This window comes from Croceibacterium atlanticum (genome assembly GCF_001008165.2).
GTDB lineage: Bacteria > Pseudomonadota > Alphaproteobacteria > Sphingomonadales > Sphingomonadaceae > Croceibacterium_C > Croceibacterium_C atlanticum.
The window spans coordinates 222,864-338,206 of the sequence record NZ_CP011452.2 but is presented as its reverse complement, the minus strand read 5'-3'; the positions used below and the strand labels follow the sequence as shown (position 1 = coordinate 338,206).

The 115,343-nt window shown below is 60.5% G+C and carries 99 protein-coding genes, 1 tRNA gene and 3 pseudogenes (2 of these 103 cut by a window edge); 41 read left to right on the top strand and 62 right to left on the bottom strand.

Annotation, left to right across the window (positions count from 1 at the left end; translation table 11 throughout):
- Positions 1–783 carry the end of a TonB-dependent receptor gene (locus tag WYH_RS01660; protein ID WP_046902442.1) on the top strand. 1,347 nt of this gene lie to the left of the window's left edge, so 783 of the gene's 2,130 nt are visible here — the last part of the coding sequence; its start codon lies off the left edge, out of view; it ends in the stop codon at positions 781–783.
- 74 nt (positions 784–857) lie between these two features.
- Here WYH_RS01660 and WYH_RS01655 read toward each other — a convergent pair whose 3' ends face one another.
- Entirely contained in the window at positions 858–1,778 is a 921-nt protein-coding gene (locus WYH_RS01655; RefSeq protein ID WP_053833344.1) for a GDSL-type esterase/lipase family protein, read from the bottom strand.
- Between the two features lie 132 nt (positions 1,779–1,910).
- Between WYH_RS01655 and WYH_RS01650 the strand changes: the two genes are divergently transcribed.
- Both WYH_RS01650 and WYH_RS01645 read left to right on the top strand, forming a co-directional pair.
- The gene (locus WYH_RS01650) at positions 1,911–3,215 is read left to right on the top strand and encodes an SGNH/GDSL hydrolase family protein (RefSeq protein WP_082347745.1); all 1,305 of its coding nucleotides are present in this window, start codon (positions 1,911–1,913) and stop codon (positions 3,213–3,215) included.
- 39 nt (positions 3,216–3,254) lie between these two features.
- Positions 3,255–4,166, top strand: coding sequence for a dienelactone hydrolase family protein (locus WYH_RS01645; protein WP_235979726.1), 912 nt, complete (start codon positions 3,255–3,257; stop codon positions 4,164–4,166).
- Positions 4,167–4,211: 45 nt separating this feature from the next.
- Here WYH_RS01645 and WYH_RS01640 read toward each other — a convergent pair whose 3' ends face one another.
- The 3 genes from WYH_RS01640 to WYH_RS01630 are packed head-to-tail and all read right to left on the bottom strand — an operon-like array spanning position 4,212 to position 9,894.
- Complete coding sequence (locus tag WYH_RS01640) at positions 4,212–5,849, bottom strand: tannase/feruloyl esterase family alpha/beta hydrolase (protein WP_053833343.1); 1,638 nt, start codon at positions 5,847–5,849, stop codon at positions 4,212–4,214.
- 53 nt (positions 5,850–5,902) lie between these two features.
- Positions 5,903–7,660, bottom strand: coding sequence for a tannase/feruloyl esterase family alpha/beta hydrolase (locus WYH_RS01635; RefSeq protein WP_046902440.1), 1,758 nt, complete (start codon positions 7,658–7,660; stop codon positions 5,903–5,905).
- A gap of 2 nt (positions 7,661–7,662) precedes the next feature.
- Positions 7,663–9,894 (bottom strand): TonB-dependent receptor, encoded by a 2,232-nt coding sequence (locus WYH_RS01630; protein ID WP_046902439.1) that lies wholly within the window; start codon positions 9,892–9,894, stop codon positions 7,663–7,665.
- A gap of 286 nt (positions 9,895–10,180) precedes the next feature.
- On the opposite strand from WYH_RS01630, the gene WYH_RS01625 reads away from it, so the two are divergent.
- Positions 10,181–11,623, top strand: coding sequence for a FadR/GntR family transcriptional regulator (locus WYH_RS01625; RefSeq protein WP_046902438.1), 1,443 nt, complete (start codon positions 10,181–10,183; stop codon positions 11,621–11,623).
- Here the strand turns inward: WYH_RS01625 and WYH_RS01620 are convergent.
- Together WYH_RS01620 and WYH_RS01615 are read right to left on the bottom strand one after the other, a co-directional pair.
- Positions 11,620–12,129 (bottom strand): DUF3237 domain-containing protein, encoded by a 510-nt coding sequence (locus WYH_RS01620; RefSeq protein WP_082347741.1) that lies wholly within the window; start codon positions 12,127–12,129, stop codon positions 11,620–11,622. The genes WYH_RS01625 and WYH_RS01620 overlap by 4 nt on opposite strands.
- A gap of 127 nt (positions 12,130–12,256) precedes the next feature.
- A complete protein-coding gene (locus WYH_RS01615; protein WP_046902437.1) occupies positions 12,257–12,949 on the bottom strand; it encodes a flavin reductase family protein in 693 nt (230 codons plus the stop codon).
- Between the two features lie 55 nt (positions 12,950–13,004).
- Here WYH_RS01615 and WYH_RS01610 point away from each other — a divergent pair, with 55 nt between their 5' ends.
- Complete coding sequence (locus WYH_RS01610; protein ID WP_046902436.1) at positions 13,005–14,429, top strand: FadR/GntR family transcriptional regulator; 1,425 nt, start codon at positions 13,005–13,007, stop codon at positions 14,427–14,429.
- Here WYH_RS01610 and WYH_RS01605 read toward each other — a convergent pair.
- Positions 14,426–15,868: a spinster family MFS transporter gene (locus WYH_RS01605; RefSeq protein ID WP_046902435.1), complete on the bottom strand. Its 1,443-nt coding sequence runs from the start codon at positions 15,866–15,868 to the stop codon at positions 14,426–14,428. The two genes, WYH_RS01610 and WYH_RS01605, sit on opposite strands and share 4 nt — an antisense overlap.
- Before the next feature lie 54 nt (positions 15,869–15,922).
- A complete protein-coding gene (locus tag WYH_RS01600) occupies positions 15,923–17,017 on the bottom strand; it encodes an LLM class flavin-dependent oxidoreductase (RefSeq protein ID WP_169780676.1) in 1,095 nt (364 codons plus the stop codon).
- 189 nt (positions 17,018–17,206) lie between these two features.
- Between WYH_RS01600 and WYH_RS01590 the strand changes: the two genes are divergently transcribed.
- Positions 17,207–17,518 (top strand): YciI family protein, encoded by a 312-nt coding sequence (locus WYH_RS01590; RefSeq protein ID WP_156320038.1) that lies wholly within the window; start codon positions 17,207–17,209, stop codon positions 17,516–17,518.
- 44 nt (positions 17,519–17,562) lie between these two features.
- On the opposite strand, the gene WYH_RS01585 is transcribed toward WYH_RS01590, so the two are convergent.
- From WYH_RS01585 to WYH_RS01570, 4 genes are all read right to left on the bottom strand, one after another.
- Positions 17,563–18,372: a CmcJ/NvfI family oxidoreductase gene (locus WYH_RS01585; protein ID WP_046902433.1), complete on the bottom strand. Its 810-nt coding sequence runs from the start codon at positions 18,370–18,372 to the stop codon at positions 17,563–17,565.
- Positions 18,373–18,510: 138 nt separating this feature from the next.
- Positions 18,511–19,230, bottom strand: coding sequence for an alpha/beta hydrolase (locus tag WYH_RS01580; protein ID WP_053833339.1), 720 nt, complete (start codon positions 19,228–19,230; stop codon positions 18,511–18,513).
- 78 nt (positions 19,231–19,308) lie between these two features.
- Entirely contained in the window at positions 19,309–20,712 is a 1,404-nt protein-coding gene (locus WYH_RS01575) for an MFS transporter (RefSeq protein WP_169780673.1), read from the bottom strand.
- 37 nt (positions 20,713–20,749) lie between these two features.
- On the bottom strand, positions 20,750–21,622 hold the full coding sequence (locus WYH_RS01570) for a nuclear transport factor 2 family protein (RefSeq protein ID WP_053833338.1): 873 nt from the start codon (positions 21,620–21,622) through the stop codon (positions 20,750–20,752).
- Here WYH_RS01570 and WYH_RS16940 point away from each other — a divergent pair.
- Positions 21,621–21,875, top strand: a complete 255-nt coding sequence (locus WYH_RS16940; protein WP_053833337.1) for a hypothetical protein — start codon at positions 21,621–21,623, stop codon at positions 21,873–21,875. The two genes, WYH_RS01570 and WYH_RS16940, sit on opposite strands and share 2 nt — an antisense overlap.
- 8 nt (positions 21,876–21,883) lie before the next feature.
- Here WYH_RS16940 and WYH_RS01560 read toward each other — a convergent pair whose 3' ends face one another.
- Positions 21,884–24,889 carry a TonB-dependent receptor plug domain-containing protein gene (locus WYH_RS01560; protein ID WP_169780671.1) on the bottom strand — a complete coding sequence of 1,002 codons (3,006 nt, stop codon included), beginning with the start codon at positions 24,887–24,889 and terminating at the stop codon, positions 21,884–21,886.
- A gap of 332 nt (positions 24,890–25,221) precedes the next feature.
- Here WYH_RS01560 and WYH_RS01555 point away from each other — a divergent pair, with 332 nt between their 5' ends.
- Complete coding sequence (locus WYH_RS01555) at positions 25,222–26,115, top strand: TauD/TfdA dioxygenase family protein (RefSeq protein ID WP_053833336.1); 894 nt, start codon at positions 25,222–25,224, stop codon at positions 26,113–26,115.
- A gap of 19 nt (positions 26,116–26,134) precedes the next feature.
- Here WYH_RS01555 and WYH_RS01550 read toward each other — a convergent pair whose 3' ends face one another.
- Positions 26,135–27,010, bottom strand: coding sequence for a LysR family transcriptional regulator (locus WYH_RS01550; RefSeq protein WP_244877943.1), 876 nt, complete (start codon positions 27,008–27,010; stop codon positions 26,135–26,137).
- 143 nt (positions 27,011–27,153) lie between these two features.
- On the opposite strand from WYH_RS01550, the gene WYH_RS01545 reads away from it, so the two are divergent.
- The 5 genes from WYH_RS01545 to WYH_RS01530 all read left to right on the top strand — a co-directional run bounded on the left by WYH_RS01545 (position 27,154) and on the right by WYH_RS01530 (position 32,279).
- Complete coding sequence (locus WYH_RS01545; protein ID WP_046902429.1) at positions 27,154–29,643, top strand: TonB-dependent receptor; 2,490 nt, start codon at positions 27,154–27,156, stop codon at positions 29,641–29,643.
- A 48-nt stretch (positions 29,644–29,691) separates the two neighbouring features.
- Positions 29,692–30,807, top strand: coding sequence for an FAD-dependent oxidoreductase (locus WYH_RS01540; protein WP_046902428.1), 1,116 nt, complete (start codon positions 29,692–29,694; stop codon positions 30,805–30,807).
- 44 nt (positions 30,808–30,851) lie between these two features.
- Positions 30,852–31,754, top strand: a complete 903-nt coding sequence (locus tag WYH_RS01535) for a VOC family protein (RefSeq protein ID WP_046902427.1) — start codon at positions 30,852–30,854, stop codon at positions 31,752–31,754.
- Between the two features lie 3 nt (positions 31,755–31,757).
- On the top strand, positions 31,758–31,889 hold the full coding sequence (locus WYH_RS17250; RefSeq protein WP_268908471.1) for a hypothetical protein: 132 nt from the start codon (positions 31,758–31,760) through the stop codon (positions 31,887–31,889).
- Positions 31,890–31,952: 63 nt separating this feature from the next.
- Positions 31,953–32,279, top strand: a complete 327-nt coding sequence (locus WYH_RS01530; protein ID WP_046904697.1) for a hypothetical protein — start codon at positions 31,953–31,955, stop codon at positions 32,277–32,279.
- A gap of 102 nt (positions 32,280–32,381) precedes the next feature.
- Here WYH_RS01530 and WYH_RS01525 read toward each other — a convergent pair whose 3' ends face one another.
- Positions 32,382–33,965 carry a tannase/feruloyl esterase family alpha/beta hydrolase gene (locus WYH_RS01525; protein WP_046902426.1) on the bottom strand — a complete coding sequence of 528 codons (1,584 nt, stop codon included), beginning with the start codon at positions 33,963–33,965 and terminating at the stop codon, positions 32,382–32,384.
- 238 nt (positions 33,966–34,203) lie between these two features.
- Here WYH_RS01525 and WYH_RS01515 point away from each other — a divergent pair, with 238 nt between their 5' ends.
- Entirely contained in the window at positions 34,204–34,752 is a 549-nt protein-coding gene (locus WYH_RS01515) for a GNAT family N-acetyltransferase (RefSeq protein ID WP_046902424.1), read from the top strand.
- Between the two features lie 89 nt (positions 34,753–34,841).
- On the top strand, positions 34,842–35,270 hold the full coding sequence (locus tag WYH_RS01510; protein ID WP_046902423.1) for a PRC-barrel domain-containing protein: 429 nt from the start codon (positions 34,842–34,844) through the stop codon (positions 35,268–35,270).
- A 35-nt stretch (positions 35,271–35,305) separates the two neighbouring features.
- Here WYH_RS01510 and WYH_RS01505 read toward each other — a convergent pair.
- Both WYH_RS01505 and WYH_RS01495 read right to left on the bottom strand, forming a co-directional pair.
- Positions 35,306–36,669 (bottom strand): IS3 family transposase gene (locus tag WYH_RS01505; protein ID WP_156320037.1). Its coding sequence is split into 2 segments (ribosomal slippage): positions 35,306–36,321 and positions 36,321–36,669, totalling 1,365 coding nucleotides; the frame shifts between segments, so codons are not numbered across the junction.
- A 39-nt stretch (positions 36,670–36,708) separates the two neighbouring features.
- Positions 36,709–37,494, bottom strand: a complete 786-nt coding sequence (locus WYH_RS01495) for an efflux RND transporter periplasmic adaptor subunit (RefSeq protein ID WP_046902420.1) — start codon at positions 37,492–37,494, stop codon at positions 36,709–36,711.
- A gap of 537 nt (positions 37,495–38,031) precedes the next feature.
- Between WYH_RS01495 and WYH_RS01490 the strand changes: the two genes are divergently transcribed.
- Positions 38,032–38,108, top strand: a tRNA-Pro gene (locus tag WYH_RS01490).
- A gap of 101 nt (positions 38,109–38,209) precedes the next feature.
- Positions 38,210–38,917: pseudogene (locus tag WYH_RS17080) on the top strand (DDE-type integrase/transposase/recombinase); the annotation flags it as partial.
- A gap of 367 nt (positions 38,918–39,284) precedes the next feature.
- On the opposite strand, the gene WYH_RS01480 reads toward WYH_RS17080, so the two are convergent.
- The 5 genes from WYH_RS01480 to WYH_RS01460 all read right to left on the bottom strand — a co-directional run bounded on the left by WYH_RS01480 (position 39,285) and on the right by WYH_RS01460 (position 43,652).
- Positions 39,285–40,460: a TolB-like translocation protein gene (locus WYH_RS01480; RefSeq protein WP_046902419.1), complete on the bottom strand. Its 1,176-nt coding sequence runs from the start codon at positions 40,458–40,460 to the stop codon at positions 39,285–39,287.
- Positions 40,461–40,608: 148 nt separating this feature from the next.
- Positions 40,609–41,466 (bottom strand): glycosyltransferase family A protein, encoded by an 858-nt coding sequence (locus tag WYH_RS01475; RefSeq protein WP_169780669.1) that lies wholly within the window; start codon positions 41,464–41,466, stop codon positions 40,609–40,611.
- Positions 41,408–42,667, bottom strand: a complete 1,260-nt coding sequence (locus WYH_RS01470; RefSeq protein WP_169780667.1) for an O-antigen ligase family protein — start codon at positions 42,665–42,667, stop codon at positions 41,408–41,410. The genes WYH_RS01475 and WYH_RS01470 overlap by 59 nt, the downstream gene beginning before the upstream one ends.
- A 41-nt stretch (positions 42,668–42,708) precedes the next feature.
- Positions 42,709–43,191, bottom strand: coding sequence for a glycosyltransferase (locus WYH_RS01465; protein ID WP_046902416.1), 483 nt, complete (start codon positions 43,189–43,191; stop codon positions 42,709–42,711).
- On the bottom strand, positions 43,188–43,652 hold the full coding sequence (locus WYH_RS01460; RefSeq protein ID WP_046902415.1) for a glycosyltransferase family protein: 465 nt from the start codon (positions 43,650–43,652) through the stop codon (positions 43,188–43,190). The genes WYH_RS01465 and WYH_RS01460 overlap by 4 nt, the downstream gene beginning before the upstream one ends.
- 397 nt (positions 43,653–44,049) lie before the next feature.
- Between WYH_RS01460 and WYH_RS01455 the strand changes: the two genes are divergently transcribed.
- Together WYH_RS01455 and WYH_RS01450 are read left to right on the top strand one after the other, a co-directional pair.
- Entirely contained in the window at positions 44,050–45,414 is a 1,365-nt protein-coding gene (locus WYH_RS01455; RefSeq protein WP_046902414.1) for an oligosaccharide flippase family protein, read from the top strand.
- Positions 45,411–46,355: a sulfotransferase family protein gene (locus WYH_RS01450; protein WP_053833331.1), complete on the top strand. Its 945-nt coding sequence runs from the start codon at positions 45,411–45,413 to the stop codon at positions 46,353–46,355. The genes WYH_RS01455 and WYH_RS01450 overlap by 4 nt, the downstream gene beginning before the upstream one ends.
- Here the strand turns inward: WYH_RS01450 and WYH_RS01445 are convergent.
- The 9 genes and pseudogenes from WYH_RS01445 to WYH_RS01410 all read right to left on the bottom strand — a co-directional run bounded on the left by WYH_RS01445 (position 46,352) and on the right by WYH_RS01410 (position 59,384).
- A complete protein-coding gene (locus WYH_RS01445; protein WP_156320036.1) occupies positions 46,352–48,739 on the bottom strand; it encodes a hypothetical protein in 2,388 nt (795 codons plus the stop codon). The genes WYH_RS01450 and WYH_RS01445 overlap by 4 nt on opposite strands.
- A gap of 228 nt (positions 48,740–48,967) precedes the next feature.
- Entirely contained in the window at positions 48,968–50,149 is a 1,182-nt protein-coding gene (locus WYH_RS01440) for a hypothetical protein (RefSeq protein ID WP_156320035.1), read from the bottom strand.
- Positions 50,150–50,560: 411 nt separating this feature from the next.
- Positions 50,561–51,631, bottom strand: a pseudogene (locus WYH_RS01435) (IS3 family transposase).
- Between the two features lie 175 nt (positions 51,632–51,806).
- Entirely contained in the window at positions 51,807–52,472 is a 666-nt protein-coding gene (locus WYH_RS16385) for a class I SAM-dependent methyltransferase (RefSeq protein WP_082347724.1), read from the bottom strand.
- Positions 52,473–52,528: 56 nt separating this feature from the next.
- Positions 52,529–53,260: pseudogene (locus WYH_RS16380) on the bottom strand (IS3 family transposase); the annotation flags it as partial.
- 249 nt (positions 53,261–53,509) lie between these two features.
- Complete coding sequence (locus WYH_RS01425; protein ID WP_053833329.1) at positions 53,510–55,657, bottom strand: GumC family protein; 2,148 nt, start codon at positions 55,655–55,657, stop codon at positions 53,510–53,512.
- A gap of 75 nt (positions 55,658–55,732) precedes the next feature.
- The gene (locus WYH_RS01420; RefSeq protein ID WP_053833328.1) at positions 55,733–56,353 is read right to left on the bottom strand and encodes a polysaccharide biosynthesis/export family protein; all 621 of its coding nucleotides are present in this window, start codon (positions 56,351–56,353) and stop codon (positions 55,733–55,735) included.
- 150 nt (positions 56,354–56,503) lie between these two features.
- Positions 56,504–57,811: an O-antigen ligase family protein gene (locus WYH_RS01415; protein WP_169780665.1), complete on the bottom strand. Its 1,308-nt coding sequence runs from the start codon at positions 57,809–57,811 to the stop codon at positions 56,504–56,506.
- Between the two features lie 184 nt (positions 57,812–57,995).
- A complete protein-coding gene (locus WYH_RS01410) occupies positions 57,996–59,384 on the bottom strand; it encodes an exopolysaccharide biosynthesis polyprenyl glycosylphosphotransferase (RefSeq protein ID WP_046902407.1) in 1,389 nt (462 codons plus the stop codon).
- 630 nt (positions 59,385–60,014) lie between these two features.
- On the opposite strand from WYH_RS01410, the gene purF reads away from it, so the two are divergent.
- The 3 genes from purF (at position 60,015) to WYH_RS01395 (ending at position 62,664) form a co-directional block, all read left to right on the top strand.
- Entirely contained in the window at positions 60,015–61,493 is a 1,479-nt protein-coding gene (gene purF / locus WYH_RS01405; RefSeq protein WP_046902406.1) for an amidophosphoribosyltransferase, read from the top strand.
- A complete protein-coding gene (locus tag WYH_RS01400; protein WP_046902405.1) occupies positions 61,493–62,215 on the top strand; it encodes an SDR family NAD(P)-dependent oxidoreductase in 723 nt (240 codons plus the stop codon). The genes purF and WYH_RS01400 overlap by 1 nt, the downstream gene beginning before the upstream one ends.
- A gap of 104 nt (positions 62,216–62,319) precedes the next feature.
- Positions 62,320–62,664 carry a PilZ domain-containing protein gene (locus tag WYH_RS01395; protein WP_046902404.1) on the top strand — a complete coding sequence of 115 codons (345 nt, stop codon included), beginning with the start codon at positions 62,320–62,322 and terminating at the stop codon, positions 62,662–62,664.
- A gap of 4 nt (positions 62,665–62,668) precedes the next feature.
- On the opposite strand, the gene WYH_RS01390 is transcribed toward WYH_RS01395, so the two are convergent.
- The 5 genes from WYH_RS01390 to WYH_RS01370 all read right to left on the bottom strand — a co-directional run bounded on the left by WYH_RS01390 (position 62,669) and on the right by WYH_RS01370 (position 69,482).
- The gene (locus WYH_RS01390; protein ID WP_046902403.1) at positions 62,669–63,904 is read right to left on the bottom strand and encodes an SAM-dependent methyltransferase; all 1,236 of its coding nucleotides are present in this window, start codon (positions 63,902–63,904) and stop codon (positions 62,669–62,671) included.
- 40 nt (positions 63,905–63,944) lie between these two features.
- On the bottom strand, positions 63,945–65,327 hold the full coding sequence (locus WYH_RS01385) for a cryptochrome/photolyase family protein (protein ID WP_046902402.1): 1,383 nt from the start codon (positions 65,325–65,327) through the stop codon (positions 63,945–63,947).
- 2 nt (positions 65,328–65,329) lie between these two features.
- Positions 65,330–66,313 carry a metal-dependent hydrolase gene (locus WYH_RS01380; protein WP_046902401.1) on the bottom strand — a complete coding sequence of 328 codons (984 nt, stop codon included), beginning with the start codon at positions 66,311–66,313 and terminating at the stop codon, positions 65,330–65,332.
- A 191-nt stretch (positions 66,314–66,504) separates the two neighbouring features.
- Positions 66,505–67,551: a 2-oxoacid:ferredoxin oxidoreductase subunit beta gene (locus tag WYH_RS01375; protein WP_046902400.1), complete on the bottom strand. Its 1,047-nt coding sequence runs from the start codon at positions 67,549–67,551 to the stop codon at positions 66,505–66,507.
- On the bottom strand, positions 67,548–69,482 hold the full coding sequence (locus WYH_RS01370) for a 2-oxoacid:acceptor oxidoreductase subunit alpha (protein ID WP_046904695.1): 1,935 nt from the start codon (positions 69,480–69,482) through the stop codon (positions 67,548–67,550). Before WYH_RS01370 ends, WYH_RS01375 begins: the two co-directional genes overlap by 4 nt.
- A gap of 151 nt (positions 69,483–69,633) precedes the next feature.
- On the opposite strand from WYH_RS01370, the gene WYH_RS01365 reads away from it, so the two are divergent.
- Positions 69,634–70,116: an RNA pyrophosphohydrolase gene (locus WYH_RS01365; RefSeq protein ID WP_046902399.1), complete on the top strand. Its 483-nt coding sequence runs from the start codon at positions 69,634–69,636 to the stop codon at positions 70,114–70,116.
- A gap of 6 nt (positions 70,117–70,122) precedes the next feature.
- On the opposite strand, the gene WYH_RS01360 is transcribed toward WYH_RS01365, so the two are convergent.
- From WYH_RS01360 to WYH_RS01340, 5 genes are all read right to left on the bottom strand, one after another.
- Positions 70,123–70,626, bottom strand: a complete 504-nt coding sequence (locus WYH_RS01360; RefSeq protein ID WP_156320033.1) for a tetratricopeptide repeat protein — start codon at positions 70,624–70,626, stop codon at positions 70,123–70,125.
- Between the two features lie 62 nt (positions 70,627–70,688).
- Positions 70,689–71,867 carry an RsmB/NOP family class I SAM-dependent RNA methyltransferase gene (locus WYH_RS01355; protein WP_046902398.1) on the bottom strand — a complete coding sequence of 393 codons (1,179 nt, stop codon included), beginning with the start codon at positions 71,865–71,867 and terminating at the stop codon, positions 70,689–70,691.
- The gene (guaB, locus tag WYH_RS01350; RefSeq protein WP_046902397.1) at positions 71,864–73,315 is read right to left on the bottom strand and encodes an IMP dehydrogenase; all 1,452 of its coding nucleotides are present in this window, start codon (positions 73,313–73,315) and stop codon (positions 71,864–71,866) included. Before guaB ends, WYH_RS01355 begins: the two co-directional genes overlap by 4 nt.
- Positions 73,316–73,475: 160 nt before the next feature.
- A complete protein-coding gene (locus WYH_RS01345) occupies positions 73,476–74,372 on the bottom strand; it encodes a helix-turn-helix domain-containing protein (protein WP_053833326.1) in 897 nt (298 codons plus the stop codon).
- Positions 74,373–74,537: 165 nt separating this feature from the next.
- Entirely contained in the window at positions 74,538–75,296 is a 759-nt protein-coding gene (locus tag WYH_RS01340) for a 3-hydroxybutyrate dehydrogenase (RefSeq protein ID WP_046902396.1), read from the bottom strand.
- Positions 75,297–75,397: 101 nt separating this feature from the next.
- On the opposite strand from WYH_RS01340, the gene ypfJ reads away from it, so the two are divergent.
- Entirely contained in the window at positions 75,398–76,258 is an 861-nt protein-coding gene (gene ypfJ, locus WYH_RS01335) for a KPN_02809 family neutral zinc metallopeptidase (RefSeq protein WP_046904692.1), read from the top strand.
- Entirely contained in the window at positions 76,227–76,823 is a 597-nt protein-coding gene (locus WYH_RS01330) for a hypothetical protein (RefSeq protein WP_082347720.1), read from the top strand. The genes ypfJ and WYH_RS01330 overlap by 32 nt, the downstream gene beginning before the upstream one ends.
- 72 nt (positions 76,824–76,895) lie before the next feature.
- On the opposite strand, the gene WYH_RS01325 is transcribed toward WYH_RS01330, so the two are convergent.
- Together WYH_RS01325 and WYH_RS01320 are read right to left on the bottom strand one after the other, a co-directional pair.
- Positions 76,896–78,566 carry a M56 family metallopeptidase gene (locus WYH_RS01325; RefSeq protein ID WP_046902395.1) on the bottom strand — a complete coding sequence of 557 codons (1,671 nt, stop codon included), beginning with the start codon at positions 78,564–78,566 and terminating at the stop codon, positions 76,896–76,898.
- Positions 78,563–78,973 (bottom strand): BlaI/MecI/CopY family transcriptional regulator, encoded by a 411-nt coding sequence (locus tag WYH_RS01320; protein WP_046902394.1) that lies wholly within the window; start codon positions 78,971–78,973, stop codon positions 78,563–78,565. The genes WYH_RS01325 and WYH_RS01320 overlap by 4 nt, the downstream gene beginning before the upstream one ends.
- A gap of 110 nt (positions 78,974–79,083) precedes the next feature.
- Here WYH_RS01320 and WYH_RS01315 point away from each other — a divergent pair, with 110 nt between their 5' ends.
- A complete protein-coding gene (locus WYH_RS01315; protein ID WP_046902393.1) occupies positions 79,084–80,271 on the top strand; it encodes an alpha-hydroxy acid oxidase in 1,188 nt (395 codons plus the stop codon).
- Here the strand turns inward: WYH_RS01315 and WYH_RS01310 are convergent.
- Together WYH_RS01310 and WYH_RS01305 are read right to left on the bottom strand one after the other, a co-directional pair.
- Positions 80,228–80,548 carry a TehB-like domain-containing protein gene (locus WYH_RS01310; RefSeq protein WP_169780663.1) on the bottom strand — a complete coding sequence of 107 codons (321 nt, stop codon included), beginning with the start codon at positions 80,546–80,548 and terminating at the stop codon, positions 80,228–80,230. The two genes, WYH_RS01315 and WYH_RS01310, sit on opposite strands and share 44 nt — an antisense overlap.
- An 87-nt stretch (positions 80,549–80,635) precedes the next feature.
- On the bottom strand, positions 80,636–81,136 hold the full coding sequence (locus tag WYH_RS01305; RefSeq protein ID WP_046902392.1) for a group III truncated hemoglobin: 501 nt from the start codon (positions 81,134–81,136) through the stop codon (positions 80,636–80,638).
- Between the two features lie 78 nt (positions 81,137–81,214).
- On the opposite strand from WYH_RS01305, the gene WYH_RS01300 reads away from it, so the two are divergent.
- Both WYH_RS01300 and WYH_RS01295 read left to right on the top strand, forming a co-directional pair.
- Complete coding sequence (locus WYH_RS01300; RefSeq protein ID WP_046902391.1) at positions 81,215–81,658, top strand: RrF2 family transcriptional regulator; 444 nt, start codon at positions 81,215–81,217, stop codon at positions 81,656–81,658.
- A gap of 46 nt (positions 81,659–81,704) precedes the next feature.
- Positions 81,705–82,358, top strand: a complete 654-nt coding sequence (locus WYH_RS01295) for a peptidylprolyl isomerase (RefSeq protein WP_046902390.1) — start codon at positions 81,705–81,707, stop codon at positions 82,356–82,358.
- A 444-nt stretch (positions 82,359–82,802) separates the two neighbouring features.
- On the opposite strand, the gene sdhA is transcribed toward WYH_RS01295, so the two are convergent.
- The 3 genes from sdhA to sdhC are packed head-to-tail and all read right to left on the bottom strand — an operon-like array spanning position 82,803 to position 85,401.
- The gene (sdhA, locus tag WYH_RS01290) at positions 82,803–84,623 is read right to left on the bottom strand and encodes a succinate dehydrogenase flavoprotein subunit (RefSeq protein WP_046902389.1); all 1,821 of its coding nucleotides are present in this window, start codon (positions 84,621–84,623) and stop codon (positions 82,803–82,805) included.
- Entirely contained in the window at positions 84,623–85,009 is a 387-nt protein-coding gene (gene sdhD / locus WYH_RS01285) for a succinate dehydrogenase, hydrophobic membrane anchor protein (protein ID WP_046902388.1), read from the bottom strand. The genes sdhA and sdhD overlap by 1 nt, the downstream gene beginning before the upstream one ends.
- 11 nt (positions 85,010–85,020) lie before the next feature.
- Complete coding sequence (gene sdhC / locus WYH_RS01280; RefSeq protein WP_046902387.1) at positions 85,021–85,401, bottom strand: succinate dehydrogenase, cytochrome b556 subunit; 381 nt, start codon at positions 85,399–85,401, stop codon at positions 85,021–85,023.
- A 110-nt stretch (positions 85,402–85,511) separates the two neighbouring features.
- Between sdhC and WYH_RS01275 the strand changes: the two genes are divergently transcribed.
- From WYH_RS01275 to WYH_RS01260, 4 genes are read left to right on the top strand one after another with little or no spacing between them, the layout of a single operon-like run.
- Positions 85,512–86,222 (top strand): SDR family NAD(P)-dependent oxidoreductase, encoded by a 711-nt coding sequence (locus WYH_RS01275; protein ID WP_046902386.1) that lies wholly within the window; start codon positions 85,512–85,514, stop codon positions 86,220–86,222.
- Entirely contained in the window at positions 86,212–87,138 is a 927-nt protein-coding gene (bla, locus tag WYH_RS01270) for a subclass B3 metallo-beta-lactamase (RefSeq protein ID WP_046902385.1), read from the top strand. Before WYH_RS01275 ends, bla begins: the two co-directional genes overlap by 11 nt.
- Positions 87,135–88,040 (top strand): 50S ribosomal protein L11 methyltransferase, encoded by a 906-nt coding sequence (locus WYH_RS01265; protein WP_046902384.1) that lies wholly within the window; start codon positions 87,135–87,137, stop codon positions 88,038–88,040. Before bla ends, WYH_RS01265 begins: the two co-directional genes overlap by 4 nt.
- Positions 88,013–88,702, top strand: coding sequence for a DUF2459 domain-containing protein (locus WYH_RS01260; RefSeq protein WP_244877942.1), 690 nt, complete (start codon positions 88,013–88,015; stop codon positions 88,700–88,702). Before WYH_RS01265 ends, WYH_RS01260 begins: the two co-directional genes overlap by 28 nt.
- 35 nt (positions 88,703–88,737) lie before the next feature.
- On the opposite strand, the gene WYH_RS16935 is transcribed toward WYH_RS01260, so the two are convergent.
- The 5 genes from WYH_RS16935 to recN all read right to left on the bottom strand — a co-directional run bounded on the left by WYH_RS16935 (position 88,738) and on the right by recN (position 93,650).
- The gene (locus tag WYH_RS16935; protein WP_169780653.1) at positions 88,738–88,893 is read right to left on the bottom strand and encodes a glycine zipper domain-containing protein; all 156 of its coding nucleotides are present in this window, start codon (positions 88,891–88,893) and stop codon (positions 88,738–88,740) included.
- A gap of 4 nt (positions 88,894–88,897) precedes the next feature.
- Positions 88,898–91,081 carry an NAD-dependent DNA ligase LigA gene (gene ligA / locus WYH_RS01255; protein ID WP_046902383.1) on the bottom strand — a complete coding sequence of 728 codons (2,184 nt, stop codon included), beginning with the start codon at positions 91,079–91,081 and terminating at the stop codon, positions 88,898–88,900.
- Positions 91,082–91,090: 9 nt separating this feature from the next.
- Complete coding sequence (locus WYH_RS01250; RefSeq protein WP_235980253.1) at positions 91,091–91,387, bottom strand: putative quinol monooxygenase; 297 nt, start codon at positions 91,385–91,387, stop codon at positions 91,091–91,093.
- A gap of 92 nt (positions 91,388–91,479) precedes the next feature.
- The gene (locus WYH_RS01245; RefSeq protein ID WP_046902382.1) at positions 91,480–91,986 is read right to left on the bottom strand and encodes a hypothetical protein; all 507 of its coding nucleotides are present in this window, start codon (positions 91,984–91,986) and stop codon (positions 91,480–91,482) included.
- Positions 91,986–93,650, bottom strand: coding sequence for a DNA repair protein RecN (gene recN, locus WYH_RS01240; RefSeq protein WP_046902381.1), 1,665 nt, complete (start codon positions 93,648–93,650; stop codon positions 91,986–91,988). Before recN ends, WYH_RS01245 begins: the two co-directional genes overlap by 1 nt.
- Positions 93,651–93,877: 227 nt before the next feature.
- Here recN and WYH_RS16375 point away from each other — a divergent pair.
- Together WYH_RS16375 and WYH_RS01225 are read left to right on the top strand one after the other, a co-directional pair.
- Positions 93,878–94,650 (top strand): IS5 family transposase gene (locus WYH_RS16375; protein WP_244877932.1). Its coding sequence is split into 2 segments (ribosomal slippage): positions 93,878–94,196 and positions 94,196–94,650, totalling 774 coding nucleotides; the frame shifts between segments, so codons are not numbered across the junction.
- A 2-nt stretch (positions 94,651–94,652) separates the two neighbouring features.
- A complete protein-coding gene (locus tag WYH_RS01225) occupies positions 94,653–94,946 on the top strand; it encodes a PilZ domain-containing protein (RefSeq protein WP_046902378.1) in 294 nt (97 codons plus the stop codon).
- Positions 94,947–94,987: 41 nt separating this feature from the next.
- Here WYH_RS01225 and WYH_RS01220 read toward each other — a convergent pair whose 3' ends face one another.
- On the bottom strand, positions 94,988–95,791 hold the full coding sequence (locus WYH_RS01220) for an outer membrane protein assembly factor BamD (protein WP_046902377.1): 804 nt from the start codon (positions 95,789–95,791) through the stop codon (positions 94,988–94,990).
- Positions 95,792–95,873: 82 nt separating this feature from the next.
- Positions 95,874–96,782: a CmcJ/NvfI family oxidoreductase gene (locus tag WYH_RS01215; protein WP_046902376.1), complete on the bottom strand. Its 909-nt coding sequence runs from the start codon at positions 96,780–96,782 to the stop codon at positions 95,874–95,876.
- A 101-nt stretch (positions 96,783–96,883) separates the two neighbouring features.
- On the opposite strand from WYH_RS01215, the gene WYH_RS01210 reads away from it, so the two are divergent.
- The 5 genes from WYH_RS01210 to WYH_RS01195 all read left to right on the top strand — a co-directional run bounded on the left by WYH_RS01210 (position 96,884) and on the right by WYH_RS01195 (position 102,261).
- The gene (locus WYH_RS01210; protein WP_046902375.1) at positions 96,884–97,471 is read left to right on the top strand and encodes a TetR family transcriptional regulator; all 588 of its coding nucleotides are present in this window, start codon (positions 96,884–96,886) and stop codon (positions 97,469–97,471) included.
- A gap of 46 nt (positions 97,472–97,517) precedes the next feature.
- Positions 97,518–98,540 (top strand): methyltransferase, encoded by a 1,023-nt coding sequence (locus tag WYH_RS01205; protein WP_053833322.1) that lies wholly within the window; start codon positions 97,518–97,520, stop codon positions 98,538–98,540.
- An 86-nt stretch (positions 98,541–98,626) separates the two neighbouring features.
- Complete coding sequence (locus WYH_RS16370; RefSeq protein ID WP_082347716.1) at positions 98,627–98,800, top strand: Flp family type IVb pilin; 174 nt, start codon at positions 98,627–98,629, stop codon at positions 98,798–98,800.
- A 73-nt stretch (positions 98,801–98,873) separates the two neighbouring features.
- A complete protein-coding gene (locus WYH_RS01200; protein ID WP_046902374.1) occupies positions 98,874–101,081 on the top strand; it encodes a spermidine synthase in 2,208 nt (735 codons plus the stop codon).
- Positions 101,082–101,157: 76 nt separating this feature from the next.
- Entirely contained in the window at positions 101,158–102,261 is a 1,104-nt protein-coding gene (locus WYH_RS01195) for an acyltransferase family protein (protein WP_046902373.1), read from the top strand.
- Between the two features lie 97 nt (positions 102,262–102,358).
- Here WYH_RS01195 and lepA read toward each other — a convergent pair whose 3' ends face one another.
- The 3 genes from lepA to WYH_RS01180 form a co-directional block, all read right to left on the bottom strand.
- A complete protein-coding gene (gene lepA, locus WYH_RS01190) occupies positions 102,359–104,176 on the bottom strand; it encodes a translation elongation factor 4 (protein WP_046902372.1) in 1,818 nt (605 codons plus the stop codon).
- A 45-nt stretch (positions 104,177–104,221) separates the two neighbouring features.
- Positions 104,222–106,465: an EAL domain-containing protein gene (locus WYH_RS01185; protein WP_244877941.1), complete on the bottom strand. Its 2,244-nt coding sequence runs from the start codon at positions 106,463–106,465 to the stop codon at positions 104,222–104,224.
- Positions 106,466–106,549: 84 nt separating this feature from the next.
- Entirely contained in the window at positions 106,550–108,955 is a 2,406-nt protein-coding gene (locus WYH_RS01180; protein ID WP_342341745.1) for an EAL domain-containing protein, read from the bottom strand.
- Positions 108,956–109,363: 408 nt separating this feature from the next.
- On the opposite strand from WYH_RS01180, the gene WYH_RS01175 reads away from it, so the two are divergent.
- Positions 109,364–110,680: an FAD-dependent oxidoreductase gene (locus WYH_RS01175; RefSeq protein ID WP_046902370.1), complete on the top strand. Its 1,317-nt coding sequence runs from the start codon at positions 109,364–109,366 to the stop codon at positions 110,678–110,680.
- A gap of 40 nt (positions 110,681–110,720) precedes the next feature.
- On the opposite strand, the gene dnaN is transcribed toward WYH_RS01175, so the two are convergent.
- The 4 genes from dnaN to WYH_RS01155 form a co-directional block, all read right to left on the bottom strand.
- A complete protein-coding gene (dnaN, locus tag WYH_RS01170; protein WP_046902369.1) occupies positions 110,721–111,848 on the bottom strand; it encodes a DNA polymerase III subunit beta in 1,128 nt (375 codons plus the stop codon).
- Positions 111,849–112,017: 169 nt separating this feature from the next.
- Positions 112,018–112,770 (bottom strand): 3-oxoacyl-[acyl-carrier-protein] reductase, encoded by a 753-nt coding sequence (fabG, locus tag WYH_RS01165; RefSeq protein WP_046902368.1) that lies wholly within the window; start codon positions 112,768–112,770, stop codon positions 112,018–112,020.
- A gap of 2 nt (positions 112,771–112,772) precedes the next feature.
- Positions 112,773–113,708 (bottom strand): ACP S-malonyltransferase, encoded by a 936-nt coding sequence (gene fabD / locus WYH_RS01160; RefSeq protein ID WP_046902367.1) that lies wholly within the window; start codon positions 113,706–113,708, stop codon positions 112,773–112,775.
- A gap of 26 nt (positions 113,709–113,734) precedes the next feature.
- Positions 113,735–114,559, bottom strand: a complete 825-nt coding sequence (locus tag WYH_RS01155; RefSeq protein ID WP_046902366.1) for an LD-carboxypeptidase — start codon at positions 114,557–114,559, stop codon at positions 113,735–113,737.
- Between the two features lie 58 nt (positions 114,560–114,617).
- On the opposite strand from WYH_RS01155, the gene WYH_RS01150 reads away from it, so the two are divergent.
- Positions 114,618–115,343, top strand: partial view of a glutamate ligase domain-containing protein gene (locus WYH_RS01150; RefSeq protein WP_046902365.1) — the 5' portion only. It continues 693 nt past the right edge of the window; the window shows 726 of its 1,419 coding nt (coding positions 1–726); it begins with the start codon at positions 114,618–114,620; its stop codon lies beyond the right edge, outside the window.

Sequence of the window (115,343 nt, the reverse complement as noted above, 5' to 3'; positions counted from 1 at the left end):
GAGACATGGCGCCTCAACCTTTCCTATCTCCCCAGCGACGACCTGACGATGTTCATTTCGGCCGCGACAGGCTTTCGGCCGGGGATCGTGCAATCGCGTGTGCAGGTGGAATCGCTGGGGATCGCCGGGGTTCCGGCACAAGTGGCGCTGGATCCGGAATCCTCCACCAATTACGAGTTCGGTCTGAAATGGCGCAATCCCGACCGGTCATTGAATGTCGGGCTCAATCTCTATCACCTCCAGTACACCAACCTGCAAACCTCGGTGACGGGTGGTATCGACGGAGTGGACGGGTTCGCCAATTTCGGTGATGCCACCACGATGGGCATTGATCTGGAAGTCCGCTGGAACACACCGATCGAAGGCCTCAATCTCGGGTTTGTCGGCAATATCAACGACAGCGAATACGACACGGTCAACGAGGTCGTGGCCGATGCGCAGCCATTGCTCTATCCCGGTGCGCGCCTGCTCAACACATTGGCCAACAACTTTCGCCTGGATGCCAATTACAATTGGGAAATCGCCAGCGGTTTCGACGGCTTCAGCAATATTTCGCTGAGCCACAGCGGCGACCGGCTGCAGGCAAACGGGCTGGTCGCGGATCCCTACGATCTCATCAGCCTGACGCTCGGCGTTCGCCGGGGCCCCTGGGAACTGGCCCTGATCGGGAACAATCTCACGGACGAACGTGGCCCGACATTCCTGGGCACAACCGGCCCTCTGTCAGGATCCGGCCCGACGCCGCGGACCATCGGGCTCCGCCTGCGGATGAATTCCTACTGACAACCTCCCGGAACCGGCCCTGCCGGGTCCACCGGCCGCCCCGTGCAACGATTGCGCGGGGCGGCCACCCCGTTTCAGCGGGATGAAACCTTCAACGCATTGTCCAGTGCGGCCTTCGCCAGCGGCGCCATCACTGCATAGCCGGCCCGCGTGGGATGAACCCCGTCATTCGCCAGTTGCGGATCAAATGCGCCATCGGGCAGCGCCATGGGCGTGTAATAATCGACGAAGGGGACGCCATATTCCTCCGCCAGTTCCGCCAGCCGCGCATTCAGTTGCAGAACCACTGGCCGCACATTGAATTCCGGGCGAGGCAACAGGCGCGACATGGGCGGGATAGCCGCCAGAACCACCTCGATATCATTGGCCTGGGCCATATCGAGCATGGCGCGGATATTGCCGGCAAACTCATCTTCCGTGATCGGGCCGGTCGCCCCGCCAATATCATTGGTGCCTGCCATAATATGAACTGCCCTGGGCGCCAGGGCCACGACATCCTGCTGAAAACGCGCGACCATCTGGCTGCTGCTCTGCCCGCTAATCCCCCGGTCCACATAGTGATTGCCTTCAAAGAAGGACGGATCAGCCTGAATCCAGCCTTCCGTTATGGAATCTCCCATGAAAACCACATCCGGGCGATAACCGGCTTCGGCAAGCATCGCATTGGCATCGCGATAACGGCACAGAAACGGCCAGTCGGTCGCCCGCTGTTCTGCTTGCCTGGCGCGAAAAGCGGCGCCTATTTCACTGTCGGAATTAAAGAACTTTGCAGCCTCGGCCGACATCTGATCAAGATCGCGCGGGCGCGTTTCAAATTGTGCGGCCTGCTGTTCCTCGCTCGGAGGCTGAGGCAGAGGACAGCGGATCGTCGTGCCGTTCACGGCAGCAAATTCACGGCCCATTTCCGGTCCGGCGCTTTCCTGCGCGGCAGCAGCCGCCGGGGAAATGCTCAGCAGCAGCCCCGAAGCCAGCGCCCCTATTGTCCGAATGGTCATGTCCTCTCCCCCTTCTCCAGTATCTCCGGACACAGGTAATAGGGTTGCAGGCACCGCCAATGCAATCGTTTGCGGCAGGTGAATGAATTGGCTAGACTTGGCAGAACAAATAATCTTCCGGGGGACGGATTCATGCACTTTCCGCGATCGGCGGCAGTCTTCATCTTGCTTGCGGCGGCATTTTCTTCCCCTGTTTCGGCACAGGATCGCTGGATTGAAAGCTGGGGAACGCCGTTGCCACTGGCCCCCGCTCCTCCGCCACCTTTCGAAGCGCCTTCGGGAGAGGATGCTCCCCCTCCGCCGGTCCCTTCACCATTTGAACCCTACCCCGCGAGTTTCGACAACCAGACCATTCGGATGATCGTGCGGACCAGCGCTGGTGGCGATCGTTTCCGCCTGGAATTCGCCAATGCGCAGGGGGGCGAAGCCGTGACCCTGGCATCGGTCCATGCGGCGCTTTCCGCCGGCGGCAGTGCATTGGTGCCGGGGACCAGCCGCAAAGTCACCTTCGGGGGCGAGGATGAGCTGATCCTTCATCCCGGTGCAAAGGCGGTCAGCGATCCGGTTGAGCTGGCTTTGCCCGCACTCGCCGAAGTGGCAATTTCCATCCACCTGCCCCACACGACAACCGCCAACACGGTCGATCCGCTCGCCCTGATGCCCACCTATGTCGTGGACGGCGATCGCGCGGCTGCGGAACGGATGGACGATGCGCAGATCACAGGTTCGTATTTCTGGCTGAAGGGACTGAGCGTTCCCGCCCGGCAGGATGCCGCCACGATCGTCGCGCTCGGCGATTCAATCACGGAAGGCTACGCCACCACTGCCGGTGCCCATGCAAGCTGGCCCGCCCTGCTGGCTGAAAGGCTGCAGAAGGATCCGGAATTGTCCGGCTGGGGCGTCGTCAATGCGGGCATTTCCGGCAATCGCGTGCTCAGGACCGGCGCAGGAGACGCAGCAATTGCGCGTTTCGGTGACGATGTGATCGGCAGGCCGGGCGTGAAATGGGTCATCATCCTTGAGGGCATCAACGACATCAACATGTCCATCATGCCGGGAATGGCTGAAAGCCAGGCCACGACCGCCGAAGAAATAATTGCCGGTCTCGATCAACTGGTTGCACGCGCACACCTGCACGGCATCAAGGTGGCCGGCGGTACCATTCTCCCGACCAGAGGCCTGCCCTTCTATTCGGCCGAGGGCGAAGCCATGCGCCGCACCGTCAATGACTGGATCCGTAATAGCGGCCGCTTCGATGCCGTGATCGATTTCGACGCGGCGACCCGGGATCGGGACGATCCCCTGCGCCTTCTTCCGGAAATCGATCCGGGCGATCACGTGCATCCAAACGACCGCGGGAATATGCTGATGGCGAATGCCATTGACCTGGGAATATTCAAATTGGATCAACAAGACGGGATAGCGCCCGGAAATTAAACAAAAAAGCCGCAAGGCCTGAACATGGGGGATTGGAAAATGAGGCTGAAAAGCACGATCACACTAGCATTTGCCGCCTGCGCCAGCATGGCCGCCGCGCAGAACGGGCCGGGCGCGGACATGACGGGTGGCAGCGGCCCTTATCCCGCCATGAGCGAAGTCGATCCGACATTGCCGGGGCATGTCATTTTCCGCCCCTCCGCCCTGCCAAAGGCAACCGGGCAACCGCTTGGCGTTCTGGTGTGGGGAAATGGCGGGTGTAGCGACAACCCGGCTCCGCATGGCGCGCATCTTCTGGAAATTGCGAGCCACGGCTATCTGGTCATCGCATCAGGGTATGAACCGGAAGAGGCGAAGCGCCGCGCAGAGGCGCGACCTGCCCCGCAAGAGGGGCAGTTCCCGCCTTCCCCCACTTCGGCACAGGACATGATCGATGCAATCGACTGGGCCGTTGCGCAAAACGGCCTGGCCGGTAGCAAATATCACGGCCTAATCGACCAGTCTGCAATTGCTGCGGCAGGTCACAGCTGCGGCGGCATCCAGGCGCTGGAAGTCGGGGCGGATCCGCGTGTGCAGACCGTGATCGGCAACAACACCGGCATCCTGCCCGATGATGATGACAAGATTCCCGGCATGAAGCTGGATAAGACACATCTCGACAAGCTGCGGCTCCCCATCCTGTATGTTCAGGGCGGGGAGGAAGATATCGCCTATGCCAACGGAATGGACGATTTCCGCCGCATCGGTCACATCCCCGCGGCCATCGTAAACCTGCCCGTCGGGCATGGCGGCACTTTCAGCCAACCATTTGGCGGGGCCGCCGCCAGCATTTCCGTGGACTGGCTGGACTGGCGCCTGCGTGGGGACGAAGCTTCCGGCAGGACATTTGCCGGCGAGAATTGCCGCCTGTGCCTGGTTTCGGACTGGGATTATGAAAGCAAGGGTTTCTGAATAGCCATGCTCGATCGCGGCGCCCAAACAGGGCGCCGCGATACCCTATTCGCTGCAAACGAAACTTTCGGATTGATCCGGATCGCCGCCAAGATAGCGCGCCACCGCAGGATAGGGGCATAATGGGCGGGATACACCCGGCATCGTGTCCCCGCGTGCAATGATCCTTTCGGGTGCCTCGCCCTGCTCCACCCAGGCGGTGATCGCATCCAGCATCTCGAAACTGTCGGTCGCTTCACCGCCACCGCAATGAAGCATTCCCGGAACTGCATATAGCCGCACGGCCTCTCGCGCGTCAGGACCACTCGCCGCCACCATGTCTTCATACCATCGCGCGATATGCGGTGTGGCCATGCCCTGATCGGACAGGCCGTTATAGACGATCATCTTTCCCTTCCGCACGAAGGTGGAAAGGAAAGGGCTGTCCCCATCCCCCATGCCGCCCTGATGCCGCAGCCGTTCAAGCATTTCGTCCAGATCGTAGGGGGAGAGCGGGTTCCAGTCCGGTTCCGGAGGGGTCAGTTGCAGAAAGCGGAACTGGCCAAGCCCAAGGCTGGAATCCGCCGAGTTCGGCTCCCCAGTCTGCGACGTTCCCAGGCGCATTCCGCGCCATGCGGAAGAAGCAATGCCGGTGTCGTAATTGAACGGGCCGTAGATATGCCTTCCGGAACCGGTCTTCGGTCCCTGCATCAGATCATCGAGCACGCTGGCCTGATCTTCACCGAGGCAATTGTCCTCCGCCCCGGGAGAACAGACCAATTCACGCGGATGGAAATCACAGGACTGCCAATCATTGATCATCCCGTCTGCCAGGCCATCAAGCGCATCGCAGCGGTCGAGCACGCTTTCTTTCACCAGTCTCAGATCATCGTCCGAAAAGGCGCGCGAATAGATGGGGCGCCCCTCCTCGTCCCGAGGTGCGATCCGCGCCAGCACCTGCATGTTCCAGACTTCGCCCAACGCCAGACGGGAAAAACTCATGGCCGGATCGCCCGCCACTATACCATCGAATTCAAGCGGCAACCGTTGCGAGGCAACCAGCGCCTGCCGCCCGCCATTGGAACAGCCCATGAAATAGGAATATTCGGCGCCGCTTCCGTAGAAGGCAGCCAGCAAACGCTTGGCCTCGGCCGTAACCTCGCCCAACGCGTTATAGGCGTAATCCACGCGGGCCTGTTGATCGAGACCGAAGCTGGCATCGATCATGGATCCCTGATGGCCGCTATCGGTGGAAACCACTGCAAAACCGCGCGCCAGTGCAGGCGGGCCGCCCGAATTGGCAATCGTTCCCAAAGCAGGCGTAACCTGCCCGTCCAGCCCGGCACCGCCCTGGAACAGGAAGCGTCCGTTCCAGTCAGTCGGCAAACGCAGTTCGAAGCCGATACCGAATTCGCGCCCGCCCGCACCAATCCGCCTGTCGATCATACCGCGGACCAGGCAATGTTCAGGCAGATGGGCGGCCGCCGAACCCGGCGGCGCGGGCGCCGGGCCGGCTGCGATCAGTTCACCCCCGGTCAGTTCGATGCCGGGATGGCCAATCTGCAACAAGGCGGCACATGCCTCCCCCGGATCGCGCCGATCGGTCTGCGCGGACAATTCGCCACTTGCCCCCACCAGCATCCAGGCTGGCAGGCCGGCCATTGCGGCCACCAGCCCAATGCCCCAAAGTTTGCCCCGGACCATTCCGCTTCCTCCCTGAACGCTGTCGCCACGCTGGCCTTGCCTGCCTGTCCCGGTCAGGTTTTGCAGACGAAAGCTGCTGCGTTTTCATCGCCTTCCGTGCTGTCATCTATCGGTCTCGGCACAAGCGGATAGGGGCACAGGGCCCGCTCCCGCCCCGGCCAGGGTGACATCGGACCAGCCGCAGCCGCAAGGCGATCCGGCGCTTCCCCCTGTTCAACCCATTTCACGATGGCGCTGAAATCATCGAACTGATCGGTCGCCGGGCCGCCCTGACAATGGCCCATTCCCGGTACCGGGAAAACCCGCGTGAATTCGCTGGCTGAACCGTCGTAGCGCGCATCCACCTCGTCCCACCATTGCAAAGTGTCGCTGATCGAAAACACCGGGTCGGAAACGCCGTGCGGCACGATCAGCTTGCCGCCATTTTGGCGAAAGGCATCGAGATTGCTGGAACGTGCGGAAATATCTTCCCACGCGGAACGTTTGAACGGCGCCACGACCGCGTCGATGGCAGCCGGATCCCTGTCGAAATCATAGGTGAGCATATAGGCAAGATTGCCATCGACGCTTTCGAACGCGCGCGGCGGTGAACTGAATACGGCCGCCAGGGAAGGCGCGCCCATCGCCACATTGATCGAAGGCGCGCCAATCTCCGGCGCCCCCGTCATCCAGATGCGCCAGCCAAGATCCGCCCAGCCCGCATCCCACGGAAAACCGGGATAGATCTGCGACCCGTCGTTCGCCTGTGGGCCCTGCCGGATGGCCTGCAAAGCGTCGATCTGCGCAGTGGAGAGGCAATTATCGGTCTTGCCCTGTGAACATTGCAGGTTGCGAAGGCGCGGCATCACCTTGTCGGAACCGCACTGCCGATAAGCGGCGACGATGCCATCTTCGAGCCCGTCCAGGGCATCGCACGCTTGCAGCACCGCATCGCGAACCAGGTTGAGATCGCCCGCACTGAAGGCACTGGGCAAGGAGGCCATGCTCACTTCCTCGCCACGGGCCCGAACCACGGACGCGAAAGCTTGCGTGTTCCAGGCTTCCGCCACGGCGGCACGCGGCAGGGAAAAGCCCGGCGCGGCCGCGATGATCCCGTCATACAGATCCGGATATTGCTGGGCCAGCGCCATGCCTTCCTGGCCGCCCTTGGAACATCCCACGAAGTAGCTGTAGCTGGGATCGCTGCCATAATAGCTGCGGACCAGGGCCTTTCCCGCAAGAGTGGAAACCTCCAGCGAATCTCCGCCGTAATCGGCCCGCGCCCTGGGATCGAAACCGAAGGCCGATTGCCCACCCCTTTCCGGTACGGTGTTCGTGGCGTTGTCATGGCCGGAATCCTGCGACAGGACGGCATAGCCCTGCGCCAATGCGGGCGTTCCCGCTCTGAGGCTTCCCACGGCATCGCCCAGATTGCCGTTGGTCCCGCCTCCGCCCTGCATGAAGAAGCGGCCGTTCCACCGGTCAGGCAGGCGCAAATGGAAACGGATCGCATAATCCTGCCCGTCGACGCCGCTACGTTCCTGCGACACCCCGATAATATCGCAATGCGCAGGCAGCATGGCCGGCGGCCCGGGCGGACCGGCCATGCCCGGCGGTGCTTCCAGCGGGCCGGCTTCGCGATAAGTGGCAGAGAGGATCCGGGTGGATGGATCGGGCCAGTCCAGCCCCGATCCCTGGGCCAGCGCAGTGCAACGCTCCACCGATCCCGCGGCCGCCCCTGACAGCTCGCCCGAATCGGAAGATTGCGTCCCCGCACAGGAAGAAAGCAGGGCAATCGCCGCTGCTGCGGAAGCGAATTGGAATGTCCGCATGATCAGAACCTCACCGAAGCGCGAAGACCGAATTCGCGCGGGGCGCCGTAGAATTCGTTATTGCCCGACTGCCCGCTGACATACTCCTTGTCTGTCAGGTTGGTGCCATATGCCTCTATCGTCCAGTCATCATAGCGAAGCGTCACCATGGCCGACAGCAGACCGCGGGAAGCCAGCCGGTCGAGCTGGGGGTTGTAGAACAGATTGGTCCAGCGCGAGCCGATATAGGCGTAATTGATCCGCGGCGTCAGCGATGCATCGCCGCCCAGCAGAAACTCGTATTGCGCGCCCGCATTGTATGACCATTTCGGGGAAAACAGGTTCGGTCCGCCCCCGGCAGTCCCAAGGAAGGGCTGATAATCGAAACAGGCCGGTGGGCTGGACGGCGTACCGGCCGGACATTGCGGCCCAAGCTGGCCGATATTGGGCAGTTCGCGGCTGTTCACGATACTGACCGGGTCCAGTTCGGAATCCACATATGCGATGCCGCCATCCAGCGAAAATCCGCCGAACACCGCCTGGGCCTGGACTTCGAAGCCCTTGATCGTCGCATTCGAAATATTGACCACGCCAGTCTGCCCGGTGACCGGGTCGAGCGCATCGAACTGGAAATCCTTATAGTCCATGTAGAACGCGCCCAGCTGCGTGCGCAGATGGCGATCGAACAGGTTCGCCTTCCAGCCGATCTCGTAATCCCAGACCGTTTCCGGTCCGAATTCCGACGTGGCGTTATTGGCGCCCCCCGGCTTGTAACCGCGGGCGGCAAATACATAGATCAGATTATCGTCATTCACCGTCCAGTTGAGAGCGATCTTGCCAGTCGGGCGACCATCCTCGTGATCGCCGGCAAGGTCTGCCACCACCAGCCCATCCGGCCCGAAAACCGGACCTTCGGAACCGATCGTCACATTGCCGGTGCTATCGACCGTATAATGGGAATACCGCCCGCCCAATTGCAGTTCGAGCGCGGGGGTCAGCCAGTAACCCAGCTGCGCAAAGACGCCGAGGGTCAGCTTGTCCTGATAATTCACGATTTCGGTCGGATCGCCGACTATATCGCCGCTGCGGTTCTCGATGATCACATCGACCTTGTTCTTCTGGTAATAGCCGCCGATGATCCAGTTGAAGGCGCCCTCCGTGGGGGAGATGATGTTGATTTCCTGGGTCCATTGCCGTTCGCGCACGAACTGGTCCTGCACCTGGTTGAAGCTCGCCGTCGGATCCGTATCGGACGGCGCCAGCGCGCCATCATTGTCATACAGATTGTTGATGCGCTTGTTCGTATATCCGGTCACAGATCGCAGAACGATCCCGCTGTCCAGATCGTAACGCAGCTCGAGGCTGGAATTGACGGCCCGCTCGTGATTCAGGGTGGGGGCGTTGTAGGTCAGCTCGCGGATATCGTCGGTGCGGGCATTCTCGAAGTCGCTGCCCTCAATCGGACGATAAGCGTATCCGCCGGTATTCTTGTCGATCCATTCAGCCTTGGCCAGGGCGCGAAAAGCCCCCGGCTGCCACATCACGCCCGCACGCACGGCCTGTTCGTCCAGACTGTCCGGATCGTTGTCGAAGGGCCCCAGATCCTCGTAATAACTGTCTCGCCACTGGGTAATCCCGGCCACCCTGACCGCGAGCGTATCCGTGACCGGCATGTTCAGCGCGCCTTCGAAACCCACGGAATCGTAACTGCCGTAATGGGCCTTGGCATACCCCTCCACCCCATCGGTATTTGGGTTTACAGTGTTCACGAAAATGGCGCCGCCGGTTGAATTGGAACCGACCAGCGTCCCCTGCGGCCCGCGCAGGACTTCGATCGAAGCGACGTCGAAAAAGCTGGATGAAGTCAGGATCGGCGGCTGGAACACCCCGTCGAGATAAGTGGCAACGCCATTGGCAACCGCCGGTGAACCGCTGGCAATACCGATGCCGCGGATGTTTACCGACTGGGTCAGTCCCTGATCGGTGATCGAAACGGAAGGCGCGGCATATTGCAGATCCTCTATCGTCTGCACCGCCTTGGCATCCAGATCGTCGCCCCCCAGCGCCGTGGCGGCAATGGGAACGTCCTGCAGGTTTTCTTCACGGCGTTGCGCAGTGACGATGATTTCGGATGGCGCGGAATTGCTTCGTGCCGTCGCGGGCGACCTTTCCTGAGCAGATGCGGCACCCGCAAATGCCGAACTTAACCCGGCAAATGCCACGGAACCCAACAACAAACCTCTGATGTGCATCATCGCCTCCCCCTCTTTATTTGTTCCAGCAATCATCATCGTGACCGTGGGACTGGCGGGAGCGGTAGAAAACATGCAATCGATTGCAGTCGCTGCTACAATCCCGCAATAGTTTTCAGCAGCCGGGGAATTCGGACATGGATCTGACGGGAACTTGCCCATCAAGGCCGCGTCCTGAATACTCCCAGCTGGACGGCAGTATTTTGATTGGCCGCCCAAACACCTCTCCAAAACCAGTCTCCGCTGGTTGCTTTCGGCTTAGGGATTCAGAAACTTGAAAAAAAGTCGCATGATTTCCGCGAACAATCCGCCGGCCAGGAGCGACAGTTTCTATACTGCGGTCAGCGGTGAGCGGCTGGCGGAACAAAGCGCACCTATTCGCACTGCGTGGCTGATCGAAAAGCTGGCCAGCGAACGGGGTTGGCCGGAGGGCGAATTGCTGGGATCGGAAAGCGATCTGCGCGGCCGCCTGGGCGTGGGCCGGGAGGCATTGCGAGAAGCGATTTCCGTGCTCGCCAATCGCGGCGTCATCGAGGTCAGGCGCGGCAGGAATGGCGGGATCCAGGTGCTGTCATCGGATCTGGCACGCACCGCCAGCGCCGTGACGGCCTATCTTCATGCAACGGGCATTTCTGCCCGCCAACTGGCACATTGTGTTGCGGGGCTCGACCTGCTCCTGGCCTACAGACTGGCGCAACGCCCCGCAGAACTGCCCGCGCGACGACAGGGCGAGCCGGTTCGCAGATGGCTGGCGCGTGCGTGCGACCATCCGGTTTACCTCCTCTATATCGAAGTGCTCGACAGCTTGATCAGCTGCGGACCGGGTGACGGGCCAGTTCCGCATGGGTTGATCGGCGCGATCGAACGGCAGGATCCGGGAATGATTGCCGCCTCGCTCGGCGCCATCCCATCTTCCGGAATTCGCGGTCACGAAAGCTCTTTGGCATGTTCGGCCGGTGTTCGGGCTTTCGCGATCGCGCAGGAAATGCTCGAAAACGCATCAGAACGTGGCGAAACCTATCTGGGAAACGAACTCTCCCTGTGCGAGGAATTCGCGGCTTCGCGATCCGTTATTCGGCAGGCGCTACGCATCCTGCAGGATCTGGACGTGGTGCAGGCCCGCCTGGGCAGAAGCGGTGGTTACGAGATAAAACGACCCCGGCCGATAGGTGTGATCCGGCAGGTTTACGCCTGGCTGGCGGCGTGCCGCCTCTGCCCCCTCGCCCTCGTCGATCTTGTGTGGGATCTCAATGCCGCGAATGTGCGGCTGGCAGGGGCAGCGCTCGATGCGATGCCCGGAGATGAGCGCGAACGACATTTCGCCGCCCTGGATAAAATACTTGGCGAAGAAGATGATGCCGAACGCTTCGTGAACCTGCAAAAGCGGATGGCGGAAATCGCCGCTTCACCGCTGGTCGACATCTTCGCCCGCAGCATTGTCTCCTACCAGGCACTCCAACGCGACGGGCAGGATGAAAGCTCGCCCCCCTTGTCCTTTCTCGATCAGGAACGGTCCATTGTCGCGGCATTGCGCGCAGGAGATATGCCGGCAGCGGAATCTTCCATACGGATAATGCAGGCCCGGCTGCTGGAAGTCTTGCAAGACATGCCCCGCCCACCCGCCGGCGTGATGCCGGAAGGGGGCCATGGCCCGGCCCCCACCCAGGCGGTCGAGGATCTGGCTGGAAGACGGGCCGATACCTCCCCCCTTCGGCGAAGGCGGGCGGGCTAGATCGCCTTGTAGAAACGGATCTTCACCGCAGGTTCGTCCAGACCGGTCGCCATCTCCAGCGTTCCGATAAAGGCCGTGCTGTTGAGCCATTCATATTTGCCCAGCGGAGCTTCGAAGCGCGGCTGGGTCCGCACCGGCACCGGCTTGCCATCCTTAGGCGGGCAAAGCACACCTTCATTGATCACATTGATGACCACGCCGTCGTCAGTCCTCAGCATGTAATCCGCTTCGATTTCGGTGCATCCATCGCCCCGGGTCAGCTGCCAGTCCCAACCGCCGGGAATGATCGTGCCCTTTATGCCCGGCCCTTCAAACGTGCCGCCGGTAATAGGGATCATGTTGCGCATGCCCCGCGGCGTTTCTCCCACGGCAAGCCCCGGGCCCAGGGTCACGATTTCCTCGAACGCGAATTCGAGACCCGGCTCCGCCTGTGCGAAGGTATGGCTGGGCGCAGTGCCCATGCCAAAAGCCAAGGCGATCAGGCTGATCCTGTTGCGGATATTCATGGTCAGACAGTTCCTTTCCCTCATTATCGAACCATGTGCCGGTACTGGTGCCGACCTGGTTTTCACCATCTGCCTTGATTCTCGATCCCCGGTCCAGTGCATTTGCCCGGGCCCCTGCTAGAATCTGTCAGCCGCCCGCCTTCACGTTGAAGAACCGGCCATCCAGATAAACCAGGCCGCCGATCTCCTTCGCATAGTAGCTTTCGCGAACAAGCCCCTGGATGACCATGTGGCTGCCGAAGGGCCGGGCATCGTCAATATCGCAGATGATCGTGGCAGCCGCCCTCCGGTAACGGGGAATGTTGTCCGTCCCGCAATCCCAGTCATGGTTTACGAAGCGCGTTTCTGCATCTGCCCTGGCAAAACGTGCGCATTCTTCTTCTTCGCCTGCCCCGATGATATTGATGCTGAAGCGACCTCGTTCGAGCAGAAACGGCAACGCGGAAGCGGCCCGGTTGACCGCGATCAACATCGAAGGCGGCTCCATGCACAAAGACATGACCGCCGTCATCATCAGTCCCCGTGGCTGGCCTTGCCGATCCACTGTTGCCACAATGGTCACGCCATTTCCGAAGCGCCGCAGGGAATGCCGGAAGTCCTCTGAAAGACTCTCGGGGCGATCCGAACAGGATCGGCTGGAGGCGGCGGCTCGGGGGCTTCTGATCATGGGCAGGATATCGTTTTCTTCGGTCTTACGGCGCGCGAAAAATACAGCGCATGTTTCGCGCTGAATCTCGACATTCTGGATCAGGGTGCAAAAGCCGAAGAGCTTAAAATAGTGCCGACAATCGTTTGCAAAAATATAGTCGACGCCGATCATGAATCGGCTTGCAAGTCAGCCTTCCAAGCGTTTGTATCTTCGCGGAGAGGACTGAATGACGACTGCAGAAAAAATCTACAGCGCATCGACAAGCGAGGATGCGCAGGGCGCAAGATTGGCTGAACAACTTGCTCGCCGGATCGAAGACGACATTGCTTCGAAAAATATTCCGCCTGGTGGAGTGATGGGCTCGCTCCGGGATTTATCGGAACATTATCGTGTGGGCCGCGCCGCGGCGCGCGAAGGGGTTGCCCTGCTCGAACGACGCGGTCTTGGCCGGTTGCGTCCAGGCCCCTGCGGAGGCTTTATCGTAGCCCAACCGGATGCCGGCACCATCGGGTCAGAGCTGGCCAACTTCTTCAAAATGGCCGGCATAACCAAGACCCAATTGATTGATGCGCGGGAAGCGGTGGATCTCATGGCGGCCGGCCTTGCTGCGACGGCAGGCACGGGCAAGGCAATTGCCACACTGGATGGCCCCGAAGACGGCGAAGGCATTTGCGAATGGCATATGCGGGTTCGGGAAGAGCTGGCCCTCCGAAGCGGCGAACCGGTGATCGAACTTTTCACCGCCTGTCTCAATGATCTTACGGCGGAGTTCGCAAAGGACAACGCCGCAATTGATGGGTTGGATTGCACGGCCCGTCATCATGGCGCCTCGAGATTGCGAGCGGCACTCTCTGCCGGTGATGACCAGGGAGCCATTCAGGCAAGCCAGGAATTGAACCGCGAACTGCAATCTTGCTTGCGAGAGCAGTTACCTTCGCTCGCCTTCCCGGCGATCGATACCGCCAGGCAGGAAGACGACCGAACTCTGGCCACCCTGGTGGCGCGCCGGCTGGCTGCGGAGATATTGCACAACGGAAGCGCCGGCCAGCGCATCGGATCCGAATGGGATTTGTGCGAACGTTTCAGCGTCAGCCGAGCAACACTGCGTCAGGCCATCCGGCAGGTGCAGGACAGCGGCTTGGTCGAATGCCGCCGCGGCCGCGGTAACGGGTTGGTAATAAGGGACTTGCGCGGAACGGGAAGCATACGCCTGATGCTCGCCTTCCTGATCAGCCACCAGATGGACCCGAAGGCAACCGGAACGATCTTGTTTCAGCTCAATCGCTTCATTCCTGCGCTGGCGGTAAGCCGTGCGACCGCGAAACAGCGCGCCTGGCTGGACAAGCTGCTCAGTCGAGCCCGCAGCAGTGAATCCATTGATCGCTATGACCTGCTGCGTCTCGTGCAGGGAGTTTCCCAAGTAGCAGACAGCCCGATTGTGGATCTTTTCTCACGCTGCCTGACGGCTTATGAAGCGCGTTTTCACCCGCTACTCCTCGATCGTTTCCCCACCTCGATACAGACCGAATATTTCGAACTGCTGCGCCGATTGCTCGATACCGTTGTTCCCGAGGATCCGGAGAGCCTGTCCGCCGCGAAGGAAGAATCCTCTTGCGTCATGATGGCCATGAGCCGGAACCGCCCGATCTAGACCATTGCCGCTCCCACCTCCGGCTCCGCTGAAACGCGTTGCGGAACATAGAGATCCTGCTTGAGCGTCCTGGCGGCGAGCCAATAATGCAATGCGGCCCAAGCGAATATTCCAAGTACACTGATCAGGGCAAAACGAAGACCATCGGTTGATGCCGCCAGGCAATTGTCATCCATGGCGCTGCCGATCCCGTCCACGCCGCGACCGCCAGGACAATTCGCGAAGAAGTCCGCTCCGTCGAACAGGCGCACCGCATAGGCATCGCTAAGAATGCCGACGACGGTCGGACCTAACCCGGCCCCCACTATTCCTATGATCATCGCGGTCACAGCCGAAGTCGTGGCGCGCATTCGGGGGCCCGCCATATTTTGCATGCTGGCCATGGTCGGCGCCATGAAGGAGGCGAGCGACATGTTACCGAAGAATATGAAGGCCAGTGAGATATAGATCGCCTGACTGTAAAAGGCGCCGAAATAGATCGGAATGCAAAGCAGAAGCGCGATAGCCGGCCCCCACATCACCCAGCGCTGATCACGACGCCCAAGCCAGTCGAACCCGAAACCGCCGAGCACCATGCCAAGCCCGTTCGAGAAGAAGCTGACCACGCCGAAAAGTACCCCCATCGTGGCCAGGGGAATATCGAAGCCGCGAAGATAAAATGGCAGCACGAAATTGGCGATGGCATTCATCGTGAAGCTACCGATTACGAAGCCGGCAAGCAGATGGCGAAATGTCGGCTTTGCGAACAAGTAGCGCAGCACTTCCATAAGGGATGGCGCAGCATCCGTGTCATGCGCGGCAGAACCTTCGGCCAGACCGCGGGGCGGTTCACGCAATGTGAACAGCACCAGCGCCGCCACGATCAGGCCCGGCACACCCATGGCATAAAATGCCGCACGCCATCCCCACTCGCTCGCCACAATGCCACCGACCGACTGGCCGAGAAGAAATCCGATCGGGGATCCCAGCAATATCAGGGAAAAGATCGACCCTCGGCGGACGGGGCCGAAATGGTCAGAAACCAGAGAATTGGTGATCGGTTGCGCACCCGCTTCCCCAATTCCGACGCCAATCCTCCCTAGCAGCATGGTCGCAAAATTCACGGCGAACCCGCAGGCAACCGTCATGCCAGACCAGACGACAATACATGCAGTCAGGAGACGAGTACGCGTCACGCGTTCTGCCATCATGCCAAGAGGAACGCCGAGAACGGAGTATAGAATGGCGAATCCTAGCCCCTGAAGAATGCCCAGATCGGTATCTGTAAGGTGCAGATCTTCCTTGATCGGCTGCGCGAGCACAGCAAGGATTGCCCGGTCCGCGAAATTGAAAATCGCGACCAGCAGCAGAACGAAAACAACCCAACGCCGGTATGCCGGCCGCAGGAGCGGATGCTCCGCACTGCGGGCACCATCTGCCGCGCTATGACTCAACCCCATGTCCCTCTCCCTGATTTCCGCCGGCCTTTGCCCAGGGAAAACTGTCGATTTTTGTTATTCCGCTGCTTCCCGCTGCTCGGCATGGGGAACCACGGTGACATTATGTGCCTGAAGGCGGGGAAGGACCTCCTCGCCGATACGGCGAATCTGGTTCATGTACATGTGGTGCGGCATGTCGCCGCGATTGCAGACGAGCAGCACATTATTCGCGCCAGCATCGTCGCATTCTGCCAGGATACGCTCCACCACCTCGTCCGCTGTGCCGATCGGCATGTGCTGGGCGGCGTCACGCACTGTCTCTATCGTCCACTCGTTAAAGACAGTGTCGTCTTCAGCCAGTGTCCCCTTCGCGCCCTCACGCAGATGTTCAAAGGCGGTGCTGCTGTAATATTTGGTCTTCTTGACGTCCGACTGCCAGACCTGATCATAACGAAGCAGCGTGTTGAACAGATACATCAGATGTTCGCCATATTCGTCGATGGCCTGTTCCTTCGAATCCGCCACATAGCAATCCACCATGATGCTGATCTTGTTCGGATCGACCTTCCGTCCGTGTTTGCGCTGGCACTCGGCGAAATAGCGGATCGTATCTTCGCGCATCGGACCGGGGAAAACGCCCGGAGTGATCGCCGCATCCTGTTCGGCGGCCCATTCGATTGATTCCTTTGAGCCGGTAAGCGGAATCCAGATCGGCGGATGTGGTTTCTGGACAGTCCGCGGCCAGATCGAAACATCATCGAAGCTGAAATGTTCACCCTGGAAAGACAGGCGGTCATCCGTCCAAGCCCGGCGCATGACCTCGAACGCCTCGGTGAAACGGCTGCGCGATTCGCTCATCGGCACGTTGAAGATCTTGTATTCACGCGGCGCACCCCGTCCGACACCGCAAAGAAGGCGGCCATTGGTCATGCAATCCAACATGGCGATCTCTTCGGCCAGGCGCAGCGGCTCGTGGATCGGCAACAGGTTCGCATAGACAAGGATCTTCAACCTTTCGGTGCGCTGGGACAGCGCAGCCGCAAGGAGGTTTGGCGATGCGCCCATGCCGAATGGTGTGCCATGATGTTCGTTAATTGCGACACCATCGAAACCCTGTCTCTCAAGCTCTTCCCAAGCCGCCAAGTGGTTTGCGTAGGTATTGACGGCCACCTCTGGCTCAAAATGCTCGCCAACAAGTCGCGGCACCTCTCCATCAATTTTGAATTTATCGACATTTTCAGCATAAGCTGTCCAATCAAATATAAATACTTGCATTTATAAATCTCCGGAATCTCCTTGAATACATATTCCTATTATCTATAGGTGGAATCTGTATTTATATTTGCAAAGGAAGCAATCATGAAGAGGACGTTTTTCGCCCTTGTCGAGCGGACAGATCTCTGGGATCATTCCAAGGATGCGCACGAACAACCGGGTTTTGCGGATCACGCGGCCTATATGGGCAAGCTCGAAACGGAAGGGTTCATCGCGATGGCCGGGCTGCTGATGCGATCCGAACACATTGCGTTCGTGTTCCTTGCCAATAGCGAAGACGAAGTCCGCGAACGCATGTCGCAGGATCCGTGGCAGCAAAGCGGACAAGCCCGGCTGATCCGGCTGGAGGAAGCACAATTTCGCATCGGCGCACCTGCCGGCGCTTCGCCCGGCTGACGGCGTAATGCGCATCGCAACGCCTTCAAAGTTCACCGCCCCACTCATTCGTCGAAAACCGCGATGGTTCTGACTTCAAAGCTCTGCCTTTTTGCAGAATACGGGTCGCTGGTCGGATCCTCGAAAGCGGTGTGCCCGGTCATTTCCCAGGCCGGGTTCCCCGTGTCGAACAGGCGAAAAACCAACGCCTCATCCGGTTGCATGAATGGGAAATAATACCATTGGTGTTTCGGGTTGTAGGCCATGTTCAACCCGGCCGGCATCCCTTCCCGAAACCCGCCTTCCGGACGGCCCAGCGACACACGAAGAAAATCCTCCTTGCTGACGCTGCGCGCATCGCAGACGGCGAGAGGGTAATTCTCCACCGGGATCGTTCCCCGCCAGACATTGATGTTCACCAGCCTCTTGCCGGCCAGTTCCTGCGCCCGATCCGGGGCAAGCCTTGCCACCCACTGGCGCAATGCGGCCTCGTCGAAGTCGACATGGGCGCTCAATGCCGGGCCACCGCCCTTCGCGTCTTCTCCTCCGCGCAATATGCCCATGAAGGCGAATACCTCCCGGGCACCCGTCATGCTTTTTACCAGCCGGCAGACTTCCGGGTAATAGCGCTTCTCGAAATCATGCTGATCGGTGAAATCTACATCCACCGGGTGCTTCACCAGGGCGAAACCATGCGTATCGAAGGCCGTGTCGAGTTTTCGTGCATTGCGCACGGTTACATCATGGTCCTCCATTTCGAAGGAGTAGCTGCCATTCTTTTCGATATAGCCGCCATCAGCTGACCTTTCCGAATAGCGGATGAAAGTTTGGACCTCGTCCGGCGCATCCCGGGCCGTTTCGCTGGCTGTTTCCACTCGCTTTCTCCCGTAGAGAGGGGCCGTCGCGCAGGCGAAAAGCGGGGGCGGGATGAACTACGCGCCAATCCCCTTCTCCCCCAAGGTGCCGCCCCCTGGTTGTTTAAAATAGTGGTGACAATCGGAAGCTCGGGAGCCCTAGGGCACAGCGCTTTCGATCATGTCTGCGGATTCCGTGACCGCCACATGTTGCAGATCGTGCGTGAAAGGCATTTCTTCGACGCGCCAGTCATCCCGCTTGCGCAGGGCCTGGGCAACCGGAGCGAATGTATCGTTCTTGTAGCCGGTCGCTATCACGTAGGTTTTTTGCGGGATCTTTTCGCGAGCGCCGGTCAGGCGGGCCTTCTCCGTGAAGCAATGGACCGACTGGGGTGTACGGCGGTCTTCGTAGGAAGCCCGGTCTTCAGGTGTCATATGGGCGTTGAAACCCTGGAGAAGCAAACGTGGCGGCGGCACCAGATAATCGTTCGGATCCTCCGGCAGATGGGGTTCGCCGGGCACGAGATCGTTGAGCGACTGCCCGTCTTCCGGGAGGAAGGCATCCATATACAGGATGGACCTGATCACCCCTTCCGGGACAAGTTCTGTCGCCTGGGAAATCGGCATCCCGCCATAGGAATGGCCGACGAGCAGCACGTTCTCGAGACCTTCATATTTGATTACGTTCGCGATATCGCGTGCGTGGAGGGAAAGGTTCACCTCCGGGCTGGTCAGATGCTCCCTTTCTCCGAGGCCTGTCAGCGTCGGAGTGAAAACATAATGCCCCCGGTCGCGGAGAAGATCCGCAACGTTGCGCCAGCGCCAGCCGCCGACCCAGGCGCCGTGCACAATGACAATGGTTGCCCGCTTGTCTGCCAATTTCCTACTCCCTAAACCATTATTTCAATTGGATCCTGAACGGCCCGGTTCGCCAAAAATAGTGGGTTCAATGCACTGTCAGACAGGGGCACCCTCGGCTCGCATTTCCAGGATACGTTGGCGATATGGCCTCAATCCCAGCCAGTAGGTCAGCGCTGCCAGGGGAAAGGTGATGGTGGCACTTGCAGCCACGGCGTAACGCAGCATGGACTCATCGCCGAACACCTCCTGGGTCAGAAAAGCGAACAGTGTGGGGCCGATGCTCCCGCCGGCGGCAAACATGGTAAAAAGGTAGATCGCAGTTACCTGACCGCGCATCTCGTTAGGCGTGATTATCTGAAGGGCGGTATTGAGCGATGGCGCCGCCACCAGCATGAGGGCCGGTCCAATCCCCCCCATGGCGAGCGCCAGCCACGGCGATGGCATGAACGGCATGGCAATGGTGAACGGGGCGGCGGCAGTGATACCAATGGCCATGACCCGCAAATTGGTATCGGCATGTCCACGCGTCGTCAGCAGTTCGTTGAACCAGACAGCTCCGAACAGAGCCGGCGCCGCCAGGACCAGACTGACCAGGCCGGAATAGAGCCCGATTGTCGCAGGTTCCCAGCCATAGGTGCGGGTGTAGAACGCTGCGCTCCACGCCCCCAATCCAAGCATGTGAATGGAAGTAAGCGAAAGGCCGAGAAACATCGGCCCGTAGAGCCGCCAGTGCCTGAAAAGATAAGCCAGGACATCCCGAAGATTGACCGTCGCCGCTCCCGTGCGCGCGCGCTGTGCGGCTATGCCCCGCCGCTTGGGTTCTCCCATCAGCGTCAGCAGAAGGATGACCGGAATGCCGGTGAGGCCGGTGAAGACGAATACCATCTGCCAGTCCCGGACGGTGCCCAGCCATGGCAGTTCAACCGTGGGAAGACCACCGGTGATGTAGATCAGGAAAGCGCCGAGCAACAGGGAAAGCGCCGCCCCGCCCTGCAGCCCGACATTGTAGATTGCGATACCCCGCGGCAGGCGTTCGGGCTGAAAATGATCCGCCAGCAATGAATAGGACAGCGGCCCATTGATTGCCTCACCCGTGCCGATGCCGAAACGTGCAGCGAAAAACTGCCAGAAATTGGCTGCCATCCCGCAGGCGGCTGTCGCCGCACTCCAGATAGCCACCGAGACGATCATCAGCCATTTGCGATTATATCGGTCGACAAGCCGGGCAGCGGGGATGCCGACAAGCGCATAGAATAGCACTGCCGAAAAGCCGAGAAGGTAACTCATCTGCAGATCTGTAAGATCCAGATCCCGCTTAACGGGTTCTACCATAAGCGTCATGACGCCATTATTCAGCTGAGCGCACATCTGCGCGATCGCCAGGACCCATGCCGCAAAATAGGCCTGCCCCATCGTAGGCCAGGGGTCTTCCTTGTAATGCGGTCTCAGATCCTCCTGCTCCGGGGTTTCGCCCGCAAGTTCGGCTGTGATTTCGTTCACGCTGTCCCCTTCCCTGCCCCGTCCGGCGATCGGTCTGTCATTCTGCATAGGGCCCAAGAGAGCCGCCCGGCCGCGCGGCCCCGTTCCAATGTTCGGCAATGCGCCCGTCCTCGATCCGGAACATTTCGAAGGACGTGGTGGTATATGTCTTTCCGTCCCGCCTCGGATCGGGGTGCGGCCTCCCGGTGATCATCACCACCAGATCACCTTCGGCCACCATCGCAACGAGAGGATCATCGATTGCCGGTAATATCGGCCCGTCCTCTCGCCGGGCCAGGGATGCCCGCAGAGCGGCCAGCCCGGATTGCCCATTAGGGTCGTGATCAACGTAACCCTCCGCGAAGAAATGCTGCGCCCCGTCTTCCCGGCCTGCCGCCAGAACCTCTCTCCACGCGTTGAAAACCAGCTGCTTGTTGCGCGCCAGTGCGGGATGATCCGCCCGGAGCATGGCCATCTGGGCAGAGCCTGTCGCCCCCGTCACGGGCTGCGGGCCGCCTTCGTCAGGAGACGGCAAATGTGGGCCAGGTTGTCCCTGTATCGAATGCCAATGTTCGGCCAGCCGCCCATCTTCCACCCGGAACAGGTTGAAGTGCGTAGTCGTATAATTGCCGCTGTCATCCGGTTCCGGCAGTTCCTCTCGCATGGCCATCACCACCAGATCACCTTCGGCAATGAGGGTCACAATTGCTGGGAAAACGAGGTCGGGAATCTCCCGCCGCTCCACAGCCGAAAATATCTGCTTGAAGGCCTCACGCCCGGTGGGAAGCATCGGACTGTGCTGGATGTAATCCTCTGTCAGCATATCGTCTGCCAGTTCGACATGCCCGGCATTCACCACGCCGCGCCACATATCGAATACCAGGCGCTTGTTGGCAGCGAGCGCCCGGTCCCGGGCCTCCAGCAGGGACATGGGCCGCGGATGCCCCGAAACCGGCACCGGACCGGCCCCCACCGCCCTGCCCGCTGGCGGAGCTAATGACCGAGCTGCGAGCGCCGATCCGCCTGAATCCATCGTGACACAGGCAGCCAGCCACATGCAGACCAGTGCCGGCATCACCATCCTGCCGACGGAACTGTTGGACCAAGGCATCACCGCCCGCCACGAGCTGTGCGAGAAGGGAGTGCCCGGCTCATGGCCGGGACGCCCGTTTTTCACCGTATGACATCGGACTCAGAATTTCTTGCCGACCTGCACCTGGAAGACCCGGCCCAGCGGGCTGCCATAAGTCGGATCGAAGCGGACTGCCGTGCCGGCAAGACCGGCCTGATTAACAACCAAAGGCGGATCTGCATCGAACAAATTCTGTATGCTCAGAGTAAGCTGGAATCCGTCGGCGAGTGGAGAACCGATCGCCTCACCAGTGTCGAGCCCGATCGACAGATCGAAGGTCGTGTAAGCGTCCACCTCGGCAAAGGAGGTATCCACGCCGATTGGCAGCTGATCCCGATCGATCTCATAGGAATTGCGGAAGTTCACGAAGGCATTGGCGAAAACCCGACCAATGCTGAAATCGTCCTCCCAGCCCAGCTGCCCACGCGCCTGGAAGGTCAGCGGAAAGCCAAGCTGGTTGACTTCTTCCACAAATTCCGCCCCGGGAAGCGGAGAAACTTGCCATCCCAACGAATAGGTTCCGACAGCCCCGAGGTTCCAGCTGCCGAAGTCAGTATCGAAACTGTATGCGATATTGATGTCGAAGCCGTCACCGATGGTCTTGCCGGCATTGATCCGCCGACCGCTGACCAGCGCGAGCACGTTGCCCGGAGGCGTTGGTGGCCCGAACAGGCCACCGGTCTCTCCGCCAGTATTGTAGCAGGCGATCATGGAATCGTAGAGCGCCTGGGTTGTCACCTTCTGCCCGAACACGGCGGCGCAGGCCGGATTGTCCGTGTCAATGGTCGGAAATTCCCCGAAGAAGGCGACGGGGTTTTCCTGTGACAGCTCAGGGAAAAGCGCCGGATTGTAAATGATCTGTGAATTGTAGATCTGCTGATTGATCGCATTGACCGAACCGACATTGAATGCCGGTGTGGAGATCTGGCCCTCATAGCTGATGTGCCAGTATTTTGCGGAAACCAGCAGGCCCGGGACCGACCCCGGCGTCCAGTCCGCGCCGATGGCATAGGCTTCGGATGTCTCCGGCTCCAAATTGCGATTGGCACCGCCGATAGACTGATAGATCGTGCCAAAGGGAAGCGACTGGCAGGCACCACAGACGCTTGCGGCAATCTGCGTGCCAGACGTGGTGATCGGGATCACGCCTGTCTGGGAGAACGGATCGTTATCTGCCAGGCCCGGCGCCCGGAAGGATGTTCCCCAACTGCCAAATATCTTGAGACCGGGCGTCGGCCGCCAATTTACGCCGAACCGCGGGTTTGTCGTGGATCCGGCGTCGCTATAATCATCGTAACGTGCGGAAATATTGAATTCGAGTTCATAGATACCCGGCATATCCGCACTCGGGCTGACCACAGGCACGAACAGCTCGCCAAAGGCGGAGGAGACACTCCGCGGATTGAAATTGTTTCCGCCAAAATTGTTCTGGTTGAGCAGCGACCCTTCATATTGTTCAAAGCCGATAGCCACCTTCACCTCGCCCGCCGGTAATTCGAACAAGGGGCCATCCACCGTCGCGGAATAGACCTGCATCTCGTATTTGGTGCGGTTAACGAGGTTGTTCGCCCGCGCCAGGATCGAAGCGGCCGTGGCTTCGTCCGTGCATTGAAAAGCAGTGGGGTCGCAGAAGAAGTTGAAGGTCGCGAAATCAGGTGCGGGCGCGCCGCCCGTCTGGGTCGTCACCGAAGGCGCGTCATGCGTGCCGGCATGGGCAGAAATGGTGAGATTCCAGCCAGAGGGCAGGGTTACATCGGCGCCGCCTCCATAGGTCCAGGTTTCCGTGGTCCCTGTCCGCATGGGCGGACCGATGTCGTAAACCGTGCTGTAAGCGACCCCGATCGAGCCGGTCTGACACGCCAGAACCAGCTCTTCCGGTCCCGTAACCACGCCCCCCGGATAACGGTCAGGATTACAGGGACTGTATGGGTTGCTGTTCGGAATCTGGGGAAGCTGTCCGAAATTCATTACCCTGTTGCTGGTAGAAGAATTGGGACCATTGATGGCGAAGTCACGGTGGACATACAGCCCGTCAGCAAAAATTCTCAGCCAGTCCGTGACGTTCTGTTCAAAATTGGCTGCAACCCGGTGGGCTTCCACCGCGGGTATGACCTCTATCCCGGTCCAGGTGTTCATCCGGTTCGGGATCGTGCCGAGGTCCGAGAGCGTGAGATCGGTCCCATCCTGACCGAACGGTATCGAATAATAATTGCCGCCGACCACCACATTGCCGGGAGCGGAGTAAAGAGGTGACGGCGGCCCACCATAGGGCGAGAGGTCGTCATTATAGAGATCCGGCCTCGCCGAAGCTTCGAAAGGGTCCTGGTCGGAATATTGGTAGGAGACGATCAACCCGCCGCGCTGGCCGGTTCCTTCGGCCCACTCAACGCCCCCGATGCCCGTGACATACCAGGCGTTCTGGCCGTCATTCTTGCGATAGCCGCTATACACTTCCAACGTGTCTTCAGGACGGCGCAGGATATAGTTGACCGTGCCCGCGATGGCATCCGCGCCATATAATGCCGAACCACCATCCTGCACCACGTCGATCCTCTGGATCATCTGGGCCGGAAAATTGTCGCCGTCGAAGGCGTTCATGTTGCCCCCTTCATAAGGGACACGGTGGCCGTTAACGAGGCTGAGCGTCGCGCCTACCCCAAGGCCGCGAATGTTGGGTGACTTGTTGAAGCTGAAAGAATTGATCGTGTTGGCCTGCTGGGCCTGCCCGCCAGCATAATTGTCCCCCCCGCCGAGCTTAAGGATGGAAGGTACTGTATTCAGTATATCGGCCGTGCTTGCGAGACCGCTTTCGCGAATATCGTCCTCGCCGAGCTGGACCAGAGCGGCGCCGACAGGCGCTTCGCCACCGATGCGCGTGCCCGTGACCACAATGGTATCAATGGATGTTTCAACCGAGGGACCATCCTCGCGCGGGGAAGAGGCAGCATCCTGCGCGGTCTGCCCTTGCACCGGGCTCGCAACCGTAAGCATGGAGACCGTCGCCATCATCGCGATGCCGAACATCCGGCGGTCGCTACGCACACCTATTCTGTCGCCCAATTTCATCGTTCGCCCTCCCGGCCTTCTATTTTGGCCCTCTGCCGGCCGGCCTCGCCATATGACGGAACAAGGCCAGCCCATCCCGGCGTGAGTGCCGAATTTGTTTTATATCGCCCGGTGTGATCGATCCCGGCTGGCCGAAAATAGTGCTGTCATTTTGGAAGAGCGCGCGAAACGAGACCGGCCCGAACCAGCAAAATGTGGGCACTATTTTCCTGGCGCGGACGGGGTTTCTTTCGATGGGAAGAGCAAGAAAGCGCGCGCCATTCCGGTCGAATCCTCCGCAAACGGAGGCGTTCTGCTAAATTCGGACGGGGCGCGGTTGGATGAGGACCCGCATGGCAGGCAATATCGATATATCTCAGCTTCATCCGCTATTCGTCGGCGAGATCACCGGCATGGACACTTCAGCACCCGTCTCGGCTGAAGTGGTCGAGTTTTTCGAGGACGCGATGGCAAAATATGGCGTTTGCGTGATCCGCGATGCGAGCCTTTCCGACAGCGACCAGATCGCCTTTGCCCGGGCATTCGGCCCCCTTGAACTCGCACCGCCAGGGCGCAAGCGGATCACCGAGGGGCTTTACGATATCAGCAACCTCACTGACGAAGGCGAAATCGTTCCCCCGAAACCCGATGGCGCGCAGCCCACCGATTTCGAGCTTTTCCATACTGATAGCCCGTTCAATTCGTGGCCCACGAAATGGTCATTTCTGCTTGCACATGTCACGCCACCGGAAGGCGCAGATACGCAATATGTCGATACGCGGGCTGTTTACGACGCCCTGCCCTCGGACATGAAAAAGCGGGTGGAAAATATATGGGTGGAACACGATCTTTTTCGCGCGCTCCAGCGCAATGGCGTGGAATTCAAGGATGAAGCAATGCGCAAGAACTATCCGCGCATGACCCACCCGCTTGTGCGCAGAGCGGCAGACGGACGCAAGGCGCTATATATGGGATGGCATGGCGTGGGTATCGAGGGAATGCCCGACGAGGAAGCGCTCCCGCTGCTCGATGAGCTGTACGCGTTCGCCACTCAGGACAGATTCGTTTATTCACATAAGTGGCGGCCCGGCGACATGGTCGTATGGGACAATCGCTGCACGATGCACAGCGCTACTTCGTTTGAACGGTACAAATACAAACGCGATCTGCGCCGGGCCACTATCAACGAATCCGGACCGGAGGTTTCAGCCATCGAAGCCAACAGAAAAAGTCCGGAAGAGGTCTGAGCCGGAAACCGGCGCGGTTCTATCTTCCTTTCGCGAATTCCTTCAGCCGCCTTCGCAGCCAGGCCAGGCCTGAATCGTTTTCGCGCGTGGAATGATATTGCATCATTTCGCGCATCAGCGGCAGTTCGAATGGCGGATCGCAAATGCGCAGCGAGTGAAGGTCGCGGAAGGCAAGGGCCAGCCGTTCATGCATGACGGCAAGCCGCTCCGTCCCGTGGATGAGCCAGGGGACCTGAATGAAGGATTGGGCGACGATCTCGATCCGCCGGCCGGGGGCAATCTTGCTCAGAACCGCTTCGATATAGGTGTCCTGCTGGGATATTCTCACTGCGACATGGCCGGATTCCAGAAATACGGAATAATCGAGGTCACGCAGCCTGGGATTCCCGGCCCACCCCGCCACTACGTGCCGCTCGACGAACAGCAATTCCCTCGGATGGACATCGTCCATGAATTCCCTTGGCGTCAGGATCAGGTCGATTTCGCCATTGTCGAGCCTTTCGCGGCTCTCATCCCCCGGGAGTGACAGCTCCAGCCCGATGCCCGGCGCCTCCTTCTGGAGCAGCACTATCAGCGGCGCGAGCAATACGGTGGTCACGTAATCGGATGCGTCGATCCGGAAGGTTCTCCTGGAAGTGGCGGGATCGAAGGCAGTCCCGGAAGCAATCAGGCCGCGCAATCGTGTGATCGCACCAGACACTTCGGGCGCGAGGGTGAGCGCGTGCTGGGTCGGGATCATTCGCTTGCCATGAAGGACCAGAAGCTCATCCTGAAACGAATGGCGCAGCCGGCTCAGAGCCGCGCTCATCGCCGACTGGGTCACGTTCAGCCGGCGCGCGGCCGCCGTGACGCTGCGCTCCTCCATCAGAACGTCGAAAGCCACGAGCAGGTTCAAGTCGAAATTATCAAGTCTCACGAACCATCAATACAATTGATGGGTAATTACAAAAACAAAAAATTCGACTGATCGCCCAAGCAATGCGATTCACTCGCAATGAAAGGCCCGCCGCGAAGAGCGGGCAATTGCGGGAGGGCAGAATGCCGAGATTTCTTTTCGCCACGACGGGGATGACCCTGCTGTTCATTGCCGGGGCGGCCCATGCCCAGGAGGCTGCGAACGAGGAGGCCGGCGAAACGGCAAGGGAGCGGACCGGGCTCAACGTCATTACGGTCACGGCTCAACGCCGCGAAGAAACGCTGCAGGACGCCGCGATTCCGATCAATGCGGCCAGCGGGGCCGAACTCGCCCGCAGCGGGGTGGTTGACGCCACGCAATTGAACAAGGTCGCGCCCGCCCTTTACGTGCCCGAAGCGGGCGGCGCGAATGTCGGATATTTCATCCGCGGCGTCGGCAATTTCGCCAATAATGGCTATACGAACCCGGCCGTCGCCTTCAATCTCGATGGTGTCTATATCGGCCGCCCCTCCTCGACAGTGGCGTCGTTCCTGGATGTCGACCGGGTCGAGGTGCTGAAGGGTCCGCAGGGCACGCTCTATGGCCGCAATGCCACCGGGGGCGCGGTCAATGTCATCCCCAACAAGCCACGGCTGGGCACGCTCGAAGGCAGCGTGAGCGCGCAATACGGCAATTACGACGCGCTTCAGCTTAACGGCGTGATCAATCTCCCCGTGGGGGACAAAGTCGCCGCGCGCTTCGCCGGCGCCTATTCCGACCGCGACGGATATTACTCTGACGGAACGGGCGCGGCGGAAGATCTCGCCCTGCGCGGACAGCTGCTGTTCGAGATTTCGCCGGATGCGGACATCCGGCTATCGGCCGATTATTCCACGCAGAAGGGGACTGGCCCCGGTCTGAATATCGACGGCGTTTACACTTTCGCCCCGTTTACGCCCGATGCGACCGTACCGAACTGGCAGTTCATCCCCGCACCGGGCGATGTAAGCGAACCCTTCACCGGCCTCTTCGCGCCGCAAACGCTGGATTTCATAGAGGGTAATGCGACGGCAGCACCGCTTTACGCCCCGGTCACTGGCTATGCCTACCCGTTTCGCGATGACGAATATTGGGGGATCAATGCCGAACTGAACTGGGCCCTGGGCGATGTCGATCTGGTCGTCATTCCCGCCTTCCGCAGGTCGGAACTCGACAATCAGTTCAACGGACCGCCCTTCAAGGCGGCGATAAACCAGGATGCAGCCGAACAATTCAGCATCGAAGGCCGCCTGTCCGGCGAGACCGGGCCGCTGGAATGGTTGCTGGGCGCCTATTATTTCGATGAGAGCGTGGACGGGGTGAACTCGTACAACCAGTTCTCCACCGTCTCATATCAGGATTTCTCCTCCACCACGGAATCCGTCGCCCTCTTCGCCCGCAGCAGCTTCAGCGTGACGGATGATTTCAGGATCGTCGGCGGTATCCGTTATACCGATGAAAGCCGCACGATTGACGCGCTCTCCATCGCGACCACGGGCGTCTGCCTGATCGAAACGGCCGGACCGCCAAGCTGCCCGCAGGTTCCCACCATACCCGTTGGCCTTACATTGCAGGATTCGCTGGAACAGCTCGATCCCGCCTTGTTCCCGGCAGGTTCGCCGCTTGATGCGCCGGTGCCCTACGGAGCCTTTCCCTACGGCCCCTTCGGAATGGCAGGTCCGCAGGCCCTGCTTATCAATACACCGACCACCATCGACAGGTCGGCTGGTGACGAGGAAATCACCTGGCGTGCCGCGCTCGAATATGACGTGACGCCGGACAATCTGATTTATGCCAGCTTCGAAAGCGGCTTCCGGGCTGGCGGCTTCAACCTCACATTCGGGCAGGAAGAATACGATCCCGAATATATCGACGCATATACGATCGGCGCCAAGAACAGCTTTTTCGGCAATCGCCTGCAACTGAATGTGGAGCTGTTCTACTGGGAATATAGCGGCCAGCAGCTCGCCGCTCTCGGCGTGGATGGGAATGGGAACAATTCCTTTTTCACCCGCAATGTGGGCGAATCCTCCATCAAGGGTATGGAAGCGGACTTCCAGCTCCTCGCCACCGATACGACACTGATCCGCGGCGGCGTTCAATATCTCGACGCCACCTATGATACGTTCGTTTTCGATCAGGTCGATCTTTCGGACGAAACCGATCCACCCAACTTCCTCACTCCTGTCACCGGTTGCGATTATTCGCAGAACATGGGGCCGACCCGTTCATTCACGGTGGACTGTTCCGGCCGTCCGGCGCTCAACGCCCCGGACTGGACTGTCAATCTGGGTATCCAGCAGACCTTCGAACTGCGCGATTACGAAGTGATCGCAAATGTCGATGGGCGTTACCGCAGTGACCGTGTCATCGGGTTCAATTATCTGCCGACCGGCAATAGCGGCGATGACATCACGATAAATGCCAGCCTGTCGCTGGTGCCGTATGACGAAGGTTTCTCGGCAACGCTGTTCGTCCGCAATCTGACTAACAAGGCCATGCGATCGCTCTATCAGCTGGGCTCGGCAAATGTGGCCGCTGCCACGCTGGAGCCGCCCCGCACCTATGGCATCCGGCTGGGATATGATTTCTGAGATGACGGCCCCGTATCCCCGGCAAACGATATCGAAAGACATCCGGCCATGCAGAACCTGAATATTCTCGTCATCGGTGGCGGCATTGGCGGGCTTACGGCGGCCATTGCGCTTCGCCGCGCAGGCCACAGGGTCACCTTGATAGAGAAGGATCCCGACTGGACCGTCTATGGCGTGGGGATCATTCAGCAAGGCAATGTCATCCGGGCCATGGATGAACTGGGCCTGCTGGAAGATTATCTCGCCGCGGGCGTGGCTTTCGACAAGGTGGCCGTGCACTTGCCCGATGGCACGCTGGCCGCCGAAGTCCCCTCGCCCCGCCTTTCGGAAGGATATCCGGCCAATCTCGGCATTGGCCGCCCTGCCCTGCACAAGGTTCTGGGAGACAGCGCGATCCGGGCCGGGGCGGAAATCCGGCTCGGTATTACAGCAAAGCATATCGACAACGGCGCTGATGCGGTCGGGGTCGATTTTTCCGACGGGACGAGCGCGAGCTTCGATATCGTCATCGGCGCGGACGGTGTCTATTCCGAAACCCGGCGCATGATCCTGCCGGAAGCGACAGGCCCGGAATTCACCGGCCAATCGGTCTGGCGTTATAATTTCCCGCGCCCGGCCGATCTCGACGCACTCCACGTATATAATGGCCCTACCGGGATCGGCCTTGTGCCGATCAGCCGGGACCTGATGTATATGTATGTAACCACGCCCGAACCCGGCAATCCGTTCTATCCCAGGGAGGGGCTGGCCCGGGCGATGCGGGCAAAACTATCCGACGCACCGCCCGAAATCCGCGCGCTGGCTGAACAGATCACGGATGACGACGGTGTGGTCTATCGCCCGCTTGAAGCAGTCATGCTGTATGGCCCGTGGCATAATGGGCGCGTCGCCCTTCTTGGCGACGCGGTTCATGCGACCACGCCGCATCTGGGCCAGGGTGCCGGAATGGCGGTAGAGGACGGCATCGTGCTGGCCGAAGAACTGACCCGGCACGCCACGCCGGAAGCCGCCTTCCAGGCCTATCGCGAGCGGCGCTTCGATCGCTGCCGCTATATCGTCGAAAGCTCTCTGGCCATCTGTCACGGCCAGCTTGGCAAAGGCCCGCCGGTCGACAATGCCCGTGCCACCGCAGAAATGTTCGAACGTGTGGCCGAACCGATCTGAGGCGGATTTCCCAACCCAATCATCAAGAAGGAATTGACCCTGGTATGAGCAGAGTGACCGAAATCCGCTATGTCGGCTACGGCGTCACCGACTTCGATACGGAGCGCAAGTTCTACGCCGACGACTGGGGCCTGGTGGAGGTCGAGGCAACAGACGATCTCGCCTGGTTCAAGACCCATGGTCACGATGAACACCATGTCGTGCGCCTCCACCGCTCCGAACAGAATTGCATCGAAGTGATCGCGCTTGCCGCCGACACCCGCGCCGATGTGGATGATCTGCACGGCAGGGTTTCGGCTGCCGGTTGCCAGGCCATTCATCCACCCCGCTCACTCGATGCGCCCGGAGGCGGTTACGGCTTCCGGTTCTTCTCGCCCGACGGCCTGCCATTCGAAGTCTCGGCCGATGTCGAAAAATTGCCAATGCGCGCCATGGAACGGTGGGAAGGAATGCCGGTCAGGATCAGCCACATCGTGCTGCATTCGCCGGATCACCATGCGGCGGTGAAATTCTTCTGCGACGTGCTGGGCTTCCGCGTGTCGGACTGGCTGGGCGATTTCATGTGCTTCCTGCGCTGCAATTCCGCGCATCACCGGATCGCGTTCCTGCCCGGCCCCGCCTGCCTCAATCACGTTGCTTATGACGTGCTGACGGTGGATGACATGATGCGCGGCATCAGCCGGCTTCGGAAGCGGGGAACGGACATACGCTGGGGCCCCGGCCGGCACACTGCGGGCAATAACACTTTCAGCTATTTCTGCACACCTGCGGGCTTTGCCGTCGAATATACTTCCGAACTCGAAGAAGTGGATTTCGAGACTCATCAGGACAAGGTCCATGAACCCGGGCCCACGGTAATGGACCAGTGGGGCATCGGCACGGGCGGGCCACAGACCATGCCGAAAGCAGAAGCCGATCCATGCCTGTTCCGACCGGCAGAGATCTGATCCATGGCGCTTTTCGAATATTTCCCGAACTATATCTTGAATCCCGTGCGCATGGAGGCAGTCGATGCAAGCGGCGCCCGTCCGTTCGGCGCCATCAATCAGGCAGTATCCCGGAGATCGCCAGATGGCGCCTGATCGCAGATTGCGCACACCAAGCACAAAAAAGAAATAATATCAGCTACTAGCGTGGAGAGAATGATGAACTTGACCTCGAAAGCAGCAATCGCACTTGGAGCATTGGCTGTTCTGGCAATCCCTCAGGCCCCGCTTGCCGCACAGGATTCCGAACAGAGTGCGCAGGGGCCCTATTCAGTGGCGGAAACGCCGGTCGGCACCTTGCTTGACGATCCGGAAGCCTCGGCCATTCTGGAAAAGCTCATTCCCACAGTCTTTGCCAACGAGATGTTCCAGACCATGGGCCGCAACCAGACCCTGAAGGCGATCCAGCAATATGAGCCTGCCTCGCTGACCGACGAGAAACTGGCGGAGATCCAGGCCGCGTTCGACCAGTTGAACCAGAGCTGAGCATTTCGCCGGTGTGCCGCCGGTAATCGGCACCCTGTCGCCGTGGCCGGGCAGAGTTTCGCAACAATGCCCGGCCCGGCTACGACCATTCCTGCTCTCGCCTTATTGGGGATCCGGCAGGCCGCAGGAGAAACTGCTGGCAAGCTGCGGGTCACCCTCCCCATCATATTGTGCGACCCACGGATAGGCACAAAGCGGCCTTTCCATCGGCTCACGCGGAGGGGCTGGCGGCTGCCCCGGAAAGCCTGCCACTTGTGTCGGCCGTGTGGCAATCAGGCGATTGGGCGCCTGATCGGTTTTCGCCCAGTCAGTAATGGTCCCCAGCGTATCGAACTCGCTGGGCCCCTCCCCGCCTGAACAGTGATCCATGCCCGGCGCCATGAACAGGCGCAGCTGTGTTTCGGCGGCCTGTTGAGGAATCGCCGAATATAGCGCGTGATAGAAACGCAACGTGTTCGTGGCCGGAATAAGCCCGTCGGACCAGCCATGGCTCAGCAACAGCTTGCCGCCGCGTGCGAAAAACGGGTTCAGACCGTCCGGCGCCACGTTGAGGATACCAGCGCCATAACTGCGCGCATCCTCGGTATAGGTGCGGTAATCAGTCTTGCGCCAGTCCCAGCCGTCACGCCCGCCATAAACCAGATCGCGGAAATAGCTCATCGCAACGGGAAAGGGTTCGGCCCCCATGGTGAGCGCAGCCATCTGCAGTTCCGAACCGACGGGCCAGCCAGGCAGAAGCGAGGTGCCATCTTCCGCCCTTACGCCATCATACATTGCGCGTATCGCCGAAACCTGCCCTTCGCTGAGGCAGTTCTTATCCTGCCCAGCCTTGCATTGCAGGACGACCGGATCGAAACCGCATTGCTGCGGGCGGGAGATCAGCCCGTCCTCCACACCGTCCAGCAAATCGCACTGCTTCACTGCGGCGCCATGGACCATGCCCAGTTCCACAGGCGTGATCCGCACATTGAAACGCTGCGGCTGCCATCCCTGCCACATGCTCTGCGTCATCAGGTCGGTCATCGGGTTGGCGGGCGCCATGGCACTGATCGCGTCGAAATCCTCGGGATAACGATGCGCTGCCATCAGGCCCTGCCTGCCGCCTGTGGAGCAGGAATTCCAGATGGAAAGTTCCGGCCCGCGGCCATAGAACGCCTTCACGATCTGCTTGGCCGCCACAGTTGTGACATGGACCGCACGATGGCCGAAATCGACAAGCTTTTCCGGATGCCCGATTGCCCATTCCGCAGTCATGCCGTTTCCGACATGGCCGGTATCGGTGGCGGCAGTCGCATAATTGCGCGCGACGTTGCGCCCCATCTCGGCAAAGCTGATCGACCCGGCCCAGATGCCGTTACCCACGCCGGCATAGTTGCCGTTCCAGCCATCCAGCGGAAGCCAGACCTCGCTCCTGATGTCCGAATCCGGGGACGGCGTAAGCGTCATGCGGACGCGGCAAAAAGCCGGGATGTCAGAAAAGGGCGAGGCAGCAACGCCCGGCGGCGGGCCTGAACCGGCCGGCGGATCGAAAGCCCCCTCAGCCACTATCGCGGCGCTGGTGATCTTGCCGTCTGTGATCGACAGGCCTTCAAGATCGGAACAGGCCGCCTGCGCAGGCATGGCAAATGCCAGCGAACCCAGAATGGTCGTGCCTGCAAGAATGCGCTTGATCTGAATTGTCCTCATATGGTCCCCCTGGGAAAAGCGGCTGCTTCGGCCGCTTCTTCTTTCGCGATGCCATCCTTAAAGGGCATCGAAGACCGCCGGAATACCCTGCTGCGATATTTTCTGTCTCTCGCCCTCGGTTTGCCGCAACATGGCATATGTGTGCCGTTCACCATCCGGCAAAGCGCAATCAGGGACACCGGAATACGGACGTAGTATGTGCACGCCCCGGCACACCTCTCGGCAGACGAAATGAGATATGACCCATTCCCTTACCCGGCTTTCAGTGCGCCCGCTCCGGCATGAGGACGTGCCGGCAGCATGGAAGATACAATCCCAGTGCTATCCGGATTTTCTGATCGAAGGCGAAGAGGCTTTTGCGAGCCGTCTGGATCTGCCACTTTCCTATTGCCTGGCTGCCACGATTGACGGCGATCTGTGCGGCTATCTTCTTGCGCATGGGTGGCCTGCCCAGTCCCCGCCAGAACTGGCAAAGCCAGTGTCCGGAGAGGAAGAGAGCGAAGTCCTGCTGATACACGATCTCGCCGTCGCACCTGCCGGCAGAGGGCTCGCAATCGGCAAGGCCTTGATCGAGCGTGCATTCTCCATGGCCGCTGCTGATGGTCTGCGAACGGCAGAACTTATCGCGGTACAGGGCGCCGCGCCTTACTGGAGCAGCCTCGGCTTCGTTGAAGCAAAACCGGATGCGGAGCTTGCCTCCAGGCTCGCCGCTTATGGCGATGACGCCGTCTGGATGACCCGCAGCATGGCTTCGGACAGCAAGGCTGAAGATACCGGTTCGGGATAAGCCTGTCTGACGATGACGCCATATCCGCCGCCCGGAACGAAACAATCCCTGCTGCTTTTAGTCGGCAGAGGCCGGGAAAGGACAAACCCATGAAACTTACGCGATACGCCATGGCTCCGCTCGCACTTGCCGCGCTTGCAGCATGCGAATCCGAGGCTGAGCGGCAGCTTGATGCCGCTGAAGACCGGATGGAACAGCAGGCTGAATCCAGTGCGGCCGCTTCAGGAGATACCGTGGTTGCGCTGGGTCTTACCGAACGTCAGTTGCTGGATGCGGATCTGGTGGCGGAAGATGGCACGGAGCTCGGCGATGTCGAGCAGATCCGGCGGGACGCGGCAGGCGAAGTTTCCGGGCTGCTTGTCGAAATTGAAGACAGTAATCCCGATCGCTTCGTGGTCGTGCCTGTCGATGGCCTTACCGTACGCGAAGGCATGATGAATGATGCGGATTTGCAGACAAGCATGACCCGCCAGGATCTGTGTCCGTCGTCAGAACATTTGGCGCAACTGGCGGCGTAGATTAGCGGAGTGTCGGCCTCGTCTGGGGGTTGATGTTAGGCGGCGAGCTTGCGGTGTTGCAAGCGCCGATGCTCGATGGTCTGTCGCTTGATCCTTTCTCGCTGTTTGATGATGGCTGGGGCCCTGCCGAAGTAGGTGTCGGCGGGCGTCACGTTGTTCAGGCTCTCGTGGTAACGCTGGTTGTTGTAGTGCTCGACGAAGGCTTCGATCTGGTCCTCAAGGTCGCCGGGCAGGAAGTAGTTTTCCAGCAGGATGCGGTTCTTCAGGGTCTGGTGCCAGCGCTCGATCTTACCCTGGGTCTGGGGATGGCAAGGGGCGCCGCGCACGTGGCTCATCTTGTTGGCCTCGATGTATTCCGCCAGTTCGCCAGCGATATAGCTGGGGCCATTATCGCTTAGCAGGCGCGGCTTGTGCAGCACCGTAGCGCTGTCGCAGCCGGAAGCCGCCAGAGCGCGGTCCAGCGTGTCGGTCACGTCCTCGGCCCGCATGTTGGTGCACAGCTTCCAGGCGATGATATAACGCGAGAAGTCGTCGAGCACGGTCGACAGATACATCCAGCCCCACCCGATGATCTTGAAGTAGGTAAAGTCGCTCTGCCACATCTCGTTCGGCCGGGTGGTCTTGGTGTGGAACTGATCGGCAGCCTTGATCACGACATAGGCCGGGCTGGTGATCAGGTCGTGGGCCTTCAACAGGCGGTAAACCGTGGCCTCGGACACGAAGTAGCGCTTCTCGTCAGTGAAGCGCACGGCCAGCTCGCGCGGGGACAGCTCACTGTGATCCAGCGCCATCTCGATGATCTGGTCCTGGATGCCCTCGCCGATGCGGTTCCACACCCGGCTCGGTGCCGATGGCCGATCCTCCAACGCTTCCGGCCCGCCTTGGAGGTAGCGGTCATACCAGCGATAGAATGTCCGGCGGGCGATGCCGAGCTGGTCCAGCGTGTGCTTGGCGGACAGGTGCGACTGCTCGACGATCCTGATGATCTCGAGCTTCTCGGATGCAGGATATCTCATTCGTCGTCGCCCCCATCCGCGAGAATGCTTTTTTTCAGCAGGCGGTTCTCGAGCGTCAGGTCGGCGACGCACTCCTTCAAAGCGCCGGTCTCCCGGCGCAGATCCTTCACCTCATCTGTGGTCGCAGCGCGGGCGGTGTCACCAGCCAAGCGGCGCTTGCCGGCCTCCATGAACTCCTTCGACCAGGTGTAATACAGGCTCTGGGCGATGCCTTCCTTGCGGCACAGCTCGGCGATGCTGTCATCGCCGCGCAAGCCTTCCAGCACGATCCTGATCTTGTCTTCCGCCGAGAAGTGCCGCCGGGTGGCCCGGCGGATGCCCTTCACCACAGCTTCCGCAGGGGTCTTGGTCCGCGATTTTGCATTGGAGGATTTGGGTCTCATCTTCGTTCCTTCGTCACTACGACGAGACCCAAATCCTCCTTAAATCACAACCTCAAATCTGTGCCATAGGTGCTGACGGGGAACAGCTTCACCTGCCAGACCGAGGCGCACATCGCGGGCGCCAGTCGCCGGATCCACGCGTGGTTCCACATGCACCACCTGGGCGGATAATTGGCCCCGCTTGCCCGGCAGGCTGACAAGAGCCTTCATCCCAGGGCGGATTTCAGCTGCATAGACCTCGTCCACCTCGACAGTAATTTCCGGATTGGACAGATCCGCCAGGCGATAGACAATGCTCTCAAGCCCGACAGTCTGGCCCGGATCGACAGGACGCTCGAGGATGATCCCGGCGAATGGCGCCTGCAACACCCGGCGATCGCGCAACTCTCGCGCCCGTACCAGGGCAGCCCGGCGGCGGCTCAATTCGCGTTCGCCCTCCACCAGTTCCAGTCGGCGCTGTTCAACTTCGCGCTTCGTTGCAAATTGGCCCAGATCCTCGAAACGCTGCAGATCGCGGCGGGCCTGGGCATTGATTGCTTGCTGCGCTTCGACCGATGCTTCCGCTTCGGCAATAGCCGCGGTTTCCGGCGCATCATCTATCCGGGCGATGATCTGTCCGGCCTCGACCCGGTCGCCCACATCGATTGGCAATGCAACCAGCTCTCCCCCAAGGGAAGGTCGAATATCGACCTGCAATCGCGGCCGGACACGCCCGTTCACGGCAAGCACGCGCTGCGCGGGGGCAGGCTCGACCTTGATAACGCTGACCTGTTTCTCTCGAGGCGAGACAAGCAAGTATCCGGCGACAACCAGGCCGACCACCATGACGAGGGCTAGGACAATTTTTCCAGGGGCAAACCGCATCCACGCAGCGATACCATCTCCTTCGCCCGGGTGAAGCGGCAAACGTTGATCTCGAATATCGAAATACGGCCGGAAGGGACCGGACAGGCAGCCCGCCCGACTATACCGCATGGCTTATGCCCGCCCTTTCGGAATGAAAGACCGGCCATCCAGCGGCAGATTCGCACGCATGATGGCAGGCAGCTATTGGCGAGACTCCCCTCGCCCGAACCGAAACTGACCCGGGTTCAGGCTGTTTGGTCCAGTTCCGAGGTTCCCAACCTTGTCCACGAGGCAGCGGTTCAGACGACAAAAACATCCAGACCAACCCTCGGCGATGGACGCCGTAACTCTATCCATCCAAAGGAAAATTCTGGAAGCAAGGAACTTCCCCACCGCCCGCGCAGGGCAATTTTGCAAACAACCGGGCACCGCAACAAAAAACCCCGCTTGCAAGCCCGCCTCTCCCCCGCTAAAGGCCCGCCTCTGCCTTGCCCCGGACTTTCCGGGAGCACCGGTCGGGGAGTAGCTCAGCCTGGTAGAGCACTGTCTTCGGGAGGCAGGGGCCGGAGGTTCGAATCCTCTCTCCCCGACCACTTTATCGCGTTAGCACTGCAGACGGCCGACCGATACTCGTACCACAACGTGCAGTACTCTTGTCGGCGCGAATTGCAGTTGTGGATCGATCACGGAAAAGATCGAGCCGATCTACCGAGTTCTGCCGATCGCCCCACCTACCTATCACGAGCGCGTGGCGCATCGGCACGACTCAGCAGGTACGGCGCGAAGGCTTCGATATCGCTCGATGCACGGTGAAACGGCTGATGGGCGAATTGGGCTTACATGGCGTGATCCGCAGTAGCCGGTGCGCACGACATTCAGCGATAAGGCCGCGCCGCCTCCGCTCGATCAGATCAACCGCCAGTTCCATCCGCCGGTACCAAACATGCTGTGGGTCTCGGACTTCACTTATGTCGCGAAATGGCAGGGTTTGTTTACGTGACCTTCGTATTCGACGACTATGCCCACTATATCGCAGGCTGGCGGGTAAGCGCGACGGCGCACACCAGCTTCGTGTAGATACCCTTCAGCAAACGATCCTTGATCGGTGCCCGTCCATCGCGGTGACCAAATCCACTACAGCGACTGTGGCAGCCAATACGTCTCGATAAACAATACTGGGTGCCTTGCCGACGCAGAGATCGAACCATCGGTGGACAGCGTAGGCGACAGCTACGGCAACACTTTGGCCGAGGTGATCCTCCAGCGAGGTCCGTGCAGATTCTTTGAGGCCGTTGAATACGCCAAGCTCGAATGGGTCGACTGGTTCAACAACCGCCGGCTCCTCACCCCCATCGGCAAGATCCCACCTGCCGAAACCGAGAGCGCTCCTACGCCATGCTGACGACACCCTCATGGCCGCATAATTTTAACCAAATGGCCTCCGGCAATCCCAGGACGGTCACACCAGCTGCCCACCATACCGCTGACAGAGCAGGCCATTGTAGACCGCCAAGCGAACAACCATCTATTTTTGCGCCCCGCCCAATGCTTTCGAGGAAGCGTCTCGAACGGCCCGGCCTCGCGAACCTGCCGTTTCACGGCTTGGGTCGCAAGGCCCTCCTACTCCGTTGCTAACTTGGCCTGACCGAGCCAGGTTGACGCTTATCTTAAGACAAAAACTTCTCCCGAATGCTATCCGGAAGTCGGTACAATGCCTGTCAGAACCGCAGTTAAACATGCTCGCTATTAGCGGTTGAAATTAAACCTCTCTATACAGCCAGCATGTCTTCCAACCGAGTGAGATATACTCCTCGCGTACCATCAAAATTTGCATTAAACGTTGCGAGAGTTCCAGACCTGTCCCAGGCAGGATGGAGATCGATCCGCCACTCCCGCGCCGGTCCGAGGAAGTTCGGAACCGCTGGAACATCGCACAAGGTTTTGTGCCCCCCTGTTAAGCAATCTAGCAGGCGGATCGGCGAACTACCGTCGCCTTTGCTCACCCGCTCGTGGGGATAGGCATCGGTAAGGAGATACCTTCCATCCTTGCTAAACGTCGGGTGGCCTGAACCATACTGGTCGCCGAAGATTATCTCACGGTCTGCGCCATCGTAACGAAACCGACCGAATCTCAGCGTGAAGGCATTGGGGAACGAGCGGATGCCGATCTTCCTAAGCAGCTTGGACCGAACCCGATCAACGAGCGGAAATCTCACATTGGGATTCGTGACCGAGAGGTTCATGACGATATGCTCATCATCCGGACACCAAGTCGGATGATGCCCACGCCCCCAGGTCTCAGGCGTCAGGCAAAGATGGACTTCGCTACCGTCCGCGCTGATAGTCAGAAGATAACGACCGCCATCTCTGCCATCAACACCTACCCATTTCACAACAAACAGGATGCGCGAGGCATCACTGTTCCATTTCGCGTGGAAGCCATAAAATCCCCCACGTGATAGATCTCTTCCTTCCGCCATCTGCGGATATAATTGCACTATTCTAGCAAGAGATAATAACAACTCGGACCTTCCGGTCACGAGATCGACGACAAACAATCCATCATCATCCGGTGCGCCCAGATTGCGGATCGGAGTGGGCACGTTCGGGCCGTAACCCTTTTGAACGAAAGTGAACTTTTCCTGTGAACAGGTCACCGCCCGCGTGCCACAGGAGGATACCATATAGACCGAATCTTTCAGGAGAATTTCGGCGCCAGTTAAGGGGTTTACTATGGCAGCGAGAGCCTTTTGCCCGTCATTGCTCATGCGGTTGAAGAAGAGCTGATCGTCAGTTGCTCCCCATTGCACCTGGGCGCCGAGTTGCTGGCTCCAGGCTGCGGTCTCGGTGCTGTAGACCACGGTACCACTCTCGACTTCGGTCACGACCACGCGGGCCGTTTCTCCCGGTTTCGGGATGCGGTCGACATCAGCAAATTCCGTCAACGCACAAAGTCTGCCAGACGGGCTGATCGGACTGGTATCATAATATCGTTGCGTCGCAGCTACGCCCGTCCGGCTGAGCCGGCGCAACGGAAGCGGACAATCCCGAAGATCCAAACCAATTCTCCTGATGGCAGCGCCTGTGCGCCGCTTATTTCCATCCTAGACGACGCTTCACCTTGCGCAGCACGTAGCCTTGGAAATAGGCGCGGAGGTCAGGATTCTCCAAGCGCGGCTGGCGGTTGTGGCGTGCCCCAAAATACCCTTTGAGGTATTCCTTGGCAGCCCCCAAACGGCCGTGCCGCGCGAACTTCGCTCCGCGAATGAGAGCATATATCGCCGTATTGCCGCGAAAATATGCGGAGGAGCCATAATAGCGCTGCTTTGAACGCGTACCGACCTCACGGGCCCGGAAAACTGCCTTATCGATCACATGCGCCTGCCACCCATCCAACTCGGCGCGGGCGAGTGACAGGGTGTCGGCTGAGGGGCCAATAATATAGCCGGACTGAATCATGCACCGCCCGCGCCACAATCGGCAACTGCCGCGGACCCAGTCCACAGCATGAAGAGACGCACGTCCATCGCCTTCATCCACGCTCCTGCCGCTGGCAATGCCGAGACGCTGATTATTGTCGAAAGCTCGCGCCAGCGTTGTGTAATAACCAGGGTCGGGAAAGCTGTCGGCGTCGAGAATGCCGATCAAATCTTCCTCCCCCAATTCTATCCTGGCAAGGATTTCCTCGAAGCCCCGGTTCACGATACGCGCATATTTGGCCCCGAGCGCATATGCGCCGGTTTCGGTGTTCTCATTGAGGACAATCAACCGCTCGACATTGGAAGGTGCGGTCCGGCGCGCCAACTCCTCGCGAGAGCCATCAGTCGATCCGTTTTCGACGATGACCCACAGAGTAATGGGATGGTCCTGCCCAGCGACCGAAGCAAATAGCCTATCGATATTGTCGATTTCGTTTCGCAGCGGCGTTGAGAGGAAAATTCTGCGATTCACGTTGCCACCTTCCATTAACCTTCGACAGCAGGACAATCATCGTGATGAGCACGATCATGACCGGCGTCGAAATGAGGCTGTTGCCTGCGAGCATCGGGCCGAAGAATATCACCAGCCCGACCAGTTTCGCGCCGGCGCGAATGACGGGGCGAACAAGCATTCCGTACACGAGCACCAGCCCGATCAATCCGTACTCAACGAACACCCGGACGAAGTCGGAATGAGTATCGCGCTGCATGAACGAGAAAACACGATGCCCTTCGGTGGTGGCTCCGCCGCCTTGACCGAAGGCGATGCTGGTCGGCCCGTTTGCCACATGGCTATCGACTATCGCCAACCAGTAGGACAAGCGCCAGGCAAAGGATCCCTGGTTCCCGAATTCATGTCGGCTGGACCGGGTAAGCATCGTCCCGACATCGAAACCCTGCAATTTTTCGATCGCAAGTTGGCCGATTGGCGAAAGAAGCAGACCTATCGCGACGACGATACCGAAGAAAGAGAATGCAACTCGCTTGAAATTGGGCCGGACGCTGATGGGAATTGCCGCCAGCCCGGCGACGAGAACCAAAAGTCCACCGGAACTGCGTGAAGCAACGATCAGCCCCCCGCACAACGCAATCAATAGCCAGAAATGCGTCATAGTAAAATTACGAGCAAATTTCAGATATACGAGGGCCACGGCCGTACTAGCAGAAATGTAACCCAAATGGTTTGCATGCGGCAGGATGCCGGAAAAGCGCTGCACCTCCGCAGCATCGACGATACTGAACCAGCCCGTGAGCAAATATACGGGGTAGAGGCAGGCCATCAATACGAGAAAGAGGGTCATCACCCGAATCAGTTCATTGATTCGCATCCGTACGGCCGCTGCGGCGATAACCGCGAAGGATGCAAATCGCACCGCCTCTTCGATCTGCACTGTTGCAGGTATTGGCGAAGGCAGAATGGTCCGAAGGGCAGCGTAGGCTGCTGCCACGAAGAACGCCCCGGCGAAGCCGCCGATGGGAATGCGTCCCCCGCGAAGCTCCCCCATTGAAATGGCGAACAGCAAGCCGGCGGCTACCCCGGCAAAATTTTGTACGGTGGAGGCCAGGAGAACAAGCAGCAGGCCGAGCGTCGGGTATAGTCGGACAGCATCCGGCCCCCGCCGATCTGTACGTGTGCGGGAGAGCCCGGCAGGGGCCTGTGCTGTGATATTCACGTCAGACATTCCCTGCGCCCATCGCCGGAAGCGTCCAGCTATTATCGCGCAGCATCACCGAACACTTCCCTCCGCACGGCCGAGATCAGGCCGTCTCGCGCCGTCGCTGTCGAATTTCGCATCGCGGCAAGCCCTGGATCGCGAAGGTGGCAGCACATTTCGTCCACGCTCTCCACAATATGGATTCCGACAGTCTTGCGCAATTGCGCCACGGTTGCCAGTTGATGATCGTTCCGATGCTCTCCCAATGCAGCGCGGCGAGGCATGAGGATCAACGGCTTTTCCATCTTCAGACCGGTCAGAATGGTGCCTATACCAGCATGGGCCACCACAATCCTGGCGGCAGCCATCCGTTCCGCGAATTCGGCGGGAGACAGAAAATCCACCCAGGCGAAATTCGCCGGGCGATATCCAGCCCCACCGATTTGCCCGAACACCTCTTCATCGATCTGTGCCGCGGCTTCGTCCAGTGTCATCAACAGGCGATCGAAAGGCAATTGCGTGCCGAGCGTAAGGAAGATCACAATACGCTTCCCCGATAGTCCGGCCGGCCGTCATGCGCGAGATGTTCCCATTGGGTCAGCACACGATGCGCAATTTGCATGGCAAGCCTGCCACTGAGCGACAGGTTTTCGGAATTGGCAATACTGTCGATCCAGATCGTGCGTGCACCGAACAGCCGCCCCCATAGCAGGCAAAGCAGGCCCGGAGCAGCGCCGGTCGATATCACCAGATGGGGGCGGAGCCGGAACACGATGATGAATGTTCTGACAAGGCAGCGCAGCGTATCGAGCGGGCGGGTCTGGTTACAATCCGGCACCGCCAGGAATGCAGGCAGTTCGTGACAGTCGGCCTGTCGGGGATCGGTACAGACAAATGTTGTTGCAGCCCCTTCGAAAGCCGGGGACAGCAGCATCAGTTGTTCCCAGTGTCCGCCGGTGGAGGCGACGGCCAGAACACGGCGTCCGGCTTTGCGTTCGACCATTATGAATTTAATCTGCCTTGTTCGAACCGAAGTCAGGGCGTGCTCCGATTAATTCATGCCGCTTTTTGATGCTCCAAGAGCTTCGAAACAAGCTCCACATTGGGTTCATCTAACGAATTGACGGCCCAGTTCAACCTCGGGTCATCCCCTTACCGCCTGTTACGAAAAGATCAAACATCAGGAACCTAGGCGCAGTTGCAGGCCCGCAGCAATCCCAGGAGACCAGTATGGAATGAGAGTTTGCGTTGTCCTGCCTGCTGCCGGAACGGACCAATACTCTTGCCACAGCCTGCGCCCACTGCCAGTTCAGCGCCTGTGGCAACAGCCTGCCTGAACCCACCCTGTGCATGGAAACTACCGGCCGCAAACGCCTTTACGGTCTTGATGGACTGAACTGATGAAAAACCCACTTTTGAAGCGCGTTAGCGGTACGGCGATGGCCAAGATCGGCCAAGCCGGCTTCGGCCTGATCCTGGCCCTGGTATTTGCACGCGTGTTCGGAGCGGATTCTTTCGGGGTTTACGCCTACGCCACCGCTACCGCCACGCTGGTTGCGATCTTTTCCCGGTTCGGCTTTCACGTCCATATTGTCTATGCGATCAATCGTGCGGAGGCGGAGGGGCGCTCGCACGAAGTGGGAACAATTCTCGTCACCGCCTATCTGGCAACCACGGTTCTATCCGTGATCGGTGGGCTGGCTCTATATGGCATCGGCTCTCTCTTTCCCGCTTGGGAAATGTCGGACGCTCTTGGGTATGGCGCCGCACTGGTCGCTTTGACCGCTTTGGTCCAGTTGGCTGGCGGCGCCATGCAGGCCCTTGGGCGTGTGGTTTTGGGCACAAGCCTGGAGGGCATTATCAAGCCGGTTCTGCTCCTTGGGGCAGTGGGCGTTAACCTGCTATTCGCGACACCGCAGGAGATCGGGTATGAAGGGCTACTCAACGCCTTCGTGATATCCCAAACGATTCTCGTAATTGCATCCACTGCACTTGTTGTGTTCTGGATTAATAAAGAAATAGGCGTTTTTACGATATATCCAAGGTTAGCAGGGGGGCATATTAAAGAATCGTTCCCATTTCTAATGACTAATGCTATGAGTAGACTTTATCAGGATGCTGGTCTCGTAGCAGTTGGGATAGCCTTTACTCCTGCAGCCGTTGCGATGTTTCGAGTTGCGGCACAGGTCGCTTCGCTTATTCCCTTTGGTTTGCAGGCCTTGCAGATCGTGCTGCGGCCTAAAATCGCGCGGATGTATGTTTCGGGCGCAACGGAGCGGGCTAAGTTGCAGCGTCTCATTACCAGATCGACCCGAATTCTCGCCTTGGTACAAAGCCCGGTGATGATCGCCACGGTATTATTCGCACCGCTACTGATGGGTATTTTTGGTGATGAGTATGTAGCCGGCGCTATGCTACTTACGATCCTGGCTATTGGGCAGTGCCACAGCATACTTTGTGGACTGAATCTCGACGTTCTAAGCATGACCGGCAAGTCGGCAATCGCGGCCAAATGGTCTTTCATCGCGCTGGTGATCGTGATCGCACTAATGTGGCCGCTTATGCTGCTGTGGGGAAGCGTCGGTGCAGCAGTCGCAGTGTGTGTGAGTAGAATCATCTGGAACACGGGACTGCTGGCTTCAGCTGTGCGCCATACTGGGTTGCACACCAGCGTGTTTGGCGTGTTGCCGTGGTTCAGCCAAACAAAGGATATCGATATCGAAGGCCCCGATGCCGGGACGGCGCGGGATAAGGGCGCCGCATGACTCACGGTCGAAACGTTTTCATCGGAGGGTGCGACCGGTCGGGAACGACGATGATCGCCTCGATGATCGGGGGGCACTCGCAGATTGCGTGCCTGCCGGAATCGCATTTCATTCAGGAGTTCGCAGAAACCCCCCTTCCTCCGGCACAATTGCTGCCCAAAATACTCAATCATCGCCGTTTCGAGCTTTGGAAACTTGGATTGGAAGAGGGAACCGTGCAACGGCTCTCTGCGCTGCCGAATTTTGCTACGCTGGTCGCGGAACTGGCAAAAATCTATTGTCGGCAGCAAGGTTGTGAGAGCGTTCTTACCTGGGTCGAACACGCGCCCCGAAACGTGGGGAGCTTTCTTCGACTGAAAGAGCAGTTTCCCCATGCCCGCTTCATTCACGTCATTCGCGATGGCAGGGCGGTTGCGGCATCGTGGCTCGACCAGGATTGGGGGCCAAGACATGTGATAACCGTGGCCGACACATGGGCGCTACGTATCGCGCAGGGGCTGGCAGCAGAATTCGCTATCCCCGACCGTGTCCTGCGTATCCACTATGAAAGCGTGGTGGCGGATCCCGAAGCGGCAATGCGAAAAGTTGCCGCATTCATCGGCGTGGAGTTCGAGCGCGAGATGCTCGCGGCGCGTGGTTTTGCCCTGCCGAGCCACTCCCGCAAAACGCACGAGTTGCTCACTGGCGAAACACAGGACGGGGTAGGAGTCTCCCGGGAGCGAACAGAAACCTGGAGACACAAGCTCACTTCCCGCCAGATCGAACTGTTCGAGCAACGCACGGGAGATCTGCTGCCGTCACTGGGCTACGGCCTGACGACTACATCTCCGCCTGGCCCCACTCGATCGGAGTCTATCGGAATGCTCTGGGCAGAGTTCTTCGAAAGAGCGAAAAACATCCCGGTTAGAAACAGACGGCACGGGTTCAGGCTATTCCGCTAGGCAGATGCCAGCAATATACCTTTGACATCCCTGCCCGACAATACGCGCAGCCTGTCATCCTCCACGCGTTCCAACACGAGGAATTGTCCGTGGCCGCTGTCGTCGATGCCGGCCAGGGATGTTTTCCCTCCCGGCGCGGGTAGCGGGAAGTCGCCGTGCCCCGCGGCGCCGAAGGCGAGCTGCAGTTGCTGCCCCTCGCGCATGTTCCCGTTGGTCAGTGTGAACTCATTGCCCGCAAGGTTGGCCGGGATAAGGGCGAAGCTGCCTCCGCCGTCATCAGGATGCTGCAGGAAAACCGGGTCCACCAGTCGGGCGTTGAGCAGCCCTGCGCAGCGCGCCTCGCGCGTGGTACCATCGGCAGCATATCGAGCGACCGAAGCGAGATGGATCTGCGGCTGGTGTAATTCCGCCCACCCGTTATGCCGAGGTGTCAGGTTCACGATCGGATTCTCACCGCTGACCGCTGCCCGATCGTTGACGACCGGAGCATAGGCCGTGAGGAATACCGTTCCTTTCGGCCAGCCGCCATTCGCGCCGTCGCCATAGGCATTGATGCGGGAAAAGCTGCCACCCGTCAGGAGGTAGCGCCCGGGGGCGTTGGTCCTGATCAGACCTAGCGTGTCGGCGAAAGCCGGGCTGGAGGCATTGCTGTTGCAGCCACTCAAGCTGACATTGACGGCGATATCGCCACGCTCGTCCTCTTGAAAGAATATCCGGTCATGATTGGCGCCGGTGTGCTCGATATAAATATCGAACGGATCGTCGGCGAGCGCGGCATTGAAGCTGCGACCGGTGAAATCATACTGATACTGCACATGGCCGATGACGTTGCGGATCGAAATCCGCTCCGGCAGCGTGAGGCGGGCGGGATCGTCGCCACGGGGGCCACCCTGGAAGCGGGTCGGTTCGAACCGTAGAAAACCCGGCCCTTCGACGCGTAGCCCGTCTATGTCGATCCATTTGAACCAGGTGTAATCCACCGGGGAACCATCCGGCTTCGGATTGTCCGACCCTCTGGCCACCTGGCGCATGAAATGTATGGTGTCGGCCTCTTCGTCATCTCCGACAGGATATGTCCGGACGGTCAGATTGCGGACAAGAAGACCGCCATCGCAGAAACCTCCGGTATCGACACGTGAAGATATCACGGAAGCTTCCCGTTTCAGGCGCAGCGGCGTTGCCTGCTCGACAGTGCAATCCAGCAGCTCCAGATCGCCCATCATGGAAGCTAACACACCCCAGTAGCCGATCGTGCAGCGAACCAGCCGCATCCGATACTGCGTGGGGCGGTGGCTATCGTACCGACTCAGGTCGCAATCCACGAAAGTCAGGTCACAATTGTCATTGCCGCCAGATGCCCCCCAACCGTCACCAATCGCGATCGCGCTCTTGATAGTCAGCCCGCAGGTACGTTGGTTCGAAAGGGCGTATAGGCTCTCCCGACGACCGCTGCCGTCATGCCGGCCGACCCACGGAACGCTGGGTGAGGAAATGACCGACAATGCCGCATATTCATTGCGCATCAGATCGGGGTTATCGGGGAGCTCGCCCGTAGCCATCAGGAAATGACCGCGCTCAATATCGGCACGGGTCATTCTGTTAAGAATATAAGGGATCTGAATTCCGCGTTTGTCAGTAGCTCGCGGACCAGCCTTTCGGATGTCGAAGGTGGGTAGTACCACATGCTTGCGGCGGCTCGCCAGCGGCCGAAGCGTGATCTTCATTATACTTGCTTTATCTATCGTGTATTTTAACGGATACTTCAGAAAACCTTCGCGCGAAGTGATATTAATGACGACTTCGGTCTGCAGCTTTCCCCGATAGCTATACATTGGCCGGCTCGTCTCAAGGACTACGAGCTTATCGTTAGTTTCGGGCAGATCGGCCCAGCCGGAAAGCACCCGATTTCCCGCTTGCAGATCGCCATCAGTCAGCCGCTCCACCACATCATCGCCTGGGAGATGTTCCTTCGGATCACCTTCATCATCGGCCAACACGAAGGCTCCGGTCCAATTGTCCACTATGACAGTCAATCGCGACATGTCCGCATCGGTAGCCAGCAAGAAATCCTCGCTCCCGGTCAGGCGTATTGAGCCACCCGGCGCCCATGCTTCACCCTTGATGTTGTTCGCTGCCGCCAGCATTTCAGCGAACGCTGCATTGCCTGGCCGCTCCCCGGTAAGGTCAGCCCCGGTATTGGCTAAATTGATCCTGCCATGAAGCGCGCGCTCTACGTTCCCGCAGTCGATCCCGACTAGCGCTCCTCCCCGAGCCGAGCGCAAGGCCTCAGCCGTCACCTCCTCGTAAAGTCTGTCTGAACCTGCTTCAGTTCGCCTGTAAACCGTCGCCACCCCCCCTGCGGTGTCAACGATCTTGAAGATCACTCCGGCTGCCACAGCGCTTTCGGCGACTTGTAATTCAACGTCGACAAAGAGAGACTGCGCCGGCTCCGCATCCCCGCCCCTCGCCGCGGAAGACTGTGTTGCGACCACTTGCGGCAATGCGGCGGCACCGACAAGCGCTCCCATCGCCCCTCTGCGAGTGGTGCTATCCCGCGTCATAGCGCGCCAATCCTCGTGCTGTGGGAGAAGGTGCAGGCAAGGTGTGCGATCTTAGATGAAGGAAATCCGGTCAATCTGGATGTTCAATTCGCGGTTTCCGAAGCCACGGGCAAGCCCCAAGACCTCCAGCTTAGCAAAATCACAGGAAAGTGGCCTTTCCGCCCGATACAAAAGGCTCCCATCGTCCTGTTCCGCCGGAATGAATCTTACCTTGTCCGTAGGTCGGTCTGCGCAGGAAACGAAAATCTGCGCCGAACGCTCCAGGACAGCGCTGTCACCGTCACGGCTGGTCAAAAGCAGCTGTGAGATGTCCAGCCCTTGGGGCCTGAAGAACTGCCGAAGGAGCAAGGGATTCCCCCGCCCATCCCACCGAAGATTCAGAAACGTTTTGTCGCCCGCACTGACCAAGCGCGAATTGATACCTGGGCCCGACGTCACGGTCCATTCGAAGGGGTGCGAGCCTTCACCAGACCTTTGAACCGCAAAGGCAAGGGTAAAGTCGGGGTCTACCAGCCCACGTTTATCTGCTTTGACAGGAACGGATCGCTCGAAAAGGCTGTAAGCCTCTTCGAACAGCCCCCGATCGACCATCGCTGACAGTCCGGAGCGCAACTGGTTACGACCGACTGCGATTTCCGCATCCATCAGATCGCCAAGCAAAATGCCGTGAGCGCGAAGCGCTGCTTCGCTTTCCAGTCCGCTGCTGCGCCCGAAGAAGCGCCCGGCCCAAGGAGGGTTACTACGCAATGCGCCGACCAGCCATCGTCGCCCTGCAGGATCTTGCTCCGCCGCCAACATAAGGCTGATCAGTTCATCACTATACCTTCCGCGCCTTAGAAGGCCGTCGGATCGTTCCATGATTTCCCTTAGGTCCTGGCCCTCTAATGCCTCGGCAAGCAGAAGCTGTTGAGCCGCAGTCGATCGCCAGCCGAGATTGGCGAGTAGCGGATAGCCCTTCGCACGTTCTGAACCATCTTCAGACAGGATCAAAAACTGAGCGAGCAGTTTCTGATCAAGCGGCGCGGAAGCGAGAGAAACGGAAATCGACTGGCGAAGTGACGCCTGCTTATCGGCATTTACACCAAGATCGCCAGCAACCGGAAGCCTTAGGGCCGACAACTCGCTGCGGCGAACCTCATCCGCAACCACCCAAACCAATAGCCCTATGACACCCAGAGCTAAAAATACAGAAGACAAAGTCTGAAAATTACGTATGTTTGAAATGTTTTTCAATTATTATCTTCCGCTAATTTACTATTGCAATAATTATAAATTACCTAATTCACTGAATTGTTTATTTTCATTTCTTCAATAAGAAAACTGTTATAATTTATACCAAAGCTAATTTTAAGACCAATAACCAATCGCAGGCCGCCACCGGACATGCGCATCGATTGTACAAGCAAGGCCACAGCCAGCGTAACGGGCTTTGCTGCATCGACGGGTTTCAGTTGAGGCGGGCCACCTCAAAAAACGACATCGAAGTACCTTTCGCTTACCCGGGGTCAATCCTTCAAATTTTGTGGGGACGAACAATTCCATAAGTTTAAGACTTATATCTACACTCCGCGCAAGCCCTACACATGCAAACTTAGTTTCACCTTGCCAAGTAGTCGAGCATAGCACTGTGAGTAGCCCTAGATTCTAGACGCCTTCGGCTTTCAAAATCCTCTGCCGTTCGAGCTCGACAGGCAACAGCATCCCGTTCCTGACGTGCTTGCGCACAGGATTGTAGAACATCTCGATATAACCGAACACGTCCTGTCGTGCTTCCTCGTGGGTTTTGCAGGTCCGGCGCCGAATGCGCTCGCGCTTGAGCGAGGAGAAGAAGCTCTCGCCATCGGCATTGTCATGGCAGTTACCGCGCCGGCTCATCAAGTGCTCAAGATTGTGTGCCCAGATGAAGGCAGTCCAGTCCATGCCGGTAAACTGCGAGCCTTGGCCTGAGTGGATCGGCACCGCTGCTTGGGCTTGCCCCGCCAGACCGCCATGGTCAGCGCCTGCAGGACTACATCGGTGGTCTGCCGGCTCTGCATCGACCAACCCACCACGCGGCGGGACGGGAATAGAGATCGATCACGACAGCCAGATAGGCAAATCCTTCCAAGATGGGGGGATGTAGGTGATCTCTGTCACCCAGGCCCGGCCTGATGCAGCTACGTCGAACTGGCGATCCAAAGCGTTGTTGACTGCCAGAGACAATTTGCCGCCATAGCTGCCAGCCCTGCGCTTGTAGCCGATCTGCGCCTTGATGCCCGCCAAGCTGGTCAGCCGGGCAACAGGTCTCGCCGCGATCCTGCAGGTCATCGTGTAGCTTGCGGTAGCCATAGAACTTGCCACTGTCGTTCCAGGCCCGCCGCAACAGCTCTGTCTGCCGAGCATCTTCCGTGCCCGCTGGGTTCAGCAGGCTCTTCTACCAGGCGTAGAAACCGCTCGGTTGCACGGCGAGGCAACGGCACATACCCACACCGAAACGATCACGATGCTCGGCAATGAACGCGTATCTCACTTTGCATCTCGAGCGAAATATGCGGTGGCTTTTTTAGAATGTCGCGCTCCTCGGTTACCCGATTCCACTCGCGCTTCAACTGGCGGAGCTCCACGTCCTTGCCGGCATCGCCAGACACCACCTTCGCCAGTTGCCGCTTCCAGGCACACAGCGAGCCGCTCGGAAACTTCCGCTACCGGATACCCGCGCTCGGTGATCTGAGCCACCGCACCACGTTGGAACTCATCGCTGAATTAGGCTTCCGCATCGTCTTCTCTTGTCCTCAAAATTAGGACAGAAGGCGTCCAGAAATCTAGGGGCTACTCACAGGACATAACCAGACAACAGAGCGTCCTTGTAAACCGGGCCGAAACTGAAGGATAACTTGGATAACGTCTGAACTCAGAGGGCCCAAGGTCGCTTCACAGCAATAAGCGATTTTGTTAGACCAAAAAATCGCTCAGCATGAATAGTCGCGTCAGGAAAGAGGTGAGCGAATTCTCTACGAGTCAGGAGTTCTGCACTGCGGAGTTTTGTGATCGCCTCTTCGAGGGTGTTTACCCTTTCCCAGTGGCCAAGCCTATGGCGTAATAGCAGGCGGGCCGAAATCGCATCAGGCATCCAATGAAGGAGTGGTGTGCGCGCATGCGGCTCGTATGGAAACCAGAAATTGGGAGTTTGCACGAAGAAACCTGTGGCGACACGTCTAACCTCGTTCGCAAATGCGCTGAAACGCTCGCGCCCCACATGCTCGATCACAGAATTGGAATAGGCAAGGTCAAAGCTATCGGTTTCGACATCATCAAGATGGGTCGCATCCCCGCGCCTCACCGTAACCTTGTCAAACGTTGCGTGCGCATGGCTTGGATTTAGGTTGACACAAACAACGTCTAACTTCTGCCAATCGACGTATGAATCCCATGTTTGCCAGTATCCTGTCGTTCCTCCGACATCGATCACACGGCACCTGCCTTTTTCGTCAGCAACCTTGTAGGCGATTTCTAAAAAGTCTCGTAATCTTTTGGCTCTAAAGCGATTTCCTGTGGAGTTTGGACTTGTATCCAGCATGATGTTTTCGCCTTTCTTCTGCAACCGACGTGAACCACAGCCTCCCCCGGCTGGGATTAGAGCCGTGTGGTGGTTTTGCGCATGAGCGCCGTTGAAGCAATGGGCTGCGCAGCGGAGCCCGCAGAGGGGAGCGGAACAGACTATGCTTTTACAGTTAGGCAGAGGATGCCGCTGAGGTTACGTATCCAAGGGCCAAGTGCGACCGCTCGCCGTTGAAGTCTTCAACCCAGACAGTGGTCTCGCGAGGGAGAGCAACTCCGTGCCGTTGTCGCTGACGATCAACCAAGGCTTGCATCGCGTCGCGATCAGCTCGGTTGGTTCGCGCACACCCGGCGCACGTCGGAGATCATCGTGTCCGGTACCGTTGCCAGGTACTTCTTGGTCTCGTTATCAACCACGTTGAGCACCCTGGACCGCCGATCCGGACGCCATCTGGTCGTGCACGAAATCCAAACTCCAGTGTCGCTTCGCCAGCTCGCGCCACTTCTCTCTCAGTTCAGCATCGTCGGCGCGCGTTGAGCAGTAGCGTACGCTTTTGCTATCGGCATCCACGACACGGCTCACTCATCCCACGGCAGGCCCGGAAATGAGCCACAGCTTGCCGCTTGGCGGAGAACGTCCACTATTCGACACAAAGCCTGGCCCACACCCACATCCGCCAACAGCGATCAGCTTAGCCCCTTCATCGGCCGAGCCCCCGACACCTCAATTCCGCAGTGCTTAAACTCCCAGTTGGAGCTCGTCGTTTTCGGAAACCCGTGCTGCCGATCCAGATCCGCGGCCTTCGCGCTGCCTCCTCTTCCTAGAGCACACCGATGATCTACTCCTCTAGAAAGTCGTTATGCTTCATCTTGTCCGCCTTTCAACAGGGCCGGATTTTAATCGAACGTAGGGAAGTATAATGGGGGCCACGTCAAAGCAGTGCACTGGGGCTCCTTTCAGCGTTCTTGCCCAAGCCGGCCTGCCGGCTTGAAACGGAACAAATTCCTGATTTACGGTACGCTAAAGCAACCCAAATATTAGCCCACGATTTTTAATTAATTATCCCCAGCTTTATACTGGTAATCATAGGCATAGTAATAACTATAGCCCGCTTCTTTGGGATCAAATTTCGTAAGAACCGCGCCTAGAATGCTGCCACCGCCGTGACGTAACCTTTCCATGGCTGATCGCAATGCAGAGGAAGACGTCCGGGCAGACTCGATAACGAAGATCGAACCGTCAGTTGCCGAACCGATCTCAACTGCGTCCGCCAGAGCGAGCAATGGCGGACTGTCAATCAATACCACGTCGTAAAGCCCCTCAAACTTCCGCACAATCTCCCTGAATGTTTGCCCGGCCAACAACTCCGTCGGATTGGGGGCGATACCCCCGCTCGGAATAACACTTATCCCCTCAAACTCAGTTTTCTGAATAACCTCGTCCGCCGTTGCGTTATGCGTCAGCAAATTAGACATCCCGCAAGCATTATCGAGATTAAATAGATGATGCTGACGAGGCCTCCGCAGATCGAGATCCATTAACAGGACAGTCTTTCCAACCCGGCCAAGGGCAAGCGCAGTGGCGAAACAAGCTGACGACTTGCCTTCACCCTGCTGCGCACTTGTGAACATAAGACTGTTAGGCAAACCGTTCGAGGAAGAAAGCATCAGGGACGAACGAATAGATGAAAATGCTTCAGATATCGTCGTCTTGTTGTCTTTAGCTTCTTCGGCGACGTCCACTCCACCCTTCACAAACGGAACAACCCCAAGCACCGCGACCCCGACCTTGCGAGTGAGATCGTCAGCCGTTCGGACCGTATCGAAGAATTGCTCGCGGCCAAAAACGAATGCACCAGCAAAAGCGATTCCACCCACCAGCGATAGAGCGAGATTCAATGGAATGTTCGGCACGACCGGCTTGTCCGGAATATCCGCCCGATCCACGATTGCGACGTTGTTTGCCTGCACGCCAGCTTCGGCATTGAGTTCATTGAAGCGCTGCAACAGAAGGTCGTATAGTTCCCGATTATTGTTAGTCTGTCTCTGCAATATACCCAATTGAACAGACTTCCCCTGCTCGTCTAGAGTATCGGTCTTTAACTGGGCTATCTGTGCCTCTAGGGCCTGCTCCTGCTTGACTGCAGCTCTATAATTACTGTTAACGGTCTGACGTATACCAACAGCGATATTGCTTATTTGCCGGTCTATTTCGTCGATGCTTGCCTTCGCCTGCTTGACGACAGGATGATCTTGCCGGCGACGCTGAAGCTGTTCTTCATAGGACGCCTGAAGCTTCGCCCGCTCCTCTAGAAGACGTTGGATTGCAAGGTTGTTGAGGACTTCCGGCAAGGCCATCACGGGCTGGCTACGTGTTTCATTCCATTTCTGCTCAGCCTCAATCCTTCGCGCCAAAGCTACCGCATAGGCCTCATTGAGCTGTACCAAAGTCGCGGTAACGAGCGAGCTGGGACCAGAACGGCCCGTTTCACTTTGCGCTGCATTGCTTGCATCAATCACACGCGTGTTGCGCGCATATTCAAGCGCCTGACGTTCAGACTCGGCAAGCCTCGCAGCCGCTTCATCCAATTGCCCTTTGAGAAATTCGCGTGCGTAGGCGGAAGTATCGAACTTCCGCTGCAAGTTCGATCGTATGTAGTTCTCCGCATAGCTATTCGCAATTTGCGCAGCCAACTCGGGATCGGGACTGTCAAACGTGATAGACGCGACCCGCGAGTCAACAGGCAGAGCCACTCCAAGATTCTCGGAGAGAGTCTGGATAACCTGCTCTCGTTTCGCCTGCTCTGCGGTTAGCGCACCGTAAGCCTCCACCTCGGGATCGTATCCCATCGCAACCAGAAAATCCGGATCGTCGAAAAACCCAAGGTCTTCAGCAATTGTAATGGTCAGTGATCGACTGCGAATGACATCCAGTTGGGTTTGAAGAAAGCGGTCAGAGTCCTGAATGGCCGCTGTCATATTGGTATCTTCAGTGCCCAGAATCTTGGCGGCTTCCTGATCGATCTGAACGGTCGCTTTCGCCCGATAAACCGGGGTAGTCAGCAGCGTAACGAGCACACCAAGGACAAGAGCACCAATTACGATTCCGCCGATCCAATAACGTGAGCGATAAATGGCCGCCCACACGGCCCCGAAATCAATGTCACCAAGAAGGGAGCGGTCGTCATCGCCACGTTCGATCATACGTGGACTGTCTGCACCAATGAAATTCTGCCCAGCCGAACTCATAAAATTACCCAATCTGTCCAAGCCTTAACATCAGTCCAGCCGCACAAAAACCGTCGCAAGAAGTGGCGACACCTGCAGGAAGTCCCTGAAGAGCGATTTCGCAAAGGAATTTCCTACAACAACAATATCATTGCCCAGTATTTCAGGATTGGGCTGCAACCCCTTCCGAATATCCGACAAGTCAAACCGCGCAGCATATACGCCATCTTCCTGACGACGAAACACGATTACTTCATTCAGCTTTGCGGTTTGTGTTGGCCCTTTTGCCAGTGCCATTGCCTGCAGCAACGTCGTGGGGCCCTCAATCTCAAAAACGCCGGGCTGTGTGACCGCGCCTTCAACGGTAACCTTTTGCGATGCGGAACGCGAAACGATAACCGTCACCTGCGGATCAACCAGGTACTTTTCCCCCAGCCGGCGACCGATATCTTCGGCAAGTTCCGTGCTCGTTTTTCCGGTTACGCCAATACGGCCGATCAACGGAAACAGAATATTGCCGCTGGCGTCTACAGGCACTTCCTCCAGCGACAAGTCAGGCTCCTGGAATACGCTAATCTTCAGCAAGTCCAGAGGCCCGATGCGATACTCCGCGGGGCGAGAAACTGCCGAAGGGGCAGGAATCACATCATAGGCCGCGCCTCCGGTCGGCATATTGGTCGTCTTGCAACCAGCCGAAAGGCCAACTGCAAGTACGAAAGCAAGCCACCTAAGACGCAAAACCCAGCCTCCTTCTCACTGACTGATTTTCTTTTGACTGATGCCGCGCTCTAGCAACCTGCCAACGCACGGCAAGGCTAGCATTCATCCCAAGCCTGATTGCGTATCTTTCACGGTGCACCAATGCGCCATGACCTCAGCCAAGACTAGAGCGAGAACGCAAAAAATGGCTACCGTCCTCATGGGATAATCAACGATCGAGTGCGTTGCGACGAGAAGAGGGACAAGGAGCAGCAAGCCTGCCGGCCGCTCACCCGACCAAGGCCGCAAGCGAGAAACCGCCAACACAAACAGGACAAGAGCGAACAGCAGCAACACCCCTGCCGCGACCCCCGCTTCCAGAAGAAGCTCGAGATAATCATTATGCACATGATTAACGTATCTAGGGTCAACAAAAACAAGTGGCTCATATGCGGCATAAATTGGCACGAACGTTCCTAAGCCCGAACCAATGGGAAAATTATCTTTAATTATTTGCCAGCTTACAACCCAAAAATTCCAACGCGCGTCGGTTTCCACCGTATCGTACCTTTCAAAAAAATTGGCCACGATATTGTTGGATGACATAAAAGTCAGGGCGATCAGCGTAGCACCGACCAGCAAACCTAAACCCAACACTTTCCGCTTCCGCTGCCTTGCCAGAATGCGATAAACCAGCACTGCGGTCACAACCATGAAGAGCGCCACGCCCGTTCGAGAAAACGTGGCGAGAATTGCCCCGCCAACGAGTATGAGCAGCAGCGTAACGATCAATGGAGCCCGCGAGGCAAGACGCCGGTCAGTTTCAAGCAAATAGGAAAACCAGATCGCTGACATACAAAGAAACAGGGCCTGGTGATTACGGTTGGCAAAAAAGCCGAGAAGATACTGCCGATGAGAAGAATCGTAAAAATTGAACAACGCCCCTCGTGATCCGAACTGGAAAACACCGATAACGATCGCGAGCAGGGCGACGCTCACAACGATGACCCCGAGATAACGCCTCTCACGGTCTCCTAGAGTAATCGAAGCAAGGAAAAGTGCGAATGCAGGCACCAGGGACAACCAGGCCGCGAGGGTAGCCATTGGGTCCAGACTCAACGGTCGATATCGCTGACCCGCCCCGACAAGATCGAGAATCGCCGTAGCCGTTTCACGGCCAGGAAAACTCCGCCAGACTGAAGGTGGCAATGGGATCAGCTGCACGAGCGGAAGAACCATCACGAGGACCGCAAATAGACGGAACCAAAACGGAAGCTTCTGAAAGGCAGCCAACGCCCCATGCCAGACTGCCGCCGCCAGCAGAATTGCGCCTGCTAGAACGATTGAATCGAAGCGAAGACCTATCCGGTTTGGCGCCCCTCCAAAGATGAGCATTCCAGCGAGCACAACTGCTGCTAAGCCCAGGAGCACTGGCTTGTCTATCCGGCCCGACCAACGGTCGCCGCCGATCGCCCGGCCATGCCTTGACCTGCGAACCCGCCTCACGCTTTTCGGCTTTCGATTTTGGCAGATCCACTGCAGGTGCCCGATATCGGCACTGGATTGAACAACACGACTAATGAAACTCCGGGATGCGCCTACTTATACCAAATAGTCAGAAGGCGTTGTCATGAACAAGAACGCCGAAGGTTTTCACAATTATCTTCAAATCCAGCCACAAACTCCAGTTCGAGATATATTCCAAGTCGGCCTGCAGCCTGTCCGTAAGGTCCCTTTCCTGATCCGTCGCGCCGCGAAAACCGCGCACTTGCGCCAGACCGGTAAGCCCCGGTTTCAGCACATGGCGGTTCCAGTAACGTCCGTCGATCTCCCAGAACAGCTTTTCCCCGGCTTGTGAACCCAACGCATGTGGACGCGGGCCGACCAAACTCATGTCACCCCGCCATACATTGAACAGCTGCGGCAATTCATCGATACTTGTCCGGCGTATGATTTTTCCAATGCGCGTTGTCCGATCATCGTCGCGCGAAGCCGAACGCAACCCATGAGCGTCACTATGCGCCTCGCGCATTGACCTGAATTTATATATCCAGAAAAAGCGATTACCCCGCCCCATGCGCTGTTGCCGGAACAGGATCGCCCCGCCGTCCTCAAGCTTGATCAGCGCCGCTACTATAATGATCAACGGGGAGAGCAGCAGCAGCGCAATGCTGCTCAGGCAGACATCCAGCATCCGCTTGGTCGCACGCGCCCGAATACCCAAAGGTCTGGTTGACACGACAATCGTAGAAAATCCTCGCTCGCGCTTCATCTCGAAGGCGCCGAGCTTTCGAAGCGATTCCGATACGAATTCGCCCTGCACGCCGGCTGATCGCAAAAGCGCAGCCCACCTGTTCCGCTCCTCAGGGCGACAGCAGATTATGACGCGGTCCATATTCTGAAGATATCGCCCGACACGGTCGAGATTCAGCGGGTCGGTTGCATCAGGCGAGAGCCCGTGTTGCGCGGCATCAATGCAGAAGGCGTGCTTCATATCGATGGAGGGACCATCATCATGAATAACCATGGTGTTGGTAAGTGACGGACCCACAAAGCGTTTCACCAGCGAGATCACCACAGAGCGCGAAAGCAGCATCAGGAGCAGGCTAAAGGCACTGCCAAAGGTGAAAACAACGCGGGAGAAATTGTCCGAAGCCTTCGCGTAGAACATGATGAAGAGCAGGCCGACAAAGGCAATTGCAATCGTGGAGATGCATTTGCGCGCCGCCCTTGGAAAGGATGTGTTGATCTGCGGACGATAAAGCCCGCTCTGCACACCAACGACAAGGAATACCGGCCCCATGAGCATCGCACTGCGGGCCGCATATTCGGACAGCGGATCGCCGTAATACAACAGACCTGTAAAGCCGTAACCGACAACTATCGTAATGATGTCGAGAAACATCAGGCCAAGTACAAGCCGCAGGCGCACCTGCTCCAGCGACGGAGCAAGCGGTCGTTCGGGCCGTGCACTTAACGGCAGATGGTTTAACTGGAAATTCATTACGCTTCCCGCCTTGTCGGTAAGCTATAAGCTTATGAAAATCATTGCACCACACCCTGCGCAGAACCACTAGCCTGCAAGGTCGGCAACACACGCCAGCGAGGATTAAAAATCAAGGATATCCTTTTAAATCCGTCCCCTATTTGCGATGGGGAGAGGCATTTTCCACAGCCGCCGCCGATTTCCGACACGGCGGACGACTTGAAAATCTCCTGCTGTATTAAGCACCCGGTTATACCATTCGTCGTTCCCCACTTGATAGAAGAGCCGGCGATCATCTCTTGATCGGCGTTTACTTCAATACCCCCACCCAGCTCCGGCCGAGTTATCTGAAAGATCCGAATTGGAGGCACCTGAGGCTGTGCTTCGCCCTACCCCCTCCTGTCGCTCGCCCTGCTGGCGAGGATAGTGCCCGCGGGGTCGGGAACGTAAATGAGCGCGCCGATCCGGCAAACGGACGACTCGATTGAACAAGGGGGATCAGTGAACCGTCATTCCGGCGGCGCACCTTCAGACAGTGTTCCCGCGCCCCGGGCAGTGGCAGCTTTTTGAGGTAAGGGCTGCAACGTCCTTGTAATTTATGCTCGCAACGGCCATTGGGGCGGCGCGCCCGGCGACCCCACGAGACATATGAATTTTACCCATCCTTTCCTAGATGACGATGGCGACAAGCTGCGCGAAGAGTGCGGCGTGTTCGGCGTCATCGGCGCCAGCGAAGCTGCCGCCGCCTGTGCCCTTGGCCTTCATGCCCTGCAACATCGCGGGCAGGAAGCGGCCGGCATCACCAGCTTTGACGGCACGGAATTCTATACCCGCCGCGGCCTTGGCCACGTGGCGGAGAATTTCTCCACCGGCGAGGCAATCGGCGAATTGCCCGGCCACATGGCTGTCGGTCATGTCCGATATTCCACGACCGGCGGGACCGGCATGCGCAATGTGCAGCCGCTCTATGCCGATCTCGCCTCGGGCGGTTTCGCCGTCGCGCACAATGGCAACATCTCAAACGCATCCAAATTGCGCCAGGAACTGGTCAGCAAGGGCGCGATCTTCCAGTCTACCTCCGATACGGAGGTGATAATCCATCTTGTGGCCACCAGCCGCTATCCCACCATGCTGGACAAGCTGGTGGATGCGCTGCGCCTGGTGGAAGGCGCCTATGCGCTGATTGTCACCACGCCGCGCGGCATGGCTGCCTGCCGCGATCCGCTGGGCATTCGCCCGCTGGTGATGGGCCGGCTTGGCGATGCGACCGTATTTGCCAGCGAAACGGTGGCTCTGGACGTGGTCGGCGCCGAATTCATCCGCCAGGTCGAACCGGGCGAAATGATAGAGGTCGATTTCGACGGCAGCATGCGCAGCCATCGGCCCTTCGGCGACAGTCCGGCGCGTCCCTGCATTTTCGAACATGTCTATTTCAGCCGTCCGGATTCGATCTTTAACGAGCGATCCGTGTATGAATCGCGCAAGCATATCGGGGTCGAACTGGCCCGTGAGGCGCCGATCGAAGCTGATTATGTGGTGCCCGTGCCGGACAGCGGCGTGCCGGCGGCAATCGGTTATTCCCAGCAATCGGGCATTCCGTTCGAACTCGGCATAATCCGGTCGCACTATGTCGGGCGTACTTTCATCCAGCCTTCGGACGGGGCGCGGCATGCAGGCGTGAAGCGCAAGCATAATGCCAACCGACTGCTGGTGGCGGGCAAGAGAATCGTCCTGATCGACGATTCGATCGTGCGCGGCACCACGAGCATGAAAATAGTCGAAATGATGCGGGATGCGGGTGCAAAGGAAGTGCATTTCCGCGTCGCCAGCCCGCCCACCGGCCATGGCTGCTATTACGGTGTGGATACGCCGGAACGGTCGAAACTCCTTGCCGGTCGCATGGATGTCGAGGCGATGTGCGCCTTCATCAAGGCGGACAGTCTGGCCTTCGTTTCGATCGATGGTCTTTACCGCGCGGTCGGCCTGCCGGGCCGGACCAAGTCTTGTCCGCAATATTGCGATGCCTGCTTCACGGGGGATTACCCCACCCCGCTCACCGACCTGGAGCAAAGGCACGCGGCCGAGGCGCAGCTGAACCTTCCCGTCGATCCCGATCCGGTGTCCTGATGGCAGAAAGCAAACCTCTCGAAGGGCGCATTGCGCTCGTAACCGGCGCCAGTCGCGGCATTGGTGCCGCAACGGCCAAGGCGCTTGCCGCCGCAGGCGCGCATGTCGTGATCACGGCCCGCAAGGTCCGCGATCTGGAGGCGGTGGAAGATGCAATCCACGAAGCGGGCGGCACGGCCACCATCGCCCCGATGGATCTGACGGAGAGCGATTCCATCGCCCGCCTTTCCGCCGCGATTGCCGAACGTTGGGACCGGCTGGACATCCTTGTGATCGGCGCGGCCATGCTGCCCTCGCTTACCCCGGTCACCCAGATCGAGGCGAAGCCGTTCAACCAGGCGCTGACGCTGAATGTGCTTGCCACGCAGGCTCTTCTGGCCGCCTTCGACCCGCTGCTGAAACGCAGCAAGGCCGGCCGCGTGATCGGCCTGACCAGCTCGGTCGGTGCCACGCCGCGCGCCTATTGGGGTGCCTATGGCGCCACCAAGGCCGCGTTCGATACGCTGCTTTCCTGTTACGCGCAGGAGGTTGAGCGGATTTCAGAAACGCGGGTGGCAATCCTCGATCCAGGGGCGACGCGCACGGAAATGCGCGCCCGCGCCTATCCTGGCGAAGATCCGCAGACGGTGAAGGCGCCGGAAACGGTGGCAGACCACATCATCGAAATGCTCCAGCGGGACTGGCATGGGCTGATCCGCGAAAGAGTGGAAAATCCGGCTTAACCATTGGCGGAAAGCCATCGATAACCAGTTCCAGTGTTTTTTCCGCCAAGCATGACCCTGCGGGAGCCATGCTTGGTCCGGAACCCACCTGACTGGAACGCCCTATGAGCCTGCAAAACGCACTTGGTAGCTATGGCATTGCCGCGCAGGAAGATCGCAGCGCGCCCCGCACAAGGGTTGCCATTCCTGCGCGATTGCGCGTCTCTGGCGGTCGGCCTTTCCAGACGGTGGTGAACGATCTGTCCCTTTCGGGCTTTTCGGCAACCTCCATCACGCGGCTGCATCCCGGTTCGGTATGCTGGCTGACCTTGCCGGGGCTGGAATCGCTGCAGGCCGAAGTCGTGTGGTGGGAAAACAATGCCTGTGGTTGCGCTTTTGCCCGCCTGCTGAGCCCGGTCGTGCACGACCACATTATCGAACAGGCCCGCGCCGGCCGGGTCGCGGTCTGACGATTCAGCTCTTTACCAGCGTCACCTGGCTGACCGTGATGCCATTGCCGCGAAATCCGCCTTCGCAATACATCAGGTAGAAACGCCAGAGATCGCAGAAATTCGCATCGAACCCTTCGGGCAGGCGCTTCTGCCTCACGGCTTCGTTGAAATTTTCGCGCCAGCATTTCAGCGTTTCGGCGTAATCCAGCCCGAAATCTTCCTGATCCTGCCAGGCCAGCCCCCGTTCCTCGGCCAGGCGGCGGAACTCGCTGGTATTGATCAACATGCCGCCGGGGAAGACATAGGCCTGGATGAAATCGGCATTGGCGGCATAGGCATCAAAGAATGCTTCCCGAATGGCGATGAACTGGATTGCCGCCCGTCCGCCCGGCTTCAGATTACGCGAGAGGCAATCGAAAAAGGTCGGCCAGTATTCCCGGCCCAACGCCTCCACCATTTCAACGCTGACAATGCCATCGAACTGGCCATCGACATCGCGATAATCCTGCTTGCGGAAATCGACGCCCGGATGGCGATCCCGCGCCCATGCCAGCTGTTCATCGGACAGGCTTATCGCCGTCACTTGCGATCCTGCCTCGGCGAAATGATTAGCCAGAGCGCCCCAGCCACAGCCGATTTCCAGCAGCGTTTCCGGCTTGCCGAGCCGGTCCGCCAGGCGCTGCCACTTGTTGCGCTGCCCTTGTTCCAGGCCACCGGCCCAGAAATTATAGGCGCTGGAATAGCTCATCGTGGGGTCGAGCCAGGCGCCGTAGAAATCATTGCCGAGATCGTAATGCGCCTGAATGTTCTTTTCCGCCTGCGTCCGCGTATTGCGGTTGAGGCCGTGCAGCAGGCGTGAAACGAAGCGCCACGGCCCCTTTGCCCGGCCGATATTGCCCAACGCTTCGCCATTGGTCATGAACAGGGCGAAGAGCGGAACCGGATCCGGACTGGTCCATTCGCCCGCCTCCCACGCCTGATACCAGCCGACAGATCCGCCGGTCGCGAGCCGCAGAAGAGCACGCCAGTCGATGATCGTCACCTCAGCTTCGAAGCCCGGGGCACGGCCGCCCAGTTCGCGCGTGGCCCCATCGGGCAATTGAGCGCAGATGCGGCCAGTTTCCAGCCCGCAATCTATCCGGTCGAGTATCTTGTGAAACCCGGGCGCGAAGGCACGTGCGAGCAGGCCCGGTATCGATCCGAACCTGCGCCCCCCTTCGAGCAGCACCTGCCCCCTATGTGCGCTCCGTGTACTCATGCCTTTCTTATTAGCGTGACGTCACGACGCCGCAAGCCGGTCAGGACTTCCAGTCCCCATGAATGGACAGCGCCCGATCGCGCGCTTCACGGTGCCCTATCAGCTTTTCCGCATAATCCGCCGGCCGCAGCAAACCCTCGGGATCGTGGATTTCCTCGTCAGGAAGATCGGCCAGTTCCGGCACCCATTCGCGAATATAGGCTGCCGCGTCGAATTTCTCCGACTGCGAAAGCGGGGCCATGATTCGCACGAACATCTGGCTGTCCACGCCCGTGCCGCTGACCCATTGCCAGTTCGTGCCATTATTCCCGAAATCGGCATCCACCAGCGTATCCCAGAACCATCTTTCGCCATGCCGCCAGTCGATCAGCAAATGCTTGATGAGGAAACTGGCCGCAATCATGCGCACCCGGTTGTGCATCCAGCCCGTGGCCCAGAGCTGCCTCATCCCCGCATCCACGATCGGATAGCCGGTGCGGCCCGTTTGCCATGCGCGCAGATCGCCGGCCGCATCGTCATCGCTATCGGGGTCGCGCCAGGGAAAATTGTCGAACTGTTCGCGATAATTGCGCAGCGGATAATCCGGGAACTGGCAGATGATGTTCTGCGCAAAATCCCGCCACACGATCTCCCGGCGATAGCTTTCCACCCCCTTCCCCCGGCGCCCGTCAAATTCATGCCAGACCTGCGCCGGCGAAAGCTCCCCGAAATGGAGATAGGGGGACAGGCGCGATGAACCGTCCAGAGAAGGCAGGTTCCGGTCGTCCTCATAATCGGCGACATGATCGAGGAAGAATTCCAGCCGTTCATGCGCGGCGTCTTCCCCGACATCCCATGCCTTGCGCATTCCGCCTGCCCAGTCGGGCGCGGCCGGCAGCAGCCCCCAATCCGCCAGATCATCGCTTTCGGGCCAGCTTTCGGGGTTGGAAAGGCTCACTTCCGGCAAGGGATCGCGGGGCGGCATGTGTTGCAGCAACGCTTTGTAGAACGGCGTGAAAATCTTGTACGCCTCGCCCGATCCGGTACGCACGGCACCGGGCGGCATCAGGTAATTTCCATCCTGCAGACTTAGATCCACTTTGCCCGCCAGTTCCCTCTCCGCTTCCTGCCACCAGGGTTCGTAATGGCGGATGGCATGGATCGCCCCCGCCCCGGTTTCCGCGGCGATCCGGCACAATTGTTCCACACAATCGCCGCGCCGCAGGATCAGGCGCGAATGATGGCGCCCCAGCCCGCGAGAAAGCGCATCGAGCGAATGATGCAGCCACCAGCGGGAAGCGCCGCCCATTGCATGATCGCCCGGCCGATCGTCATCGAGGACATAGACCGGAATAACCGGCCCGGCCTGTGCGGCGGCGTGGAAAGCGGGCTGATCGGCCAGCCGCAGATCGCGGCGCAGCCATACTATTTGCGGCAGGGACATCGTCAGTCAGACGCGGGAGAGGGGCATCCGGTTCCCGACAGTGGAAGAGTGACCGTCCTGGTAAACTGGCCAGCGGCCCGCCCGGCAAAACGCGCATCGCCAAAGCGAACAATGGCCGTGCAATCGCCCCGCTCCACTTCTGCGACTGTCATGGTCGACCATTGGAGGAAATCCTCCACATCGTCATTGGCGGTCATGGCCTGCCGGACCAGCGGATCGGAAAGATTGTCCGGCATTGCCGGGGTATAGGACAGCAGCCCGCCGGATTTTCGCAGCGGGTCGAATTCGCCCCAGGCGACGTGCCCATCCTTTTTCCAGGTCAGGTTCCGCCGCCAGAACAGCACAGGCTCCGGCGTCACGAAAATCCGGTCCGGCGTGACATAGGGCGCAGCATAGGTCGGCGCAGCCTTGGCCGCGCCGGTGATCGCCGCATTGGCGGAGATATAGGCGACCACTGTGAGCAAGGCGATGGCAGGCGGCACGCCCCATTGCGCATCGCCGCGCCGTTCCCGGCGGCGCGAAAGCCAGATCGCAAAGGCCAGCCCGCACCAGATCCACACGTCGATGATGAACAGGCTATCATTGTGGAACCAGAGATCGCTGTAGGGCGAGAGCAATTGCACCGCATAGCTGTTCTGCCAGTCCAGCAACGGATGGGTAATCGCACCGGCATAGGACAATGCGACGAGCCAGCCGAAGCGCATTTCCAGCCCGCTCTTGAAGCTGGCGCCGCGGCGCAATTGCCAGCGGTCCAGCAGCCAGAGCAGCCAGGCGAGAATTGGCGGCATCAGCAATACGCCGCCGACCAGCCCGTGGGTGAAGCCGCGATGCATGGCCAGTGGTTCCCACGGCACCCAGCTGAAAAACACGTCGATATCGGGCATGTTGGCGCCCAGCACCAGCGCGGCCAGCCCCTTGCGGGTCTTCCTTTTCAGGCCGGTCTGGCCAAGCGCCCAGCCCGCAAGACTATGCGTGAAATTGTCCATCAGCCCTTCTTCGGCCTCGTTTCGTCGCAGGTGGAAAACGGCTGGAACGGTTGGAACACTGTCCTGAAGGCAAAATCACCCGATCCGCAGCGCGCATGCATCGGCGGCGGACAGGAAGGGGAAGCGGGGCAATTCATGCCGTGTATCTGCCACGGCGGGGCCGGTGTAGGACAGCCCCGCCCCGGCATCGGTCAGACCGGATCGGCCGCCGTCCCGCCAACCGTCCAGGTCTGGCCCTTGGCCAGAAGCCGGGCGATGCTGGTATCCTTGCCTTCGCTGGCACGGCGTTTTTCCTCGATCACGGCCGATTCATATGTCGGCGCGGGATCATCATAGATGATGCCCATCGGCATGGGGAATTCGCCAAAGGGCAGCTCTACCAGCATATGCGCCAGTACGCGGTTCTTCGCATTGTGCACCAGCACGCCGGCAGACTGCCAATCGCCATCCACTACTTCGACGACTTTCAGCGAGAGGTTTTCCTGGTCGAGAGCGATACCCTTCACGCCGCCGGTCTTTTCACTGCCGAACAGCATGGGTTCGCCATCGGCCAGCCAGAGCTGGCGATCTTCCGCCCCCTTGGGCGCGGCGAAATCGTTGAACACGTCCTTGTTGTAGACGATGCAGTTCTGGAAGATCTCGATAAACGCCGCGCCCTGATGGGCATGGGCGGCCTTGAGCACGTCCGGCAACTTCTTGGACACGTCGAAACCGCGGCCGACAAACCGCGCGCCGGAACCGAGCGCGAAGGCGCAAGGATTGGCCGGATGATCGACCGAGCCGAGCGGGGTGGACGGGCTTCGCGTATGTTCACGGCTGGTGGGCGAATATTGCCCCTTGGTCAGGCCGTAAATCTCGTTGTTGAACAGCATGATCTGCATGTTCACATTGCGCCGCAGCACATGCATCAGATGGTTACCGCCGATGGACAGGCCATCGCCGTCACCCGTGACCAGCCAGACATCCAGATCCGGATTGGCCAGCTTGATGCCGGTGGCAAAGGCCGGTGCGCGGCCATGGATCGTGTGGAAGCCATAGCTTTCCACGTAATAGGGGAAGCGGCTGGAACAGCCGATGCCGGACACGAAGACGGTATTCTTCGGATCCGCGCCAAGCTGCGGCAGCGTGCGCTGCACCGCCTTGAGGATCGCATAGTCCCCGCAACCGGGGCACCAGCGGACCTCCTGGTCGGTTTCCCAGTCCTTCAGCGTGGTGGTGATGGGGGTCATGTCGTTCATTGGTTCACCGCTCCGGTGCTCGGCAATTGCTGGTCATTGGGCGGAACCTCGCCGCCCTCATTGTCCTCGACGCCGTCGAAATATTTGCCGATCTCGGCTTCCAGCTCGGCAATCTGGAAAGGCTGGCCGCTGGTCTTGGTCAGGCTTTCCGCGTCGATCAGGAACTGGTCGCGCAGCAGGGTCTTGAACTGGCCCGTGTTCATTTCCGGCACCAGCACATTGTCGAAACCGTTCAGCAGCTCGCCCAGATTTTTCGGCAGCGGCCAGATGTGGCGGACATGGATATGGCTGACCTTCTTGCCCTTTTCCTGCCAGCGGCGGACCGCCTGCTTGATCGGGCCATAGGTGGAACCCCAGCCAACCACGGCCAGTTCACCCGTATCTTCGCCCCAGGCGACTTCCTGATCGGGCACCGCGATATTATCGATCTTGTCCTTGCGGGCATCGGTCATCGCCTGGTGGTTCTCCGGCGAATAGTCGATATTGCCGGTCAGGGCGTTCTTCTCGATCCCGCCAATGCGGTGCATCAGATCCGGCGTGCCCGGCTTGATCCACGGACGGGCGCCCTTCTCGTCCCGCTTGTAGGGCAGCAGATTTTCGCCGTCATTCTTCTCTTCCAGGAAGCTGGCGGGGAATTTCTCGAACGTGTCGGGATCGGGGACTTTCCACGGCTCCGCCGCATTGGCGATATAGCCATCGGTCAGCAGCATGACCGGGGTCATATATTGCGTGGCGATGCGGCAGGCCTCGATCGCGACTTCAAAGGCATCGGCCGGGCTGCGCGCGGCGATGACCGGCATGGGCGCATCGCCATTGCGGCCATAGACGGCCTGATAGAGATCGCTCTGTTCCGTCTTGGTCGGCAGGCCGGTGGACGGGCCGCCGCGCTGGCTGTTCACGATCACCAGCGGCAGTTCGACCATGATGCCAAGGCCGATCGCTTCGGTCTTGAGCGCGATGCCCGGCCCGGAGGAAGAAGTGACGCCCAGCTGCCCGGCATAGGATGCGCCGATGGCCGAACAGATCGCGGCAATCTCGTCTTCCGCCTGGAAGGTGGTGACGCCGAATTCCTTCAGCCGCGCCAGGTGATGCAGGATCGCGGAGGCAGGTGTGATCGGATAGCCGCCGAAGAACATCGGCAATTCGGCCAGCTGCGCACCGGCGACGAGGCCGAGCGAAACGCTCTCCGCCCCGGTGATCGTGCGGTAAAGGCCCGGTTCGCTTTCGACCGGGGGCATGTATGTCTGCTTGAGCGGGCCGGACAGTTCCGCCGTTTCGCCATAGGCATGCCCGGCATTGAGCGCGGCGACATTGGCCGCGGCGATATCGGGTTTGGATTTGAACTTCTGGTTCAGCCAGTCGATCAGCGGCTGCCGGTCACGGTCGAACATCCACAGGGCCAGGCCCAGCGTCCACATGTTCTTGCAGCGCAGCGCATCCTTGTTGCCAAGGCCGAAATCCTTGACCGCCTCGATCGTCAGCGCGGAAATATCGAAAGCCAGCACATCCCATTTGGCGAGCGAGCCATCCTCTATCGGATTGCTGTCATATTTCGCCTTTTCGAGGTTCCGCTTCGTGAATTCACCCGTATCGGCAATGATCAGCCCGCCGGGCTTCAGCGCGGCAAGGTTCACCTTCAGCGCCGCCGGGTTCATCGCCACCAGCACATCGGGCGCATCGCCGGCAGTGTTGATCTGCCTGCTGCCGAAATTGATCTGGAAGGCGGAAACGCCGAACAACGTGCCTTGCGGCGCGCGGATTTCCGCCGGGAAATCCGGGAAGGTGGCGAGATCATTGCCGGCCAGCGCGGTGGACAGGGTGAACTGCCCGCCGGTAAGCTGCATGCCATCGCCGCTATCGCCCGCAAAACGGACGACCATTGCATCGGGTGCGGAAGTCTGGGCCGGATGTTCGGCCGCTTGGGTAGCCATCATCAAATCCTGAACGGGCCTGCAAGGCGCCTGTCATATTACTATCAGAGCGTGCGAACTAGGTTCCCGACTGCCAGACGGCAATCAAGTTTTTCTGTCCCGGTACGAATGCATCGTGGAAATGCCCCTTCGCATCGCCTAGCTCACCCCCATGACACAGCATGACCCGCAAGTTTACCGCCCCTGCGTGGGCGTAATGCTCGTTAATGGCCAAGGCGATGCCTTTGTCGGCAAACGGATCGACAATCGCGAAGGCGACTGGTGGCAGATGCCCCAGGGCGGCGTGGATCCGGGCGAGGATCTGGATGTCGCCATGATGCGCGAACTGGCAGAGGAAACCGGCGCCAGACCGGAACATCTGCATATATTGCACCGGATGGAGGACGAGCTGTTCTACGATCTGCCCGACGATCTGAAGGGCAAGTTATGGGGCGGGCGTTATGTCGGCCAGCGGCAAAGCTGGTATCTGGTGCGCTTCACCGGCGAAGATGGCGATATCGACCTGGATGCGCACGAGCACCCGGAATTCTGCGAATGGAAATGGGTCGATCCGGAATTGCTGCCGGAACTGATCGTACCCTTCAAGAAGCCGGTTTATGAAGCCGTGGTCGCCAGTTTTCGCGGAAAGAGCTGAGCCGGATCAGTTCTGGGTGACGACCGTTTCGGGCGTCACCGCCTCCGCCGTGAGCACGGAAGAAGCCCGGCCCTGTTCCAGCGCGGCGGCCAGTTCCTGCGTTTCCGCGCAGGTTGCGCCGCACAGCGATTCAAGCTGCGACAAATTGCGCCGTGCCTTTTCCACCGCACCCTTTTCCAGCAGCGCTTCGCCCTCGCCCGAAATCGCGGCGAGATTCTTCGGCTCCCGGTCCAGCGCTTCGCGGTAATAGCGGATGGCCTTGCCCTGCAGCCCCTGCTGGCGGGCAGCATCGGCAAGGTAGACATAGGCATCGGTAAAGGCCGGATCGACGGCCAGAGCCGCCTCGAAACTGTCAATCGCGGACTGGATTTCGCCCGCATTCAACGCATTGCGCCCCTGCTGGGCCAGAGTCACTGCGCGCGGATCGGGATCCCGGTCGGCGCCATATCCCACGCTCGCGCTCACGGCGACGAGAAGGGACAGGGCAGCGGCAGCGGGGGCAAAGCGCATCACGTACTCCTTGAGCGCGGGACGGAATATGGCGGCTCGGTAAGCCATGAAACCATTTCGTATCATGCCTTACCAGTTAGCGCGAAGAAAAATCCGTCCGTTTCGTCGTGAGAGGGAGTCAGCCGCCAGCCCGCGCCGCGCGGCCGGCCAAGCGGACATGCAGGCGGCAATGCGGCCCAGCCGGGATTTTCCGCATGGAAGGATTCGATCTGGTCAGCCCCCTCCTCGTCCAGCAGGGAACAGGTGACATAGGCCAATCGTCCGCCGGGGCGGACCAGCCCGGCCCCCAGCCGCAACAAGCGCGCCTGCAACGCCGTCAACCGCGCCAGGCCAGCTTCATCCAGCCGCCAGCGTGCCTCCGGATTGCGGCGCCAGGTGCCACTGCCCGAACAGGGCGCATCGATCAGCACCAGATCCGCCTTGCCCTGCCATTGCGCCAGCGCGGCCTCTTCCTTTCCGGGATCGAGCAGCACTGTCCCCTGCACCAGCGCCCCGGCCCTTTCGGCCCGCGGCCCCAGCCGCGACAGGCGCGTCCGGTCGGTATCGGCGGCGATCAGTGTGCCCTTGTTTTCCATGGCGGCCGCAAGGGCGAGCGTCTTGCCCCCGGCCCCGGCGCAAAGATCGATCACCGTCTCCCCGGCCTTTGCCCCCAGTGCCGCGCAGACAAGCTGGCTGCCGCCATCCTGCACTTCGATCAGCCCTTCGCGATATTCCGGCCATTGTTCCACCTGCGTACCGGCGGGAAGGCGCAGGCCCTGCGGCGCCGGAAGCGGCGCTGCCGCCACCGGAAGTTTCAGCCCGGCCCGATCGGATTTCAGCGTATTGACGCGAATATCCAGCGGCGCCCGGTCGAGCAGCGCTTGCGCCTCTTCCCCGGCAATATCCGATGCCGCCAGCCTTTCGGCCAGCCAGCCGGGGGCCACACCGCCAGCGGCAGGCTGTTCACCATCGGCAATCGGTTGCGGGCCATAATTCGAACCGTCGAAGAGCGGCGCAATCTGCGGGTCCACTTCCGCCAGCCGCAACATGGCCGCGCGGCCGCTTTCCGGCACCGGGCCACAGGCACGGATCGCGCCATAGACAAGTTCGCGAATGGCCCGGCGGTCCTTCGACCCGGCAAATCGGCGGGCCTTGAACCAGTCCGCCAGCAATCGATCCGCGGGCGCGCCCTGATTGCGCGCCGCGGAAACGATGTCATCCAGCAGCTCTATCGCTGCCTGAATACGGGCAGAAGGCGTCACCGTGTGGGGTAGTTCGGCGCCTCGCGCGTGATCGAGACATCATGCACGTGGCTTTCCGACAATCCGGCATTGGTGATGCGAACGAATTGCGCGCGCTGTTGCAGATCCTTGATCGTGGCAGAGCCGGTATAGCCCATGGCAGCCTTGATCCCGCCCACCAGCTGGTGGACGACATCGCGTGCCGGGCCCTTATACGGCACCTGGCCTTCGATCCCTTCGGGAACCAGCTTCATCTGGTCCTTGATATCCTGCTGGAAATAACGGTCCGCGCTGCCCCGGGCCATGGCCCCGACCGAGCCCATGCCGCGATAGGCCTTGTAGGCACGCCCCTGATAAAGGAAGGTTTCGCCAGGCGCTTCTTCCGTTCCGGCCAGCAGGCTGCCGACCATCACCGTGGACGCGCCGGCCGCCAGCGCTTTTGCCGCATCGCCCGAAGTGCGCAGACCGCCATCGGCGATTACCGGCACATCGCCGGCGGCACCGGCGGCTTCCATGACTGCGGTCAGCTGCGGCACGCCGACCCCGGCGACCACGCGCGTGGTGCAGATCGACCCCGGCCCGATGCCGACCTTCACCCCGTCGGCACCGGCATCCACCAGCGCCTTCGCGGCTTCAGCCGTGGCGACATTGCCGGCGATGACCTGCACCGAATTGGACAGGCGCTTGGCCTGCTTCACGGCTTCGGCCACCTGCCTGTTATGGCCATGGGCGGTATCGATGATGATCACATCGCATTCGGCATCGACCAGCGCCTCGGTCCGGGCGAAGCCCTTGTCGCCAACCGTCGTCGCGGCGGCGACGCGCAACCTCCCGGCCGCGTCCTTGGTCGCATGGGGGTTAAGCACGGCCTTTTCGATGTCCTTGACCGTGATCAGGCCAACGCATTTATACGCATCGTCCACGACCAGCAGCTTTTCGATCCGGCGCTGGTGCAGCAGGCGGCGCGCCTCTTCCTGGCTTACGCCTTCGCTGACCGTGGCGAGATTCTCGCTGGTCATCAATTCCTTGACGGGCTGCGCCGGATTATCCGCGAAGCGGACATCGCGATTGGTCAATATGCCCACCAGCTTGCCGTTCGTGGCGACCACGGGGATGCCGCTGATCCGGTGGCGTTCCATCAGCATCTGCGCATCGCCCAGCGGGGCATCGGGCGTGATGGTGATCGGGTTAACGACCATGCCGCTTTCAAAGCGCTTGACCATGCGCACCGCGTCGCATTGTTCCTCCACCGTCAAATTGCGGTGCAGGACGCCGATGCCGCCCAATTGCGCCATCACGATGGCCATCTGCACTTCGGTGACCGTGTCCATCGCGGAAGAGATCACCGGGATATTGAGAGCGATATCGCGCGTCAGCTGAGTCTTGGTGACGGCCTGCGACGGCAGAATATCGCTTTCCGCCGGCCTCAGAAGGACGTCGTCGAATGTGAGGCCGGTCTGAATTTCCATGGATGCCACTTTGCCTAGAGGGGGAACGATTCGTGGCGGCCCATGTAAACGCGGATTGCAACAATCGCTAGGGGGGCACCGCATATACGGATCACGGCAGGCATTTTGGACCTGGAATCGCTCCTTCCCGGCCGCGCCCGTCCGGTCAAATCAGGCTTCTTTACGCAACGGGAGAAGGTTTTTTGATCCGCCCGCTGTCCGGCCGGTCCAGGGTTTGCGCGGCAGAGCCCCATATCCGTGCCCTCTGGGCCATGAAAGCGCCGAGAATGGGATGGTCCAGCGCGGCATATTCGCTGGGCGACATGGTCATGAATGCCTTGAACTCACGCGTGAACTGCGACTGGTCGAAATATTGCGCGTCCAGCGCATCGGTCCAATAGCCGCCGCCGATCATCCAGTCAGCCAGGCTGCGCATGAAGCGCTGGCGGCGAAGCAGCAATTTGGGCGGAAAACCGAAATAACGGCGGCATAGCCGGTCCAGCGTGCGCGGGGTGATATCGACCCGGCGCGCGAAATCGGCCACGCTGTGCACCTCGGGGCTCAGCAGCGCGGCATGAATGGCGCGAATGCGGTCTTCATCGTGATGCGGCTTATTCAGCGCCATGAAATAGGCGACCATCCGCATATATTCGGCTTCGTCATCTTCGGGCCCGTCGAAAATGATGTCAGCCAGCGGGGCGACGCGGGCGAAGGGCGGTGATTCCCGGCCATCGACCAGCCAGTTGGCCATTGTATATGCATCACCTTCGATGAACCTGGCCCAGCCCAGCGGAAACAGGCCCGCGCCCCAGCATCGTGTCGTGCCCAGCCGGAAATGGGTTGGCAGCGAACTCGGGCCGGTGACGGGAAAATCCACATCGGTCAATTTGCCGCCACCCGGTACTGTCGCTTCGGGCCGGGCATCGCGGAAGAAGCGCAGATTGGCCCATTCGGGCTGCAACCAGTCTTCGACCTGTTCACCTTCCCCGACCGTCAGATTCAGCCGGTAGAATGATGTGAAACACCCATCCAGCGGAGCCGGCGGCTGAAAAAAACGTACATCGATTTCACACGCCACAAATGCTGCTCCCCCCGAAGCAATCTACAAAACCACAGATGATTAACTGTGAAACTTAACGGCCCGTTTGAAGATAGAGCAACCCCCCAAAACGGGGCGGGCACGCATTTGAGGCGGATCTGGCGGAATTTCGCCCCGCCCTGCCACCCAACGGGCAAAGCCGCGCTATTGCGCGGTCCAGCCGCCATCGATGGCGTAATTCGCGCCATTTATGTTCTGCGCTTCGTCACGGCAGAGAAACACCGCCATGGCGGCCACTTCTTCCGGCTGGACGAATTTCTTGGTCGGCTGCTGGCTCAACAGCACATCATTCACGACTTGCTCGCGCGTGAGATTGCGGCTCTTCATCGTGTCGGGGATCTGGTTTTCCACCAGCGGCGTCCAGACATAGCCGGGGCTGATGCAATTGGCGGTGATGCCATGACTTGCCAGTTCCAGCGCGATTGTCTTGGTGAAACCGGCCACGCCATGCTTGGCCGATACGTAAGCCGCCTTGAACGGGCTGGCGACAAGCGAATGGGCACTGGCCGTGGCGATGATACGCCCCCACCCCTGTTTCTTCATGTAAGGCACGGCCAGCCGCGTCGTGTGAAAATTGGCCGAGAGATTGAGGGCAATGATCCTGTCCCAGGTGGCCGGGGGGAAATCCTCCACCCTTTCGACATGCTGCATTCCGGCATTGTTCACGAGTATATCGACATCGCCGGCACCCTTCATCAGCGCTTCCACGCCTTCGGTTCTGGTCAGGTCCTCGTTCACATAATCGGCGCCGCCCAGTTCCTCGCGAATCCGGGCAATTTCATCTTCCTCGCCAAAACCGTTGAGGACGATATGCGCGCCTTGTGCAGCCAGCGCCCGCGCAATGGCCAGGCCGATGCCCGAAGTTGAACCTGTAACGAGTGCGCGCTTGCCGCTGAGGAACATTGTCGACTCCTGTTCGATGACTTGCCAAACCCAGATTGGCGATCGGGCAGATGCGGTCCAGTATCTTTTTCGCCAGCGCATAAGGGATGGAGGAGTTCGACTTGCGGCTCAACAGGTTCAATCCGGGCAATATCCGCGTGCGCCGCGGCGGCGGCGGTGGCTTTCCCGGCGGTGGTGGCGGCAAGATCGGCTGCGGCGGATTGCTGGTGGTGATCGTGGCTGCGCTGGTCTTCGGCGTGGACCCGGCGCAGATGCTCGGTTCGATGGAGGAAATGCAGCAGGGATCGCCCGGCCAGCCTTACGGCAATGGCGGGGGCAGCGTGGCGGATATCTGCAACGACAACCAATATTCCTATGAAGCATGTTCCGCCCTCGCCTCTCTCGACGAGACGTGGGAGCCGGTCTTCCGCGCGGCGGGCATTCCCTTTGAACAGCCGGAACTGGTCTTCTACCAGGGCGGCACCCGATCCGGTTGCGGCGCGGCGCAAAGCGCGATGGGGCCGTTCTACTGCCCGGCCGATCACGGCATCTATATCGACACCAGCTTCTATGATCAGATGGCCCGGCAAATGGGCGCGCCCGGCGATTTCGCGCGTTATTACGTAATCGCGCATGAATATGGGCATCACATCCAGACATTGACCGGCATTTCCCGCCAGATCCGCCAGTTGCAGCAGCAGAAGCCGCAACAGGCCAATTCGCTGCAGGTGGCGATGGAATTGCAGGCCGATTGCTATGCCGGCGTATGGGCGGGCAAGAACCGGGACCGTATCGAACCCGGGGACCTCGAAGAGGGCATGGGGGCCGCCCATGCCATTGGCGACGACACGCTGATGCGCAATGCCGGGCGCGCGGTCGTGGCCGAAAGCTTCACCCACGGTTCAAGCGCCCAGCGTATGCAGGCCTTGAGACTTGGACTGGAGACAGGTGATGACACGCAGTGTGACCGGATCATTGGCTAGGCGGGGCTTCCTGCTGGGCCCGGCGCTGGCATTGCTGCCCTTTCCCGCACTGGCCCAGCAAGACGTCACCGATGACAGCGTGACGGCGACCGATGTCGCCATGACACCGCTGGAAGACCTGAACCTGCGGAAAGACCCCATTCCGCCCGTCCTGCTGCGGGCGCGCGACAATCCCTATGCCAATCCCGGCATCGAAACCTGTTCGCATGTGCGGCAGGAAATCGGCGATCTGGACGCGGTATTGGGAGAGGATTTCGACACCGCCTCCCCCGATCAGCGCAAGCTTTCGGCAGAAAAAGTGGCGAAGCAGGTGGTCGGATCCTTCATCCCCTTTCGCGGGGTGATCCGGGAAGTAACCGGGGCCAACAAGCACGCTTATGAATTCAGCAAGGCGATTGTCGCCGGGCTGATGCGACGCGCCTATCTGAAGGGTCTTGGCCAGTCGCTGGGCTGCCCCTACCCGGCCCGCCCGGCGACCGAGGAGATAATCCGGCTGGTCGCCGCGCAGAAAGAAGCGGAGGCGGAGCGGACCGAAGGCGAAGAGGTCGACGCGTCCACTGAATAGGCTGGCCGAACAGCGGCAAGCAAAAGGCGGAGCCCGGCAAGGCCCCGCCCGATTGCGCCCGAAAGGCTCTGCTCAGGATTCCCGCAGGATCTCGGCAATGCCTTCATCGATTTCGCGTAGCGCATCTGCCCGCGCATCGGCCGGAATGTCCGGATTGGCGGAGATTGCCGCGCGTGCCTGCCGGAGACCGGCAACGGCATGTTCCATGATCCGGGCCTGGCACAGGGTCGTGGTGGTCACGCCGTCAGAGGACGTGAAACTGCGCGTGACGCCGCTCTGGTCATCCCCGCAATCCATCTTCACCTGGAAGGCGCGCGCCATTTTCCCGGCATCGGCCGCCTGCCTGGCGATGGCGCGGGTCATGCGGCCATCCTTGCCGAATTCCCGTTCCAGTTCGATGCGCATTTCTTCCAGTTCCTGTTCGCGCTCGGCCATGGCATCAGCCATTTCGCGGGCCGCTTCTGCCCGGGCCCGCGCCTTTTCACGCTGAACCTCGGCACGTGCGAGCACGAGCTCCCGCTTCACCTCCTCCGCCTGTACTCGTCGTTCAATCTCTGCCTTGCCGGTTTCGCCATTTGCGCGGACTTCGATACGGCGGGTGCGAAGCTTGCCGTCTTCCCCGCGCTCTTCCCAGGTCCACACATTGGTCTGACCATTTGCAGCGACAGGCGGTGCAGGAGGGGCCGGCGGCGCAGGTGGCACGGGCACGCCATCCGGCACCGAAGGAGCAGCCGGAGCAACGGGCGCGACGGGCGCCGCAGGCGGGGCGGGCGGAGCCGGTGGTGCGGCGGGATCGGCCGCCGCCGCGTAGGAAATCGAAGCAGTCAGCGGCAGGGCCAGCGCACCGGCGCCGATCAATGTGCGGCCGAGAAGGCGTTGCCGCCGTGTCGTCTCGGTCATGGACAAACTCCTCAAACGATGGATGATGGACTTCTCCCCCAGCACCGGGCACGCCATCGGCGCAGCCAGTGCAAGGCGAGGCCCCGCAGCTATATTCACGATCAGTTCCGCATATCGGGCGCGGTCTTCATTGCCGCGGCCGCTGATCACGCGGGCGTCGCAGGCCGCCTCCTGATCGCGGCGCATCGCGCGCCAGCCCATCCAGGCCAGCGGATTGAACCAGTGCAATGCCAGCAGCAGCTGGGCCGCGAAATTGGCCAGCAGATCGTGCCCGCGATGATGGGCAATCTCATGGGCAATCGCCAGATCGCGCGAGGCGATATCGGGCTGGGCCATGAAGAATTGCGGCATCGCGATTACCTTGTCCCGCACGCCGAAGGCCACCGGCGCGGTGACTGCCGGTGTTTCCACCAGGCGGATTTCATTCACCTCGCCCACGGGCCGCGCTTCTTCGAGCAGGTCCTGCCGCATCCGCAGATAGGTTACGATGCGCCAGAGCAGGAAGATGGCAGCCCCGCCCAGCCAGAGCGGCAAGGCCGCGTCCTGTGCCAGATCGGTCCAGCTCCATCCGCTGGCGAAAGGCGTCGTGTCGATCGCTTCGGACGGCGGGAGGACGAGCGGCATGTCCTCCGCCGCCAGTTCGGCCATCGCCATCGGTTCCGGCTCCGGCGCGAAACTGGCGGGCAGCACGATTGGCGGCAGCAGCAATCGCAGGAATGGCAAGGCCCAGAGCATATAGGCAGTCTGCGCACCGAAATAACGGGCCACCGGGCGGCGCAGCAGCAGCACCAGCGCGATCAGCAGGCCAGTATAAAGCAGCGTATCGACAAGCCAGACAATCATTGCTTGAGCTCCTTCAGCAGGCGCTCGATCTCGGCGATATCGTCATCAGACAGCGCCTCGCTCTCGGCAAGATGGGCGAAAAGCGGCGCGGCGCGGCCGCCGAACAGGCGCTGCACCAGCCGTTTCGATTCCCCGCCGACATAGGCTTCGCGGGCAAGTACCGGAGTATAGAGGAAACGCCGCCCATCCGGCTGGGTGGCGACTGCCCCCTTCCCGACCAGCCGCGAAAGCAAGGTCTTGACCGTGGGCATGGACCAGCCGCGCGCATCGCAGACGGTTTCACAAACTTCTGCGGCGGTAAGCGGGCTGCGTTCCCACAACACTTCCATCACCGCATGTTCGGCATCGCTGATCCGTTCAGCCCCCGAACCTGTATTTGTTGAACCTGTGTCCCTTGTATCGGCCACGTCGTCCTCCCTGACGTTTACGCCTGTAGTCATATCGACTACGTTTGTAAACATGAAGCCTGGATGAACCGCTTTGCCATGGCAGGCTTCGCCGTTTAAGCCTTGCAGGCATGGACCGCCCGCCGCATCGCGTCACCTCGCTCGCCAAATGCCACAATATCGCGGATTTCCGCGAACTGGCGAAGCGCAGACTGCCCTATCCCGTCTTCCATTATATTGACGGCGCAGCCGACGATGAATCGACGAAGAGCAGAAATACATCGTCCTTCGACGATGCCGACCTGGTGCCCAATGTGCTGGCCGGGGTCGAAAATATCGATACATCGGTAACGGTTCTGGGGAAGAAAACGGCCCTGCCGCTGATGCTTTCCCCCACGGCGTTGCAACGCCTGTTCCACTGGCAGGGCGAACGCGCCGTTGCCGCCGCGGCAGAGAAATTCGGCCTGTGGTTCGGCATTTCCAGCCTCGGCAGCGTCGCCATCGAAGAGATCGGGGCACGCTTCACCGGCCCGAAAATGCTCCAATATTACTATCACAAGGACAAGGGGTTGAACGCCGCCCTGCTGGAACGTGCGCGCGCGGCCAATTTCGATGCGGTGACTTTGACGGTCGATACGATCGTGGGCGGCAATCGCGAACGGTGCCAGCGCACCGGCTTCACCACCCCGCCCAAAATCACGCCCGGCAGTTTCCTGTCCTACGCCGCGAAGCCGCGCTGGGGGCTGGATTTCCTGTTCCGGGAAAAGTTCGAACTGGCCAACCTGAAAGACCATGTGAAGGAAGGCAGCAATTTCGCCCTTTCCGTGGCGGAATATTTCAACACCATGCTGGACCAGTCGCTGGACTGGAAGGCGGCCGACAAATTGCGCGAGGATTGGGGCGGAAAGTTCTGCCTGAAAGGCATCATGTCAGTCGGCGATGCGCGGCGCGCGGCCGAAATCGGCGTGGATGCGATCATGATTTCCAATCATGGCGGGCGGCAACTGGATGGCAGCCGCGCCCCTTTCGACCAATTGGCGGAAATCGTCGATGCCGTGGGCGACAGGGTGGAAGTGATCCTGGATGGCGGCGTCAGGCGCGGCACCCATGTTCTGAAAGCGCTGAGCCTGGGCGCCACGGCGGTTTCGGGCGGGCGGCTCTATCTCTATGCGCTGGCCGCCGCGGGGCAGGCAGGCGTGGAACGCGCGCTGACACTGCTGGAGGCGGAGATTGTCCGCGACATGAAACTGATGGGCGTGACCAGCGTGGATCAGCTCAGCCGGGAGAATCTGCGCTGGCGCTATCCCGGTGGAAGGTGATCCTCACCGTGAAGGGGCCATCTCCCTCCACGTGATGCAGGGCCTGTGGCGGAACGATCAGTTCGACTGGCGCGGTCAGCATTTCCGCCCCGCCCGTTTCATCGTCCCACACGAAGCGTAACGATCCTTCGCTCAGCAGGAGGACCGCCCATGTGCCGGGTTTGAGACTATGTTCCGCGCGCAAGCCCTGGGGCAGGCTCTGTGCATCGAACGGCCCGATCGTGCGATATGCCTCGCTTGCCGGTGGCAAGTCGCCCCGCGGCGTCAGCCGGACCATCGACCCGCTCATGCCGCGATCAGGCGGATGGCCCGCCCGGCCATGCACCGGTGGCAATATGATGGAGAACCGGGCCGAGAACAGGTTTCAGACATGGGGAAGATCTTCACCCGCACGCCCGGCGGCAAGGCCATCCCGGCGCATGGCAATGGCGGTCAGCAGGCTGTCCGCGATCATCCGCGCCCGCTTGCCGACAAGCGCGGTCGCGTCGGGATGCCCTTCGGCTTCCCGCAAGGTCAGATAGAACAGGTCGAGCCAGCGGGAAAAATGGCCGAGATCCAGCCCGGGAATGGCAAGATGCTTCACCATCGGATTGCCGGAAAATTCACCGCTATTCAGCAGGACGGAACGCCAGAACGCCTTCATCCGCGCAAGATGCGCCGGCCAGTCGGCAATGCGTTCAGCGAAGATGGGGCCAAGCACCTCGTCCTCCCGTATCCGGCCATAGAATGTTTCCACCATGTGATCGATATAGTCCGCATCAACGCCGATCGCTTCGGCCGCCGCGCGCTTTTCGGCACGCTTGCGTTCCGCATGGCTGCGGATCTCAGGATCGTCGGCGCGGGATCGGGCAGCAGAAATGGACATGGCGACTCTTTTAACAGGTATTTGTGATACCTATTACGCCTCATTGCCGTTTAAATCAATATTTGATATGCGTATTTTATGCAACTCAACCTCCACAGCGATTATGCCCTGCGCATTCTGATGACGTTGGCCGCGGCTAACCGACAGATGTCGGTTGACGAGATTTCCCGCCGCTACGCCATATCGCGCAACCACCTGTCCAAAGTGGCGCAGCGGCTGCAGGCCGAAGGTTTCGTGAAAACTTTCCGCGGGCGCGGTGGCGGGATGCGGCTTGCCCGCCCGGCGGAGGAAATAAGCGTCGGAGAAGTTGTGCGCCGGTTCGAAAATCTGAACGGTTTCGTGGGTTGCTTCCCCGGCGGCGCGGGCTGCGTTGTTGACGGGCTATGCGCGCTGAAGCCCGCGCTCGGCGGCGCGCTGGATGCTTTTCTTTCCCATCTCGACGCTTATCGGCTGAGCGATCTCATCCCCGACCGCGCCGCCTTTATGGAACGGCTGGACGGGGCCGCGACGCTGCCTGCCTGACGGCGCCACGCTTCACGCATGGGCGCCGACAAGGCACATTCGCGCCATGTTCAAACGATTCGCGCTCGCTTCCGCCCTGATCCTCTCCTCCCCTGCCCTTGCGCAGGAGGCCCCGGCCACACCCGATCCGGTGCCGGAAGAGGCCGCGCCGAAAACGGTCGCGGTCGTGTTCGAAACCGAAATGGGCGACATCACCATGGCGCTGGAGGTGGAACGCGCACCGATCACCGCAGGCAATTTCCTGCGCTATGTCGATAATGACCGTTTCGACGGCACGGTTTTCTACCGCGCCATGCGGCTCGACTGGGGCGAACAGCCCAATGGCTTGCTGCAGGGCGGGACGCAGAACGATCCTGCACGGATCATGGCCCCGATCGCGCATGAACCGACCAGCGAAACCGGCCTGACGCATGACAAGGTCGGCGCGCTGTCCATGGCCCGCAATGAACCGGGCACGGCCACCGGCGATTTTTCGATCATGGTCAGCCCCCAGCCTGGCCTGGACGCCAATCCCGCCGCCGAAGAGGAGGACTTCCGCCTTGGCTACGCCGTGTTCGGCCATGTGACCGACGGGATGGAAGTTGTCCGCGCGATCTTCGATTCCCCGGTGGACCCGGAAAAGGGCGAAGGCTGGCTGAAAGGCCAGATGCTGGCCCAGCCGGTAAAGGTGATCTCAGCGCATCGGGTGGAAGACAGCTAAACCAGCTCCAAGTCCCTAGTCCTAGTCGGCTAGATCTTGTCAAACTCTGAGCCCAACGGCCGAAAATATTCAATACACGCAGTCGGCAGATTTGCATCTTCAACACAGGTCAGTTGAATTCGCACGTGTTCCCCATCCCATCGTTTTTGGAACAAGTCATCTTTGCGAATTGCAGCAGAGCCTCTGCCATATTTTGCCGAAAGTAACGCGACAAGCCTTTGCCGCAAGTCGCGAATCTCTATTGCCTGAAATGCTCGAACAAAATCCAATTGAACTAATCGATTACCATCTTGGAGTTGCTTCCACGATGCCACGAACTCACAATCACAAAGTTTAACAGAGCATAGTTCAATGGGGTTTTCACCCTTAGCTTCGGGGTAAAGAGTCCTTATTTCCTCTGGTGTCGAGGAAACAGAAACCCCACCCCAAAGCTCAAACCTCAACTCAGTAAACCCGCTTCTTCGGTTCGATATATTTCGCGTCTTCAGTCAGGGTGAAGTCGTGGACCGGGCGGTAATCGATCCTGATATCGCCGCCCTTGCCGCCCCAGCCTTCGAACCACACGGCAGTGTGCTTCATCCATTCGGCATCGTTGCGATCCGGATAATCCTCATGCGCGTGGGCGCCGCGCGATTCCTTGCGGTTATGCGCGGAATGCATGGTCACAGATGCCTGCGAGATGAGGTTGTCGAGTTCCAGCGTCTCGATCAGATCAGAGTTCCAGATCAGCGACTTGTCGGTGACGGAAATGTCTTCCATCGACTTGTAGATCTCGGCCAGCTTCACCTTGCCTTCCGCCATCAGTTCGTCCGTGCGGAACACGGCGGCATGGGCGGACATGGCGCGCTGCATGTCGGTGCGGATCTTCGCCGTCGGCGAACCGCCATTGGCATTGCGGAAATGGTCGAGACGGCCCAGCGCCATATCGGCGCTGTCCTTGGGCAGTTCATCCTGCGCCGCCCCTGCCTTGACGATTTCCTTGAGCCGGTGGCCGGTTGCGCGGCCGAACACGACGAGATCGATCAGCGAGTTGGAGCCAAGGCGGTTCGCGCCATGGACGGAGACGCACGCCGCCTCACCCACGGCGAACAGGCCGGGAACCACGGTTTCCGGATTGCCGTCCGCGCCGATCGTCACGACTTCGCCGTGATAATTGGTCGGGATGCCACCCATATTGTAATGGACGGTCGGCACCACGGGCAGCGGTTGGCGGGTCAGGTCGACACCGGCAAAGATCTTGCCGCTTTCGGTGATGCCCGGCAGCCGTTCCGCCAGCACCTTCGGATCGATATGGTCCAGATGCAGGTAGATGTGATCCTGATGATCGCCCACGCCGCGGCCTTCACGGATTTCCAGCGCCATGGAGCGGGAAACCACGTCACGGCTGGCCAGATCCTTGGCGGAAGGCGCGTAACGCTCCATGAAGCGTTCGCCTTCGGAATTGGTCAGATAACCGCCTTCGCCGCGCGCGCCTTCGGTGATGAGCACGCCGGCGCCGTAAATGCCGGTGGGGTGGAACTGCACGAATTCCATGTCCTGCAACGGCAGGCCGGCGCGCAGCACCATGCCGCCGCCATCGCCGGTGCAGGTATGGGCGCTGGTGCAGGTGAAATAGGTGCGGCCATAACCGCCCGTGGCCAGCACCACGGCCTGTGCGCGGAAGCGGTGGATCGATCCGTCATCGAGACAGATGGCGATCACGCCCACGCATTTGCCATTGTTCATGATCAGGTCGATCGCGAAATATTCGATGAAGAAATCCGCGTCGTATTTCAGGCTCTGCTGATAGAGCGCATGGAGCATGGCGTGCCCCGTGCGGTCCGCCGCGGCGCAGGTGCGCTGGACCGGCGGGCCTTCGCCCATATTCTGCATGTGGCCGCCAAATGGCCGCTGGTAGATCGTGCCGTCCTGGTTGCGGCTGAAGGGCACGCCGGCATGTTCCAGTTCGTAAACCGCATGCGGCGCTTCGCGCACCATATATTCGATCGCGTCCTGATCGCCCAGCCAGTCCGAACCCTTCACGGTATCGTACATGTGCCATTGCCAGTGATCGGGCGTGTTGTTGCCGAGGCTGGCGGCGATGCCGCCCTGCGCGGCGACCGTGTGGCTGCGAGTCGGGAAAACCTTGGTGATGCAGGCCGTCTTCAGCCCGGCTTCGGCGCTGCCCATAGTGGCGCGCAGGCCGGAACCGCCGGCACCCACCACGACCGTGTCGTAAGTATGGTCGATGATCTTGTAGGCAGGCTGGGTCGATGCGTCAGACATCAGGCGGCTCCTCCGAGCGCGAGGCGGGCAATGCAGAACAGGCCGAATGCGGCGCCGCCAAAGGCCGCGAGATTCAGCGCGAGGATGACGGCGAACTTGTTGCCCGCTTCATGCACGTAATCTTCCAGCATGACCTGCAGGCCGAGCTTGGCGTGCCAGAAGGTGGAAATCACCAGCAGGGCCATGGCCGTGGCCGGGACCGGCTTCGCGATCCATTCCGTAACCTTGGCATAGGACAGGTCCGGCAGCATCACGATGGAGATCGCGAAGAAGCCGACCAGCAGCAGGTTCCCCACCGCAGTGAAGCGCTGCAGCAGCCAGTGATGCGTTCCTTCATGCGCCGGGCCCAGCCCGCGCACGCGTCCGATCGAGGTTCCGTTACCCATGTGGCAAGTCCTTAGGAAAGCAGGATCGCGGCCCAGAAGGCCACGGTGAGGACGACGGCGATGACGATGGTTCCGATCGACCAGGCGCGATTGGTCTTCAGTTCATAGCCTGCGCCGATATCCAGCACGAAATGCCGGATGCCCGATGCGAGGTGATTGAAGAATGCCCAGCTGATGCCGACCAGAACGATATATCCGATGGGTGTGGTCGCGGCCCAGGCGAAGGTTTCATAAGCCTCCGGCCCGCTGGCCATTGCGCCCAGCCACCAGAGCAGAACGGGCAAGGCCACGAAGGCCATTCCGTCCCCGGTAACCCGGTGCAGGATCGAGACCAGCATATGCGGTCCCCATTTCCAGATCTGCAGATGCGGTGAAAGCGGCCTGTTTGCCATTGCGTGCCCCGTAAATTCGAGTGTTCTGTCCCCTTAGCGATTGTGCCGCCGCTGACAAGGATGGTGGCGCTTCCCTTTTCGCCCGGCCTTTGCACCGCTAGGGGGAATATATGCCCAATATACTAGTTACCGGATCCAGTCGCGGCATCGGCAAGGCCATTGCGGAAACGCTGCGCGCCCGCGGTGCAACCGTAATCGGCCATGCCAGCTCCGCACATGACAAGGACATGATCGGCGCCGATCTGACCGAACCTTCCGCCCCGCAAATCCTGTGGGAACAGGCATTGGAAAGAGCCGGCGGCCGGATCGACATCCTGATCAACAATGCCGGTCTGTTCCAGCCCAACCCGCTCGATTCGTCCGACATCGCCTGGCTCGATGCGTGGGAAGATACGCTGCGGATCAACCTGACATCGGCGGCCCAGCTATCCCGATACGCAGTCCGCCACTGGCTCGAAAATGGCCGTGAAGGCCGGCTGGTGCACGTCGCCAGCCGCGCAGGGCATCGGGGGGATTCGCCGGCACACTGGCATTATGCGGCGGCCAAGGGCGGAATGCTGGCCATGCACAAGACCATCGCCCGCGCCTATGCGGACAAGGGCGTGCTGTCCTTCGCCATCGCACCGGGCTTCGTGGATACTTCAATGGCGGGGGATTATCTTGCCAGCCGGGGCGGCCCGGGCCTGCTGGCCGATATTCCGCTGGGCCGCGTGGGCGAGCCGGATGAAATAGCGAAGATCGCCGCATTTTGCGCACTCGACGCCCCGGCGAGCATGACCGGAACGACAATAGATGCCAATGGCGCAAGCTATGTTCGCTAGATTCGCTCTTCTCGCCGCCGCTTCGGCGCTCGCTTCCGCCCCGGCTCTCGCCCAGTCCGGGCAGGACGCACCGCCACCGCGCGAATCCACCGGCAAGGGCTGGGACGATGCCGAACAGAAGGCATGGGCCGCCGCCTGCGATGACTGGGACGATTGGGACAAGCCCGGCCCGCCCTTCCGCATCTATGGCAATTCCTATTATGTCGGCACATGCGGCATTTCCGCGATCCTGATCGTAGGCGATCAGGGCAATGTGCTGATCGACGGCGGAACCCGCGCCGGGGCCGATGTGATCGCCGCCAATATCGAAAAGCTCGGTTTCGAGCTGGGCGATGTGAAGCTGCTGCTGACCAGCCACGAACATTTCGACCATGTAGGCGGCATTGCCGAATTGCAGCGCCGCACCGGCGCGAAACTGCTGACATCCGAAGCCGCGAAACCGGTGATGGAAAGCGGGATCGCGGCCGGGGAGGATCCGCAATCGGGAATGCATGACCCGTTCGAAGCGGCCACGGTCGATGGCACGGTGGAAGATGGCAAGCCGGTCCAGCTTGGATCGCTGGTGCTGATGCCGATCGCCACGCCCGGCCACACGCCCGGCGCGCTGAGCTGGCAATGGCGGTCCTGCAGCGGATCGACCTGCGCCACTCTGGTCTATGCCGACAGCCTCTCCCCCGTCAGCAGCGACAGCTACCGCTTCAGCGACCATCCCGATTATGTCGAAGCCTATCGCGACGGGCTGGCCAAGCTGGCCGGGCTGGACTGCACCATCCTGCTGACGCCGCACCCATCGGCCAGCAATATGCGCAAACGCCTGTCCTTCGGCGCCCCCTTTGGCGAGCCGTCCTGCGGCGCCTATGCCCGCGACGTGGAAAAGCGGCTGGATGAAAGGCTGGCGGAGGAAGCCGGGAAGTGAGCTGGAAACTGGTTGCGCTGGCGCCCAAGCCGGTCATTCAATCCGCCCTCGCCGCGCATGAATCGCTTTGGGACTGGGACGCGGAAATCGTCCTCACCGGATCGGAAATTGCCGAGGACCGGCCCGATGACTGGCAGCTGGACGCTTATCTGCCGCGCCGCCCGACCAAGGCTGATCGCGAGGCAGTGGCCTCTCTCTTTGCCGATGGCGCGCCGGAACTTGTGGCCGAAAAACTGCCCGATACGGATTGGGTAACGGAAACGCAGAAGCAGGTCGCGCCGATCCGGGCGGGCCGGTTCCACGTCCACACGCCGGATTACCCGGCGGACGATACGCCGGGCGTGGTGAATTTCACCATTCCCGCCAGCCAGGCATTCGGCACCGGGCAACATGCCACGACCGTCGGCTGTCTTGCCATGCTGGATGCCATGAAGCAGCGCGGCGTTGTGGTGCGCAATCTGGCGGATATCGGCACCGGCACCGGACTGCTGGCCTTTGCCGGGCTGGCGCTGTGGCCCAATGCCCATGCAACAGCCAGCGATGTGGACGCGGTCTGCCTGCCGGTGGTGGAAGAAAACTGCGCGCTCAACCGCGTGGCCATGGGCCAGGGCCCCGGCGCGCTGACCATGCTGGTGGCCGAAGGCATGGATCACCGGCAATTGCAGGCCCGCGCGCCTTATGACCTGCTGATCGCCAATATCCTGGCTGGCCCGCTCGTCTCCCTTGCCGGGGATTTCGCCGACGCGATCGCGCCGGGCGGATCTCTGCTGCTGGCGGGACTGCTGGAAACGCAGGAAGGTGCAGTTCGCGCCGCCTATCGCACGGCCGGGTTCCGGCTGGCCGGGCGGTTGGTGAATGGCGACTGGTCGATATTGTGGCTGCGCCGGCGATCCATCGGCTGATCCGCGTACTGGGCACGTTCCTGATCGGGGTAGTTCTGGCGCTGGTCCTGTTCGCGCTGGCCGGGTGGATCGGCAGTTCGATCCCTCGCAATGCAGGCTGGCAGGAACCGGATCGCGGCGTGACCGTGATGGTGGAAAGCAATGGCATCCACACCGCCATCATCATGCCGCTGCTAACGAAGGAAAAGGACTGGCGCCGCGATTTTCCCGTGGCAGACATTGCCGACAGGGATCGGCCCTATACCCATGTCTCGGTCAGCTGGGGGGAACATGACGTATTCCTCGAAACGCCGACCTGGTGGGATCTTTCGCCCATTACCGTAGCGCGAATCATCGGCCTTGGCGGTGAAGGCGTGCTGCATGTGGCGCATTATGTCCGGCCCGCCCCGTCGGACCATGCACGGCCCGTGCGCCTGACCCGCGCCGAATACCGCCGGCTGGTGGCGGCAATAGAGGGCACCATCCCGCCCCGCCCGCGCGTGATCCATCCCGGCTATGGCGGGCAGGACGTGTTCTACGACACGCATGGCCGCTACACGCCCACCAATACCTGCAACCAGTGGACCAGCGACATGCTGGCCCGTGCAGGGATGCGCATGGGCTGGTGGACGCCCTTTGCCGGCGGCGTGATGAAATGGCTGCCCGAACCGGGCGAGAGCTGACCGGGTTGGAATAATCGCCGGACAAGCCTGCGCCTTTAGTCCTCGTCTTCCGATTGCTTCCGCGCCGACAGGGCAACGCCCAGTGCAAGCCCAAGCGCAATGCCGACCGCGACATTGCCAAACGCCACGCCGAAGGCGACGCCCAGGGCAATGCCAAGGCCGATATAGCGGGGGCGGCCGAAGCTTTTCACCGCCCTAGCCCGCGGCATTCACGATATCGGCCCAGGCCGCTTCGTCGATCACCTCTATGCCCAGCTCCTCTGCCTTTCTCAGCTTGCTGCCCGCACCCGGACCGGCAACCAGCAGATCGGTCTTGGCGCTGACCGAACCGGACGCCTTGGCGCCCAGCGCTTCTGCCTGCGCCTTCGCTTCGTCCCGGCTCATGGTTTCGAGCTTGCCGGTGAACACCACCGTCTTGCCGGAAACGGCGCTCTCCTTCGTCTCCACTTCGTAGCGCGGAGGGTCGAGCAGGCCCGTCTGCGGGTCGAGCAGATCGTTCCATACGTCGCGATTGTGCTGTTCGTGGAAGAAGTCCGCAAGGGCAAAGCCGACCGCGGTGCCGATACCATCAGCGCGGACTTCCAGAATGTCCTTGATCCTCTCCACCATGCGGGTGTTGAACTTGCCCTCGGACTCACCCTCTTCGCGCGGATTTTCTTCGCGATATGAATGAATTGCTGCGGCCTTTTCGGGCAATATGCGAATATCGCCCAGCCCTTTCATCAGGTCCCGCGCAGTAACCGCGCCGACATGGCGAATGCCGAGGCCGAACAACAGCCGCGCTGCATCGGGCCGCCTTTTCGCCTCGATCGCGTTCAGCAAATTGTCGACCGATTTTTCCTGCCAGCCATCCAGTGCCAGGATATCGTCCCGCTTTTCGGCCAGACGGAAGATGTCGGCCGGGCTTTCCAGCCAGCCCAGCGAGAAGAACTGGTCAATCGTCTTTTCGCCCAGCCCTTCGATATCCAGCGCGCCGCGGCTGACAAAATGGTTGAGCCGCTCGGTCCGCTGGGCCGGGCAGACCAGGCCGCCGGTGCAGCGGACATCGACCTCGCCCTCTTCCGCCACGGCCTCGCTGCCGCATTCGGGGCAGTGATCGGGGAAGGTAAAGGGTTCGCGCTGCTGGCCCCGCGTCAGATTTTCCACCACTTGCGGAATCACGTCCCCGGCGCGCTGGATCACGATCCGGTCGCCCGGACGCACGCCCAGCCGTTCGATCTCGTCGCGATTATGCAGCGTGACATTGGTGACGGTAACGCCGCCCACCAGAACCGGGGCGAGCCTGCCGACCGGGGTCAGCTTTCCCGTGCGGCCGACCTGAATGTCGATCTGTTCCAGCACGGTTTCGGCTCTTTCAGCCGGAAATTTATGCGCCATCGCCCAGCGCGGGGACTTGGCGACAAAGCCCAGCCGCCGCTGCCAATCGAGCCGGTCAACCTTGTAAACGACCCCGTCGATTTCATAATCGAGCCCCGCACGACCTTCCGAAATGCTGCGATATTGCTGCAGCATTTCCTTGACCGAATTGCATAATTTCAGATCCGGCGAGATCGGCAGACCCCATTCGGCAATGCGCTGCATCACCTCATGCTGCTTTTCGCCCGGAACTTCCGATGCCGCGCCCCAACCATGCGCCCAGAAGCGCAGATTGCGCGATGCGGTGACACTGGCATCCTTCTGCCGGAGCGAACCGGCAGCGGCATTGCGGGGATTGGCGAACTGCCTCGCCGATGCGGGATCGAATTCCTCGCCCTTGTCTTCGGCCTTTTTCCGCGCCTCTTCGAGAAGATGCTCATTAAGCGCAGCAAAAGCCTGTTTTTCCATATATACTTCGCCGCGTATCTCGAAAACATCGGGCGCCTTGCCAGACAGTTTCTGCGGGATATCGGCAATATGGGCGACATTGGCGGTGACGTTTTCGCCCACCTGCCCATCGCCGCGCGTGGCGGCCAGCACCAGTTCGCCCTTCTCGTAACGCAGGGAGCAGGAAAGACCGTCGATCTTGTCCTCCGCCGTGAAGGCAATCGTCTCTTCTTCTCCCAGCGACAGGAACCGGCGAACGCGGGCGACGAATTCCTCCACCTCCTCATCGGAAAAGGCATTGTCGAGGCTCATCATCCGAACCTCGTGCTTCACCTTGGACAGGGGCGAAGCGGCAATCTCGTGCCCGACTACGCGCGAGTGGGAATCCTCCCGCACGAGATGGGGAAATGCCTCTTCCAGCGCGGCATTGCGGCGGACCAGCGCATCGAATTCCTGATCAGTGATCTCCGGCGCGTCTTCCGCGTGATAGAGCCGGTTGTGATGGGCGATCTGCCGCGCCAGACGCATCAGCTCATTGGCGGCTTCCGCCTCACTCAATTCCTTCGGATTCTTCATCGGACTGCCTTAACCGGAATAGCCCACGGGCCGCATTTCCGCGCGGGTGCCGAAGCCTGCCAGGATCGGGCGGGCCGCCGCAATCGCATCCTGCACGGCGGGCAGTTTCAGGCTGTTTTCGTGATCGGTCCGGGTCTTCCACACTTCCGTCACCCAGATCGCGTCGGGATCATCCAGATCCTCCGCCACCAGATAGAGCAGATTTCCCGGCATATCCCCCGTTCCCGCCTGCAAGAGCGCGATGAGTTCCTGCCGCTTGCCCGGCACGGCACGCATCTGCCCGACCAGTCCAAACATCTCCTCCATCGGCGGATTTCCTTTCAAGGCATGGTTGCAGCCGCCAAGGGCCGATAGCAGGCCCGCCGCAGCCAGCCCGCCAAACTCTCTTCGCGAAGCCGTCATTCTCCGGGCAGCCGCTCGCTACGCGCAAATTGCCAAGCATCGCCGGCATAAAGCATCGAATATTGCACTGCCGGGCGGCAGGCGCCGGGGCCGCGAATATTGACGGAGCCGGAACAATTCCGCGGATCGTCGCAGGCGAATTGATAGATATCGATCACCGTGGCCCTGTCGCCGGTGATGCTGTCGGCATATTGCTGCCCATCCCACTGGCACCGGCCGGCCGGTGCAAGGCGCGGGAAGCGCAGCAGCAATGCTTCTTCCTGATCCGCCGTCAGGCCGGACCCGGCCTCCCCGCCATCACGCAAAATGGCGCAGGTCGTCGGCGCATCATCACCGGCAAGTGCGAAATAATCGCCGATCACATGTTCGAACAGCGCCAGCAGAGGCTGCTGCGGATCATTTGCGAAAGGCGCGGGAGGGGGAACATCGCCATCCGCCCCATCGGGCGCGGCAGTGGTGCAACCGGCAAGCAGCATGGCGGCAAGAAGCGCAATGCCGCGCATCACACGCCCTCCAGCAGGCGATCGGCCTGGGCGCGGGCTTCGCTGGTGATTTCCGCGCCGGAAAGCATACGGGCGATTTCTTCCTGCCGCCCTTCCGCGTTCAGCAGGACAACAGAGGTGCGCGTCACCGTTCCCTCGCTCGACTTGGCGATCATGTAATGCTGGCTGCCCCGCGCGGCCACTTGCGGGCTGTGGGTCACGGCCAGCAATTGCCCCTGCCCGGCCAGCCGCGCCAGTCTTTCGCCGATGGCGCTTGCCACCGCGCCGCCGACGCCGCGATCGATCTCGTCGAAAATCACCGTCGCCGCGCCGCCCTGTTCGGCAAGGGCGACTTTCAGGGCGAGGATGAAACGGCTGAGTTCGCCGCCGCTGGCGATCTTGGCCAGAGGCGCAAAATCGGCGCCGGGATTGGTGGCGATCAGGAATTCCACCGAATCCATGCCCGATGCGCCCCAGCGCTCTTCCGGCAATTCGGTAACGGAAGTGCGGAACCGCGCGGCATCCAGCTTCAGCGGGGCCAGTTCCTCCGCCACCGCCGCGTCCAGCTTCGCCGCCGCGGCCACACGCAGATCATGCAGCGCAGCGGCCGCTTCGTGGTAAGCCCTGCCGGCTTCGGCAGCCGCCTTTTCCAGCGATCCGATTTCGGCATCGCCAGCCTCGATCGCGTCCAGCCGTTCACGCAATTGCCGCATCTTCTGCGGCAGATCATCCACCGCGCAATCATGCTTGCGGGCAAGCGCGCGCAGTTCGAACAAGCGCGTTTCGATCCGGTCCAGCTCCACCGGGTCATGCTGCAACGCCTCTGCCGCCTGTTCCAGCTTGTCTTCCGCTTCCCCCGCTTCGATCACGGCCCGGTCCAGCGCGGCAAGCGCTTCCCCCAGAAGCGGATGTTCCGGCGCGATACGGTCCAGCCGCCGCGCGGCCGTGCGCAAGGATGCCAGCGCGGAATCCGACCCGTCCCATATCTGGCGGAGCTGTTCGAGATCGCCCGAAAGCTTTTCCCCCTTCTGCATGTCGGCCCGGGCGAGAGCGAGGCGTTCCTCCTCCCCTTCCTGCGGTTCCATGGCCGAAAGTTCCGACAGATGGGCCAGCAGGAGATCCTGATCGGCACGCGCCTGTTCGATCTCACCACGCGCTGCGGCCAGCCTTTCCTCCGCGCCGCGCCAAGCCTGCCAGGCAAGTTCCACCTTCGCCAGATCAGCCCCGGCATAACGATCCAGCAGGGCCCGGTGCCCGCGCGGATTGACCAGTCCGCGATCGTCATGCTGGCCATGCAGTTCCACCAGCGCGGGCGCGATCTGCCGCAGCAGGCCGGCACTGGCCGGTTGATCGTTGATGAATGCCCTGGAACCGCCATCGGCCTTAACCCGGCGGCGCACGATCAGCGGCTCCCCCGGTTCGATGTCGAGCTCCGCTTCGTTCAACGCTTCACGGATCGAGGCCGGCAGCCGGTCGAATTCAAAAGTAGCGGCCACGCTTGCCTGGTCTTCCCCGGCGCGGACCAGCGCGGTTTCTGCACGGTTGCCCAGCACCAGGCCCAGCGCGTCCAGCAGGATGGACTTGCCCGCGCCCGTTTCACCCGTAAGCACGCCCAGACCCGGCGCAAAGGCGAGATCGAGCGCCTCTATGAGGACGATATTCCTGATCGCGAGCGAGGTCAGCATGGCTGTGTGCCAGCATTACGGCCAGCCCGCGCAAACCGCAACGGCGCATGGCAAAGCTTCGGCAAGTTCCTCCACTTTCAGGCGGTTACGTAAAATTTACCAAAGCTGCCGATAGTCAGTGCCAAAGGGCTGATGGGGAATTGGAATCGTGAGCCTAGGTGGTAAACTCATAAACTGGCTTGCGAGATGTAGATTGGATTGATTCAAGGCATTTGAAGGAGCCTTGGATGAGCCGTCGCAGATTTGAGCTTACGGATTTCGAGTGGTCGGTGATCGAGCCGTTGTTGCCGAACAAGGTGCGCGGTGTTCCGCGTGTTGATGATCGTCGGGTGATCAATGGGATATTGTGGCGGTTTCGCACAGGCAGCCCCTGGGCGGATATCCCGGAGCGCTATGGGCCATACACGACGTGCTACAACCGTTTCGTGCGTTGGCGCAAAGCTGGCGTATGGGACCGGCTTCTGTCCTCCGTCAGCGCCGCTTTCGATGGCGAACTGGTCATGATCGACAGTTCCTCGATCCGGGTCCACCAGCATGGTGCGACCCTAAAAAGGGGGCCCCCAATCGCTGCATGGGACGTTCCCGGGGCGGCCTGACTACCAAGATCCATGCGCTGGTTGATGGCCGGGGTTTACCGGTCGGCCTGCATCTGTCGGAAGGACAAGCCAGCGATTGCCGCGAGGCTGTAGCGCTGCTTGATGTCGTACCACCCGGCAGCACTTTCCTGGCTGACAAGGCCTATGACAGCGATGCTATCCGCGCACGGATCGAAAGCAACGGCGGCTTCGCCAACATCCCGGCAAAGCGTAATCGACGAAAGGGCTTCGCCTTCAGCGCCTTCCTCTACCGCTATCGCAACCTGATCGAGCGCTTCTTCGGAAAACTCAAACACGCCAGAGGCTTGGCGACACGCTACGACAAACGCGCCGATAACTTCCTCGCTGCCATTAAGCTCTTCTCAGCACGGTTATGGATCGCAACTAATGAGTCTACGGCCTAGTGATGAACCGAGCCGGCAGGCGTTTTGCCGTAAAGCGGACCGTTGGCCTGTGCCCCCGCGATGGCGGCCGGCCAGCCAGTGGGCTGATGATCGAATTGTCTTCCTATGGCTGCCGGCTGAGCAAGCTGGGCAACCGCGATTTCGCGCAGGGAGACGAGGTGACGGTCAATGTGACGGACGAAACCGAACTGACCGGCTTCATCCGCTGGACGCATGACGGGCTGGCCGGGGTCGGCTTCAAACGCGCCCTGCCCGCCGCCGAACTTTCCCAACTGCTGGAAGTAAGCCGCAGCTAGAAAGAAGGGCCGGACATCGCGCCCCGGCCCCGCATTCAGCCTCAGTCGGCGCGGGCCAGTTCTTCCGGCGCATATTCGCCGATCAGCTCATACGCTTTTTCATACCATTCGCTGCCCGGGTAATTGGCACCCAGCACGGCAGCATAACGGCGCGCTTCCTGCGGAATGCCCAGCGCAAGGCTGGTTTCCGTCAGGCGATAGAGCGCTTCCGGCGTGTGGCTGGTGGTCTGGTAATCTTCGATCACGTTCTGGAAACGGATCTGTGCCGCAGTCCATTTGCCGGTATCTTCGTAGAAACGGCCGATTTCCATTTCCTTGCCGGCCAGGTGATCATTCACCAGGTCGATCTTCAGCCGGGCATCGGCGGCATATTTGCTGTTCGGATAACGGCGTTGCACCTCTGTCAGCGCGGTCAGCGCCTGCTGGGTGATCTTCTGGTCACGATCGACATCGCTGATCTGTTCATAATAGCACAGGCCGATCAGGTAATAGGCATAGGGCGCATTCTGGTTGCCCGGATGGATCGACAGGAAACGCTGCGCCGACTGGATCGCCTGGTTGTAATCCCGGCGCACATAATAGGAGAAAGCGCTCATCAACTGGGCGCGGCGGGCCCAGGGCGAATAGGGATGCTGGCGTTCCACTTCGTCGAACAGGGCCGCGGCAATTTTCGCGTCGCCCCGGTCTAGCCGGTCCTTGGCCGCCGTGTAGAGCGATTCCACGTCGCGCGCGACATAGGCCGTTTCGGTTCCGCCACCGCCGGATGAGGCGCAGCCGGCAAGGATGGTGGCACCGGCCGCAAGAGCGGCGATCGCGGCAATCCGGAAGGAAGGTCTGACGGTCATGGCGCGGCTATAGCCAGCAGCATCGTGAACGCCAAGTGAAGTCCGCCCTGCATCTGCCGACAATCCTCAGCCCCGTTCGCCTTCATTCGAAGAAGGCGACGGAGCGCACCTCGATACTGGCGCGCGTATGGGCATCGGGGAAGCTGGGATCGATGAATGCGGTGTGCGGGCAACGCCAGGTCCGCGAATGATCGCTGTCATGGAACTTGAACAGCAGCACGTCATCGGCCTGCATGTTCGAGAAATACCACCAGCGATGCTCCGGGCTGAAGCTGGGTATGGTGGCCGCCATCATCTCTTCTTCGCCCTCCACCGGGGCGGTCAGGGCATCGCCCTTGGGGAATTCGTCCACTACGAACAACGTATTGCTCTTTTCCTCCCCCGAATGGCTGGTGCGCCCGTCACATACGGCCAGCGGCACGTCCTGCGGCGGCGGGGAGAATGTGCGCCAGTACGAACTGATCAAGAAGCGCTTGTAGCCCGGCCCATCGGGAAATTCCTTCTTGTAGGTCATTTCCGCCATGCGCTGCGCCGTGGGCGTGTTGATATCGATATGCGCTTCGCCCGCCGGGGGCTGAATACCGCCGGTATGCTGGTAGTTTTCGGATTTCTGCCGCGCACGTTCGGTCAGATCGGCGCTGGTGCGGATCATCCAGCCACGGGCAACCACCTTGTCCGCCCCGGTGAGACGGCGGACATGGTCTTCCACTTCCCGTTCATACAGCCGGTCCACCATCTCCTTGTCATGGAAATCCGTGATCGCGGTGGGATTCTTCGCAATCATGAAGCCATGCGTGTCGAGCTGGAAATGATCGCGGATCGGCATACCGTCGCGCACGATCACCCGGTGATCGGAATATGTGCCGGTATTGATTTCCTCGCCCTGGCTTACATATCGCCGCGTCACGAAATCGCCCGGGTCGACATAACGGATCGTGGCCTGCACCTTGCGGGCGGTTTCTTCGATATCGTCGGCTGCCGCAGTGGCCATATTTGCTCTCCCGGATTTTGCTGAGATATTGTTTGCTCGCAAATTTCCTTAATCGGCGGTTTTGTGCAAGTGTATAAATCCAGCAAACGGCGGATCGACTTGTGAGCCAGACGACACGCGTAAAACTCCTCTCCGCCGCCGAAAAGGTCCTGCTGCGCGAAGGCGTGAACATGCTGACCGTGCGGCATATCGGGGAAGTGTCGGGCCTCAATCCCACGCTCATCACTTATCATTTCGGATCGGTGGCCCGGCTGCTGGCCGAATTGTGCGAACTGAACATGGGCGCAATGCGCGAAGGCTGGCGCGCGCTGGAAGACCGGACGGCCACCGATGCGATGACTGTGGATGAAGTGCTGCGCCTGTGGCTTGCGCCGCTGCTTGCCCCTGCCTCTTCGGAACGGAGCGGGCGGGCGCTGGTCGTGCTGGACGAAATCGCCTCCCACGGGGACGAACAGCTGCGCGCGAATATCAACAACGCCATGCGCGATGTCGCAATTCTCGTGCGCGAAATTCTCGCGCCCAAATTGCCGCATCTGGACGAGGCGGAGCTCGGCCGAAGGCTGCGCTTCATTGCCGGGGCCGCTCTCGGCCCGCCGCCACGCGGGCGGATAGACGGCGCCTGGGCCCCCTCTGCGGAAGAGGCGCTGAACAGCATCTGCCGCTTCGCCGCCCAGGCCCTTGCTGCCTAGGTCACGGATCATACAAGAACAGACAATAACAAGATGGGAGAATGCGATGGGACCTTTGCCGCCGAGCCAGGACGACCGGACGATCTGGGACATCTGGGAATCTCAATTTCGCCTGCCCGTCGCCACCGTGGCCGACGAACTGGGAATATTGCACCGCCTGTCCGACAAGGCATTGACCACGGCAGAACTCGCCGGCGAGCTTGAACTGCACGAACACTCACTGTCGATCCTGCTGGCCGCGCTGGCATCGTCTGACCTGGTGGAAAAGCGTGGCGGGAAATGGTCCGCAATGCCCGCCGCCCGCACCTGGCTCCACCCGGAAGCCGAAGGTTATTGGGGCGGTTTCCTGTTCCGTTTCCGCGAAAGCAATCCGCTGCATGGCCAATTGCTCAACGCCATGAAGACAGGCCTGCGCCCCGAAGACATGACCAGCGGCGCGGTCGAATGGGAACGCGGCGACATGAGCGCGGAAGCGGCGGAACGGATCGGCGCCTTCATGCATGCCCATAGCCAGGCCCCCGCCCGCGGCGCGGCGGTGCAGCGCGTGTTCAGCGAAATCGGCACTCTGATGGATGTCGGCTGCGGATCGGGCGTTTACGGGATAGAGATCGCCAGGGCGAACCCGGCACTGAAAGTCACCCTGCTCGATCTGGATGCCATGGCCGATGAAGCGGGCAAATATGTCACCCGTGCGGGGCTGACCGGTCGCGTTTCCACCCATGGCTGCAACATGTTCGAGGATGAATGGCCGACCGGGCATGACGCCCATTTCTTCTCCAACGTTTTCCATGACTGGTCGGAAGAAACCAATCGCCTGCTCGCGGCGAAGAGTTTTGCCGCCCTGCCCAGCGGGGGCCGGATCTTCCTGAACGAGATCCTGATGGATGACGAAGGCACCGGCCCATGGCAAGCGGCGGCCTTCAGCGTGATGATGCTGCTGGGCACGCTGGGCAAGCAATACAGCCTGCCCGAATATCGCGCGATCCTGGAAAGCGCGGGCTTCACCGATGTGCAGGCCGTGCGCACCGGCGGCGGTTATTATTCGCTGGTCAGCGCCCGCAAGCCCTGAATCCGTTCGGGAACGCAGCCGCTTTACCTCCCGGCAATGTTTCGCGCATTATCCTGCGCGGGGCATGGCTGCGGAGGGAAGCGGCAATGTGGGCAAGAATGCTGGCCGATCAGGATGGCGCAACCGCCATCGAATATGGCCTGATCCTGGCGCTGATCGCGATGGCTTCGATCATCGCCTTCCAGACGCTTGGCCTCGATCTGACCGATATTTTCACCACGATTTCGGATACGCTGGCCGGGGCCAATGACCGCGCCTGACCGCAGACCCGCCGCGGAATAGCTCAACAGGAAATTACCCGCGCCCCTTGGCTTGCGTGGTCCGCACTGCATTATGGCCGCCATGCCGAACAGCCAGTTGGCCACATCGCGCCGCGCTTTATTCGTTCTCACCATACTGACCGGCAGTTTTCTCCTGTTCCTGGTCCAGCCGATGGTCGCGCGGTTTGCCCTGCCGGTGCTGGGCGGCGCGCCGAATGTCTGGAACAGTGCCATGCTGGTGTTCCAGACCCTGCTGCTGGGCGGATATCTCTATGCCCACCTGCTGACGCGTTTTTCGCTGCGCAAACAGGCCGGCATCCATCTGGCGCTGCTGTTGCTGGCCGCGCTGACCCTGCCGATCGCACTGGCGGAACTGCCGCCGCCACGGCCGGGGCTGGAAGCGATCTGGGTGCCGGCCCTGTTCCTGGCGACGATCGGGCCGATCTTCCTGTTGCTGTCCGCCCAGGCATCGCTGATGCAGCGCTGGTTCGCCGCCTCGCCCGCTGCCGATAATCCCTACGCTCTCTATGCCGCGTCCAATATCGGCAGTTTTGCCGGGCTGCTGGCATATCCCTTCCTGCTGGAACTGACACTGCCGCTTGGTGCGCAGAGCATGGTCTGGAGCGCGCTCTACGCCCTGCTGATCCTGTTCGTCGCGCTGGCAGCGCTCGCCCGTTGGAACTCTCCCGAAACAGCCGCGAACGCCGGGACAGAGGGCGGTCTGGGCGGTCTGGGCGACTGGCCGCCTGCACGCCGCCTGATCCTGTGGCTGGCCCTGTCGGCCGTTCCTTCCGGCCTGATCCTCTCAACCACGACATTGCTGACCACCGACATCATGGCAGCGCCGCTGCTGTGGATCCTGCCGCTGGGCGTTTACCTCCTCAGCTTCGCTTTCGCCTTTTCCGAAGAAAGCGAGCTGGCACAGGTGCTGATCCGTTTCGCCCCGGTATCGCTGCTTTTCATCAGCAGCCTGGCCATGGCGACCGGAGGACAATCCAATGTCGCCGCCGCTTTTGCCATGGTCGGCCTGCTCTTCGTGCTGTCCGTGGCGTTGCATTCCCGGCTTTACGATCTGCGGCCCGCGGTCAATCAGCTGACGCTGTTCTATCTCGTGCTTGCCGCCGGTGGAGCGCTGGGCGGATTATTCGCGGCCCTGATCGCCCCGCTGATTTTCGACTGGATCTATGAACATGCGATCCTGCTGCTCGCCGCTGCGATGCTGTTGCGCCAGCAGGCCTTCATCCCGCCTCTGGCCCGCTATTGGCAGGAAGGCGGCCCTGCCCGCCACCTGATCGCCTCGGCTCTGGTAATCTGCGCAGGCCTGATCGCCTGGCGGCTGGACGGTATCAGCCCCGATGCCAGCGTGGAACGGCTCCTCCATATCTGCGCCATGGCTGCGCTGGGCATCGCGCTGATCGGATTGCGCTGGGCCTATATCGCCGTGATCTGCCTGATCATGCTCGGCAACACCGGGCTGACGACACTGGAATCGAGCCTGCAGGGCAAGCGCGCGCGCAGCTATTTCGGCGCCTATAGCGTGGATGATGTCAATGGCGGGACCATGCGGCGGCTGGCGCAGGGTACAACCATTCACGGCCGCCAGTGGCTGCTGCCCGAAAGGCGGCGCGAACCGACGAGCTATTACGGCCATTCCTCGGGCGTGGGTATTGCGCTGGACCATGCGGCAGCGGATGCGCGGATCGGCGTGGTCGGCCTCGGCGCGGGAACGCTCGCCTGCTATCGCAAGCCGGGCCAGGACTGGACATTCTACGAAATCGACGCGCTCGTTCTACGCTATTCGCGGGACGGGACATTTACCTTCCTGCGGGATTGCGCGCCCGGTGCCCGGATATTGATCGGCGATGCCCGGCTGAAACTGGAACAACAGGCGCCCGGCCGGCTGGATATTCTGGCGCTGGACGCCTTCTCTTCCGATTCCATCCCGATCCACCTGCTGACCCGCGAAGCTTTCGGGATCTATGGCCGGGCCCTGTCGTCAGACGGGTTGTTGCTGGTCCATATTTCCAACCGCTATTTCGACCTGCGCCCCATGATTGCCGCGCTGGCCGGTGAAGGCGGCTGGCACGCGGCCCAGCGCATGGATGTGGACGATCTGGCAGAAGGAACCACGGCGTCACTCTGGATCGCCCTGTCGCGCGATGAAGAAACGCTCGCCGCATTGCGCGTCGCCAGCAGCTATGAATGGAAAACCCTACCCCGCCCCGCGCCCCGCGCATGGACGGACGACAATTCATCGATCCTGCCGCTGATCCGATGGTAATGGCAGAACGATATTATTCCTAAGACAAAGAATTCTCTATGAATATTAGAAGCACCGTGCCTTTATAGAAAACAGGATGAAGGGGAATCCTGCAGATTCGGAAAAAATCCGTTTCCTGTGGCTGGATGCGGCCCGCGGTTTCGCGGCACTGGCGGGCATGCTCTATCATTTTCGCGATTACCTTGGCGTCGAAGACGTGTTTCGCTTCGGCTATGTAGCGGTAGACCTGTTCTTCATGATGAGCGGGTTCGTGCTCGCCCATGCCTATGGCGACAAATTGCAGCAAGGCATGTCGATCGGGCGCTTCCTGCTGGTGCGGCTGGTGCGGCTCTATCCCGGCTACGTGCTCTCGCTCTTGATCGGTGCCGCTTATTACGCCGCCAAGATCGCGCTGCGCACGGATGACGCGCCGCCGCTGGCAGATATGGGCGCGATCATGGCGCAGAACCTGTTCTTCATCCCCAATTCAATAGATGGCGTAACGCCTGCCGGAACATTCCCCTTCTCCCCCGCATCCTGGTCGCTGGCGATGGAAATGATCGCCAGCATCGCATTCGGCATGGTCATCTGGCATTTGCGGCAGAAAGTACTGGTGCTGTTGGCGCTGCTGGCGGGCATGATATTCTTCATGTTCGCGCTTCGCTTCGGCTCGATCGATATCGGCTTCGACCTTCCCCATTTCGGTGCCGGGCTGTTTCGTTGCATGTTCGAATTTACCGTGGGCGTGCTGCTATATCGCGGGGCCGCCCGCTGGCGGGCGCGCAGCGTCTGGCTCACGCCGTTGCTGATGCTGTGCGCCGTGGTGCCGATGTTCGTTCTTGCCCCTTCCCCCTGGGCTTCGGCCGTGCTGGTCGTGGTCGTTTTCCCGCTCTTCATCATCCTCCAGCCGCAGCGGGAACCGCAGGGAGCAATCGCCCTTGCCTGTGTGGAGCTGGGGCGGATTTCCTATCCGCTATACCTGCTGCACACCCCGCTATTCCTGTGGGCTGCGGGGGTGCACAAGATGCTTCTGGGCACGGATCCGGCGACTGTCGTTCCCTGGTTCGGCGTGGGGCTGAGCCTGTTCGTGATCGGCTTCAGCTGGTTATCCGCCAGGTTCTTTGACGAGCCGGTGCGCAAGCTCCTGCGCGCGTGGATCGGGCGCCAGTCCGCAGTGCAGGCACGCTGGTCCTATGGCTGAGCGGCCTTGCCCGGCCGCATCGCCGGCAATCGGGAAAGACGGCAAATCCCCGCGGCGCCACAGCCTCCGGCTCCGCGGATGAGCGAGTTTGCCGGGACTATTCCTCGCCCATCCTCAGCGCGGCGATGAAGGCCTCCTGCGGGATCGACACATTGCCATATTCCCGCATCTTCGCCTTCCCCTTCTTCTGCTTTTCCAGCAGCTTCTTCTTGCGGGTAATGTCACCGCCATAGCATTTGGCGGTCACGTCCTTGCGCAGGGCGCTGATGGTTTCACGGGCGATGACCTTGCCGCCGATCGCGGCCTGGATCGGGATCTTGAACAGGTGGCGCGGGATCAGTTCCTTCAAACGTTCGCACATATGCCGGCCGCGATCTTCGGCCACGCTGCGATGGACGATCATGCTCAGCGCATCCACCGGATCGCCGTTCACCAGAATGCTCATCTTCACGAGATCGCCTTCGCGCAGGCCGATCTGTTCGTAATCGAAGCTGGCATAGCCGCGGCTGATGCTCTTCAACCGGTCATAGAAATCGAACACCACTTCGTTCAGCGGCAGCTCGTAGCTGACCTGGGCACGGCCGCCGACATAGGTCAGGTCGGTCTGGATACCGCGCCGGTCCTGGCACAGTTTCAGGATCGAGCCGAGATATTCGTCCGGCGTGTAGATCGTGGCCTTGATCCACGGTTCCTCGATCGATTCGATACGGCTGGGATCCGGATAGTCCGCCGGATTGTGCAGCAGGATTTCCTGCGCGTCTTCCGTCTTCGTATGGCCCAGCTGGATGCGATAGACCACGCTGGGGGCCGTGGTGATCAGGTCCAGATCATATTCGCGGGTCAGCCGTTCCTGGATGATTTCCAGATGCAGCAGGCCCAGGAAACCGCAGCGGAAACCGAAGCCGAGCGCGGCGCTGGTCTCCATCTCGTAGCTGAAGCTGGCATCGTTCAGACGCAGCTTGCCGATGCTTTCACGCAATTTCTCGAAATCGGCGGCGTCAACGGGGAACAAGCCGCAGAAGACGACCGGCTGCGGTTCGCGATAGCCGGGCAACGCCTCTGTCGCGCCGTTCTTTACCGTGGTGATCGTGTCACCGACACGGGCCTGCTCCACCTCCTTGATCTGGGCGGTGATGAAGCCGATCTCGCCGGGGCCGATTTCCGACAATTGTTCGATCTTCGGGCGCATGCAGCCCACCCGGTCCACAAGATGCTGCGTCCCGCCCTGCATGAACCTGATCTGGTCACCCTTCTTCAGCGCACCGTCGAGCACGCGGACGAGGATGACCACACCGAGATAGGGATCGTACCAGCTATCCACCAGCATGGCCTTCAGCGGCTTGTCGCGCGATCCGCTGGGCGGCGGAATCTTGGTGACGATGGCTTCCAGCACGTCTTCTATGCCGATGCCGGACTTGGCGCTGGTCAGCACCGCTTCGCTGGCATCCAGGCCAATGACTTCCTCGATCTCCAGCTTGACCTTGTCGGGATCGGCGGCGGGCAGATCTATCTTGTTGATGACGGGCACGATTTCATGATCATGCTCGATCGATTGATAGACATTGGCCAGGGTCTGCGCCTCCACGCCCTGGGCCGCGTCCACCACCAGCAGAGCGCCTTCACAGGCCGCCAGGCTGCGCGATACCTCATAGGCGAAGTCCACATGGCCGGGCGTGTCCATGAGGTTCAGCTCATAGGTCTTGCCGTCCTTCGCCGTGTAATCCAGCCGCACGGTCTGGGCCTTGATGGTGATGCCACGCTCGCGCTCGATATCCATGTTATCAAGGACTTGCTCCTTGAGTTCACGCTCGCTCAAACCGCCGGTGATCTGGATCAAACGGTCGGCCAGCGTGGACTTGCCATGGTCGATATGGGCGATAATGCTGAAGTTACGGATCAACGAGAGGTCGGTCATCCGCCGCCTCTAGCGCCACTCGCGCCCGCTGTCAGCAGGCTGTGATCATGCAGCGCGCCCGGATGCAGCGGAAAGGTCCACCTGCATGAAGCGCGGCCTCCCTGCGGGCTGGCCATTCTGGCCATTGCCGATCAGCGGATAATCGCCCGGCGGCAGCGACCGCAACGGCATCCCGGCCGCGGCGAGCGCGTAAGGAGAGATGCGATAACGGGTGCAGAGCCCGTCGGACCCGTTGCTGATCAGCGGCGTTTCGAATTCCAGCCCCTGCGTCGCATCCTGCGATCTCCGCACGGTGGCGACAACCAGTTGCCCTTCCCCCAGATCGAGAACCAGCTCGGTGCCGACCGGCACATCCAGCAGGCCGTCAATCCGTGCGCCGGTGCGGGAAAGATTGCGCAACACCGCTTCGTAACGGTGATTTTCGTGGATTACGCCAATCCGGCGATAGACCGTGCGCCGTTCCGCCCGGTGCATGGGCGGGCCGCTGGGTTCGAAGCGGAGATCGCCCGAACCGACCTTGTCCAGCACATCGGCCTGCGGCATCGCGCGGGAATAGACGAAACCCTGGATATTGGTTGCCCCCCGGTCGCAGACAAGTTCCAGCTCGTCCATCGCCTCCACCCCTTCGGCGGTGGTTTCCATGCCGAGAGCATTGGCCAGGCTGACGATCGCCGCGATGATCGCAGCATTGGGGCTGCCCGTTTCCGTACATTCGCGCACGAAGCTGGGATGGATCTTGATACAGTCGAACGGCGTCTTGCGCAGATAGGAAAGCGATGAATTACCGGTGCCGAATTCATCCAGAGCGAGCCGAACGCCGAGCTTCTTCAACTGGCTGAAAATCCGGTCGACCAGTTCGACATCGCCCATGAAGACGCTCTCGGCGATCTCCAGCTCCAGCCGTTCCGGCATGAGACCCGTGGCACCAAGCGACTTGGCGACGATCGAGGCAAGCTCTTCTGAATTGAACTGCTGTTCGGACACATTGATCGAAACGCGCAAGCTGCCCGGCCAATGCGCCGCATCTTCGCAGGCCTGCCTTATGGCCCATGCCCCGATGGGAGAGGCCAGGCCGCTATCTTCCGCAACAGGCAGGAACTGCGCAGGGCTGACATAGCCGCGTTCCGGATGGTTCCAGCGAATCTGCGCTTCGAATCCGCTGAGCATATGGTCGGCTGCCCGGACGACCGGCTGATAATGCAGTTCCAGCTCGCCCCGCGCCAGGGCGCCGCGCAGATCCTCTTCGATCTCCCGCCGTTCCTGCGCCGAATCCTTCAGATCGTTGGAATAGAAACGGTACCGTCCGCGTCCGCCATCCTTGGAAGCATAGAGCGCAAGGTCCGCCGCCTTGGTCAGATCGTCCGGTTCAAGGCCATCATAGGGGGCAATCGCGATCCCCACCGAGGTGCCGATTATTGCCCGGCTATCTTCGATGGAATAAGGCTGCGAGATCATCTGGATGATCCTGTGCGCCAATTCCCCCAGACGGCCCCGATCATCGATGTCAGGCAGAATGATCTGGAATTCGTCCCCACCAAGGCGGCCGATTTCCGCATTTTCCGTAATCACGCGGCGCAGGCGCTGCGCCACCTGTTTCAGCAGATCATCGCCCGCAGGGTGGCCGAGCGTGTCATTAACCTGCTTGAAGCGGTCCAGATCCAGCATCAGCATGGCGCAACTGCGCTTGCTTGCGCGGCAACTGGCCAGGATCGTCGCCAGCCGTCTGCTCATCCGGTGGCGGTTGGCGAGCCCGGTCAGCGCATCGAACTGCGCCAGGCGCGATGCGTCCCGCCGCTGCTGGAACAGTTCGGAAATATCCTTTGCACTGCCCCTGTAGCCAAGGAATTCGCGGTTTTCGCCAAAATGCGGCCGGCCCGTCAGCGACCACCAGACCGGCCCCTGCCCGGTTTCCAGTCTGACGGTGATATCGGCAAATTTCTGGTGCGCGGTGAGCAGAAAATTGAGCGATCTTTCAGGCCCGTTTTCCTCGTCCTCGCCAACGGTTTCCATGATCTGGCCGAGGGGCTGGCCGAATATCCGCACATCTTCCCCGAGATGCCGCGCAGCCGATGCGGAAAGATAGGTCAGGTGGTTTTCAGCATTGGTTGCCCAGAACCACGCAATGCCCTCTTCCTCGATCGCGTCGAGCATTTGCAGGCGCTCGTCGCCGGACAGGGAGGATGGGTTCCCGCCCTTGTCATGAGCCGCGGCCGCTTGCGCAATCGCGGCGGCAGAGGATCTCGCTCCGCTCAGATTCCGCAATACGCTGCGCATCGCCATCGCGGACATTTCCTCTCTTGGTCATTGAAAAGGGTTAATTCAGCAACGCCTTATAGGTTCATTGCACTTACCAAATGGCTAAGCCCGCGCGGATCAGGCGGCGCCTTGCAAACGCAGGGGCGCCTTTTCCTGCACTGCCGCGATGCGGCCGCAATCATCGCGTCCCAGCGGCAGTTCGAACTGCAGGCCCATCCGGTTTTCCTGACACCAGCGCACAATGCCTTTCACGCGATGGGATTCCGACAGACGGACTTCGAATATTGTTCCGATCGGAACATTCCACAGGCCTTCGACCATGGCGCCGCCATCGGAAATATTCCGGATCGTTCCCTTGTAACGCTGCCCTTCATGGTCGAGCACCACCTTGCGCAGCATGGTCTGGCGCGGCGCCCGCGCGGAACGCGGGCCGGACGCAATGGCAGCCAGCCCCTGCTCCAGACGCGCCAGCGCATCCTCCGAAGATAGCGGACATTCATAGATAAAGCCCTGCACATGGCTGCAACCATGCATGCGCACCAGGTCCAGCTCGTCCAGCGTCTCCACGCCTTCGGCCGTGGTATCCATGCCCAGCGCCTGGGCCAGGCTGGTGATGGATGCGATGATCGCACCGTTGCGGCTGCCGGGCTGGGTCGCCCCGCGCACGAAGCTCTGGTCGATCTTGATCTTGTCGAACGGCGCCTTCTTCAGATAGCCGAGCGAGGAATAGCCGGTGCCGAAATCGTCGAGCGCCATGCGCACGCCCACGCGTTTAAGCGCGGCGAACATCGCATCTGTCCCTTCATCGTCATTGAGGAACACGCTTTCGGTAATCTCCAGCTCCAGACGCGATGGGTCGACACCAGCCCGGGCGAGTGCATTGGTCACGATATTCGGCAATTGCGGATTGGAGAATTGCAGCGGCGAGACATTGACCGCCACGCGCACCTCTTCCGGCCATTTCGCCAGATCGTGGCAGGCCGTGCGCAATGCCCATTCGCCCATCTGCGCGATCAGGCCGGTTTCCTCACCCGCAGCGACGAATTTGTCCGGCGGAATCCAGCCCTTTACCGGATGTCGCCAGCGCATCAGCGCCTCGAAGCCGGTAATACACTCCGTCGCTGTGGATACGACGGGCTGATAGAATAGCTGCAAATCCCCCTGGACAATGGCATCACGCAGATCGCGTTCCAGCTGGGCGCGTGCCTCCGCCTCGGCATGGAGATCCTGCGCGTAGAAATGATACCGTCCGCGCCCGCCATCCTTGGCGGCATAAAGCGCGAGATCGGCATTGCGGATCAGTTCCTCGCTGGTGGTCCCGTGTTCGGGCGAGATGGCAATCCCCACCGACACGCCGATAACCACGCGCTGGCCGTCGATCGAATAGGGCTGCGACAGCGAATGGATGATCGTTTCCGCCAAATTCGCCAGCGCCCGGCGTTCAGTCCGGCCGCCGACAATGACTTCGAATTCGTCGCCACCCAGCCTGCCGACCTTGCCCATCTGGTCCACCGCGCGTTTGAGCCGCTGCGCAACCTGCTGCAACAGCGCATCGCCTGCGGGATGACCCATCGTATCATTGACGCGCTTGAACCGATCGAGATCGAGCAGCAGAACCGAACATTCACGGTTCATGTCGCGCGGCGCGGTCAGAATATGTTCCAGCGTCTGCGACATCTGGAAACGATTGGCGAGACCCGTCAGTGAATCGAAATGAGCCAGGCGGGATGCGTCCTCCTGGCTGCGCTTCTTCTCGGTCAGGTCGGTCCCGGAACCCCTGAAGCCGACGAAATTGTGAAAATTGTCATAGATCGGGCGGCCACTTACAGACCACCATCGCTCTTCCCCGTCGATGGCCGCGCGAACCGGCAGCTCACGGAAGAATGAACGCGCGGTCAGGTGGAACATCAGCGTCCGTTCGCCTTCCTGCTCCGTCCGTTCCAGATTGAACAGATCGACGAATGGCTGGCCGATCAGGTCTTCCTGCGCATAACCGAGCGCATTGGCGATCGGCGCCGAAATATAGGTGAGCAGCGATCGGCGGTCGGTTTCCCAGAACCAGCCCTGCTGGGTTTTCTCGTAATCGGTCAGAATGTCGCGGGCGCGGGTCTGCATCCGATCGCGCGCTTCACGGCGGACCTCGTCATCATGCTGTTCCCGCTGCTGCTCGCGGCTGACCGGCACGGCAACACAAAGAGCCACGAACAGGGCCACGGCACCGGCGAGCGACTGCTGCACAAATACTGCGGCGGACCAGATAGCGATCTGGCTGGCGAAGATCAGCGCCGGCTGTCTGCGAAGATAGGCCGAAGCGATACCGCCGACGCAAAGCAGAGCGGCCAGGACAACGTCCCAGGGCAATTGCTGGTTCACTGTCCACATCGTCATGCCGAGGCCGAACAGGAAAAGCGGCGTCACCACGAATCCGGCCACGGCCACCATGCGCACCTTCACGCCCTGATGGCCGAGCCGATCATGGGCGAAGCCGATCCCCCCTGCCAGCGCCACCGACAACGCCAACATACCCAGTATCCAGGGTGAAGGCGGAGAGGAGAAAGCCGCCAGGCCGATGCCCGCCGTGACAATCATGGCAAGGATAAGGAACGGCCAGCGCCGCGGAAACCATGCAGGATTTTCAGACAATACCGGAGCGGGAACCAGCGCCCGGCCGCCGGGGGATCCGCGCCGCGAACGCTGCCGACGGTCGATCCCATCCGGATTGACCGCCAACGCCCGGTTGGCCGGGCCTGAACCTGTCTCTCCAGGGGAGGACGAATATCTTGCCCGGACAGCGTTCGACATGGACCGTCAATGGCCTGTCAGCTTTGAAAAACGGTTAAGGCACCGCCCTTTTTCATCTCCGGATATACTTGCCGCGCAGCCTTATCGGATTACACCGTGTGGCAGCGAATTGCGCGAGAGGATGCGAATATGCGCCACATTGCGATAATCGGCTCCGGCCCGGCCGGCTACTACACAGCGGAGGCCGCACAGAAAAATCTCGGCGACAATGTGTGCGTGGATGTCTTTGACGAATTACCAGTACCTTATGGCCTGATCCGCACAGGCGTCGCGCCGGACCACCAATCCATCAAGGGCGTCGCGCGCCGGTACGAAAAAGTGGCGCTGAGCGAAAATGTACGCTTCGTCGGCAATGTCAGCGTCGGCAGCGATGTTACCGTGGCCGAATTGCAGAATCTCTATGACGCGGTGGTGCTGGCAACAGGGGCCCCGCACGACCGCGAGCTGAACATTCCCGGCGAGGAACTGGGCAATGTGTTCGGCAGTGCGGCCTTTGTCGGCTGGTATAACGGCCATCCGAAATTTGCCGATCTCGATCCTGACCTTGGTGGGAGAACGGCGGTGATCATCGGCATGGGCAATGTCGCGCTGGATGTCGCGCGGATATTGGCCAAAACGCCGGGCGAGTTCGAAGGCAGCGATATCGTCGCCCATGCGCTGACGGCGCTCGATACATCCAATATCGAAAAAATCGTGATTCTCGGCCGCCGCGGCCCTCATCAGATCATGATGACGCCCAAGGAACTGGGGGAGCTGGGCAGGCTTGAACGGGCTGCGCCTTATGTCGATCCGGCGGATCTTCCGCCCCCGGAAGAGGATGCGATACTGGAACCCGGGCTGCGCAAATCGGTCGCCCTGCTGCGCGAATTTGCCACCATCCCGGAGGCGGAACGCAAGGCCAGAAAAGTCAGCATCGAATTCGCCTTTCTCGCCCAGCCCAAGGCCCTGATCGGTGACGGAAAAGTGCAGGAAATCGAGGTTGAGCGGACCCGGATCGTCAAAGGTCGGGCCGAAGGCACGGGCGAAAGCTTCCGCATTCCCGCTTCGCTCGTGGTCAGCTGCATCGGCTATCGCAGCATGCCAATCCCCGGCGTACCGTATGACGAGCGTGCGGGCCGTTTCGCCAATGACGAAGGGCGGATCCTCCCCGGCCTCTATTGCGTGGGCTGGGCCCGGCGCGGACCAAGCGGCACGATAGGCACCAACCGGCCCGACGGGCAGGGCATCGTGCAGCTGATTGCCGAGGACATCGAAAAGGGCCTGCTGGGCGGTGGTAGCAAGGCGGGTCGCGCCGGCTTCGATGAACTGGCCAGAAAGCGCGGACTGAATCTCGTGACCTTCCGCGATTGGAAGAAGATCGAGGAAGCAGAAGAGGCCGCCGCGCGCGACGGCGCCCCGCGCGAAAAATTCGTCGATATCGAGAAAATGATAAAGGCCCGCGGCTGAGCGGCAGGCCCCGCATCGGGGCAGCCGCTCAGCGCGAATATCAGACCCGCATCGGCATCAGGACATAGAGCGCCGGGCTCTTCTCGTCCTGACGGATCAGTGTTGGCGCACCCGGATCGGCCAGGTGCAGCTCCACCGAATCGCTATCAATCTGCGCCAGTATGTCCTTCAGATAATTGGCGTTGAAGCCAATCTCGAAGGGGTCGGAGCTATAGCTGGCGGGTACTTCTTCTGCCGCCGTGCCATTGTCCGGGCTGGTCACCGACAGCGTCACCCTGTCCGGTTCCAGGCCCATCTTGACGGCGCGCGTCTTTTCCGTGGCGATGGTCGCCACGCGGTCCACGCCTTCATAGAAGCTCTTCGGATCAAGCTTCAGCAGCTTGTCATTGCCCGTGGGAATGACGCGGCTGTAATCCGGGAATGTCCCGTCAATCAGCTTGCTGGTGAGCACCACGCCGCCTTCCCCGCCCATGGTGAAGCGAATCTTGCTGGCGGACAGGTCGATCGAAACATCGCCGTCCAGCGCTTCTTCCAGAAGCTTGCGCAATTCGGCCACGGCCTTTCGCGGCACGATCACATCGGGCATGCCTTCCGCCCCTTCCGGACGCGGAAGGGTGAAGCGGGCAAGGCGATGGCCATCAGTCGCCGCAGCTTTCAGCACCGGCCCGTCATCATCCGAAACATGCAGGAAAATGCCGTTCAGATAATAACGCGTTTCTTCCGTGGAGATGGCAAAGCGCGTGCGATCGACCATTTCCGCCAATTGCCTGGCCGGAAGCCGGAACGAAGTCGGCAGATCGCCTTCCACGATCACGGGGAAATCATCGCGCGGCAGGGTCGGCAGCTGGAAACGGCTGCGCCCGGCCTTCACCGTCATGCGGTTATCCGCCGTTTCGAGGCTTACCTGCGCCCCGTCCGGCAATTTGCGTGCAATATCGAACAGAAGATGGGCGGACACGGTGATCGCCCCTGCCCCGTCCACCGACACGGCAGCCAGGCTTTCGACCACCTGCAGATCCAGATCGGTTGCAGTGATCTTGACCCGACCATCGGCATCCGCCTCGATCAGGACATTGGACAGGATGGGGATCGTATTACGCCGTTCCACCACCGACTGGACATGGGACAGACAGCGCAGCAGCCTGGCTCGTTCAATGGTGGCTTTCATAAAACCCTTCTAACCCCCTTGCGCCGCCGAGGCCGGAATCGCCCACAAGCGCCGGATAAATCGTCCTATACCCTTAGCGGTGAGGATGATCGCGGCAAGGACGAATACCTCCCGGAGCGGATTCGATTGGGGATAAATCACGATCGAACCACTCCGGAACGCCCGCCGCTTACCCCAGCATCGCCATGCCGCCATTCACATGCAGGGTCTGCCCGGTGACATAACCCGCCTCTTTGGATGAGAGATAGGCGACAGCTGCACCGATATCCTCACCCTCGCCCATACGGCCCATCGGGATGCGCGCATTCAGCGCTTCCTTCTGGGCATCGGGCAGAACATCCGTCATCGGAGTGCGGATGAAGCCGGGAGCCACGCAATTCGCCGTGATGCCGCGGCTCGCCACTTCCTGGGCGAAGCTCTTGGTCAGGCCGGTCAGGCCGGCCTTGGCGGCCGCATAATTCGTCTGCCCCGGATTGCCCGTGGCGCCGACTATGCTGGTAATGGTGATGATGCGGCCGAATTTCGCCTTCATCATCGGGCGCACGCTGGCGCGCATCAGGCGGAAGGTCGCTTCCAGATTGATGGCCATGACCTGCTGCCATTCATCGTCTTTCATCCGCATCACGAGATTGTCGCGCGTGATGCCGGCATTATTGACGAGTATGTCCAGCTTGCCGAGCGTATCGACCGCCGCGGGCACCAGTTCTTCCACCTGTGTCGTGTTCGACAGGTCGCAGGTGATTTCCACGTGATCGTGGCCGAATTCTTCATTCAGTTCGTCACGAAAGGCGCGCAGTTTCGCCGGGTTCGATCCGGACAGCGCCAGACGTGCGCCCTGCCGCGCAAGCGCCCGGGCAATGGATGAACCGATTCCCCCGCTGGAGCCCGTGACGAGCGCAGTCATTCCGGTAAGATCGAACATGGTCAAATCTCCTTCGCCAGGGCTTCGATATCGGCCATGGTCTGTATGCTGGTAACGGTGACATCCTGCACGGTGCGGCCGATCATCGGGCCCACCACCTTGCCACCAAGTTCGATGAAGCGGTCCGTGCCCGCTTCCTTCATTGCAATCACGCTTTCACGCCACCGGACGCGGCCGGTCACCTGCTGGACGAGCAATTCACGCTCCACCGCAGGATCGCTGACCAGTGTGGCCGTCACATTGGCATAGACCGGCAGGCGCATGGGTTGCGGCCGTGTCTTGTCCAGCGCCTCTGCCATGGCGTCCGCCGCCGGCTGCATCAGCGAACAGTGGAACGGCGCGGATACGGGCAGCAGCACGCCGCGCTTGCAACCATGTTCCTTGGCCAGAGCCACCGCACGTTCGATCGCCTCCCGGTGGCCGGACAGCACGACCTGCCCCGGATCATTGTCATTCGCGATTTCGCAGACCTGCCCTTCGGCGGCGGCTTCGGCCAGCCTGGTGGCCTTTTCCAGATCCGCGCCCAGCAATGCGCACATGGCACCCACGCCCACCGGCACTGCCGCCTGCATGGCCTGGCCGCGCAGTTTCAGCAGCCGCGCCGTATCGGCCAGCGAGAACGCGCCGACCGCCGCCAATGCCGTATATTCGCCCAGCGAATGGCCTGCGACACAATCGCCCTTGGCGGAAATGGAAACCCCACCTTCCTTCTCCAGCACGCGGAGAACGGCAATGGCATTGGCCATGATGGCGGGCTGCGCATTTTCAGTCAGCGTAAGTTCTTCCTCCGGCCCTTCGCGCATGATGCGCGACAGGTTCTGGCCCAGGGCTTCGTCCACTTCCTCGAAAACTTCGCGCGCGGCGGTGCTGGCTTCGGCCAGTTCGGCACCCATGCCAACTTTCTGGCTGCCCTGCCCCGGAAATACGAATGCGGTCATCGTAACTCTCCTCTTCGCGGCGCGGGTTAGGAGCGGGCCGCACCCGTCGCAAGACCGAAGGGCACGATCTTGTTGGCAGAATCATGGCCGATATCGGCGCTGCCAAGATAGGGAATGCCCGAACGTGCGCACCAATAACGCGCGATCTCTTCCGGTTCAGCACCGAAAGGCCGGTCATTTTCCGGCACGTCGCTGATCCTTCCCAGCCGCAAACCGGCGATGCCGGACAGATGCTGTGTCACGTGGAAGAACAGGCGATCGACGGCATAAAGATGCTCTGCCACCTCCTCCACCATCACCACATGGCCGGAAAGATCCGGCATCAATTCGGTGCCGCAGATCATCGCCAGCGTCATCAGGTTGAAGGCAACGCCGGGCCGCTGGGCCAGCGCCAGATCCGCATCCTGCCCTTCCCCGCACAGGAAGGCGAGACTGCGGCGAACGGCCGCCTCCCCGCCATCGCGCCTTATATCCACGGGCATGGGGCCGTGGACCGGCCGCCCGATCCCGGCGCGATACAGTGCGCCGAGCAGGAACCCGGTATCCGAATATCCGAGGAACACCTTGCCCGCAGCCTCTTCCGCCATGTCGGCCACGGCCTGCGCCGCGATGCGGTTTGCCCCATATCCGCCCTTGGCGAACCAAACTGCATCCATTCCCGGATCATTCGCGCATTCCAGCAGAGCGGCGAGGCGCGCCTCGTCATCCCCTGCAAAATGCCCGTCTTCGGCGAAACATTGCGGATGAAAATGCAGCTCCGCCCCCGGAAACCCGGCGGCGATGGCAGTCACCCGCTCCGCAATTCCGGGCGTGATCGGCGTGGAGGGCGCGCATATGGCGATCTTTTTCATGCCAGACACCTAGCTTTGCGAGTTGTAATGTCGAGAGCGCACGAATAGCTGTGATGCAATGACTGACGCCGCATCGCTGACCGCCCATCCCTGGTTCTTCTGCGGCATCGGTGGCTCCGGCATGTTGCCGCTGGCCACGATCCTGAAAGGCCACGGCGCCGAAGTCGCCGGATCCGACCGCAGCCGCGACCAGGGCCGCAGTCCGGAAAAATTCGCCTGGCTGGAACAGCAGGGTTTCACCCTGTTCCCGCAGGATGGCAGCGGGATCATCTCCGCCGATCAGACGCTGGTCGCCTCGGCCGCGATCGAGGATACGGTCCCCGAAATCGTCCGCGCCAACGAACTCGGCTGCCCTCGCATGACACGGGCGGAACTGCTCGCCCGATTGTTCAATGCGTCCGGATACGGGCTCGCCGTTGCAGGAACCAGCGGCAAGAGCACGGTCACGGGGATGCTGGGCTGGATCATGTACAAGGCCGGGCATGACCCGACCATAATGAACGGCGCGGTGATGAAGAATTTCGCCGGTCCCGATGCCCCCTTTGCCAGCGCCCGCGTGGGCAAGGGCCCCGTTTTCGTCAGCGAAGTGGATGAAAGCGACGGTTCTATCGCGCTGTACCGTCCAGAAATATCGCTGCTGCTCAATGTCAGCCTCGATCACAAGAGCATGGAGGAATTGCGCGTCCTGTTCCGCAATTTCCTGCGCGCGGGGAAAGCGGCAGTGGTCAATGCCGATGATGTGGAAGCCAGCTATCTGGCGGAAAACCTGCCCGCCGCTCTCACC

Excerpts from the sequence above, each read along its gene's own strand:
- WYH_RS01655 (WP_053833344.1), bottom strand. The coding sequence starts at position 1,778 with ATGACCATTCGGACAATAGGGGCGCTGGCTTCGGGGCTGCTGCTGAGC.
- WYH_RS01650 (WP_082347745.1), top strand. The coding sequence starts at position 1,911 with ATGCACTTTCCGCGATCGGCGGCAGTCTTCATCTTGCTTGCGGCGGCA.
- WYH_RS01645 (WP_235979726.1), top strand. The coding sequence starts at position 3,255 with ATGAGGCTGAAAAGCACGATCACACTAGCATTTGCCGCCTGCGCCAGC.
- WYH_RS01640 (WP_053833343.1), bottom strand. The coding sequence starts at position 5,849 with ATGGTCCGGGGCAAACTTTGGGGCATTGGGCTGGTGGCCGCAATGGCC.
- WYH_RS01635 (WP_046902440.1), bottom strand. The coding sequence starts at position 7,660 with ATGCGGACATTCCAATTCGCTTCCGCAGCAGCGGCGATTGCCCTGCTT.
- WYH_RS01630 (WP_046902439.1), bottom strand. The coding sequence starts at position 9,894 with ATGATGCACATCAGAGGTTTGTTGTTGGGTTCCGTGGCATTTGCCGGG.
- WYH_RS01625 (WP_046902438.1), top strand. The coding sequence starts at position 10,181 with ATGATTTCCGCGAACAATCCGCCGGCCAGGAGCGACAGTTTCTATACT.
- WYH_RS01620 (WP_082347741.1), bottom strand. The coding sequence starts at position 12,129 with ATGAATATCCGCAACAGGATCAGCCTGATCGCCTTGGCTTTTGGCATG.
- WYH_RS01615 (WP_046902437.1), bottom strand. The coding sequence starts at position 12,949 with ATGATCGGCGTCGACTATATTTTTGCAAACGATTGTCGGCACTATTTT.
- WYH_RS01610 (WP_046902436.1), top strand. The coding sequence starts at position 13,005 with ATGACGACTGCAGAAAAAATCTACAGCGCATCGACAAGCGAGGATGCG.
- WYH_RS01605 (WP_046902435.1), bottom strand. The coding sequence starts at position 15,868 with ATGGGGTTGAGTCATAGCGCGGCAGATGGTGCCCGCAGTGCGGAGCAT.
- WYH_RS01590 (WP_156320038.1), top strand. The coding sequence starts at position 17,207 with ATGAAGAGGACGTTTTTCGCCCTTGTCGAGCGGACAGATCTCTGGGAT.
- WYH_RS16940 (WP_053833337.1), top strand. The coding sequence starts at position 21,621 with ATGGGCCGCGGATGCCCCGAAACCGGCACCGGACCGGCCCCCACCGCC.
- WYH_RS01570 (WP_053833338.1), bottom strand. The coding sequence starts at position 21,622 with ATGTCCCTGCTGGAGGCCCGGGACCGGGCGCTCGCTGCCAACAAGCGC.
- WYH_RS01560 (WP_169780671.1), bottom strand. The coding sequence starts at position 24,889 with ATGAAATTGGGCGACAGAATAGGTGTGCGTAGCGACCGCCGGATGTTC.
- WYH_RS01555 (WP_053833336.1), top strand. The coding sequence starts at position 25,222 with ATGGCAGGCAATATCGATATATCTCAGCTTCATCCGCTATTCGTCGGC.
- WYH_RS01545 (WP_046902429.1), top strand. The coding sequence starts at position 27,154 with ATGCCGAGATTTCTTTTCGCCACGACGGGGATGACCCTGCTGTTCATT.
- WYH_RS01540 (WP_046902428.1), top strand. The coding sequence starts at position 29,692 with ATGCAGAACCTGAATATTCTCGTCATCGGTGGCGGCATTGGCGGGCTT.
- WYH_RS01535 (WP_046902427.1), top strand. The coding sequence starts at position 30,852 with ATGAGCAGAGTGACCGAAATCCGCTATGTCGGCTACGGCGTCACCGAC.
- WYH_RS17250 (WP_268908471.1), top strand. The coding sequence starts at position 31,758 with ATGGCGCTTTTCGAATATTTCCCGAACTATATCTTGAATCCCGTGCGC.
- WYH_RS01530 (WP_046904697.1), top strand. The coding sequence starts at position 31,953 with ATGAACTTGACCTCGAAAGCAGCAATCGCACTTGGAGCATTGGCTGTT.
- WYH_RS01525 (WP_046902426.1), bottom strand. The coding sequence starts at position 33,965 with ATGAGGACAATTCAGATCAAGCGCATTCTTGCAGGCACGACCATTCTG.
- WYH_RS01515 (WP_046902424.1), top strand. The coding sequence starts at position 34,204 with ATGACCCATTCCCTTACCCGGCTTTCAGTGCGCCCGCTCCGGCATGAG.
- WYH_RS01510 (WP_046902423.1), top strand. The coding sequence starts at position 34,842 with ATGAAACTTACGCGATACGCCATGGCTCCGCTCGCACTTGCCGCGCTT.
- WYH_RS01495 (WP_046902420.1), bottom strand. The coding sequence starts at position 37,494 with ATGGTGGTCGGCCTGGTTGTCGCCGGATACTTGCTTGTCTCGCCTCGA.
- WYH_RS01460 (WP_046902415.1), bottom strand. The coding sequence starts at position 43,652 with ATGGTCGAACGCAAAGCCGGACGCCGTGTTCTGGCCGTCGCCTCCACC.
- WYH_RS01455 (WP_046902414.1), top strand. The coding sequence starts at position 44,050 with ATGAAAAACCCACTTTTGAAGCGCGTTAGCGGTACGGCGATGGCCAAG.
- WYH_RS01450 (WP_053833331.1), top strand. The coding sequence starts at position 45,411 with ATGACTCACGGTCGAAACGTTTTCATCGGAGGGTGCGACCGGTCGGGA.
- WYH_RS16385 (WP_082347724.1), bottom strand. The coding sequence starts at position 52,472 with ATGCTGGATACAAGTCCAAACTCCACAGGAAATCGCTTTAGAGCCAAA.
- WYH_RS01425 (WP_053833329.1), bottom strand. The coding sequence starts at position 55,657 with ATGATCGAACGTGGCGATGACGACCGCTCCCTTCTTGGTGACATTGAT.
- WYH_RS01420 (WP_053833328.1), bottom strand. The coding sequence starts at position 56,353 with ATGCCGACCGGAGGCGCGGCCTATGATGTGATTCCTGCCCCTTCGGCA.
- WYH_RS01410 (WP_046902407.1), bottom strand. The coding sequence starts at position 59,384 with ATGAATTTCCAGTTAAACCATCTGCCGTTAAGTGCACGGCCCGAACGA.
- purF (WP_046902406.1), top strand. The coding sequence starts at position 60,015 with ATGAATTTTACCCATCCTTTCCTAGATGACGATGGCGACAAGCTGCGC.
- WYH_RS01400 (WP_046902405.1), top strand. The coding sequence starts at position 61,493 with ATGGCAGAAAGCAAACCTCTCGAAGGGCGCATTGCGCTCGTAACCGGC.
- WYH_RS01395 (WP_046902404.1), top strand. The coding sequence starts at position 62,320 with ATGAGCCTGCAAAACGCACTTGGTAGCTATGGCATTGCCGCGCAGGAA.
- WYH_RS01390 (WP_046902403.1), bottom strand. The coding sequence starts at position 63,904 with ATGAGTACACGGAGCGCACATAGGGGGCAGGTGCTGCTCGAAGGGGGG.
- WYH_RS01385 (WP_046902402.1), bottom strand. The coding sequence starts at position 65,327 with ATGTCCCTGCCGCAAATAGTATGGCTGCGCCGCGATCTGCGGCTGGCC.
- WYH_RS01380 (WP_046902401.1), bottom strand. The coding sequence starts at position 66,313 with ATGGACAATTTCACGCATAGTCTTGCGGGCTGGGCGCTTGGCCAGACC.
- WYH_RS01375 (WP_046902400.1), bottom strand. The coding sequence starts at position 67,551 with ATGAACGACATGACCCCCATCACCACCACGCTGAAGGACTGGGAAACC.
- WYH_RS01370 (WP_046904695.1), bottom strand. The coding sequence starts at position 69,482 with ATGGCTACCCAAGCGGCCGAACATCCGGCCCAGACTTCCGCACCCGAT.
- WYH_RS01365 (WP_046902399.1), top strand. The coding sequence starts at position 69,634 with ATGACACAGCATGACCCGCAAGTTTACCGCCCCTGCGTGGGCGTAATG.
- WYH_RS01360 (WP_156320033.1), bottom strand. The coding sequence starts at position 70,626 with ATGCGCTTTGCCCCCGCTGCCGCTGCCCTGTCCCTTCTCGTCGCCGTG.
- guaB (WP_046902397.1), bottom strand. The coding sequence starts at position 73,315 with ATGGAAATTCAGACCGGCCTCACATTCGACGACGTCCTTCTGAGGCCG.
- WYH_RS01340 (WP_046902396.1), bottom strand. The coding sequence starts at position 75,296 with ATGTTCCTCAGCGGCAAGCGCGCACTCGTTACAGGTTCAACTTCGGGC.
- WYH_RS01330 (WP_082347720.1), top strand. The coding sequence starts at position 76,227 with ATGACACGCAGTGTGACCGGATCATTGGCTAGGCGGGGCTTCCTGCTG.
- WYH_RS01325 (WP_046902395.1), bottom strand. The coding sequence starts at position 78,566 with ATGATTGTCTGGCTTGTCGATACGCTGCTTTATACTGGCCTGCTGATC.
- WYH_RS01315 (WP_046902393.1), top strand. The coding sequence starts at position 79,084 with ATGGACCGCCCGCCGCATCGCGTCACCTCGCTCGCCAAATGCCACAAT.
- WYH_RS01310 (WP_169780663.1), bottom strand. The coding sequence starts at position 80,548 with ATGGTCCGGCTGACGCCGCGGGGCGACTTGCCACCGGCAAGCGAGGCA.
- WYH_RS01305 (WP_046902392.1), bottom strand. The coding sequence starts at position 81,136 with ATGTCCATTTCTGCTGCCCGATCCCGCGCCGACGATCCTGAGATCCGC.
- WYH_RS01300 (WP_046902391.1), top strand. The coding sequence starts at position 81,215 with ATGCAACTCAACCTCCACAGCGATTATGCCCTGCGCATTCTGATGACG.
- WYH_RS01295 (WP_046902390.1), top strand. The coding sequence starts at position 81,705 with ATGTTCAAACGATTCGCGCTCGCTTCCGCCCTGATCCTCTCCTCCCCT.
- sdhA (WP_046902389.1), bottom strand. The coding sequence starts at position 84,623 with ATGTCTGACGCATCGACCCAGCCTGCCTACAAGATCATCGACCATACT.
- sdhD (WP_046902388.1), bottom strand. The coding sequence starts at position 85,009 with ATGGGTAACGGAACCTCGATCGGACGCGTGCGCGGGCTGGGCCCGGCG.
- sdhC (WP_046902387.1), bottom strand. The coding sequence starts at position 85,401 with ATGGCAAACAGGCCGCTTTCACCGCATCTGCAGATCTGGAAATGGGGA.
- WYH_RS01275 (WP_046902386.1), top strand. The coding sequence starts at position 85,512 with ATGCCCAATATACTAGTTACCGGATCCAGTCGCGGCATCGGCAAGGCC.
- bla (WP_046902385.1), top strand. The coding sequence starts at position 86,212 with ATGTTCGCTAGATTCGCTCTTCTCGCCGCCGCTTCGGCGCTCGCTTCC.
- ligA (WP_046902383.1), bottom strand. The coding sequence starts at position 91,081 with ATGAAGAATCCGAAGGAATTGAGTGAGGCGGAAGCCGCCAATGAGCTG.
- WYH_RS01250 (WP_235980253.1), bottom strand. The coding sequence starts at position 91,387 with ATGGAGGAGATGTTTGGACTGGTCGGGCAGATGCGTGCCGTGCCGGGC.
- WYH_RS01245 (WP_046902382.1), bottom strand. The coding sequence starts at position 91,986 with ATGCGCGGCATTGCGCTTCTTGCCGCCATGCTGCTTGCCGGTTGCACC.
- recN (WP_046902381.1), bottom strand. The coding sequence starts at position 93,650 with ATGCTGACCTCGCTCGCGATCAGGAATATCGTCCTCATAGAGGCGCTC.
- WYH_RS01225 (WP_046902378.1), top strand. The coding sequence starts at position 94,653 with ATGAACCGAGCCGGCAGGCGTTTTGCCGTAAAGCGGACCGTTGGCCTG.
- WYH_RS01220 (WP_046902377.1), bottom strand. The coding sequence starts at position 95,791 with ATGACCGTCAGACCTTCCTTCCGGATTGCCGCGATCGCCGCTCTTGCG.
- WYH_RS01215 (WP_046902376.1), bottom strand. The coding sequence starts at position 96,782 with ATGGCCACTGCGGCAGCCGACGATATCGAAGAAACCGCCCGCAAGGTG.
- WYH_RS01205 (WP_053833322.1), top strand. The coding sequence starts at position 97,518 with ATGGGACCTTTGCCGCCGAGCCAGGACGACCGGACGATCTGGGACATC.
- WYH_RS16370 (WP_082347716.1), top strand. The coding sequence starts at position 98,627 with ATGTGGGCAAGAATGCTGGCCGATCAGGATGGCGCAACCGCCATCGAA.
- WYH_RS01200 (WP_046902374.1), top strand. The coding sequence starts at position 98,874 with ATGGCCGCCATGCCGAACAGCCAGTTGGCCACATCGCGCCGCGCTTTA.
- WYH_RS01195 (WP_046902373.1), top strand. The coding sequence starts at position 101,158 with ATGAAGGGGAATCCTGCAGATTCGGAAAAAATCCGTTTCCTGTGGCTG.
- lepA (WP_046902372.1), bottom strand. The coding sequence starts at position 104,176 with ATGACCGACCTCTCGTTGATCCGTAACTTCAGCATTATCGCCCATATC.
- WYH_RS01185 (WP_244877941.1), bottom strand. The coding sequence starts at position 106,465 with ATGTCCGCGATGGCGATGCGCAGCGTATTGCGGAATCTGAGCGGAGCG.
- WYH_RS01180 (WP_342341745.1), bottom strand. The coding sequence starts at position 108,955 with ATGTTGGCGTTGTCGGTGGCGCTGGCAGGGGGGATCGGCTTCGCCCAT.
- WYH_RS01175 (WP_046902370.1), top strand. The coding sequence starts at position 109,364 with ATGCGCCACATTGCGATAATCGGCTCCGGCCCGGCCGGCTACTACACA.
- dnaN (WP_046902369.1), bottom strand. The coding sequence starts at position 111,848 with ATGAAAGCCACCATTGAACGAGCCAGGCTGCTGCGCTGTCTGTCCCAT.
- fabG (WP_046902368.1), bottom strand. The coding sequence starts at position 112,770 with ATGTTCGATCTTACCGGAATGACTGCGCTCGTCACGGGCTCCAGCGGG.
- fabD (WP_046902367.1), bottom strand. The coding sequence starts at position 113,708 with ATGACCGCATTCGTATTTCCGGGGCAGGGCAGCCAGAAAGTTGGCATG.
- WYH_RS01155 (WP_046902366.1), bottom strand. The coding sequence starts at position 114,559 with ATGAAAAAGATCGCCATATGCGCGCCCTCCACGCCGATCACGCCCGGA.